The sequence below is a fragment of the Paenibacillus uliginis N3/975 genome (assembly GCF_900177425.1).
GTDB classification, from domain to species: domain Bacteria; phylum Bacillota; class Bacilli; order Paenibacillales; family Paenibacillaceae; genus Paenibacillus_AQ; species Paenibacillus_AQ uliginis.
In genome coordinates, this window is sequence record NZ_LT840184.1 from 828,462 (window position 1) to 943,804 (window position 115,343).

The following is a 115,343-nucleotide window of genomic DNA, read 5'->3' on the forward strand; positions in this document are numbered from 1 at the left end:
TAAATAAACAGAAAAACGATAGACGGTTTTCTTATATCCCCCAAAAAAAGAGTCCTGGTTCATGAGAACCAAGACTCTTTTCTACTTTGTATATAGTTTTTAAAACACTTGTACTACTTCTTGGATGCCTTCAACTTCTTCAACCAGGGCACGTTCAATCCCGGCCTTCAAGGTTATGGTGGAGCTTGGGCAGCTGCCGCAGGCACCTACAAGTTTCAGTTTAACAATGCCGTCTTCAACGTCGACCAATTCCACGTCACCGCCGTCGCGCTGCAGGAACGGACGAAGCTTATCGAGCACTTCAGCTACTTCATCATATGTTGTGCTTTGTGCGTTTTCGCTCATCTTGTTCAACTCCTTTCCTCCCTATATTATAGTACATAAACCGGCAAATTAAAATGCCAATCTAAAGGCAGGTAGATCATGATGCGACCCATTGTTGAATTTTGTGCTGGGAATGCACATTTCGGTACAGATAAAGCTCTAAAGCCGCTTGAGGAACGACCGGACTGCGAGGTCATCGAGTACGGCTGCCTTACGAACTGTGGACAATGTTATCTGGCGCCATTCGCTTTCGTGAATGATGAAATCGTGGAAGCCGCTACAGCCGAAGAGCTCTATTTAGCCATCCTCCGAAAAGTAAAGGAAATCGAGCAACTGTGATCTTAAACATCAGAAATGGCGCTTGGACTTCCAGAGCACACCACTTTTTAGCAGTCTAGGCACACGTCCCATAACGGAGGTACTGCCCATTAAACCAAAGCCGGCCCGCTTGCCGAGTGAACCGAGGGTGCCCTTCAGTTTAAGCGGGTGTACCTTTGGTGTGTCGTCTCTCCACAGAGCCTTCAGTACATATCCAATCTGCTCAGCTTGAGCTCCTGCGGCTTGTGCGCTTGGCACAAACGGAAGGCTGGCGCAATCGCCGATGACATATACTTCCGGATGGGAAGGAACTTGATACAGATCATTAAGTAAAATCCGTCCACTACGGTCTTTTGGCAGATCCAAATTTTGTATGACAGAAACAGGCTGAATACCGGCGGTCCAGACGGTAATATCCGTAGGTATCGGTTGATCTACATTGTAGACCACATCCTTTTCTACTCTGGAAACGGAAACCCCGCTATGAATTTCCACATTGTTTTCTGCAAACCAGCGCTGAATGTAGGCGGATAGACGGTTCGGAAAGGAAGAGAGTACACGAGCTCCCCGGTCAAGAATGGCTATGTTAAGGTCAGGCCGGCTTTCTCGTAAATCAGAAGCAAGCTCAATACCGCTCAGGCCCCCACCGACAATATGAACCTGGCCATACGGTTTAAGGTTATTTAAACGTAAATAGGTTTCACGTGCCCCGGAAAAAGACTGCAGACTGCATGTAAATTCCTCAGCTCCCGGCACACCGTGATACTGATCTGTACAGCCCAGGGCGATAGCCAGCTGATCGTACTCAATAGGATCATCATTATATAAATACACCAATTTTGATTCCAGATCGACCGAGGTAACTTCCCCGTAATGAATGCTCAGCTTATCGTAAACCGGGAATTTTACCCGCAGCTCCGTATCTGCAACGGTACCTGCGGCCAAAGCGTAGTATTCCGTTTTGAGACCTTGATAAGGCATGCGATCAATGAGCACCACTTCCAGATCATGAGGAAGATAACTGCTGAACAATTCCTGAATTAAGGCAAGACCACCGTAACCTCCGCCGAGAATGACGAGCTTTTTCATATATGTCTCCCTTTCTGATGAGATAAGAAAGCACAGCCCTTTATATTATCTCTTTAACCTGATATCCGTAATTTGGAACTTTACTATTCGTATACCTTGACTTCGTTATAGAATGTATCGCGCTCCACGGGAATTCGGCCGGCTCCTTGAATCAGCCAGACAAGCTCTTTGCGAGTCAAGCCCTCAGGCGTCAATGCACCAGCGGCGTGGCTTATACGTTCTTTTAGAATCGTACCGTGAACATCGGAAGCTCCGAAGCTGAGTGCCACCTGTGTTAATTGGGCGCCGATATTGATGAAATAAGCTTTAACATGGTCGATATTATCCAGCATGAGGCGGCTAATCGCAATGGTCTTCAAGTCCTCATAAGCCGAGTTACGGCGCATAATGCCCGCATTCTTATTCTTTGGCTGCATAGAGAGCGGGATAAATACCATAAATCCATTCGTCTCATCCTGCAGATCCCGGATCTGCAACATATGGCGGATACGGTCCTCGTGACTTTCAATAGAACCGTACAGCATTGTAGTATGTGTTCTCATGCCGAGCTGATGTGCGGTACGGTGTACCTCAAGGTACTGATCTACATTGGCTTTGTCCACTTTCATTTTCTGGCGGTACTGGTCTGACAGTATTTCGGCTCCGCCGCCGGTCAAAGTTTTCAGGCCGGCTTTCTGTAGCTCTTGCAGTACTTCCTTTATGCTAAGGCCGCTGATCCGTGTGAAAAATTCGATTTCAGCTGCCGTATAAGCCTTCAGTGTTACGTCTGGAAACCGCTCATTAAGGGCTTTTAATGAATCTACATAGTATTGGAACGGTACATTGTTGTTATGTCCGCCAACAATATGGAACTCTCGAATACCCGGATGGAAGTGCTCTTCCACATACTGAATCATTTCCGGACCGGAGAGAGTATAGGAGCCTTCCTCGCCTTGGTCTTTACGGAAATTGCAAAAAGCACAGCGGGACTCACACACATTGGTGAAATACAAACTCATGTTTTCAATAAAATAAACCTTGTTCCCGTTTTTGCGCAGATTCGCTTCATTTGCGAGCTGCCCCAGGGTCAGAAGGTCATCGGTTTGATACAAATAAACGCCGTCTTCGAGGTTCAAGCGAACACCGTTTTGAACCTTCTCAACAATCTCAGCCATTCTTTTGTCCATTGAAGGGCTTACAAGGGTTGGCATAATCTTCCTCCTCAATCACGCATTATGGCACCCAAAGGTGCAGAGATACATCAACTGTCCGTCTGGTGAATAGTTTCGTTAACGGATCATTACATCGTTGAGGTAAGCAGTTATAATTAAAGGATTTTGTGAAAAAATATACAACTATGAACACGGACACATCGAATAGGCAGCAAGGGCCGCCGGATGTGACAGAAATCCAACACTTAACCTCTTTAGTTCCTTTCCTATTATAAACCTGACCCCTCAGGGTAGCAATACATACCGTAGGAAAAGAGGAGACTATATGAAGAGTTGTCTGGTAATTACGCCGCTTGAGGGTTGGCTTGATGTGGAGTATACTGAAAAGTGAACGAAAAGGAGGGTGACCTATGATTACAATTAGTGATACTGCAGCAGAGCGTCTGAAAGATATGCTTGCGGAACAGGAAACACCGAATATGTTCCTTCGTTTGGGTGTCACGTCCGGTGGGTGCAGCGGTTTTTCCTATGCAATGGGCTTTGACGACGACGAAACGGAAGATGATGTATATATGAATGTCGCCGACATGAAAATTGTGGTTGACAAGGATAGTATGAAATATTTGAACGGTCTCGAAATTGATTTTGAGGAATCTGGCATGACGGGTGGTTTCACCATCCACAATCCGAATGCTACGGTAACCTGCGGTTGCGGATCTTCCTTCCGGACAAAAACAGATGCCGGAAATCCAAGTGCGGAGCCTTGCTAATTGCGGACTTTTCGGTGTTATTGATTACGGATTGCACCGTTAAAAACGCAGTCCTCAATCGCGATTAGGAATAATAACAATCCCAAAATTAGCGTTTTGGGGTTGCGGCTTACGGCCTTTATGACGGTAAATAACCGTTATAAAGGCCGTTTTTTATGTCTACTTTAAAAAAACGCACTAGGCGAATGACTACTGATAAGAATTACCCGCAGCTAACATTCGAGCAAGCGCTCGTTAAAACACAAATGACCCGCAGGAGGGACACTTTTTTAAAGTGTTCCATCTTACGGGTCAACGTTCAGAGTTGAGGTTTTTGTACTCCTATTCTCCGACCAACCCAACACTGAATTTCAAACGATTTTGTTTCGGGAAATGCGCTATACAGCTTTTCAAGCGATATTTTGCCTACCTCATCCGACTTGACTTGTTATTTCTACCATTCAGTTTCAGTTTTGTGTTCAATGATTTTTAATACTTTTGGTTCAATTTCTTTTATCATTTGTTCCATTAAACGATTGCTTATAGTTACTCCGTTTTGTTCAGCTTTAAATTGTCTTTCAACCTGTGTTTTTGCAATCACATCAATCACTTGTTGTTTAGAGACATTTTTAAATGCTGCAATCTCCACAACAGATTTACCTTTTGCTATTTCTTGTTTTAATTCTGCCCCGCTAATTTTTAGTAAAGAAAACAGTTTTTCATCGTTTAAAAAGTCATCAGCAGTATAAACAGGCTTACCATTTAAAGAGAAATAACCTTCTACTTTATTGTTTGAAGATGTAGGATCATCTCCTCCTACCTGAGAAAGACTAATTGTATTACCCTGAACAAGTACCTGGTAGAACGGTTTTTCTGATCCCTTTTTAGTGTAATTCAACATCAATGTTTTTTGATTTGGGTTCCCCATTTGCTCCAGAGCAAACTCGTAATCTTCGATGTTGCCATACATTTTATCAATCAGATAATCTACCTTCGCCTTGATTTCTTGATCGGTTAAAGAAATGACTGGCTTCTCCTTAGGCTCCCAATTCTCTAGATTCATGTGTTCAATCTCACCCGTAATACCGTTAGTATCAAGTCTAATCTTTTTGCCGGTTCCTCCTTTTTCCTGCAGTACGATGCTTGTTTGGATCGCTTGAGTGGGGTCTCCAAGGTAGCTTGCATCGATAATCTCAAACGATTTTGTTTCGGGAAATGCGCTATACAGCTTCTCAAGTGTTGCTTCGCCAACCTCATCCACCTTGACTTGTTCAGCAGTCATTGGTGTTCTAGTAAGCATTTCAATCAGGGGAGGGGCCGCAAATGCTGCGGTTGGAATCAAAATCGCAGTAGCAACTATTCCACCAATTAATCTTTTTTTCATGGTTATTTCGCTCCTTTTTGGTTGCAAATATTGAGAATAGGATTGTTCTATTCGTTTGGAAATGGCCGGAGGGCACTCCATAGTTTCTGCCTCTTTGTGCAGATGTTCACGTATTTTACGTTCAATAGGCATTGAGCTTTTCCATCCTTTCTGGGGGAAGATTCCGTAAGTTTTTTCGAAGCGCCTGAAGGCCAGCATGATATCTGGACTTGACTGTACCCAGCGGAATATCGAGCAATGTCGCGATTTCCTCAAGAGTATAGTCGTGAAAAAAGCGGAGGATAATCACCGTTCGCTGTTTGTCGGTTAGTTTTTGGATTGCCTTCGATATCATTTGGTTCGTCTCATCCATGAACACAGCAGGTTGATCCCAATGAGACTCTTCCCGAGAGAAGGCACGGATGTGTTCAAAAATTCGGAATCTCCGCCAGCTCTTGACCCGAAATCTCTGCACTTGACGGATTACCAAGCCGTGTAACCAGAAGTGGAATGGTCGGTTCGTATCGTAGTTAGCAAGTGAGGTCCACATTTGCATATAGATCTCATTCATGATATCTTCCCGATCCTGCTGATGATCCACCAGAAAGGAGACTGTCCGGTAGACGTCCTGATAGGTGGCATCATACATCGTATGAAACGCCTGTTGATCACCATCTTTCATTTTTATAAGTAATTGGTAAATATATTCACTTTGCATTCAGAGGGCCCTCCTGAGTAAGCTGCTTACACACTATATTGTCTCTCTATTGGAAAAAGGTTCGGTTCTCTTCTTATTTTTTTGCAAACGGTTGAGTGAAAGAGGCTATCGGTCCGGAAGACTACCAGGAGTGTAACGACCCGTGTGGCAGCCGTGGCTGGCCTGTCTAGTGCTTTATCTTTCAGTCTAATCACACCTTAGCGTATATTTTCGTTTAAATGTTGGCGGGACCCCTGTATAAGGAAGCGAAACAAGACCAGTTTTAATGTTAACTCGTCAAGATATACCGCAGCTACTGCTAGATGAGCTAGAGGCGGCTTTCTTTTAGTAAGATCAAATTAATCTGAGAAAAATTAGTTGCCGGAACTTTATTCCCCTCCGCAACCTCAACCTCTTAGGGAGGGTAATTAGCGTTCAGGATTACGGATTGCACCCAAATAAAATTGAATGTTAACAATGCGCCTCGATGAACATTAACAATCCCAAAAACACTGTTTTTGGGATTGTGGATCACGGCCGCTATAGCGCGATAGTCACGTACTATCTAACCTATGGAGGTTTTTTTATGACGCGAAAAAACGTGAAACTCCTCTTCCAGTAGGTAAAGAGGAGAATCACCATATGCTGCTGCAGTAGTCAATATAAAAAATACCCCTCGTATAATTGGCTTTATACGAGAGGCAGCTATGTTACTTCTTACGGCTAAATAATCGCATGAAGAGCTTTACAATTTCTACAATCGGAATGATTGAGAAGGCAGAGATTGCGACTACCAGCCACTGTTCGCCATTCAATCGAACGACGCTGAATAGATCATTCATGAATGGGACTAAGATTACGATCAGGACGAGAAATCCTGATACAAGTGCGGCGCCATTCAAGTATTTGTTGGAGAATACACCGATCATAAACAACGATTTAGTAGTCGAACGTACGTTGAATGCATGTGTTAGCTGAATCAGTCCAAGTGTTGCAAAGGCCATGGTTACGGCAACGGCCTCAGAATAGTGCGTATGTCCGTAGTAGTAAGCAAATAAGGTTAAAGCGGCTTCCACAACACCTTGATAGAGGATTCCAACTCCAATACCATTCGCAAATACGCTCTCTGAGGCCTTACGAGGCTTTCGCTTCATGATGTCATTTTCTGCTTTCTCAAGGCCTAAAGCAAGTGCTGGCAATGTGTCTGTGACAAGATTGATCCATAAGATGTGAATCGGGAAAAGAATCTTCCAACCGATTAAGGTAGCGATGAATAGTGTGAGCACTTCACCAAGATTGGCAGATAGGAGAAACTGGATCGTCTTGCGAATATTGCTGTATACTTTGCGACCTTCTTCTACAGCAACAACAATCGTGGTAAAGTTGTCATCGGCAAGCACCATATCGGAAACACCTTTGGAAACCTCAGTACCTGTGATGCCCATGCCGACACCAATGTCGGATGCCTTGAGTGCAGGTGCATCGTTAACTCCGTCTCCAGTCATTGCAACAATACTGCCGCGCTTCTTCCAAGCTTGAACGATACGTACCTTGTGTTCTGGTGATACCCGGGCATATACAGAATACTGTGTGACCTTCTCTTCGAATTCTTGATCACTAATTTGATTTAACTCACTACCCGTAATAATGCCGCTCTCATCTTCAATAATATGAAGCTCCTTGGCAATTGCTGTAGCTGTATCACGATGATCCCCTGTAATCATGACTGGACGTATGCCAGCGTTCTTACAGATGCGAACAGCTTCCTTCACTTCCTCGCGAGGTGGGTCGATCATTCCAACAAGACCGATGAAGGTTAAATTCTGCTCCACAACTTCTGGTTTCATGATGCTTGGGATAGCTGACTCATCACGGTAAGCGAGCGACAATACACGTAGTGCTTTGTCTGCCATGGATTTATTGGCTTTGATAATACTATCGCGGTACTCTTCTGTCAGCTCCATGACAGTTCCATTCATTAGAATACTATTGCAGCTTTCGAGCAACACATCAGGTGCGCCTTTTGTCATAATGCGATAAACGGTAGCACCATCATTTAGTTCATGGACAGTGGTCATTAACTTCCGATCAGAATCGAATGGAATTTCAGCCTTACGCGGAAATTCGATTTCACCTTCTCGTTTATCAAAACCATGCTTAATTCCGTAATCAACTAATGCAGTCTCTGTTGGATCACCTATTAATGTAAATTGTTCTGCATCGGCCGTGTGTGAGAATTTCGTATCATTACACAGCGCCATGACTTGAAGAAAGAACTCATAGTCTTGCATCGTTTCAAGAGCTTGATCGGCTTGTTGCATGGTTTGTCCAATATAAGCTTGCTGTACAGTCATTTTGTTCTGTGTTAGGGTGCCTGTTTTATCTGAACAAATAATTTCTGTGCTGCCTAACGTTTCAACTGCTGGAAGCTTACGAATAATCGCATTACGCTTCGCCATTTTCTGGACGCCAAGTGCTAAAATTATAGTAACGATTGCCGGCAACCCTTCCGGTATAGCTGCTACTGCCAGCGAGATGGAAGTGAGAAGCATATCAAATATTTCTCGACCTTGAATCATACCTATAATGAAGATGGCTACAGCAACCCCGATCGTAATGATCGTAAAGTATTTTCCCAACTCATTCAGCTTGCGTTGCAGCGGAGTTACTTCATCTTCATCCTGGGAGATAAAGCCGGCAATCTTACCGACTTCTGTACTACTGCCGGTTGCTGTAACAACACCGATGCCTCGACCATAGGAGATATTGCTAGTCATATAGGCCATATTCTTACGATCACCGATGACGAGATCTGCTTTCTCCAGCGGGTCAACTACCTTCTCAACAGGCACAGATTCTCCAGTCAATGCAGCTTCTTCAATCTTGAGTGAAGCAGACTCAATCAGTCGCATATCGGCTGGTATAACATCCCCAGCTTCTAATAGAACAATATCACCTGGAACAAGCTCCTCCGCTTTGATTTTGATAACCTTGCCATCTCTTCTTGTTTGAGCGAAGGGGGAAGACATTTGCTTAAGAGCTGCAAGTGCCTGTTCGGCTTTATTCTCTTGAATTACTCCCAGAACGGCATTCAAGATAACAACGAACAGGATGATAAAGGAATCTGTCCATTCTCCAAGCAGTCCAGAAATAAGTGCCGCAACGAGCAGAATTATGATCATGACATCTTTAAACTGTGCGAGCAGTTTAGCAATCAATGATTTTCCTTTACGTTCCTCGAGTGCATTCTTGCCGTACTGTTGCAGTCTTGCGGCGGCTTCTTCTTGGGATAAACCATCGTAATGACTGTTTAGTGACGCTAAAGTTTGATCAGTGGAAAGTGTGTGAAACGTTTCACTTGATTGTTTTTTGCTATCCAATTCAGTCACTCCTATTCTTGATTACTTTGAAATCCAATCCAGGAAATATATCCAGAGGATAAATGGTTATAGAAGTTAATACGTATGATTTTATTAAAGTTCCCATAAATCGCAAAAATATGTTCGTACCTTATACTCCGAAGATAATAAAGTTTTTTCATGTTTTTTCCCTTATAAATTTCGACATCTATAGTGAGATCATTATCATACAATCTCACTATAGATGTCGTTTTTGTTTGTCATTTTGCTAAACTAGGCGCATACTAATATCCATTTTTAGAATCCTAATTGCTTGGCAACATAAGCAGCGACTGCTTTATCCTGAAACTCCTTCCAGCCGCTAAGCTTGGAGTTTTCTGCCAGAAAAGTGTTAAAATCATTTTGTACGAAAGCCTCAAACTCCTCTTGGCTTTGGCCTTCATATCCGGCAGCCTTTAATAACTCATCGAAGGAAGAAAAGTTGGAGTACATCTGAACAAACGATTCTGTGAACAAATCGTCTGTATGTACTTCGCGTTCCATATTCGAGAGTTTTTCTGCATTTTCTTGAATGTCTTTAAGTTTTTTCTCAAGTTGATCCAATTCACCAAACTCAATGTTCATAATGACCACCCTCCAATGTCAGCGTCTAATTTCATTAAACCTTATTCTCGTGTGTTTGAATACATCTTAACCCAAGTAATATATATAGTAAAAAGCCCTATCCTCAATGGAATAGGGCTTTTTACTATCAAGTTTATGAAGCCATCATCAGGCGAAAAAAAACTGTTTGTTAAGCATGAGCACGATCATGCTGGCGGCTACGAGGGAAAAAGCGATACAGCCTGTACCGAGTCCCCTGCGCTTGTCTTTTATAAACTTGAAACCGATAACAAAAATTACGATTGTAATACCAATGAGAGAGATTGACATTCCGATCATAGCTATCCAGTACAACACCTCAAACAGAGCATCCAAGGTTAAAAGCCTCCTTTATTTCAAACAGGGAATCGACTACGACTAAGGATAAACTTCTGTGTTCCTAATATACGATAGTTTAAAAGCTTTGGAAAGAACAACCTGCATTAGACAGGCTTCTAACCGAATGACCCTATGAATAGGCGTTATTACCCGGACAATCATCCAAGAGGGAACCCGCGGTGTGGAGTAATATAAGGTATGTCATGATAAAAGGAGGCGTAGGCAGCATGAGTGGAAGACAGTTGGCCAGTAAGTGGCTTAAAACGGAAGCGCTGCTGACCGATCCTCAGATAATCCCTTATATCCCGGAAACGAATGCTTACGGAAGGGACGATCTGATGTCGATGCTCTCACAATACGACATGGTTGTGATTAAACCAGTTGTGGGAACGGGGGGGAACGGCGTTATACGTATTCAGAATCACGATGAGGGCTATAACGTCAGCCATAAGGGACGCACGAGGTTTGTTAGTTCATTCCCCGAACTAATTCCTATATTGTCCAGTATTAGGCTAAAACGGAAATATTTGATCCAGCAGGGTGTCAACTTAGCTAAGATAAAAGGGCGTCCTTTGGATTATCGAGTTAAAGTAGTCAAGACGAAAGGGAGATGGGAATTCAGAGCGATGGTTGGAAGGCTTGCCAGGCGGGGCTTGTTCGTAACCAATCTGTGCAAAGGAGGTATGCAGCTAAGGTGCAGACCTGCGATCAGGTATTCGCTTCCACATATCAATTCCTTAGAAAAGCGGAATGAGATGCGGCAGTTGACCCGGAATTGCATCGCGGTTTTGGAAAAACGTTTCCCTGGTATAGGCGAACTAGGTTTTGATTACGGACTTGATGATACAGGAGCCATATGGATATTAGAAGTTAACACTCGTCCAAGTTAAATCGAGATTAAACAAATTAGACGATTATATGAAATTTTAATAGGGTATTAAAAAAATAATTAGAAATTTCCGATAAATATACTAAATATTTTTTTAAGTCCTGCTTAAGACCAATATCCTGTGTATAACATTTATCCCCATAATCCACGTTGATAGAACTGCAATCATGACACTTACCAACAATTTATACACAGGATTTCCACAGAAGCTTGTGGATAAGGGAACAGTTGTTCTGTTATATGATGTTTGTTATGATAGATTTAGGAAAAATGAGGAAAGGGGTGTGAAAGGGATGGCTATGTTGACGGACGAGATGTTACTAGACTCCTATCATATGGCTATTGAGTTGAAACTGGAACGGGAGTTTATTACTTTACTGTTGGCCGAAATTCATAAACGGAACTTGGACACCGATTCCATCAGCATCCTTCACTAGTTCCATCACCTATAGATGAGAGAAATGTTTGACATGTCGTCATACATTCGAAGTGAAATCTACATATGTATGGCGTACAACCAATAGAAAAGGTATCTCGTATCCACAGATGAATCTGTCAGTGGATAGAAGATACCTTTTTTGTTGCATTTTTGCTGATTACAGCTTCATATTACTACTGTGTCCAGGGGCAAGACGAGCTTCAGGATCAAAGTAAACCTTGGCATTGTTGATCGCCGTTGGTGCTTCGCCAAATCCGACAGCAATCAGTTTCACCTTGCCCGGATAAGTGGTGATGTCACCGGCTGCGAAGATTCCTGGGATGCTTGTCTCCATACGAGAGTCAACCACGATAGAGTTGTTCTCGATTGCAATACCCCACTCAGAGATGGGACCAAGAGAAGAAACGAATCCGAAATTGACGATCACATCGTCGACTTCGATTTCCTGTGTCTCTTTTGTTTTGATATGGGAAAGTGTCACCTTAGTAATTCGCTCATCACCGTGAAGTTCAGTGATCTCCGTTGGGGTGATTATGTTCACCTTGGAAGCAAGCAGCTTCTCCACACTGTGTTCATGCGCACGGAATTTATCGCGGCGATGAACCAGACTTACCTGCTCGGCAATCGGCTCCAGCATAAGAGCCCAATCGACTGCGGAATCGCCTCCGCCGCTGATGAGTACCTTCTTCCCTTGGAAGCGGCTAAGATCGCTGACGAAGTAATGAAGATTGCTTTCTTCAAACTTATCCGCGTTATCGACTTCCAGACGGCGGGGCTCGAAAGCTCCTACACCGGCAGTAATAATAACGGCCTTAGTGTGATGTTCATCTTTATCTGTCTTTACGACAAAATGACGTTCGTCCAGCTTCTCAACCGATTGAACTTTTTCTTCCAGTCGGATGTCTGTGTCAAACAGATCCATCTGCCGGGAGAGGTTGTCGACCAGCTCTTGAGCAGTAACCTTCGGGAATCCGGCTACATCGTAAATATATTTTTCTGGATACAGCGCAGCCAGTTGTCCTCCGAGTTGGGGCATGCTCTCGATGAGTTTAACCGAAGCTTGGCGCATGCCGCCGTAAAAAGCAGCGAACATGCCTGTAGGGCCGCCACCGATAATGAGAAGATCGGTCATATGATGTTCTTGCGGTGTTGATGTCAAGGGAAAGCACCTCCGAAAATGAATATATTCGAATCAGACAGACATTGTCCAAAGTAATTCTGATTCATTGAATCCTCTACTATTATAATCGTCTGGAACCAGCATTAAAAGCCAGGAATTTCGCCAACATACTTATTATTAGTATGGTTGCGCTTTCTTAATTATACGGGTCTGTAATGCGACAAACTTATCCCTTTTTTCGAGCAAAATATGTCTTGATCTTTGAACCGTTTATGCATATGATTAACGTGATAACTTGTGCTTAAAGGCAAAATATCGACATTTTTTAGACATTAACGTAACGATTCGAACCCTTTTGACAGCTGTATTTTTGAAGAAAAGCAACATCAGGTCGAAACTTTAACGGGCTCTGATAAAGAGCTCTTCTCTTTTTTTAGAAGCAAATTCACAAAAAGTTAACATTTAAACCATACTATATATAGAAGTAAGCCGGGAGGAGTAGGAGAATGAGCAGCATACCGAAGATCGTAATCCTTGGTGCGGGTTACGGTGGCATATTGACAGCGCAGCGGCTGCAGAAAGAACTCAATTATAATGAAGCTGACGTAACGCTGGTGAACAGACATGACTATCACTACATTACGACCCATCTGCATATGCCGGCAGCAGGTACGGATAGCATAGAGAATACTCGGGTTTCCATATCGAAGCTGATTGACGAATTCAAAATCGATTTGGTGAAATCATCCGTACAGGAAATTCGGCTTCATGATAAAAAGGTCATTCTGGAAGACGGGACTTTGTCGTATGATTATTTGATTATCGGATTGGGCGGTGAGCCGGAAACTTTCGGCATCCCGGGTCTGGCGGAATATGCGATGTCCATCCGCAGCATTAACTCGGTCCGCTTGATACGGGAGCATATTGAATATCAGTTTGCTCTGTATAAGAATGAACGCAGACCACAGGAGCGTATTAATTTTGTCGTTGGTGGTGCCGGTTTTAGCGGTATTGAGTTTGTGGCGGAGCTTGCGGACCGCATTCCTAAATTGTGCAAGGAGTACGATGTCGATCCTGCCCTTGTAAACATTTATAATGTTGAAGCTGCGCCATCAGCGCTTCCGGGATTTGCACCTGAATTGGTCGATTATGCCATTGAAGTGTTGAAAAAGAAGGGCGTTACCTTTAAGTTTGGTGTGGCGATCAAGGAATGTACACCGAATGGGGTCGTTTTGAGCACGGGTGAGGAAATCCGGTCTGCAACGGTCGTTTGGACCGGTGGAATCCGCGGGAACCGCCTGATCGAGGCAGCTGGCTTCGAAACGATGCGCGGACGCGTAAAAGTGGATGAATATTTGCGAGCTCCAGGCTATGAGAACATTTATATTATTGGAGACAACTCGCTGATATTTAATGGTGAGCGGCCATACCCGCCTACGGCTCAGATGGCTATGCAGCAGGGAGTTTGTTGTGCACAAAACATCGTATCAGCAATTCGGGGCAAGGACTTGAAGAAGTTCGAGTTTCATAACAAAGGTACGGTTGCCTCTCTTGGCCGGGGTGAAGGAATCGCTGTTGTGGGCGACAAGAAATATCAGGGCTGGAAAGCGGCTCAGCTGAAAAAACTGGTTGACCTGCGGTACCTCTTTATCATTGGGGGCATCCCGCTCGTCCTGAAAAAGGGAAGGTTTCTATAAATGAGACACTGCAGTGTTCAAGTTCGGGGTCTGCTTACACGCGATGAGCTGGATCGATATAATGCATTAATGGAAGTCGGCTCATATCTGGAATCTCAGGAACAGTACGATCTGGCCTATACCATACAGCAGGAAGTCGATATATTGATTTTGCCCGCTATTGAGCGGTTGAAGGATAAGAGCAGGGCACGTGACCGGGCTACTGCAGAGTATTTAGAGTCATTAGGTAAGGATGAAGATGAGGAAGAAGTTTGATATATAGATTGAAAAGGCAGGCTCAATAATGGGCCTGCCTTTTCGTTGTATGATAATCTAAACCTTCATTAGCTGGGAAAAGGATTCCTGATCCAGTAGGTTGCCGACATAGAACGAACCGAACTCGCCGAAGCGGGCGCTGACTTCATCAAAGCGCATTTCGTATACGAGTTTTTTGAAATGGAGAGCATCGTCAGAAAATAATGTGACGCCCCATTCCCAATCATCCAATCCAACTGAACCCGTAATGATCTGTTTTACCTTACCTGCATAACTGCGGCCGATCATGCCGTGGCTGTACATCATGGAGCGTCTGTCTTCCATACTGAGCATATACCAGTTGTCCGTCAAATCGCGCTTTTTGTTCATCGGATAGAAGCAAATATGCTTGGATTTTGGAAGAGCCGGCTTCAAGCGTGCTATAACATGCGGGTTCTGCATCGGATCGCCTTCCGAAGAGCCTGCCAAATAATTGCTGAGCTCTACAATACTGACGTAGGAGTAGGCCTTGGTTGTATATTGCGCAAATGTCGTTTTGTTAAAGGCGTTCTCGATTGCATTTAGCTCTTCAAGCGTTTCGCGCAAATGCATGAATACAAAGTCTGCTTTTTGCCCAACGATGGTGTATACTGCAGTGCTTCCTTGCTTGGATTCTTCTATTTGATTCCACTCGTCCAGAAAAGCGTGTAGCTCGTCCAATGCAACAGCGCGCTCCTCATCATCCGCAGCTTTCCAAGCAGGCCAATTGATCGAGCGGAAATCATGCAGTGAATACCAGCCATCAAGCGTCATTGCGGCTTCGTTCATATGATCACTCCTAAACATTCTTATATGTGCTTGCGTTCAAGCGGAGTAAACCGCTTGCTAAACCTTCTTCCATTGTATCTAACCGCAGGAAGAAGGGCAAACGATGACACAATCTATTCACGGAATATTCGTTGATATGTGACATTTTTTTTAGTACACTATCTACTAGCCCGTCAAGCGTGTGCTATTCTTCATAGTCATAGAGGATACCGCGATTGTGATGGTGACGAAGAAGAGGTGAATTTGCGACAATGCTGCAGTTTATTCCCGTGCTAGTGTTGATGATTTTATTTTTTGTCATGATGTTCGGTATCGGTTTTATCCTCAATATGTTGATGAAAACGACGTGGTTTCCCTGCTATTTGTTCGTGATCGTTATATTGCCGGTTGTGGTCTATAGCCTGTGGAATCGTGATGAAGCAACGCTCTGGGCGCATATCAGCTCATTCCAGCTGGTAGATTATTTGACAGGGGTAGCCGGATTGGCAGGGGCATTTTTGAGCGGCTGGACCATCAATACACTGCGTGTTAAAGGATTTAAAATGTTTTAAACATGTTATTTTGGCCTTATAATCGGCATCGGCGGCTCTCCCGAATCGGGTGGGTCGTTTTTGTTGCTGCTAAGAAGAGTGCTCATTAATTCCAGAAATTTTGACCTCTTAAACAGACTTCCGCCACCTCTTTTTATGATAGAATAGAGGCAGTCTATTTTTAAAATATAAGAAAGGTATATATTCCATTGTATACTTGGCTTATATTTCTCGCAGAAACGCCGCCTCCCTTTAGAAGGGACGACAAAGGCGTTTCTTCTTGGACGATAGGGGGGAGCAATAACGATGCGCATGACAAATTTTTTGCATTTTACTGAAAACCACCGTTACTGCGTATACCGCGACTTCTGTCTGAGCGGATTGGATGACAAAATGCTCAGTTCCATATATCAGCCGATGGTAGGGGCTTTCGCCGTCAGTTTATACCGCCTTATGTTCATGCATGTACCTTTAGAAATGGTAGGGTATTCGGCGATCGAACAGCAGCGCCGGCTGTTTTTAACTTTAGGCCTCGAGCCCAGTGAAAAGGGACGCAAGTATTTAATAGAGCAGACCTCCAAGCTGGAAGCTGTGGGATTGCTTCAAACGAGCCGGATGTTCGTTCCGGAGACGGACGACTATATTTATGAATATGAACTACAGGCGCCATTGTCTCCTTCGGATTTTTTTAATACACAGCATCTGACACTGCTATTGCGTGACAAGGTCGGTAAATTTTCTGTGCTGTCGCTACGTGAACAGTTGTGGAGCAAGGAACCTCAAGAATGGTCGGGGATTTCGCTAAATAAAGAAAATATTTCCGTTCCATTTTATGATATTTTTGAACTGAACACCCATGTGATCGATTACGAGCTGGAGCAGGCTCTGACCGAGGTGGAACCGCCGCGAAATCCTTCAGCACAACATATCGTGCCTCAAGGTGAAGGGCTGAACTATTCTGATATTATTTTGCGGTTTCCGCGCGAATCCAAAAACAGGGTGTTTGTAGAGCGTCTTCGGTACGACCACGAACAGATGGGCATTGTCAATTATGTTGTGCGTAAGTACGACTTGAGTGTACAGGACTTGTGCCGGCTGCTCGATGAGGATGAAATCTTCTCCAGTCAAGGGGAAGTGATGCTGGACGAGCTTCAGCACAGGGCAAGTCTTCATTTCCGGCAGGGGATGAAGCTGCAGGAGAAACGGCAGATTACAGCCGGGAAGGTCGTGGCGCTGCATCAGGAATTGAATGCTGATCCGGATGTGCCAGTGGAAGAGCATGCCGTACAGATGGAATATTATGTAGAGGTTCCGTCACAATTTCAATCTAAATGCGATATTCACCAATATAATATGATGCTTCGCAACGAGCCGTATACCAAGCTGCTTCAAACGTTCTTTCCTGGCTCGGTTCCGGCGCATTTTATGGAAATGTTCGAAAAGATCGATCTCAGTTACAAGCTGCCTGGTGAAGTTATCAATGTGTTGATACATTATCTGATGTCTTTGATTGCTGCAGGTGGTGATCAACGAATCAATCGAAATTTTGTTGAGGCTATTGCTTCCAATATGCTGCTGAAGCAGGTTAACAGTTATGAGAAAGCCGTCCAGTATATTCGTGACCAAGCCAAGATGAAAGGCAAACAGGCCGCAGCCGCTTCGCGTACGCGTACATACGCCAAGAGTGGCAAAGTGAAACCGGAGATTCCGGTGGCGCTGGAGTCTGCTCAAGGTGAAGCCGTGACGGAAGAGGAATATGAGGAAATGCTGAAGCTTGCTGCTAAGATGCAGGCTAGCAAGAAGAGGGGCGGATAGATTTATGCTTCGCTCTCGTGAAAGGAAGGTGTGTACGTGGAGTCTCTAGGTGAATTGCTGGAAAGTATGAAAAGTCCAGCGTTCCGTCGCCGTTCAGATCAGATTGCAGATCATCTGCTGAAGCATCCGCTCATCCTCAGTCTTCGGGCTGAACATCCGGAGTTGGATGAAAAAGTGCTGCGGACCAATCTGAGCCGTTTGTATCAATATGTCGGGGATCATGAGAACTGTGAACAGTGCCCCGGTCTGGAGCGGTGTCCCAATGATTTTCAAGGCCATTACAGCAAGTTGGATGTTCAGCCTGTGAATGGTTCTCAGGAAATATATGAACGGAAAGCTCCTTGTTCGCTGCAAATTGCTAAAAACAATGAAGATCAGATCCGAAAACGGGTTCGCAGCTTTTATTTGGATGAACGGGCTTTGAATGAAGGTTATGATGAAGTGGAAATTATGGCAAAAGACCGTCTTCGGGCTCCAGCGGTGCACCAGGTCTTTCGGTATATTCAGGATACCAAAGAGAATGGGTTGTCCCCGCGAGGATTATATCTGACCGGATCGTTCGGAACAGGGAAGACATATCTGATGTGCTATATGCTGCATGAACTGGCGAAGGAAGGTTATACCGGTGTTATTGTATATATGCCGGATTTCGTGGAAGACCTGAAATCGATGATGCAGGACGGAAGCAAGGTCAAGGAAACGGTAGAGACCATGAAAAATTGTGATCTGCTCATTTTTGATGATATTGGTGCGGAAAACTTGAATCCATGGGTACGAGATCACGTACTGGGCGCTATTTTAAATTTCCGGATGAATCGGAAGCCTACTTTTTATACTTCGAACTACCCGCTTGACGGATTGGAAAGACATCTTAGCTTTACAAGTAAAGATGGCGAGGAAAACCACAAGGGCCAACGTTTGATGAATCGGATTTCACCTTTTGTGGATGCTAGTCAGCTGTTCGGTGAGAATCATCGCGGAAAAGTATAAAGGAAATGAGAAATCATAGATCATTTATGCGTGAAACTTATAAATTCTAATATTTTGAAAAAAAGTCTGATCTCTCGCCAAAGGGCGTGTGATCAGACTTTTTTGAAATATAAGAAAGTATAAGACTTGTCATCTATACTTGGCTTATATTTCTCGCAGAATCGCCGTCGTCCTTTGAGAAGGACGACGAAGTCGGTAAACGGTGGGTTCCATTAAAGGATCGCACCGTTTCTTCTTACGTGCTCAGCAGAGCATTAGCCAACAAGGAACTTGATAATAACCATAGCGAAGAAAATGACGAACATAAAGCCGAACATGCCCGTGAAACCCATCATCAAATCGCCAAAATCATTACGAGGTTCTTCGTTGATATGCTCCCGAGGATCCACTGCGCGCACGTTAACATCCATGGGCCTGCCTCCTCAAAAGGTGAACTGCCGTGTGATTCATTTCCTTGACATTATCACCGGGTTCATTATTTGTAGTATACCCAATCGGTAAATCATTTGTAAAGAATGGTTGAACATTCCATTCTGCATGATAGACCTATTTCACTTTGCTTATATGGATGTGGTATACTATGGTGGTCGGCTTAGACATAATATTCTAAGCACATAATGTGACTTTCCTATAAGGAGGAGAAACTCATGGCTATCGTCAATGTATCCGACCAGACTTTTACTAATGAAGTAGAAGGTCAGGGAACGGTTGTAGTTGATTTTTGGGCGCCTTGGTGCGGTCCTTGTAAAATGCTTGCTCCGATTCTGGACGAATTGTCCCAAGAACTCGGCGATGATGTGAAAATCGCGAAGGTGAACGTAGATGAAAACCCTGAATCTGCTTCCCGTTTCGGCGTGATGAGTATCCCAACACTGATCTTCTTTAAAGACGGCCAGCCTGTTGATAAAGTTGTCGGTCTGAACTCCAAAGAAGCTTTGAAAGGCATTATTGCCAAACATCAGTAAGCAAGCATCTATTATATAGGATGTACGTGTACCCATACAGCGCCTTCGGTTTCGGACCGGAGGCGCTTTGTGTGGTTTTAAATCATAATCTCCCTGGAGAGGAGTAGAAGGATGGAAGATTTCGCGAAGAAGCTTCAGGAACAGGAAAAGGCGATGGAGAATATCCGTAATAAGCTGGCTCTTCTGCCCGATCTGCCGGGCTGTTACCTGATGAAGAACGGGGAAGGCACGATTATATATGTAGGTAAGGCCAAGGTTCTCAAGAATCGGGTGCGTTCCTATTTTACAGGCAGCCATGATGGGAAAACCCAGCGACTTGTTTCTGAAATCCGCGATTTTGAATACATCGTTACGGGTAGCAACATGGAAGCCTTGATTCTGGAATGTAACCTGATCAAGACACACCAGCCTCGTTATAATGTGTTGCTCAAGGATGACAAAACGTATCCATACCTAAAGATTACGAATGAAGCGCATCCCCGGCTGGAAGTAACGCGGCGGGTGCTTAAAGATAAAGCAAAATATTTTGGACCTTATCCGAACGGTTATGCAGCCCATCAGACCAAAAAGCTGCTCGACCGTATGTATCCGCTTCGGAAGTGTGGGGTAATGCCGAAAGAGGTGTGTCTGTACTACCACATGGGCCAGTGTATGGCTCCGTGTGTGAAAGAGGTGCCTCAATCGGCTTACGAGGAGATTACACGGGAAATCAGCTCTTTTCTAAGCGGTGGACATGAAGAAGTGAAAAAAGAACTGCAGCGAAAAATGCAGGAGGCGGCCGAAGAGCTGTACTTCGAGCGCGCCAAAGAGCTTCGGGATCAAATCATGCATATCGATGCCATTATGGAGAAGCAGAAGATTACTACTGCCGATACGAAGGACCGGGATGTATTTGGTTTTGCGGTTGATAAAGGCTGGATGTGTGTTCAAATTCTATATATGCGCCAGGGTAAAATGGTTCAGCGAAACGCATCCGTGTTTCCTTACTACGGAGAGGCGTACAGCGACTTCATGTCATTTGTTGCACAGTATTACAGCGACAACCCGGCTCTGCCTCAGGAAATACTTCTGCCAGGGCCTTCAGTCGACAATGCTTCTGAAGCTGCAGAGACATCTGCCCTTTCAGAAGCTGAGATGAAAGAGATGGAGTCACAGGATGACGAAGCTATGCAGCAGGGAACTGTTCCGGATGCTGAATCTTCCGATAAAGCTGACGATTACCTCGGTGAAGGAGCAGGAACGGTGGACGCTGCCGGTGGTGCTGCTGCTCTGCAGGAGTGGATCGGTGTGAAGGTGCACGTACCTCAGCGAGGCTTGAAGCGCCAAATGATCGGGATGGCCTCACAAAATGCCAAAGTATCACTGGATGAGAAGTTTCGGCTGATTGAACGGGATGAGGAGCGGACGTCGATTGCTGCCGCTAACCTGGGCGAGGTAATCGGTCTCGATACGCTGCATCGGATCGAAGCGTTCGATAACTCGAACATACAGGGGACGAACCCGGTCTCTGCCATGGTTGTGTTTATTAACGGCAAACCTGACAAGAAGGAATACCGGAAGTATAAGATTCGTTCCGTGCAGGGGCCGGACGACTATGAGACGATGCGAGAGGTTATACGGAGGCGCTATGAACGGGTGCTTAAGGAAAATCTGCCTATGCCCGATTTGATCGTAGTGGATGGAGGTAAGGGCCAAATTTCTGCAGCCGTGGATGTGCTGGAGAATGAGCTGGGTCTGTTCATTCCGGTCTGCGGACTTGTTAAGGATGCTAAGCATAAGACGGCGCAACTGATGGTGGGTGATCCGCCAGAGCCTGTGTCGCTGCCTCGTGACAGTCAGGAGTTTTATTTGCTCCAGCGTATACAGGATGAGGTTCACCGTTTCGCGATATCTTTCCACCGTGACCAGCGGGGGAAATCGATGGTTACCTCTAAGCTGGATGCGATTCCGGGAATCGGAGAGAAACGGCGTAAGATGCTCCTGAAGCATTTTGGATCTGTTAAAAAGATTAAAGAGGCCAGTATTGATGACTTCCGGCCTTTGTCTATAGGCGATAAACTCGCTAAGGAGATTTTAAGTGCACTGCGTGATGAGGAGTCGTAATATATTTGTGGAAAAGGAGAAACGGCCTCCGTCCTATATGGACGGATAAGCCGTTTCTTTTTTTAATGTATTGAATTTGTAGATTACGTAACCGACGATGGCCGGCAAAATAATGTAGAAGATCCCCATCCACAAGTTAACCGGATCGTTCATCATCATGAGACTGAAGCCCATCAGAATGCTGTTGAACACTACATGCGCGAATACGGCGGCCATGTATCCGTAGCGCAAGAAGATGAAGCTGAACAGAAGTCCGATGATGACCAGCTCAATCGGTCTTGAGATGACCGGATAGATCGGATACAAAGTGTGGCCGAGGGCCCAGATGATCGAGGTGATGAGGCTGGCCACGAACGTGTTGCGGACGATTTTTTTAACCATTTTAATACCGAACAGACGGTAGACAGCCTCTTCCGATATACCTGCAAACCAGGCCATCAACGGAAATAGCCATGGGTACAACATGTTAAAAGGCGATTGCGAGGCATCTGTTGTAGACCAGGTATTGAGTGTAAGACCCAGCGCGATAAAGATCAGGGACTGTACACCGAGCAGAATGCAAGCCCACAAATACCCGAGTTTCATGCTTTCCAGCACGTATACGCCATAACCGGGTTCTTTGGCGCGCGGCCATGGATTTAATCCGTCTTCCTTACGCCACAATCCGTTCCCTCCGACGAGTGAGAAGTAGAGCAGGGCTGAGAATACGAGGGAGTAGCCCACATAAAAGATCATGATACCTTTAATGCTGGCATCGCTCATTCCGTCAGCTTTAAAGACTGGCAGCAGGTTATAAGTGTTCAGCATTTGAATAACAAACAACAGTAAAGCAAGGAAAATACCCCTTTTAAAAGAAGTATGAGCTTTGGTTTTTACGCTGTAGACGATTGCCAGAACGCCCAAAACCAGTGTAAACAATCCGTAGCCCAGCAATGTAAGCAAGGTGGCGTTAAGCGTCTGCTTCTCCACATAGGCGGTGTGAGCACTAGGAACGGAAAATACAGGCTCGTACGAACGCAGTTGGCGGTCTTCAAAGGAGAAGTTCAGCCGAAGACGGGAGTCTCCGATCTTAGTTTCCGGGTCCTCATATTTCAGACCAGGTTCCCCTTCGCCAGTAATTCGTTCAAGCTTGGACGTATCATAACCTGCTCGGTGAAGCCAAGGTGCAGCAAGCGCCTCTTTCTCGGCTAGCGATATGCCGCCTTCGATCATCAGGAGCATCTGCGTTCGTACGCCGCCCATCTGCAGCATGGCCCCTTTGTAACTGGAGCCGGCCATATCATAGGAAAAACCGGCGATACCCGCGTTCTGCATATGTACATCCACATTTAAGGATGTCCCATCATTTTGATCAAACCTTACGCGATAAACATCATAAGGATATTTGCTTTCGAACTTTTTGTTATATTCGGTCAGCAACTTTTCTTTGGATAGATACCCGTATACATCGGATCGGGATTGGTATGTAACGAGAGGTTCTTTACCTGGTGCGATGTTGTACTGCAGCTGTTCCTCTACGAAGCGTTCAGCGGCCTCTGCTGCTGCCCCTTTGGTTATCATCTCGGGAGCTTTTACCTCTAGCGTGTCAGAGGCAGTAGACGGAAATACCTGAAAAATTAGAAACAGAATCAGGCCGATTGCCCCGAGCACCATTAAAGGTTTTTTGTTCGACTGAAGTTTAAGGGGCTGTCCTGCTTTATTCATGTCATTCCTCCTTGGTAATAGGGGTTAGAAACCGTTCGAGACGTTTCTTTCATGGAGACATAAAGCCAATATAACATAGATATGTAAGCTGCAAACGGCTTATCCCATTCAAAATTATGAAAGATACGATGAAAACGAAGGAAAGATTTCGAAAACCTCAGAAAACCATGTGCTACTACTCTTGAATATGCCCAATTTCGTTCTTTTTTAAGTTAATTTACGCTAAAAGCGGCTTTGGGTTCCTAAGGGTATTGCGTTATAATCACATCATGTTAATTGAATAGATAGATCAGCCGAATTTCGTAACGAAAATGGGGGAACCATTTAATTGGGGTGAATTTCTTTGCTGTATAGCAGGGAATAGGGCGACCTGTGATATGCCCGAATCCGTCAGCTAACCTCGTAGGCTGCAGCACAGGAACCCAAACGCGTAAGGCATTGGATTTCCAGTGTCTTTTTTTCTTTGACTTTTTTGAAGAGGTGAATATGTTGACTTCCAAATTATTTTGGCTCCGCTTGTCGCCGCCGCAGATTCTTGTCATGGGGTTCGGAGGAATTATCACGATTGGAACCTTGCTCCTAATGCTGCCGATTTCCAACACGACAGGGGAACCGCTGAACTTTATGGATGCCTTATTCACTGCGACATCCGCGACCTGTGTTACCGGTCTTGTGGTGGTGGATACAGGAACATTCTTCAGTTCCTTCGGACAGGTAGTCATCATGCTCCTGATACAGATAGGTGGTTTGGGTTTCATGACCATGGCCACGCTGTTTGCGCTTGTATTAAAGCGCCGTATTTCATTAAAAGATCGTCTTATCCTGCAGGAAGCGATGAATCAGTCATCGATGGAGGGTATCGTTCGACTGATCCGCAGGGTTCTGCTGTATTCCTTGGTGATTGAAGCTTGTGGTGCGCTGCTGTTGACCCTTCGCTGGGCATTTGATATGCCTTTTGGGAAAGCTTTGTACTATGGAATATTTCATGCGGTAACGATGTTTAACAATGCGGGATTTGACCTGTTCGGTGAATTCAGAAGTTTGACCGGGTACGTGTACGATCCATTAGTCAATTTTGTAGTTATGTTCTTGATCGTATCCGGAGGAATTGGATTTATCGTCATGGCTGATCTAGTTGATTATAAAAAAAGCCGGAAGCTGTCACTGCATTCCAAGGTGGTTTTGTCCATGACAGGCGCGCTTATTTTGATAGGGGCAGTTGTCATATTCATATTTGAATTCACGAATCCGAAAACATTAGGATCGCTGAATTGGGGTGGGAAAATTCTTGGCTCCTTCTTTCAATCGGTCACACCGAGAACGGCAGGAGCCAATACACTCGATATAACCGGTTTACGTCAGGCTTCACAGTTTTTCATAGTTATTCTGATGTTTATAGGAGCTTCCCCGGGATCAACGGGGGGCGGGATTAAAACGACGACATTTACGATGATGATCGCTGCTGTCATTGCTATGATGCGGGGCAAAGATGAGATTGTACTGTTCCGGTACCGGTTGGTTCAGGAACGGGTTCTTAAAGCGCTGACCATTACGCTGCTTGCTCTGCTGCTGGTAATCACCGTAGCCATGATTCTTTCAACGACAGAAGACAGCAGCTTTCTCTCTATACTGTTCGAGGCAACATCCGCGTTTGGCACAGTGGGGCTGTCGATGGGATTGACACCGCACTTGTCATTGTTCGGAAAACTTCTGATTAGCATTACGATGTTTGCGGGACGACTTGGGCCTCTAACGCTTGCATATGCATTAGGCCCTAAAAAGGGTAAGGAATTGTATCGTCATCCAGAAGGAAAAATGATTATTGGATAAGGAGATTGGCTGAGAAATGAAACCAAAGCAGTTTGTGGTAATAGGGCTCGGACGATTCGGATCAAGTCTGGCGCTTGAACTGATGGATTTAGGTTACGAGGTACTCGGGATCGACCGGGATGAAGAAGTGGTCGAGGATATGAGTGAGTTCCTCACCCATACCGTGGTTGCCGATGCGACGGATGAAGAAGTACTTAAGTCACTCGGAATACGGAACTTTGATTGCGGCATTGTAGCAATTGGTGACGAGATCCAGACGAGTATTTTGGCGGCAATTCTTCTGAAGGAGTCAGGTGTAGCCACCGTCGTTGCCAAGGCAATATCCGTATTGCACGGCCGGGCATTGGAAAAGCTGGGTGTTGACCGGGTAATTTTTCCGGAGAGAGATATGGGAATAAGAGTTGCACATCAGCTTGTTACGCCGAACCTTCTGGATTATATTGAACTGTCCAAGGACTACCGGATCGTGGAAATGACGGTGACGGACTGCATGGATGGAAAAACACTTAATGAACTGAATACCCGTGTCCGTTACGGGATCAGTGTTGTGGCATTGAATCAACGTTCGGGTGTGATAGTGGCTCCGACCGCGATGGATATTTTGCGTGCAGGCGACATTATGGTTGTTATAGGATCGAAAGAGAACATTGATCGCTTTGAGGGCGAAGTCGTTAATATGTAGAAACTAAGGATTTATCTATATCAATAGCTGGTATAACATCGGCATATAAAGCCAATAACCTGACGTATTTCTCTCGTCAGGTTATTGGCTTTTGTCCTCTTCAAGTTTACGGAACAATGTTTCAGTCTCGGCAACCCAACGGCTGGCGGCATTGCTGAGATCAGAGGGATTTCCGTAGATGAGACTGGTCGTTCGACGTGTCTCGATTAGAGCGGGGATGTGGATGTCAACAAGTCCATTATCCGACAGCAACTGCGGGCGGAGATAGGATTTGGGGAGGAGTGCGGCCGCTTTACAGGTGGGGATGAGACGTACAATCGCTTCGAAGGAGTCGATCTCCATACGGATGTCAGGCATGATCCCCCAGCGGTGAAACAGATCATCGGTCAGCTTCCGGTACCAAGTACCTGTTGAGAAGATGATCATGGGCAAGCCTTGAAGCTGTTCAATTCCGACCTCTTGGCTTTCAGCCAAAGGATGCGTAATCGGCAGCACAAGTTCAAGATGATCGTCGAATAGCGGTATGCAGTTTAAGCCAGGCTGATTAATGGATGATGCAACGATGCCGACTTCCACTCTTTTGTCACGAACCGATGATACGATTTCATGTGTCTTGCCTGTAATCAGTTTAATTTCAGCTGTAGGATGACGTTCCATAAATGCATTCACTAGGGGAGGCAGCGTTGTTTGAAGAGTTGTCAGGCTGGCTCCGAGCGAGATGGTAATCTGATCTTCCACACGATAATGTGCAAGTGTCTGCATGAATTTCAACTGTTGCTGGCGCTGTTCCAGAGCATAGGTGTAGGCAAGCTGGCCGATGGAGGTAAGCTCGAGCCGCTTTCCGCGCCGATTAAATAGCTGGACACCGAGCTCGTCTTCGAGTTTGGAGATTTTACGGGAAAGGGCAGGCTGGGAAAGGTTCAGTAACTTGGAAGCTTTGTTTATGCTTGATTGCTCTACGACAATAGCGAACACGTCCAATTCTTCGAACAACATTTTTCACATCCTAATTAAATTTAGCTTATGCGTATAGAGTATAACGATTAATAATTATATTGCAATTCCATTATAAGAGAAAAAGGAGTAACATGAAATATGACACAGGATGTTCACAGAATGTGCGAAATGGGGGACATTTTGTCGTTGTATGCGTTTAGTGGATAGATGGTATGAGTGTAATGAATTATGATGAGACTTAATGAAAACGCTACACATCGGAAAGGGGAACGTCAACTGATGAAAGGGTATTATTCCAGAAAGCTGCATTCTTTGCTTGGTATTATACCGCTCGGAGCCTTCTTGCTTACTCATATGATTACCAACTTTAAGGCTTTCGATGGTGGAAAGGAAGGCTTTGATAAAGGTGTCCAATTTATAAACGGCCTACCGCTCATATTTTTCCTCGAGCTGTTCCTGATTTGGCTGCCGCTTATGTATCATGGCGTTTACGGTTTGTACATTGCCTATCAAGCAAATAACAACGTTGGCAACTACAACTATGAGCGGAACATTCGTTTTACTTTGCAGCGGATTACCGGTGTTATTACGTTTGTATTTATCATTTGGCATATGTACGATACACGTTTCCAGATCGCAATGGGCAATATCACACACGATGAATTAGGTGCAGTTATACATGGTATTGTTAGCAATCCAATCCTGTATGTACTGTATGTGATCGGGATTATCTCGGCAACTTTCCACTTCGCGAACGGACTGTGGGCATTCCTCGTTAGCTGGGGCATTACGGTTGGTCCGCGTGCGCAGCGTGTATCCTCATACATCTGCATGGGTTTGTTCGTCCTTATGAGCGTATTGTTTATTCTTGCCATGACCGCATTCAAGAACTCCGAGTTCCAGGCGGCGACAGCTTTTATTGATATGTTTAAGACAGTTTTGAGCTAAGGGGAGTGAACAGAAATGGCATCTAACATTATTGTGGTGGGCGGTGGATTAGCTGGTTTGATGGCAACCATCAAGGCAGCTGAAGCTGGAGCTCACGTTCATTTATTCTCACTGGTACCTGTTAAACGTTCTCACTCCGTATGCGCACAGGGCGGAATTAACGGAGCCGTTAATACAAAAGGGGAAGGCGACTCTCCTTGGGAGCACTTTGATGATTCTGTATATGGCGGTGACTTTTTAGCAAACCAGCCACCGGTTAAAGCGATGTGTGATGCAGCACCAGGTATTATTCACCTGATGGACCGGATGGGGGTTATGTTCAACCGGACTCCAGAAGGGTTGCTCGATTTCCGTCGTTTCGGTGGTACGAAACATCACCGTACAGCATATGCAGGTGCTACGACAGGCCAGCAGCTTCTGTACGCACTTGATGAGCAGGTTCGCCGCTGGGAAACAGCTGGTCTTGTAACCAAGTATGAGAACTGGGAGTTCCTGAACGCTGTCATTGATGATGAAGGCGTATGCCGCGGTATCTCAGCTCAAGATCTGCGATCGATGGAAATCCGTACATTCCCGGGCGACGCGGTTATCCTGGCGAGCGGTGGCCCAGGTATTATTTTCGGCAAGACGACGAACTCCGTTATTAACACCGGTACTGCAGCGAGTGCTGTGTATCAGCAAGGTGTACATTATGCGAACGGAGAATTCATTCAGATTCATCCGACAGCGATTCCAGGCGATGATAAGCTGCGCCTCATGTCTGAATCCGCACGTGGTGAAGGTGGCCGCATATGGACGTATAAGGACGGAAAACCTTGGTACTTCCTTGAAGAGAAGTATCCTGCTTATGGTAACCTGGTGCCGCGGGATATTGCGACACGAGAAATATTCAACGTTTGCGTCGATCAGGGACTAGGAATTAACGGAGAGAACATGGTTTATCTGGACCTTTCTCACAAAGACCCTAAGGAGCTTGATGTAAAACTCGGGGGCATCATCGAAATTTATGAGAAATTTATGGGAGATGACCCGCGTAAAATCCCTATGAAAATCTTCCCAGGAGTCCATTACTCCATGGGCGGTATGTGGGTTGACTACAACCAGATGACGAATATTCCTGGGTTGTTTGCTGCCGGAGAATGTGAGTACCAATATCACGGTGCCAACCGATTGGGTGCAAACTCTCTCGTATCCGCTATCTATGGCGGTATGGTAGCCGGACCGAAAGCAATTGAGTATGTTAAAGGATTGAAGAAATCGTCTCAGGATGTTTCGTCCGCTATTTTTGATCGGGCTGCGATAGAGCAATCCGCTAAATTCGATGGCCTCTTGAAAATGCAGGGCACAGAAAACGCTTATGTACTGCATAAAGAGCTGGGCGAGTGGATGACCAACAATATGACCGTTGTTCGCTACAATGACAAGCTGGAAGCGACAATCGGCAAGATTAAAGAACTGAAGCAGCGTTATAAAAAAATCAACATGACGGATACTTCCCGCTGGAACAACCAGGGTGCAGCGTTTACCCGCCAGTTGTGGAACATGCTTGAGCTTGCTGAGGCGATGACTCTAGGAGCGCTTCTGCGTAACGAGAGCCGCGGAGCTCACTACAAGCCTGATTTCCCAGATCGTAATGACGAGGAGTTTTTGAAGACAACGAAAGCGACTTGGACACCGGACGGACCACAGATTTCGTATGAAGAAGTGGATGTTTCCTTGATCCCGCCGCGTATTCGCGACTATTCGAAAGAAAAGTAAGAAGGGGGATTTGACATGGCTCAAACCACAGCAGCCTCGAAGAACGTCAAATTTTTAATTACCCGCCAGGACAGCCCGGAGACGAAAGCCTATACTGAGGAATTCGAACTTCCGTACCGCCCCGGCATGAACGTAATTAGTGCATTGATGGAAATTCAGCGTAATCCGAAAAATGCTCAAGGTCAGTCGACTACTCCGGTATGTTGGGATTCCAACTGCCTCGAGGAAGTTTGCGGTGCCTGCTCCATGGTGATTAATGGCAAGCCGCGTCAGGCTTGTGCTGCGCTCATCGATAAGCTAGAACAGCCGATTCGAATCCAGCCGATGAAGACTTTTCCAGTCGTACGCGATTTGGTTATTGACCGCAGCCGGATGTTTACGGCGCTTAAGAAGGTTAAAGCCTGGATTCCGATTGACGGCACCTATGATCTCGGTGCAGGACCACGGATGCCTGAGAAGAAGCGTCAGTGGGCTTATGAGCTGTCCAAATGTATGACATGCGGTGTATGCCTTGAGGCATGCCCGAACGTCAATGAGAAGACTGATTTTATCGGTCCGGCAGCTATCTCACAAGTTCGTCTCTTTAACGCCCATCCAACTGGGGAGATGAACAAGGAAGAGCGCTTGGATGCACTGATGGAGGACGGAGGCATTGAAGGATGCGGTAACTCGCAAAACTGTGTACGTTCCTGTCCGAAAGGCATTCCACTCACAACATCTATTGCCGAGATGAATAAAGATACGACCAAACATCTGTTCAAACGTTGGTTGAGCGTATAACAAAACTTGATGATATTGAAGAGCATTTGTCCATCGGTGAAAAGAGGACAAGTGCTCTTTTTTCGTATGGAGTGTTATATTAGGATTTATATGCTTCACGTATAAATAAGGCTCAAATTCAAAATCAGTGTTTGACTTTGACTTCATCGTACAGATGATTAAATGGCGATCGCATGCCATAAACATACCTAACCGCTCGCTATAAAACTGTTATTTGGCGGACAATGAGTAGGTTTGAGAATTAATGGACTCAGGAGCCGCTATTTGTGGAGATTTCGGACATTTCGAATGCTAACGGACACAGATGACGCTATTGCGGGTGCGAATATCCCAATTCGCCTATTTTTTCCGAAATAAGGTCGTTGGAGTCCGTGAAGATCCAAATTGGCTGATTTTTCACCAAATAAGCGCTGTGGTGTCCGTTATCCAATAGATTTTTATAAGTAGTAGTAGGGGGAAGCGTATCGTATCAGTACTAGCCATTAGCTGGCCGTTAATTCTCAAAGAAACGCTCTTCATCCTTATGTAGGATGCCGAAGGCGTTTCATCTTATATAAAATGTTATATTATACCTTTATCGATTAAGTTTTGAACAAGGAGAGAAAATCATGATTGTTGAAAAACCAGTGACTATTGAAGAAATCGCGAATGATCTAAGACGTCTTGGGGTCAAAGCGGGTATGACGCTGTTGGTTCATTCTTCTTTAAAGAGTATGGGAGGCTGGATTGTTGGCGGAGCAGAAGCGGTCATTATGGCCTTGGAAGAGGTGCTGGGGGATGAAGGGACACTGGTGATGCCAACGCATTCCGCTGACTTGACCGACCCATCCACATGGAGAAATCCTCCGGCGGATCCCAAGTGGTGGCAGCTGATTCGGGATTCCATGCCGCCTTATGATAAAGATTTCACGCTCACATCCGGTATGGGTCAAATTCCGGAAACGTTCCGGAGACAGTCGGATGTTCTTCGGAGTGCCCATCCACATGTATCTTTTGCGGCAAGAGGTAGAAATGCAGAGGTCATCACACAATCACATCCACTGTCTGACAGTTTGGGGGAACAATCGCCTCTCGCTAAGCTTTATGAACTGGGCGCTTATGTCTTAATGCTAGGAACGAGTTATGAGAATAATACATCCTTTCATCTGGCGGAGTATCGGGGAGCTTGGCAGGGAAAACAAAAGATAACAGCAAATGCTCCGGTAAGAAGAGAAGGCGGCAGAACGGTATGGGAGGAATTCAGCGACATCAACTTTGATTCGGATGATTTTGAACAGGCAGGGGCTGATTATGAACGCGATTGTCCTGATGGCTATACCCGGGGGAGCGTGCACAACAGCACCTGTATACTGGCACAGCAGCGCATCATGGTTGATTATGCTGTGAAGTGGATAGAGGCGAATCGGAAGGCATGATAGACTTGATGTCGATTGTCCCGGATAACCGTTGCATATGCCCTTTCTATGATGGGAACACTGCGCCAAGTCTTCTTTTAATGCTATAAGATGGCGGTGCCGGGATTGCTTTCAATGTATATGCACGAAGCAGTGGAGAGGACGAAGCAGTTTCGGAAAAGCGGAGCGGTAAAAGCTTTCCAAAGGAAAGCTGCTTCGGAAGCATAAGCTCTTTGTCCCCGAATTTCTTCCGATAAGAAATCACTCAGGAAATTCGGGGGCAAGAGAGATTGGAGAAATGATTCGTTCGCGTAGCGCCTCACAACGGAACGAAGGATGTCCCAGATCAACGGAAGTTTAAGGCTTCATCAGCTTCCGCAGCAGATTCAGCCCATTCTTGCCGGGATACCGGAAAGAAAAGTCGAACATATTCGTCTGTCGAAGGATACTTTTCATATGTGAGAAGGTCTGGAAACTGTGTTCGCCGTGATAGGCGCCCATTCCGCTTTCACCCACGCCTCCGAATGGAAGGTGAGGAGTAGCCAGATGCATAAGTGTATCATTAACACATCCTCCGCCGAAGGAAATGTTAGACAGAATTTTGTTCTGAACACCAGAGTCCTTGCTAAACAGATAAAGGGCAAGCGGCTTGGGTCTAGCATTGACCGCGGTAATCACTTCATCCAGATGATCGTAAGTTAATATAGGGAAAATCGGGCCGAATATTTCTTCCTGCATGACCGACATGTCCCAAGTAATATCATCCAGCAGAGTAGGTTCAATGAGCAGCTTGCCTGCATCACTTTTGCCACCATGACGGATGGATCCGTTATTCAGGAAATCGGAGAGACGATGAAAATGCTTCTCTGATACGATCTGGCCATAATCCGAATTAGAAAGGGGAGAATCGCCGTAAAAATCGGTGATCGCTTCCCTCATATGGCCCAAAAGCTGTTCCTTTACACTGTGATGCACCAACAGGTAATCTGGAGCAATACAGGTCTGTCCCGCGTTGGTAAATTTACCGAAAATGATTCGCTTTGCGGTCAGTTCCAGCGGGGCATCTTCATGAACGATGCAAGGGCTTTTGCCGCCAAGCTCCAATGTGACGGGAATGAGATTTTTGGCGGCTGCCTGCATGACGATTTTGCCGACTTGGATACTGCCTGTGAAAAAAATATAATCCATCGGTTGTTCCAGCAGACGGGTACTCGTATCCGGGCCGCCTTCTACAACCGCTACATACTGCTCAGGGAAGGTCTCCTTGATTAGAGACGAGATAACACCGGAAACGGTAGGTGTCAGCTCTGATGGTTTAATAATGGCTGTGTTGCCTGCTGCCAATGCCCCGATCAGCGGAGCTATAGCGAGCTGCCATGGATAATTCCATGGAGAGATAATAAGAACAGTACCATACGGCTCAGGGTGGATTTTTCCCCGGCTTCCGACGTGTGTCAGTGCAGTTTTTACCCGACGGGGTTTTGCCCATTTGCGGATATTTTTTATAACGTACGACAGCTCTTTATATACAATACCGATTTCAGTTGTGAATGCTTCCTGCTCACTCTTATTTAAATCCTTACGCAGCGCGCTTAAAACCTCTTCTTCCTTCGAAATTAAAGCACTGCGCAGTTTGTTAAGCTGTTCAATGCGGAAACTTACATCCCTGGATGCTCCCGACTTGAAATAACGGCGCTGGTCTAGAACTAATTCCTCAATAGAATCGTTAACGATCATAGGTGAACGAGCTCCTCTCTCTACCATGGTAAAACCTATGGTTAATGATGCTCTCTAATAGATTATAAAGGAGGCTGCTCCAAAATGAAAAATTATCCGGACCTCACGGAAGTTTCGGATCAAAAGGTTGGGGACAAGCCTCCTTACACCTTAACCCGGCGGCAGTTTCTAAAGGTGGGTACATCTGTCCTGATTGGAGCGGGACTTGCAGCTGGGGGCTACGCTTCGCTGCTTGAGCCCAAAATGCTTGAGGTCAATAGGATTACGCTGCATCAGAAACGGCTGCCAGAAGCTTTTGACGGGATGAAAATTGCTCATTTCAGCGACCTTCATTTAGGGTTCCAGACGGATGCCAAAGATGCGAAAAAAATAGTGAGTGCCATCAACCGGGAACGTCCTGATCTGATCTGTTTTACTGGTGATATGGTAGACGGTCCGGTAGATGCCATGGTAGAAGCTGTCGATCCATTCTCTGCGCTAAAGGCACCTCTGGGTGTGCTGTCCATTGTGGGGAACCATGATTTTGACGATGTGAAACGGCTCATTTTGCTTCAGGAAAAAGCGGGGTTTACTGTGCTGCGCAACGAACATGTGCTGTTGAAACGAAATGGCGGACACATGGCTGTCGCCGGGTTGGATGACCAGTTGATAGGATCACCTGATCCAGATAAGGCGCTGAAGGGAATCCCGGAGAAGATGTACACCTTGCTCATGATGCACGAGCCGGATTATGCCGATTGGGCAGCCCAGTATCACTTTGATCTGCAGCTGTCCGGTCACAGCCATGGTGGGCAGATCCGTCTGCCGTGGATCGGGGAGGTTATTACACCCCCAGGCTCTAAAAAGTACGTCAAGGGACTGTATACGATAGGAAACTCACGCATGTCACTCTATGTAAACAGAGGGATCGGAACGACCCGCCTGCCTTTCCGGTTTCTGTGTAAGCCGGAGCTTACAATCTTAACTTTGAGAAAAAGTAGGATATAACCTAAGAAGGGAAGTATTAGGAGAGTATACGAGTTACATTTTGCAAGTTCTAACTTTTGTTACACAATTGAAATATACCTGTTATCAAACTCTAACAGCAGCAGGGTACACTTATCACATGACCCCCTTTTGAGAATATATATCTTGTTTAGGACCCGGATTTCCGGGTCCTCTTTTTTTTTGTTTATGACAAAACGAAAGGACGACCGGAGCCTCTAATTAAAGAGGCACGGTCACCTTCCGCTTCTGTTTGTAATATACCCACTCTGTAAAACCGATATCTTTCAGTACGGCAGCAACTTCTTCGAAATCTTCCCCTACCCTGGAAGGCTTATGGGCGTCTGATCCAAATGTAACCTCGACACCATGGTAATGTGCCCGTTCTAATATTTCATTGGAAGGATACCAGCCACCGGACATTTTTGTTTTGCCTGAGGTGTTGATCTCAATAGCGACTCCACATTCCGCAATCACCTTAAGGGTTTCTTCTAGCGCATCTTCAGTCAAAATGTCCGAAAACGATGGATAGTTACCTTTCATGGCATCGATATGTCCAAGAATCTGGAACATGCCGCTCTGGGCCGATTGACGAATGAGTGAGAAATACTCCTCTTTTTCGGCTATCTTTTGCTTTGGCGTAAATCCTTTCCAACGATTCTTGTTGAAAATACTGACACCGCTCACCTGATGGACAGAGCCAATGATGTAGTCGAAAGGATAGAGGGAAAGGGCTTGACGGTATGATTCTGCATGCTCAGGGAAAAAATCCGATTCAATTCCCAGAAGCACATCGATTTTCCCCTCGTACTCTTGCTTCAATTGAAGAACTTCGTTCACATAATTGGCGATCTCAGCTTTACCCATGGCAATGAAAGGAAAGGGCTGTTCTTCTGGGCTCCCGAAATAAGGAGTGTGGTCTGATATACCAATGACCTTAAGGCCGGCACCAATTGCTGCCTCAACGTATTCCCTGATGTTTCCGTCTGCATGTCCGCAGCGGAAATGGTGAGTGTGCAGATCGAATTTCATGATGTCCTCCTTGAAAGAAAGTTGAAATGCTCATTCGCTACTGATGAACTGGGTTTCTGGCATCCCCTTCAAATCACTAATAAATTGACGCATAGCCGAACTGACGTATCTTCCACTCTTATAAATGACACCAACGGGATGGCTGACTTCTAGCTCCGTAAGAGGAACGATTTGAAGCGTTCCGTTCCGAAGCTCTGTAGACACGGATTGCTTGGATATAATGGCGGCGCCGAGATTGATCTCGACCATCCGCTTAATCTCCTCGCTGCTTGACAGCTCCATGACAACTTGAGGATTCACTCCATGTGATTTCATGACATCATCGGCAAATCTGCGACCCACAGTATCTTGAGTTAGCAGGATTAAAGGAGTCTGACCGAGCACTTCGATACCGGCTTTTCTTGATTTGGCCAGAGGATGCTGTGGAGATACGACCAATTCAAAAGAGTCATAAAAAAGAATGGAAGAGTTTACGTTGGGGTTCCGTTCGATTAGGTACCCGATCCCGATGTCGATCAGGTTGTTCTCAACGCTGTGATAAATTTGCGAAGAGGCCATGGACTGAATCGTTGTTTTGATATATGGAAACTGATCCTGAAAATAAGACAGCACTCTCGGCAAAATCTGAATCGCAATCGAAGTTGTGGTTCCGAGCCGGATATGCCCTTGGGGGGTCTGGTCCAGGTCGGCCAACCTTTGCTTCAGTTCGTCTACGATTCTGAGGATATGTTCTGCGTGTTCTACGAACACCTGACCCCGGTCCGTCAGTGTTACAGGCTGACTGCGGTCAACAAGCACGGTTTTGAATTCATCTTCGAGACTTTTGATTTGGGCCGAAACGGCTGGCTGGGTCAAATTAAGCAATTCCCCCGCTTTTCGAAAGCTCATTGTTTTGGAGATGGTGATGAGTGTTTCCAATTGGCTAATGTTCATGACCGTCCTCCTGACCTGATTTCATTTTTCCGTGCCTTCCAAACGATGTAATCTTATTAATTTAAATTATAGGTGATTATGAATACCGGGGCAATGTGAAGCCGCTAATGTTCCGGTTTTTAAGGCAACAGGTTGTTCTAATTAATATTTTCTAATATTTAATTGTAAAATGTGAGGGATAAAAACCGATAATATTAAAGACTGATATTATAGGACTACGACTAAAGGCCTTACTTTTTATCGGTATTTATCTACAAAGTGCCAGATTTTTAGTTGATACACAGTCCTTGATTGTTAATTTATGATGATTTATTGCAGGGTATCCATTATAATGGCTTTAACTAATAATTGGGACTTTGGGACCCTGACCATCAACCCAGTGAAAGGGGATAATCGGGAATGAAAGCGGAAGTCATCAATCCTTTTTTAGAATCCGCATGTCACGTCATTGAGCAGGTCATACAGGTTTCACCTTCCACGGGCAGTCTCGGGGTTAAGGAGATTTCGTTAATCGATAATCATATATGGATTCAGATTGGCATGACGGGTCAAATGAGCGGTGATATTGTGTTTGGACTGCAGGAGCAAGTTGCCCTGCGTATGGTTTCTGTAATGATGGGCGGATATATACTGACGGAAATGGACGAGATGGGGCAGAGTGCGATTTCGGAACTTGGTAACATGATCAGCGGCAATGCGAGCACGATTTTATCTAATCAAGGGGTAAATGTGGACATTTCTCCTCCAAAGGTCATCAGATCGGTGAATGTAACCCAGTTTGCCCGAAAAAAAGCATTGAGTATTCCACTTATGATGGACGGGATCGGCGAACTGGATATTCAAGTCATGATTTCTTAGAATAGAGTAATCATAGCAGTCCTTCGCAAACGGCCAAGACTTGCAAATGTTCACCCGTCGGACTGTAGAGAGGAAGATATCATGCTTGAGAACAAAGTGATTGTTGTTACGGGAGCATCCAGCGGCATTGGTGCGATTACCGCTGAGATGTTGTCGAATGAGGGGGCTTATGTGGTTCTCGCAGGCCGGTCGGAAGAACGCTTAAAAGAGGTTGGTAGCCGGATGAAAGGTCCTTATGAGCTGGTGTTGCTCGACGTACGGGATGCAGAACAGGTAAAGATTGTATTTGATCAGATACATCAAAAACACGGCAGAGTAGATGTTCTTCTGAATAATGCCGGTTACGGGATTTTTGAGTCGTTTACGGACACCTCACAGGAACAGTTTGAAGATATGATGAATGTAAATTATATGGGTATTGTTCGATGTACGCAGGCTGTTCTGCCTGGTATGCTGCAGCGAAAGAGTGGACAAATCGTTAATGTTGCTTCGATGGCCGGAAAGATCGGTACAGCTAAGTCAACAGCGTACTCTGCAACCAAGCACGCGGTTCTCGGTTTGACGAATTCACTGCGCCAAGAGCTCCGGGGGACTGGAATTACCGTTTCAGCGGTAAACCCGGGGCCGATTGATACACCGTTTTTTTCACTCGCCGATCCGAGCGGCGGTTATGTGAAAAACGTAGGCTGGTTTATGATGAAGGCGGAATATGTTTCCCGGCGCATTGTCAAGTTGATACATAAACACAAGGAAGAGATTGATCTTCCACGTCTGGCTGGTGCCGGTATAAGGCTTTATCATTTGTTTCCGCGCCTAGCTGATCGCCTGTCTTACCGATGGATGAACAAAAAATAACAATGAAATCTTCAGTTAGCTATGGGACCGGCTCTTTGAGAGTCGGTTTTTTCAAGTTTAATGGAATAATGGAATATATAGTTCGAGCTTCATTTGGTGGGAACTTCTGTTTTAGCATATAATGAAACATGAGTGAACAAGACTCAAAGATAAAGGATGGACGAACCTATGACTTCTACTACATTTATGACGCTCGGCATTGCCGAGGATTTGGCCACCCGCTTGGGTGAGTTTGGAATACATACGCCTTCTCCGGTACAGGCTGAGGCGATTCCGCAAGTGCTGGAGGGTAAAGACGTTCTGGCAACTTCCCAGACAGGAACCGGCAAGACCTTAGCGTATTTGCTGCCTGTACTGCAGAGCATTGATCCCGATAGCAAAACCGTTCAGAAAGTGATTCTGGCGCCGACCCAGGAGCTTGCAATCCAGATTGTGCGAGAGGGCGAGCGATACGGGGAACAGAGAGGCATTGGTGTGCTTGGTCTTATTGGGGGAGCATCGGCAAAACGTCAGCTGGAAAAGCTGAAGCTGCATCCTCAGCTGATTGTAGGTACGCCGGGCCGGGTGCGTGAGCTGATTGAAATTAAAAAGCTCAAAATGCACGCCGTCACCACCATCGTCATCGACGAAGTGGACCAGGTATTTAATCTCGGAGCGGCAGGCGACGTGGAACGGATTTTGCGGAGCGCAATGCGCGATCGCCAACTCGTCTTTCTGTCGGCTACTGTCAGTCCGGAAACGGCTGCATTGGTTAAGCGGGAAATGGACCGGCCGGTCGAGATCGGTATCGATCCTGAGCTGCGGACGCCTTCAGCGCTGGAACACTACTATTTTGTGAGCGAAGACCGTGACCGGATCGATATGGTGCGGCGCGTTGTCCGCCATTATAAACCAGAGCGGGCCATTGTGTTTGTGAATACAACGGCTGATCTTGGCGAAGTTGAGGCCAAGTTGAATTTTTCGGGTCTTAATGCTGCGGCTTTATATGGTGATGCGGATAAAATGACACGTAGCCGGGTGCTGAACGCCTTCCGCGAAGGCCGCACACAGCTGCTCGTAGCGAGTGACGTGGCGGCAAGAGGACTTGATATCGAGGGTCTTGGTATGGTCATTAATTATGATCCTCCGATAGACTCCGAGCATTACACTCACCGTGCTGGTCGGACCGGACGGATGGGGCGCAGCGGTATGGTCATTTCCATCGTAACCGATCGGCAAACGTTTATTATGCGTAAATTTAACCGTGAGCTGGGTATTTCGATTGAGGAAAAGGCGATGTTCGGTGGTAAGGTGCGGTCCGCAAGGGTATCTGCTTCCGGTGTCGGACGTTCTCCGCGTGAAAGCTCTGTTGAGGGTGCGGGCAGAGAGAAAACAGCTCGTCAGAGCCCCGGGAGACCAGAGAAGACTTCCAGAAAGACCGATACCCGGAGTTCAGTGGGCAAGGTCTCACAAGAACGGCAGAGTGAGCGGGAGCGTGACCGCAAGAACAAAGGCGCGCCAAAATGGCTGAAGAACAAGCCTCCACGCGGATAACGGCTCTTTTCGGATGACAAGCAGGGCTGTTATTAGGAATTAGCCAATCCTTATACCAGTTAAGCGTGTATGTACACGATATAATTAAATGAATGTCATTATACAGTGCTTATCTACCTTGTCTGAGGGAGGTGCTGTTTAAAATGGGGTGAAGAGGAATGAAGGAGAATTCGGTATTGTCCGTCCAAGGATTAAGCGGGGGGTATAGCTTGAACCGCCCTGTGCTTCATGAGATCTCTTTTAACGTCAAGCCAGGAGAAATGGTGGGGCTGATTGGACTAAACGGGGCGGGCAAGAGCACGACGATGAAGCATATACTTGGGCTTATGAAATCGCAAAAAGGTGAGATCCGGGTCCAAGGTCAAACACGGGAAGAGAACGCCGAGGCTTATCATGGCGCGCTGGCCTTTGTGCCGGAGTCACCGCTCCTTTACGAGGAGATGACAGTGAGGGAGCATCTTGAATTTACGGCAAGATCGTACGGTGTTTCCCGTGAAGAGTATGAGCGTCGTGCTGAACAGCTATCCAGCATGTTTCGTATGGAGGATAAGATGGACAGCTTGTCGGCCCATCTATCCAAGGGAATGCGGCAAAAGGTCATGATTATGTGCGCCTTTGTCGCAAGACCATCACTATACATAATAGATGAGCCATTTTTGGGACTCGATCCGCTCGGTATCCGCTCGCTGCTTGACTTTATGCTCGAGCTTAAGGCAACGGGTTCTTCGGTGCTCCTCAGCTCACATATTTTGTCTACCATTGAGAATTATTGTGACCGGTTTATCGTCCTGCACCAAGGAAAAATCATCGCACAAGGAACGCTTCAGGAAGTGGCCGAGCAGGCCGGGAAGCCGGGACTTCCTCTCGAAGAGCTGTTCTATGCTCTCATTCAAGGTGGGAATGGCGGATGAACCTACGGGAGTTATATGCCAAAAGACGAAGTCAATTCTGGGGTGAGGTTCTACCTTATCTCGGATACGTCATTCAAAGTGGTGTAGCGGTTGTCTTTTTGTTTGTGCTCATTGCCTTTTCGGCTTGGTACACCTCGTTAGTACAGAATATCCCGCCGGAATTTCCGACAAGGTGGATTATGCTTGCTGTTCTTTTCCCGTTGACGGTAAATAGCAGTGTCCGGACGTATCTTCAACATGCGGATACCGTGTTTCTTTTGCCACAGGAATCAAGAATGAATCAGTATTTCTCCAAGGGCTGGGTAGGAGGAAGCATATACAAAATAGCCGGAATGATCCTTGTGGTGCTCACCTTATGGCCGCTCTACATACGAAGTGATCTGTTTCATAAGCCGCTGATGGCTACCATTCTTGTGCTCATCGGTCTGAAACTTCTATCCAGCTATGGAAGTTGGAAGGAGCTGAGCATGACCTCACGGGGTTCTGCTGCTGCTTACCGAGCGCTGAGGTGGGCTGTTATTGGACTCACCATAGCATCTTGGCTATGGTATCCGAGTTTGCGAAGTCTAATATTTATAATTCTGATCGGTGCGGCCTACTTCGCATCCTTGACTATTCCGGCGAAGCATTCGGTAGCCTGGGAGCGGCTCATTCAAGTGGAAAAAAGGCAAGCGGGCCGGGTAATGATGGTACTGAGCTGGTTTGTCAATGTTCCTCAGCGGGAACAGCGGGTGTATGCCCGGAAATGGCTGTCCCGCTCTGGACGAGGGATTCCTTGGCGTAAAGATACGGCTTATCGCTACTTGCTGGTTAAAAGCTTAGTCCGCAGTGATATCTTTGGCATTCTGATCCGTGTAGGTGTTCTCGGAGCATTGCTTGTCTGGTGGACACGCGATAGTTTTGCCTCAAGTGCCGTTTATTTGGTCAGCTTGATGATAGCCGGTCTGCAGCTCTCGTCTCTACGCAAACTTCATCATGAATCCTTCTGGTTACATGTATATCCTCTGCCGGAAGGTACGCGTCGGGTTAACGAGGTGAAGCTCGTGTTCCAGGTACAGCTGTTATGGGCGGTACTCATGTGGCTTCCGCTGCTTGCTTCACTTACGATAACACCGGGACTCGTACTTGGAACGGGCGTTTGTGGGGTTATGGTCGTTATCTTGTTCCGTTTCGCGGCCATGAGAAGGGGGCGCAAGGAAGACGAAGACGACGATTTATAGATTTAAAAGAGGCAGAAGTGTCTAACAACAAAGGGGCATCTCACAGGTCAACGTACCTTTTGAGATGCTCCTTTTATGATGAGTTTTTTATGCTGATGGAATAGAAATTTTATATATTTAAGATGTTGCAATTATATCCAGCAAGCACTTAGGATGATGACGAGAAGGATAAAGAGTACCAGAATGGTTCCTACGCTTGAGCATCCGCCGAATCCGCCATATCCGCCGTATCCACATCTTGTTTCTTCAACTGCCCCCATGTTTATTCCCCTTTCACTAGGTTGTTGTTGGTACACGGTATTGTATGTAGGCTGGTGTTCAACGGTATGGGCAAGTGTTTATTTACAAATAAAAATAAGACCGGGAGATCCCGGTCTTACGTTGTTCATATATAGAGGTAGTTCTTAAGCTTGTTTCAGGTCCTGAATGCCTTTGTATACAAGGTCAAACAGGTCTTCCAGATGTTCCTCTTCGATACAGGAGAAGGCAATCCGGAGATCATGTTCACCCAAGGCGATGGTTCCGACGCCATATTCATGAATCAGATGTGTGCGGAGCTCTTCAGCTGAAACGTCGTTCAGCTTAAGACACATGAAATATCCGGAGTTGAACGGGTAGTATTCCCATACATCACCGTATTTACCGCTATCGAGAAGAGATTTGACCTTGTTCGCACGGCCTTTCATAATATTGAACTTCTCATGTTTCTGCGTTTCAAACTCCGGCGACTTCAGCGCATCAAGCACAAAGGTCTGGGAAGGATGGGAGCCGCTTGAGATCGTTGCGCGAATGATTCCGAGTGTTTTCTGCTCTAGGGCGGACAACACGTCTTTGTTTTCTCCTGCGTAAGTTATAAAACCGACGCGGAAGCCCCATACGAATTCTTCCTTGGTGGCTCCGTCGATCTTCACGGCCAGCACACGTGGATGAAGATCAGCAAGACGTCCGAAGAGAGATTCTTTAAGTGAATCTTCGAAGAACAGACCGAAGTACGCGTCATCTGTTACGGCAACGACGTTGACACCAGCTTCAGCAGCTTCCAGAATAGCAGCGATGATCGCTTCGCCTTCTTCAGCCCCTGGCGTATACCCTGTCGGATTGTTCGGGAAGTTCAGAAGCACGATGGCTTTGCCTTTGTCCTTCTGGCTTAGGAGCGCTTCGCGAAGGCCCGCAGCATTAAATTTCATGTCTTCTGTGAATAGAGGGTAGTTCACGGTAACACCATGACGACGGATGCCGAAGGTGAGCTCATAGTTCTCCCAGTTCTTATCCGGATATACGACTGCATCGCCTTCATTCACAAACAAGTCCGCAACGATGCTCAGTCCATGGGTTAGAGCGTTGGTAACAACGGGGTTACTAAAGCTTTTACCTTCAAGAGACGGATTTTCCTGGATCATCTTGTTTCGCCATACGGAACGCAGTTCAGGTTTTCCTGCAGGTGGGGCATAACTGTAAAGATCCTTCGGCTGAAAAGCCGACAGTTTATCTTGAATGACTCCCAGATGCATCGGGATTCCGCCTTCTGTGGCAATACCGATCGTGGCGTTATATTTTTTGGCATGACTTGACGCTTCCGCCGATTGACTAAGAATGCCTTCTTTAGGAAAATAAATTTCTCTTCCAAGATTAGACAGCATGTCATACACATGAGGACTTCCTGCTTTGATGCTTTCGTTCAATTGTCCAGCCAATGGGTTCATGAGTTGATTCCATCCTTCCGAATACTTTTGGTTAAGGTGCAGTATCTCTCATTTACGATTTCATTGCCTAATATTATAACACTTCACCGTGAAAGCGTCACGGAAAAGGTCATGCTTCAGGCGTGGAAGGATGGTATTTGCATATCAGCTCAGCTGTAAGGGTATCTCGGTTCTCATCACGGTTTTTCAGACCGTCCAGGACTTTGTCCATCCTGCGTTTTTTTAAGTTTTGCCCGAATTTGAACTTGGCCGACATCTTGGACGGAACCAGCTTGATCAAGGCAACCCCCTTTAACTGAGGAACATAACGTGGATCTTCGGCGTTAATCGGATCATACCCTCCTTCAGGCTGAAGCTTGAGCATAAAAGCGCCCAGAGCCCTTGCTTTTTCCTCGAGATCTTGTACAACAACGGCATCTCCGCTGGCGGTAACACTTTTGAAAAATGCGGTGGCCGGGCAGGCCATGTCGGGATTGGAGAAATAAGACGGAATCAGCGCGTATTCATCCGCTACACTGAAACTGACTTTGGGATTTTGAAACAGGTGATCCATCTTCTCCCCGGCCTGACTTCCATGAAAATAAAAAGCGCCTTCCACAAACACGAAATTTAGAGGAGTGACTCGTGGACAGCCTGATTCATCAACGGTACCTAGAAACCCAAAGCTCATCTCCGCTAAAAATTGTTCAACTTCCTTTGGATCCTCCACCATAAACTCATTTCTTCGCATGGTTGTTAATCTCCCTCTTTTTATAATTTCATCCAGCATACGGGGAAGATTGACAAGAAAAAAGAGCCAATATACATTAATTAAATTAGTCCATTTAACGACAGGAGGGGCAGCCATGGAGCTTGGTCTACCCATTGATTCCTACTTGGAGAAGTATCGGTATAAATATTTGGCCTTATATCATGCTTTGCGGGATGCGATTATTAACGGTATGTTACCGGAGGGAACAAGGCTGCCTGCAACACGTGAGCTTGCCCGGCAGTATGGAATGTCGCGGGGTTCGGCTGCACAAAGTTATGATATGCTTCTTGCCGAAGGTTACGTGAACGCTATGACAGGCAGCGGGACTTATGTGGCAAGGGGAGCTTCGCTTTCAAACAAAGAGATCGAGCCTATAAACAGTGGTCCGATGTTATCCACATGGGGACAACGTGTATTGGACATGATGTCATCTCCAAGTGGTCAGACTGAAGGGAATGCGGAAGAGCTCTTAGCATTTACAGGAGAGCGGGTGGCTTCCGAAAATTTTCCGTATACGGAATGGAAAAGTTTTTTAGGTCACGCAGCCAATGAAGCGAAAGAGGGAATATCTCGGGAATCGTTCTCTGCCGGCCATATGGAACTCCGCCGGGCGATTGCCGGACATTTGAGATTTACCCGGGGAATCCAGGCGGATGCTGATCATATCGTTATTTTCAGCGGATCGATGCAGGGTATTGTCCTTCTCTCTCAATTATTAATAAATTCGGGCGATCCGGTCGTCCTTGAAAATCCCGGATATCATGGGATAAAAAATGCTGTACAATCTTGCGGCGGAATCATTGTGCCAGCGGAGGTTGACAGGTCTGGTCTTATTCCGGAGGACTGGAATGCAAGGCTCTTATTTGTCACACCGAGCCGTCAATATCCAACTGGAGCTGTACTGTCTTTAGAACGACGGAGAGAACTGTTGAAATGGGCAAGGCTTCATCAAGCGATCATTATTGAGGATGATTATGATAGCGAATTTCGCTGGGGCGGTCGTCCAATGGAGCCGCTTAAAGCACTGGATGACGGAGGGCATGTGATCTTTATTGGATCTTTCTCCAAGACGATGTTCCTCGGTTTGCGTCTTGGATACGCCGTTCTTCCAAAGGCGTTGGTGAAGCCGGTGATCGCCGCCAAGGCATTGTATGAGCCAGTGTCATCGTCACTGTTGGAGCAGCGTGCCTTGTCTCTTTTTATATCAAGGGGAGCCTACAGTCGTCATCTGCGCCGGATGACCCGGCTGTATGGAGGGCGACATCGGTTTTTTTGCAGTCAAATGGAGGAAAAGGCAACACATCTGTTTCAGCTGGAACCGGGTGATGCGGGTTTGCATGTCTATGCGAAATGGCTTCACGATGGTGAGACGTATGAGCTTTTTAAGAAGGCCGCACGCAAGAGAGGCGTGGAATTCAGGGATGCGGCTGTATACCGGTTTTCCCCCGGCTCGCCGGCGGCATGCTTCGGATTCTCCCATCTAAATGAAGAACAAATTGCAAGAGGTGTCTCTCGAATGGCTCTCGCATGGGAGGACATGCAAAAGTAAAAAAAAAGGAGTATCATGGTGATAGAGAGATAGATTAACTTTGGAGAGACAAGGGGGAGTGACGTGATGCTGAATGCATCGCTGTCTTCTTTTGTAATCAAGCCCGCCTTGGCCAAAATCGCCTGCGAACCGGGGTGGAAGTGGCAAAAGCGCGAAAAGCCGATGCAAAATTACGACTTGTTTTACGTGTGGAGCGGGGAAGGGACCGTAGTGCTTAATGACAAGCCATTTGAGGTAGGAAAAGGAAGCTGTTTCCTGTTCTACCCTGGTGATCATACGAGTGCCACACATAACCCTCAGAAGCCGTTAGTTCTAACCTACATACATTTTGATGTTACCGATCCTGTCAGCGAGGTGCCGGCGCCTTACCGGAGGCTGAACGAGACAATGGATTTTGAATATTTGCTTGCCAGATACGTTCGGCTGTACCTTGATCAACCTTACGGGGCAGAAGAAGAAGGAAAAGTCATTTTAAAACAGCTGATGATCTACCTGCTCAGGGAAGACCGTGATACACCGGTGATTAAGAAAGCGAGCAATCATCTGACTGAAGCGATTCATGAGATTGCCAATTACGTCCGCCTTCATCCGGGGATACCGCACCGGGTTGAAGATCTGGCGGCAAGGGCCGGGTTGTCTCCGCGCTATTTTTCGATTAAGTTCAAGGAGCTTATCGGCACGCCGGTACAGTCATATATTATCAAAATGAGGATAGAGCGGGCTCAGCATCTATTGCTCCACCAGGGAATGAATGTGACGGAGGTGGCTGATGCTCTCGGATATAGGGATATTTTCTTTTTCAGCCGCCAATTCAAGCAGTACACGGGGAGAAGTCCTTCTGAGGTTCGCTAAAGCAGGATAGCTCTGGTTCACGGGGAAATTGTAAGGGTAATGCTCCGAATAAGGTCTTGGAAAGACAGAGAGGGGGGGACCGGCAATGAGCCAAAGAAGACGGATGCGTAGCCTGATTTGTAGCTGCGGAGGCTGTGGCATTTTTAGAAACCGTTTGCGTCGGTTTAAGAATACGAAGCCCGAAAAGGATTTGTGGTTCTAATTCATTCATAATACATTTCAGCACCTTCGTTATTTCCCGGGAGGAATTATCCTACCGTCGAACATAGCGGGGTGCTTTTTTGAAATATTTGATTATATGTTTCACGTATAAATAATTTAATATTTCTCGATGAAACGCTCTCCATCCTTATGTAGGATGCCGAAGGCGTTTCTTCTTGGTTGGTATGCTATTGAATCTATGTATGGCGGATACTAAGATAGATGGAACGTAGGGAATTTTAGCACTGGAACAATCAAGGTCTGAAGGAGAGAACGGATGAGAATAATGGGGGAGTTAACAGGGAAAACAGCGCTCGTAACAGGGGCTTCCAGCGGCTTCGGACTTCTGATATGTCTGGAATTGGCGGGACAGGGATACCAGGTGGCGGCGGGAATGAGAAGGCCGGAAGGCTCGGACAGACTGCTCAGCTTAGCAAGGGAAGCAGGATTGGAATCACGGATTCATGTGGTCACGCTGGATATATGCGAGCCGGAATTGGTAAAGAACGCTGTACTTGAAATTGAGAAGTTATGGGGGCGTTTGGATCTTCTTGTGAACAATGCGGGTGAGGCCGTTGGCGGATTTGTAGAAGAGGTGCCGCTTGAAGCATGGAGGAAACAGATGGATGTGAATTTCTTCGGAACCGTATCTGTGACACAAGCCGCCCTCCCGCTCATACGCAGAACAGGAAAAGGCAGAATCATTTTTATGAGTAGTATTAGCGGAGTAGTCGGATTTCCGGGTTACGGACCATATGCCTCCTCAAAGTTCGCTGTAGAAGGATTTGGTGAATGCCTCTCACTGGAGCTTCAGCCGTTAGGAATCGATGTGGTGCTGATCGAACCCGGTGCGTATGGTACAGCCATATGGAGTAAAGGGTTTAGTGATATTAGCGCACAAGAGGGATCTCCCTATAGGGCTATGCTGGATGATGTGCTGAATTTCTCAAAAGCAACCGCCAAAAGCAGCGGCGACCCACGAGAGGTGGCCCATCTGGTAGGGGAAATCGCACGGATGAAATCTCCCCGATTCAGATATCGGCTGCCGAAGGGCACCCGTATGACCGTTACAGCCAAGCTGCTGCTGCCTTACCGGATGTTCCAGCGCATCGTGTTGAAGACGCTAAGCAGGAAGCGCTGAAATTCAGGAGCTCTTGGCAGACGGTTCGTGGAGCAGGCCGAGCAGTTCTCCCATCTTGACTTTGTCGCCAAGCTTTAGATCACCGCGAGGCGTGAAGGTTCCGTTCTCCGTCAGCAGGACGACGGTAGAGCCGAATTCAAAGTAGGCAAGGTCATCGCCGTTGCTCCATTCATTCGTCTTCTCGTCGGTATAACGAATACTGCTGACATTCATAGCGCCAACCTTAACAACGGCCACTTCGCCGTGTTCATGCCTGATATATGTAATGAGTCTTTCGTTGCGGCTGAGTACATTTCGGATATTGGTGAGCGCAAAATCGTTCACCGGATACACCTTGCCCCGGAGATGTTCGCTTTCCGCTTTCTTACCGGTTACCGGGGAATGAATCCGGTGGTAGTCGGTAGGACTCAAGTAAAGCACGAATACATAGCCATTAAGATAGTTCCCCATCCGTGGAGAATGGTTCAGCAGTTCGTCGACGGTATAATCCTGGCCCTTTACGTTCAAAATGGTTCCCGCTTTGACGGGGCCCATGCCTGTGATAAGGGCGTCAACAGGACTGGTCATGGCGCCCGCTGTTTCATCGATTGCGCGCATGCCCATTTTTAGACGGCGGGAAAAAAACTCATTCAGCGAACGGTATTCATGTATTTCTTTTTCAGCCTCATGGGCGGGAATTTTGTATATTCGAATAAACGTTGGTATGAGATAACGGCTCCATCTGCTGTGGGAAAAGCTACCCATGATGCGGGATACCCACTTTCGGGAGGACAGTTCTGTCATTAGCCTCAGTAATTGTTTAGCCATGTAATTCTCCTTTGTGCTTGCATTAACAAATAGCGTTTTTGGATATATGCGCACTCTGCATTATATTGACATAGAATAAGGGCTAAATCAATAAAAAGGGGATTTTGAAAAAAAGGGGCTTGCAAATTCAGGAAGGACTGGTGTATTTTAAAGTCAGCTTAAAACCGAATATGGAATACGGGGGCTTGAGTGAATCAGGCTGAGACTGCAGATGTTGATCCCGCTGCTGACCGTTAATCTGAACTGGGTAATGCCAGCGTAGAGAATATCCGACCCTGATAGGGCCTATTTTCCGTCTGCGCATATTTTCCAGACGGTTTTTTGTCGTGTTTGTTAATTCAATTTGGGGTAAGAGAGGAGAAGCTGTGATGCAATCTGGTGTTGAAGCAAAAAAGAATGGAAATGTTAGAAGGGGACTGCGGCTTAGTGATATTCTTGTTACGGTTCTGGTCTCGCTTGTTCTAGGTGTGGTATACCATTTCTGGGGTTCGGTATACAGCTTGTTTAAGCCGTTATTTTTTGAGGCGGATGAGATGTTGTACGGCATGTGGTTTGCAGCAGCTCCGCTTGCTTTTCTGTTGATTCGAAAGCCAGGGGTAGCATTAATTGCAGAGCTTGCAGCAGCGCATGTTGAAGTGCTGTTCGGAAGCGGCTGGGGATTGAATCTGCTTCTGTACGGTATCATACAGGGTCTGGGAGCGGAACTGGTATTTGCCGCCTTCCGTTACCGGAAACATGCTGCCTGGACTGTTGCTCTGGCTGGTGCAGCGTCTGCAATCGGTTCGATGGTGATGGATTTCTATTTGGCTTATACAGACAATTATGTGTGGTGGATGTTTGTTGCCAAGTACAGCATGCGTGTTGCAAGCGGTGCGTTGATTGCAGGACTTCTGATGTTCGCTTTGGCCAAAGCATTGGAGCGGACAGGTGTAACCTCACTGCTTCGACCTGCTTCAGCCAAAGATTATGAAGCTCTAGATGATCCGCGCCATGTGTGAGAACCCAGGTGATCAGCATTCAGCGAGTGCCGGCGAAGGAATGGTACCATTCTCGCTGTATGTGGAAGGATTGCGGCTGAAATTTGCGGGTGAAGATCGGCTGGTGTTTAAAGATCTGTCTTTTGCTGCCCAAAAAGGGGAAAAGGTGCTTCTGCTCGGACCGAGCGGATGCGGTAAATCCACATTGCTTCAGGTACTCAGCGGGATGATACCCCATGCGATAGAGGTGCCGATGAAATGCTCGGATCAACGGATTCCGTCTTCTTGGGCGTATGTGTTTCAAGATCCGGACACCCAGTTTTGCATGCCGTATGTAGATGAAGAACTGGCCTTTGTGCTCGAAAATCTTTCTGTGCCACAGGAAGAGATGACTGGCCGGATGCAAGAAGTATTAAGTTCCGTTGGCTTGCGCTTAGAAAATTTACATATTCCGATCAGCCATCTCTCTCAGGGGATGAAACAACGCCTTGCTCTCGCATCGGCGCTGCTCCTTCAACCGGAGGTGCTGTTTCTGGATGAGCCTTCAGCGTTGCTGGATCCGGAAGGCCGGGAACAGATTTGGGAAGCTGTGAAGTCCGTTTCAGATGGACGGACGCTCATTATTGTAGAACACCGGATTGAAGAAATGGCAGCTTATGTAGACCGGGTGGTGCTATTTGGCCCGGATGGCGTGATTCTGGGCCAGGGAAGTCCCGAGGTCGTGTTTACCGTATTTAAGAAAGAGCTAACGGAATACGGGATCTGGTATCCGGGCGTATGGGATGACTATGCCGGATCTCCGGCCGGGACGGAAACCTTCCGACCGTTAACTTCGGTAACGGTAAGGACAGAGGAGCTATGTGAAGATTTAGACGCAGAGGGTGTGTGTGGTGTCAGCGCTGCCCATGTAACAGAGTTATCCACAAATTCGGGTAGCAGCAATATTAGCCGAATTAATCGATGGCATGGTGGTGAGCAGGAAGAACTTCACTCAGGGGGCGTGAATCAAGACCCGGTACTTGAACTGAGTGATTTCACGGTGCTCCGTAAAGGGCAGCCGGTTGTGGCAGTTGATAAAGCAACGGTTTATCCGGGCGAATTCGCAGCCGTCATCGGGCCGAATGGAGCAGGTAAAAGCTCGCTGCTGCTCGGTCTGATGGGACTGCTTAGGGCGGAAGGGGAATACCGTCTTGGTGGAGATATTGTCCCGCCAGGGAAAAAGAGAAAGGAACGAAAACTCCGGCAAGGAATGCTGGGACGAATCGGCTTTGTATTCCAAAATCCAGAGCTTCAATTCGTCACAGAACGAGTCCTGGATGAAGTGGCCTATTCTCTGCTTGTGGACGGAATACCGCTGGAAGAGGCAGAAATGGCTGCGCGTGAATCCCTGAAGCGATTCGGGCTTAGCCGGCTGGAGCAGCGTCATCCATATCAGCTGTCGACTGGTCAAAAGAGAAGGTTAAGCGTAGCAACCGCAATGGCACGAGAACCAGAGATGCTGCTGCTGGATGAGCCAACGTTTGGACAGGATGCGCGGAATACGTTCTCCATATTGGAGATGTGTGAAGAATTGCGCCAGGCAGGTACAGCTATTCTGATGGTAACCCATGAGATGCAAATTGCCCAAAATGCGGCAACTCATATATGGGAAGTCCAGGAGGGGAAGATTATTTCGCAGCAGGCTTCTTCCAGATTGACGGCCAGTCCCATAGGTGAAAACAGAGCTGCTGATGAGAGTTCGGGGGAACGGAGCTTGATGCTATCGGGGGTGAGTCGATGAATTTCTGGAAGCCGAATCGGCTGACTTGGCTGCATCGTGCGAATCCTGTTGTTAAGCTTGGGGTGCTGATGGGACTATTCTTAATGACCGTGTTGACGCATGATATTGATTTTGTTATGTATCAAGCTGTTATTTTTACCGTGTGTCTGTTGGTCTTAAGTGGCATAAAGCCTTGGAAAATGCTTCTGTTCTTCCTTCCGTTTGCGATCGCGTTTCTATCTTCATCTTCCTCGATGATGCTGTTTGGTCGGGGCGAGAATATATGGTGGGAATGGGGATTGTTCCGTGTGTCGGAAGAAAGCTTCTATCGGGGGCTGCATCTTGGGTTTAAAGGAATCACGTTTGCGGCTGAGGGTCTTCTATTCGTCACAACAACATCCTCAGTAGATCTGTTTTACGGATTGATGCAGAAGCTGAAACTTGCTCCCAAATATGCTTACAGCTTCATGGCTTCCATTCGGCTGCTGCCGATGGTGTGGGAGGAATATTTGGCCCGCCGTCAGGCACTTCAGATTCGTGGATTGCGGCCGATTCGAGGAGTTAGGGGCGTGGTGCACAGAGCCGGTATGTACGCTGTTCCGCTACTTGCCCAGAGCATCCGAAGGGCCCACCGGGTGGCGGCTGCCATGGAGGCCAAGAAGTTTAACGGGGAGGCCGGTAAACATAGAACCTACTATTATGTGTCCCGGTTCACCGTGTATGATGTGCTCATCGTTTTTCTGCTGGCAGGAGCTGCTTGTGGGGCCTATGCCATTGCCCTTCGGTATCCTTGGTTCGGGATCGCAGATGTGCGATTTAATTGATTTTGGAAATAGATAGTGCTAAACTGCATGTGAATACTTTCCTGCTACCGTATAAAGCGGAGCTTGCCGAGATCTCGGTGGGCTCCGCTTTTTTTCGTGAAGTTCTGCGTAAACCGTGGGAAATGTGCCTATTTTACTAGAAGGAGTGATAGGAATATAATACCAAATTAATATAATTTATGATAATATAGTAGCGATTTTACTATAGGTTTAAATACTAGACAAGATGAACCAAAACTTTCAAGTCTGAGCATCACTACGAATGCGGATTATTCTTACGATCGCTGTTTTGAAAACGCATTAAAAATATATTAAGGAGAGTGGGTCATGATGAAAATGTACTTTAAGAGTGTGCTTGCCGGTTTAATCGCAATAAGTGCTGTATTTCCATTTATGGGTACTGAAGAGGTTTCAGCAGCTACGAAATTTAAGGATGTCCCAGGAAATCATTGGGCAAAGGACGCTATCTATTCGGCGGTAAATAAGGGTTACTTTAAAGGGTATTTGGATGGAACGTTCCGACCTAGCGCCAATATTACCCGAGCAGAATTTGCTACATTGATGTCGAGAGTGTCCAATAACATGGTTGAAGATGGGCTTGGTTCATTTTCAGATATTAAAGGGCATTGGGCTGAAGCGGGTATTACGAAAGCCATTGGCATGGGGTTTATTTCAACTATGGATTACCCAAACGGCTTTAAACCAGGTACTTCACTGACAAGAACGGAAATGGCGAAGTGGATGGCTTCGGGGTTGGCTGCTAAGAATGAAGATTTTAAACAGGCTCTCTCAGATACAGAGGATACATTGGTTCCGGTGGCCGAGTATCACAAAGGCGGTTTAAATAAATCGGATTATCCTTACGTATCTGTAGTGTTGGGAACCGGTCTTATGGCAGGATATCCTGATGGAACCTTTGGACCAAGTAAAACAACAACCAGAGCAGAAGTTGCCGTTATCTTGGCTAGATATGAAACGGTCCAAGATAAGAAAGCGAGTTCGTATCAAGATCTGAACGAGATGAGAGAAGTCGGATTGACTGGTACGAATCTGTTGTCGGCTACGCCGCATGTTTACGGTAAGATTGCCGGTACAGATAAAATAACGAGTTTTGATAGCTTCGCTAATAAACCGTATACCATGATGTACAATCGGGGCACGATGACGGTTCATCGAATGATCGTGGTGGATGCAAGTACTCCGAATAAACCAAAAAACTTGTATGGAAAAATGTTCTTGGATAAGGATTTTAGTTGGTCTGTAAGAAAAGACTTATATAATGTTTTTCTGGAAGCAACGGTTGTTCCTAGCGATGATACTTCACTAACAAATGCAGCATTTCCGGGAGCAACACTCTATAACTTCACAAGTGCATTTGGTTTCAAGAGTGGTACTTTAGCTAAGTATGGACTCACTGTTTTGCCAGAATCAGATAATTTTCTGAAAACAGGATTCTTCAAAAAAGATGTTCCTCGGCGTTTTTGGATGCACAGATACCTGAACAGAGAATGGAAACAATATGATAATGGTGGTTCAATGGGAAAATATAATACCCTATCATCTTTTTACATTCCTAGACCTGAATAGAGGTAAGGATAGTTATGAAGAAAATAAGAACAGTTACTTTACTTACATTAGTGTGTATAACAATGATATTTTTCGGTCGCGATTTGATCTTCGCTGCACCTGTTGGTGTGGTGAGTTCAGAACCCGAAGACACAGCAGACTTAAAACCACCGACATTTATTCCGGATGCTAAAAAGGGTCCGACAGCTCACCAAAAAAAGATTACTAAGGTAGAAGGTGTACGTGATTCAGAACCGGGAGTGTACTGGTATCAAATTGATGATGGACGATTTCGAGCAGAAAGTTACCGAGCTCCAGGAAGATTCATCTACACCAATAACATTGGTACTGATTTTAATCCGTGGCCAGGTGTAGCTGAGGTCGTAGATAAAATTGAGATGAAGAGCAGTCCTTTATACAAACCACATGAATGGACAGATTATACTAAGGGTGAAAACAAGTATCATCCAAGTAAAATTTCAAATGAGATAATAACACAAGTTAGAACGATTGATGGTAGACAAGATGAGCAGTCTGAAATAACGGCACTTCAGATAACAGATCTTAAAACTGCTGTTATGATTACCTCAAAAACAGGTAAAAAGTCTATGAATGAGAATCTTTATAAACAATTCTTAAGGGAGGACACAGGAAATAAAGCTTGGAGTGATGCAATTGGCGGGTACTTACCTTGGACCAAATACAAGTTTGGGTATTACACACCAATTAACATTTACTGGCGTGGTGATATAGTTGAACAAAAGAAAATAACGCTAACCGGTAAAACATCACTGAAGGTTGGAGAAGAAACGAATTTAAAAGCTGCTGTAGCCACAATGGCAGCTGGTCAAACTGATTATGGTTCACCGGTGGATGTTTCTACGGGGATTCATGAATGGAGCTCTAATAACAAAGGTGTCGTCGAATTGGTTGGGAACAGTGGAAAAATAAAAGGAGTCAAAAAAGGGTCTGCAAAGATCACAGCTGTCTGGAAAAAGGATGGTTATGAATTGACGGCCACGATTACCGTAACGGTTAATGACGGACCACCATGCAAGCCAGGAGAGCCAGGATGTGAAGAGACACCACCCCCACCACCTATGTGTACAGTACCGAAACCAGGAACAGTGATACCTGGAAAGTACATGGATCCGGTTGCTACGGCGGTCATAAAAGCTGATCAACGAGGCAGTGAACAGTTTGATGTTCTGCAAGGAATACCGACATCTGAGAGTTTATACGGGAATATTCTTGCCAGAAATTATCTCTATCAAAATAAGTTCGTAAATATGACGGGTACATGTACATTTACGGTGAATGTTGAAAAAACATGGACATTGACTTGGGACCCTGGAAAAGAAATTACTGTCGATGGAAAAACGGAGACTGTTTCGGATCCGCAGTCTGTTCAAGAACCCGTAAATCAAACTCATAAAATTGAACGTCCATATTCTTTTTGGGCGATCGATAATTTAGAAGTTTACAAGATTGATCAGGGAACACTTGAAAACTATGCTTTGCCAGGAGACAAGATAACAATCTTTCCGGAAGGATACCATGAGCCAGAGTTTACTGTAGAACAAACGGGGAATTTTTATCCTCCACGAGATCCGGGAACCGTTACAGCTCCGGGAGACAGCAAGGATGGAGGGAAGAGCAAACCGTCACCTCCGAGCGAAGATTTAAAGAGCTTCGCTGAAGACGCCGTGGGTAAGGTTGAAGTTACTAATGATTCGCTGGATTTTAACAGTCAAACCATCATGAATGGTGAGCGAGTGGAAGAAAAAGGACCTAAGCCGGGAAGTATTCCTGCGCCAACGCAGATAGGACAGGACGTATTGTACAGTCCCAACAATATGATCAGCAAAGATAAGATCAATAAAGCTAACACAACAAGCAAGGGTGAGATTTTCTACGGTCTGATGCCCGGGAACATCAACGGCGGCAGCGACCAGAAGTTTTCAATCCATGGAATTAATACGGTTACTGTACATACTCCGGTAGTCAATTACTCTTCGGTGACGGATGATCAGGCACATAACCAAAAAACTAACCCGAATTATTCTCGGGCAGCGTTCATCTTAGATAGGCCATTTAAAGTACGAATTCCTACGAATGGACAGCATGTGAATTATCCTGGTTATGGGAACAGGGATTATGCTAAGTACTTCCGAACAAAACAAGTGAAATTCCCTTTTGATACGTACAACGGTAGCCGAACTATATTCTACCCGAAAGAAACCTGGATCGATATACCCGTTAACCAGTTGGATACAGAATTCTTCTTACCCGTGTGGGTGGACGAAGGTGATTACCAAGTGGATTTTAGGAATATTGCTGAGAATGCCCCTGCGGTTTTTTCAACCCAGCCAAGCGCAAACCAGGATTTGAGCCACCATGTGGCGACTGATATTGAACCAGTGGAAGTTATTGGACGAGTATACGATTTTCGAATCACAGATATCGTCGATTACAACTGGGAGACCGTATTTCGCACGCAAAAGGGAAGCGCAACGCCGCGCGGCACATTTTATTGGACCGGTCAGCGTGATATAGATGGAGATCCTAGAGGTAATCAGCTTCCGTATACATTGCCTATCGCACCAGGGAAACATCCACAGCAAGGATATAAGAACATCTCTGTGAAAACAGGCTACCACTTCAAATTTGATCTCAAAACAAAAGGGAATATGTTCAGTACAAGGGATGGCATCTCGATAACACCGAGCTTCGATTTTGTGAAAAAAGATGGTTCAGGCAGGCAGCCAGTAGATCTTTATTATCACAGCGGTAGCCGGAACTTTATCCGAGTTGGGTCGCCTCAGGACACAGAGAAGCGATATGTGATTCTTAATGAACGGCTCCGAAATGTGCCCCAGAGTGAAATGCAGGATACGGCGTCGTATTTGTACAATCACGGCGGAGCATCCGGCGGGATGTCGGCTCAGGCTTATGCCAAGCTGTATATGAACAAAATCTCCAAGAGTAAGACATGGGTTGGGCGTTATGACTGGATGCTACTGTCTTCCGGAGTGCGTACCCTGATCGGTCCGAAGACCGGACTTCCTCCTTCGGTGAATTCAGAAAGAGCTAATGCAGCTGTTCACCGATGGTATGGAGAATACAGTATTCCTTCAGACGTTTACGTTGTCAAAAAGGGAACCGATCTCGCCGCTTATGGCCGCGGAAAGGGGCTCGACGAGAAATCGGACGTTTTTCTGAAGAAAGGTTTTATCGTGGTGAACTTCAATATTGAGACCATTCAAGACGGTAACACAGCTTGGCCACATCTCCAATACATACATGCCCCTCTAATGAATCAGTGGAAGCTGGAGGGGTTTAATAACACGTATACCGATCCGTATGGTAACAGGTTTGCACTGACCGATGGTGACACGGTGTTTTATCACGCGGATCAGTCCAGTAAGAAAGACTTTTCCTCTCAGGTACCTCATTAGTGGATAGAGGGTCATTTCAAGTTGAGGGGATATTCATCAGCCAGGCGCTTAAAGCGTCTGGCTTTTAAGATTGGAATGCGGATTGGAAGTAAGTTTTACCGTATAAGAAAAAGCAAAAGTGATATAATGTTTTTCGACAACTAAGTTTACAGCTGGAGGAAATGATGTGGAAACAGAAGGACAGTTAAAGAAACAGATCGGGCTATCGGTAGCCATGTCCATTGTTATCGGTACCGTTATAGGATCAGGCATTTTTATGAAGCCAGGGGTTGTCATTCAATATGCGGGTGGTTCAACGCTTGCTCTTGTCGCATGGCTCCTCGGTGGAATTATTACGATTGCGGGTGGTCTTACGATTGCGGAAGTCGGAGTGCAAATTCCGAAAACCGGAGGACTGTACGTTTATATGGAGGAAGTGTACGGCAAGATTTGGGGCTATTTGTGCGGGTGGATGCAGACAATCATTTATGGACCGGCGATTATCGGTGCATTGGGGCTGTATTTTGGACTGCTGCTCGCCAACCTGTTCTACTTGTCCGAAGCATGGTATCTTCCGCTTGGTATCAGCGCTGTTATTTTCTTGGCAACTGTTAACAGTCTAGGAACCAGGTATGGCGGATCGATCCAGACGATAACCACGCTTGCAAAATTTGTACCGATTGTGCTTATTGCTGTGCTGGGAGTCTGGAAAGGTAACGAGCAGGTATTCAGCAGTGGTAGTCCGGTCATGGATCAGCTGGGGATGGGAGCGGCAATTCTGGCAACTTTGTTCGCTTATGATGGATGGATGCTGCTGGGATTCGTGGCTGGTGAGATGAAAAATCCCGCAAAACATTTGCCAATCGCCATTGTTGGTGGCTTAACCGTAGTAACCATCGCATACTTGGTGATCAACTTCGCAATGTTGAAGGTGCTTCCGGCTTCCGAAATCGTCTCCCAGGGGACGGCTTCTGCGGGGAAGGTGGCGGAAATTTTAATGGGGGGGATCGGTGCCAAGATCATCAGTGTTGGTATTCTGATCTCTATATTCGGCTGTATGAACGGAAAAATCTTAACTTTTCCCCGAGTACCTTTTGCTATGGCGGAACGACACCAGCTTCCTTTTTCGAGAATTTTGAGTAAGGTTCATCCGAAATCGCGGACACCTGTGGCTGCCATTGTCATGCAGGTGATCCTCGCTGTCATTATGATGGTGCTCAGTAATCCAGACTATCTGTCGGAGATGGCGATTTTCGCTATTTACCTGTTTTACATTATGGCGTTTATTGCAGTATTCATTCTGCGAAAGCGTCGTGCAGATCTGAAGCGGCAGTACAGTGTCCCTCTGTATCCATTTGTTCCGCTAGTAGCGATTGCAGGCTCGCTGTTTGTGGTGATCAGCACGCTGTTGAACCAACCGGCTGACAGCTTATGGGCGATCGGCCTGACGCTGATCGGACTGCCTGTATATTATATTTTGCAGAAGATATATCAAAAAGGGTAAATGAATATAAGGACTATATGACTTGGATAAGGACTGAACGCAAGTACGTTCGGTCTTTTTCATGCGAGAAAACCCCGATATAAGAACTTATGTTCGGTTAAGTGTCAAAAAAATATAGCATTTCCTGTGGAATACCGGCTCGAAGGTAATATTCCCGCATACTTTCTTCATGCATGAGCGCTAAATCAGCTGTCAATAAAGCAACGGCAAAACGATTTGCCTGTCTTTCGAGTTTACCGGGGCAGAAGTAAGAATGCTCTTCCAGAAATAAACGGCTTATCCCCTTATGGAGACGGTCGTGTCCCAGTTCATGAGCGCATACAAACCGCTGCCATTCAGCAGGAAGATGGGAATTGATGACGATAAACCGCCTTCTGAGCTTGCGGAAATAGAGTCCTTTGGTTGTTTTGCCAAGATCGGCGTACCGGATGTGGATTCCAAGCGCCGAAGATAATTGAAAGGGGCAGTTGGTATGATGTTTTTTGATCAGCTTGCGAATTATTGGTTGTACCAGATCATCCATGCCGTTTCACCTGCAACATTATTGTAGTGTGTTCGTTCTTTATCCATTATTAGAGGTTGTTCAAAAAATCCGCTTTTGATCACGAAGTGAATCAGGAAGTGGGCTCGGCATCGAATCTTGAATTCAGCCGGTCCTTCCGGTGCTCACGTACCCAAAACGTACGCTCCGCTCCTCAGTCCCTAGCTTCATCCAACTCAAGCGTTTTGAAAAAACGCACATCGGAAGCATATGCTTCGGTGCTGAAAACCGACCTTTTTGAACACGCCATTATCAGAGTTCTACTCTACCGTTTTTTGTTCCGTTTATTCATCTGTTTGGCTTCCCAAAACAACCCGGTCAACACATCCTTGATTCGCTGTTTGTCTTCCTGATCCAGTGGAATACCGTCGAACATCAGATCTCCGTCATCTTCCAACATTTTTTTGAAATCCCTCTTATCCTTGTACGTTGCCCATTCGGGAACAGGTATGTCTACTCCAGACTTCTGGTCAGTATGCTCACTCTCCAAATAACCCGCCCGCTTCATCAGCTCCTCATAGGAGCCGTCCAATGCATCAGCAATTTTGCGGATCGTTTGCGGTTTGGGGACGCCCCTTAGACCATTTTCAATACGCGATATTTGTGATCCGCTGATCTCAGCGGCCTGAGCCAACTGATTCATGCTCCATCCACGTTCTTCCCTTAACTGTTTTAAGTATGAACCAAATGATTGCTCCACGTTCCGGCCACTCCTTACCTTCGCCCATATAGCTTCTTATTAGTAATAGTATAGACAGATCGAATGCTTTTGCCAACAGGTAAAAGAAAAAGAGATATCATTGCCAAAAGGCAAGATAAACGGAGGTAAGCAGACGTCCATAACGATAGATTAGGAATTTTAGTATTTTACGGTAATGCCCAAATAGTGGTATATTGTATTTGAATACGAACAAAAATACGAACAGTGAATGCTGAATGTTTTGATGCCAAATGGCAAAATAATCATTGTTGTGGGATATGGGGTTGAGTGTAGCAGCGCTGTTTTACATTAATACGACTTTCTAAAGAGGAGCGAATTGGCATGAACTCTATTTTACCGGAATTGGATCGCAGAAAAACCCAAATTGCTGTTGAGGCGATATTTGAAAAGTATCGTATCTATAAAATGATTACATTTGAAGTAAGAGAGGCGAGCATGACTGCATCGTATACGGAACGATTTCACGGACCGACTAATGTGACCTCAGATCAAACGGCGAAGATTGCCATATATAATGTAGATGTTCCTGCGGCAAGGAAGGATTATTGTGAGATGATTGAATCGATCGTGGGGCGGCTTAGTGAGCGTGAGCAGCTACTGATACGTGAGAGATATATGAAGCAAGACGATGTATTTGATTATAAGGTGTACAACCATATTCTTGAACCGCCAGTTAGCAAGGATACGTATACGAAGATCCGCACCAAGGCCTTTTATAAAATGGCTCTGGTCTTTGCGGACAGGGGGCTGATAAAGCTGTCGGAGTTAGAGAAGCTGCAAAATGTAAATCAGGTTGATTGTTATGGTTTATTCAATAGAAACCGGAGGACCTAACAGGTCTTCCGGTTTCACATCATTGAAGCGGCATGTTCCTATCAAATTCACCGAGAGGGCGCCCTCTTCAAGCGACGCAGGAGGTAAGGGGGTGGTGAATCGGGAACATCTGTGAAATGCTTGTAACAATTCCTTTCAAATCACTCCCACAATCCAAAAATATGTGGTAAAATGAAATAGAACATACGTTCGGTTTCGAAGGGGGGGTGAATGTGTGTCAAAACAAACATACAGAACTTATCAAATTTGGATCAAGCCCGGCCATCGGTTGTACGCGTACGCGGAGCAGATGTGTCAGGACGCCAAGAATTTGTACAATACGACGAACTTTTATATCCGCCAAGTGTTTACGGCACTCAGGCAGGACAAGCCTCTTCAACCCTTGCAACAACAAGTCATGGACACGTTACTGACGAACATCGGATTGATGAACGTACGCCAACTTGAAGCCCATCAGGCGAGACTTCAGAAGCAGCTTCTGAAACCAGCCGACCAGCGGAAGGACTCCCGCTGCCACCTGTTCGAATTGCCGACGAAGGCGTCTCCTTATGTGGATTATCCCTTTCTCGATTGTCTGTTCAAGACGATGGAACAAGCGGATTACCGGGCGCTCCCTGCACAATGCAGTCAGTGGGTTATGAAGCGTGTATTTTCCAATTGGCAATCTTTCTTCGCCAGCATTACGGATTATCGCGTGCGACCTGACAAATACGCCGGAAGACCGCATATTCCCGGCTACGCCCGCACCAAGACCAAGGAAGTCGTTTTCACCAATCAGGATTGTGAGATCAAGGATCGCAAGTACCTCAAACTCCCAAAGACGAAACAGCGGCTCAATATCGGCAAGCTCGGCTATACAGAGGGAGATTTGAAGCAGGTACGCATCGTTCCGAAATACGGGCAATATGTCGTGGAACTGGTATTCGCTTGCCCAGTAGAAGCGACGGATGTCGCGAAAGAGAATGCGCTGGCGATTGATTTGGGCATTGATCAGCTTGCAACCATCGTCACAAATACGGACCATCGACCGGTATGCGTGAAGGGCAAGCCGATGAAAGCAATCAATCAGTATTACAACAAGTTGAAGGCACATTATACTGGGATTCTCCGCCAAGGCAAACAACCGCAGGAAGGTGCATTTTCATCCAAGCGACTAAATCGGCTGCATCTGAAGCGTCATCGGAGGATTAAGGACTTGTTTCACAAGACGAGTCATTATATTGTCAGACTAGCTGCCGAGCAGAAGATCGGGACAATCGTCATCGGATACAATCAGGGATGGAAGGTGGAATCCGATATGGGGCGGAGCAACAATCAGTCATTCTGTTACATTCCACATCAGATGCTTGTTTCGATGATCCGGTATAAAGCCGCAGCACTCGGAATCGAAGTGATTCTCACCGAAGAGGCGTATACGTCGAAGGTCAGTTTCCTGGATCACGACCCATTGCCCAAGTATGAAGAAGGAGTTACAAGGGCCTTCTCGGGCAAGCGGATTCATCGCGGGTTGTATCGAAGTCGGAAGGGCCTGATCCATGCTGATGTGAACGGAGCAGCGAATATCATGCGTAAAGTATTCCCAAAAGCATCCGCCAATGGGATAGCGGGGTTGGTCGGTAGCCAGTCCGTCAACGTGTCAACTCCACTGATGTTAAGCATCCAGTAATAAGCAGAGATGATACATCAGAAACCCCCACTTCAATCGAAGCGTCAGCATAGGTAAGTGGTGGGAGTATTCATTTATGCTGTACAACTATTTAGACAGTGGGACAGAGTGTGTCTAAATACTTAGACTTGCGCTGCAATGTTACAAATTCAACCTCTTCAGCTTGTTATATAGTGTTGCCCTTGAGATGCCAAGTTGTTTGGCAATGGACAGCTTATTTCCATTAGCTGATGCTAGCGCTTGCAATAATAAATTCCGCTCGAATTTATCGAGCTCCGCTTGAAACTTTGCACCGTCCATCTTCATAATGTCTAAGTTATAGGACATTGGATTCGAAACTGGGATATGCTTATCCCCTGAATAGATATTGTCAGGTAAATATTCGCGTCGAATCTCACCATCGGTGGAGAAAATCACTAGTCGCTCTATTGTGTTGCGCAATTCCCTGATATTGCCCGGCCAGTCGTAAAGGAGCAGATCTTCAAACACATCGGGAGCAATAGACTGGATATGCCGACCGTAAATAAGCGAGAATTCTTGCAGGAAGGATTGCGTCAATTCGTAAATATCTTCTTTGCGTTCACGCAAGGAAGGGATCTCAATGGAAACCACGTTCAATCGATAGTACAGGTCCTCACGAAAGCTGCCCTCGGCAATCATCTGTTCCAGATTGCGGTTGGTTGCCGCGATGATACGGCAGTCGGTCCGCTTCAACTGTGTGCCGCCAACGGGAAAATAACTTCGCTCTTGCAGCACACGAAGCAGTTTGACCTGCATCTCCAGCGGCATTTCCCCGATCTCATCCAGGAATAGGGTGCCGCCGCTCGCGAGTTCTACTTTTCCCTTTTTACCTTTGGGGTCCGCTCCCGAAAACGCTCCCCGCTCATAGCCAAACAATTCACTCTCGAACAAGGCAGCCGGAATGGCTCCGCAGTTGATGGCAATATACGGAGCACTGCTCCCTTCACGGGAATCATGGATTCCTTTGGCGAAAAGTTCTTTCCCGGTGCCGCTTTTTCCTTGAATGAGGACCGTCGCTTTGGTTGTACTGATCTTTCGGATGGTATCGATACTATTTTTGATGGTTTTGCTTGTTCCTTTGATATGTTGGAAAGGATCGCTTGAAGGACTGAGCATGGCGACTTCCTTCTGTAAATGATGGACCTTGGTCGTCATCTGGAGCAATTCTTGATGGAGTCTCATTTGTGTAGTCAGATCGGATTCTGCCGCTACAGCGCCAATGATCTGATCATCTAAGGTGATGGGATTGGAATTAATGAGGACAAACATGTCATGACGAGGCCGATGTTGCATTTTATGGGCTGATTCGCCGGTCTTGAGCGTTCGGAGCGACTGTAAACGGTCAACTTGGAAAAAATCCGAAGCGGGCTTCCCAATAATCTCGTCCCTGCGAATTGAGAAGATGTGCTCCGCGCCGGATGTCCAGACGGCCACATGGCCTTCCTCGTTGATCAGTGTAATCGCGACATCGGGATTTAGCGTTTCCAAGGTCGTGGAGAAAAAAGCCTCCAGATGCCGAAACGCTTGCAGCGTGGCTTCGATCACATCGCTTGATGAGATGTAGCCAACAGGTTTGCCGTTGCGTTCCACAATAGCGAGAGGGGCCACTCTGAATGCTTGAGTGATGCTTTGTAAAGAATCATCTATATTTACAACAGCAACATCCATTACACAGGATTGGTCAAGAAGTTTGGAAGCGGTTTCTAATTGCAGCAAACCATAGCGGCCCTGACCGTTCTCCAAGAAGATAGGAACTCCAATAGCCTCGTGTTGAGCGCCCTCAAGCTCTGACAGGTTAGACAGATGAATCATACTGTAATCTGTACGGATAAGGCATTCCAGACTAGGCAATACATGTTTCATTCCGGCGCCCCCTATAAATGATGATAAACGTTTTATCATGTTTGTATTATTAGGGTCATTATACCTAGCCTGATTTTCAGTGTAAATATTATTTGAACATATTGCTGAGAACCATCCATAGATTGGCTGGTTTCTCGGCCAGTCGGCGAGTGTAGTAGGGATACCACATCGTGCCATAAGGCATATAACAGCGGATACGGTAGCCTTCTTTGGCTAATTCAGCCTGATCATTCATCCGTAAGCCGTAAAGCATCTGGAACTCAAACGCATCCTTGGTGATGCCATTCTCCTTGGTGTAGGATTTGACCCAGTTTATGATCCGGTCATCATGTGATGCGATCGCTGTATATACGCCTCTGTCCAAATGCATCTTGATGATCCGTTTGTAATTGTCAATCACCTCACTCATTTGCTGATAGGCAACCTTTGAAGGTTCTTTATAGGCTCCTTTTACAAGCCGGAGATTGACTTTAGCGTCGATCAAGTGTTTAACATCTTCCTCCGTGCGAAGTAAGTATGCTTGGATGACGGTGCCGACATTGGTCAGACCCTCCGCATGCAGCCGGAGTACAATATCAATCGTGGCTTGGGTGAAAGGCGAATCCTCCATATCAATTCGGACGAAATTGTTATGTTGTTTAGCTTGGAGCACGATCGAGCGGATGTTATCGTAACAGACTTGCTCGTCGAGGGCCAATCCCATCTGCGTCGGCTTCAGCGATACATTGGAGCTGACTTTCCGCTCAGCAATGCCTTCAACAAGCCTGATATATTCTTCCCTGTATGCTGCAGCTTCGTTTAGGTGCGAAATGCCCTCTCCTAAATGATCCAGCGTCACCATCATTCCCTTGTCATTCAGACGCTCAATTTCGTCCAGTGCTTCAGCGAGTGTGTCGCCTGCAATGAATTTACCGGCCAATTTCCGACCGTATTTCATGGCAAGTTTCTCGACCATACGATTGCCGGAAACCGACAACAACGTTTTGCGATAAAGTTCAATGTGATCCAAAGATTATTTCCCCTTTCAAGAGGTTTGTTGTAATAAAGATACTGAATCGACATATTTTTAAGCAAAATATGTGCCAAATAGCATTGAGTTTGAACTTGGCACGATAATTGCTTTGTATCTTTGGATGAGAAGGCGATATATCTAAACAAATCGTGAGAGGATGGTTGTTCGAATATGAGAACCGAGTTTAAGAACGAGGCATTTGTAAATTTTAAGGAAGAAAGGAACCATGAATTATATGAGCAGGCGCTAAAAAAAGCAGAGGCTGAACTGGGCAAAGAGTATCCACTCATTATTGGTGGTGAGAGAATTGCAACCGACCGTACAGCCGTTTCCATAAATCCGGCCAATCATTCGCAGGTGATTGGCATTGTCTCGCAAGCGGATACTAATCTTGCAGAGAAAGCGATTCAAGTGGCGGCAGCGACATTCGAGACATGGAAGCATACCGACCCGAATGCACGCGCTAGGTACCTGTACCGGGCAGCAGCCATTTTGCGCCGGCGCAAACATGAATTCTCTGCCATCATGACGTTCGAGGCCGGAAAGACCAGAGTGGAGGCTGACGTGGAAACAGCGGAAGCCATTGATTTCCTGGAGTTCTATGCACGTGAGATGCAGCGGCTCAGTCTACCTCAGCCGTTAACGGCAAGTGCTGAGGAAGAGAATGAACTGTATTATATCCCGCTTGGAGTTGGTGTCGTCATTCCGCCTTGGAATTTTCCGCTGGCCATTATGGCAGGTATGACTGCAGCCGCCATCGTTACTGGCAATACCGTTGTCCTAAAGCCGGCAAGCACTACGCCGGTTATTGCAGCGAAATTCATGGCCTTGCTTGAAGAGGTGGGTTTGCCGGCTGGTGTTGTCAATTTCCTCCCGGGTCCCGGTGGTGAAGTAGGAGATTACCTGGTCGATCATCCGCTTACAAGATTCATCAGCTTTACTGGTTCCCGCGATGTCGGTCTGCGAATTAATGAACGTGCTGCTAAGACAAATCCGGGACAAAAGTGGATCAAGCGAGTAGTGGCTGAGATGGGCGGTAAAGATGCAATCGTTGTTGATAGTGAAGCTGATCTGGATCTGGCTGCTGATATGATTACATTGTCCGCATTCGGGTTCTCCGGGCAAAAATGTTCAGCCTGTTCACGCGCCATCATTCACGAAGATGTCTATGACACGGTGCTGGAGCGGGTGGTAGAGCGCGCAGGACAGCTGAAGATGATGAATCCAGCAGATGCAGATGCCAATCTGGGGCCGGTTATAGATGAGAAAGCATATAATAAGATCTTGGAATACATTGAAATTGGTAAGAAGGAAGGACGTTTGGTGCTCGGTGGTAGTACGGGTGATCCGAACGGTTACTTTATCGAACCTACAATCTTCGCTGATGTGGATGCAGATGCCCGGATTTCTCAGGAAGAAATATTCGGACCTGTCGTAGCGTTTACGAAAGCGGCGTCGTTTGACGAGGCACTTCAATTTGCTAACGGAACCGATTATGGCTTAACAGGGGCTGTAATCTCACGCAATGGAGCTAACCTGGAGAAAGCCAGACGTGAATTCCACGTCGGGAATTTATACTTCAACCGCAAGTGCACAGGCGCTTTGGTTGGAACTCACCCGTTCGGCGGATTCAATATGTCGGGTACGGACTCCAAGGCAGGGGGCCGGGATTATCTGCTACTGTTTACTCAAGGCAAGCTGGTTTGCGACCGGTTTTAATGGAACTGTTTATAACATTCGATGTTCGTTGCAGGTCATATTAAGTATAGTAGAAGAAAAAGATCGTAGGATGTAGTTAAAGCCGACCCGGGAGGAAGGGGTGAATCTGTTGTTAAGCTATCATTTGGTGCAGGATCAACGTCCGACTTTGACCATAACACCTGAATTGAAGCAATCTATTCATATTTTATCATTGTCAGGATATGAGCTTATGCAATATTTGCAAGAGCAGGCTATGGAGAACCCGGTCCTTGAGATTGAAGCTGGATATGATGGCTACCGATATGGCAAGAAACGCGGAACAAGCACCAGCAGCATTAAGTATGCACAAGATCCGCTGTGGAATGTGAAGCCAGCGCAAGATTCAATGGAGATAAGGTTGCAGAATCAGCTCCGTCTCCTCTCCCTTCCAGCCGATGTGTATCGGGCCGCCGCATTTCTGGCGGGAAATCTTAACGATGACGGGTATTTGGAGGCGGAGTTGTCGGACCTCAGAGGAGTGTTAAAGTTTTCTGAAGATCTTCTGGGTACAGCACTACACCAACTGCAATCTTTAGAGCCGGCAGGAATAGCTTGCAGGGATTTGCGAGAATGTCTGCTGCTGCAAATCGTGCGGGACCCGGAACCTGTTCCGTATGCGGAAGAAATCGTGGATGGGTATTTACCGCTACTGGCCAATGGAAGCTTCGATCAGATCGCTCTTGCTTTACGAATTAACAAGGAACAAGTGAGGAGTGCTTCACTGTATATCCGCAGCTTGAATCCGCGTCCGGGGCTATCGATGAACATTCCAGAACCACATTATATCGTTCCTGATGCTGTTGTCCGGTGTATAGGGGATGATTTTACGGTTGCGCTGCACCCTTCTGCCCACCCCAGACTATCCGTGAACAAGGAATACCGAGAGTGGATAAAAATTAGGCAAACGGCCGAGGCGTCCTCATTTTTAAGCAGTTGTTTTAAGTCGGCGCATTGGATTGAACGCTGTATCGAGATGCGGAAGCTGACCTTGGTGAGGGTAATAACGGCTATGATGGAGGAACAACGAGAATTTCTGGCGAGAGGCGTAAAAGGTCTTCGTCCGATGAATTTATTTAACATCTCCAGCATGTTGGGGATGCATGAATCCACAGTCAGCCGGGCAATTCACGACAAGTTCGTGCTTACCCCGCATGGTGTGTTTCCTTTAAAGTTTTTTTTCGCGGCAAGTTTATCCACAGCGGACGGAAGCGGGGCATCCTCGCGTAGCGTAAAGCTGAGAATCAAGGAACTCGTCGACGCCGAGAACAAGAGCAAGCCATATTCCGATCAGAAAATCGTTGAGCTACTGTTTGCAGAAGGGATACAGCTGTCGCGCAGAACGGTAACCAAATATCGTGAAGAATTGAAAATCTTATCCTCAACATACCGGAGGCGGAGATTATGAAGAGTGCTGTCCCTAACCATTTTGAATGGAACTGAAAGGGTTTCCAAAAGGGGGACGCTCGTTTGAGGAACAGTTCGCTATGAACCACGAATAAAAAAGAAGTGGCGACGTAGGGAATACTCCTGCGCCGCTATTTCAGGTTTAATTAACCTTATGGTTCACCCTTATCAGGAGATTTTCAGCGGAAGACCGTGCTGGAAGGATTTGGGCTTCCGCTGGTATCAAGCGTAAATAATTCGATTCCGTTGATGAGCAGGCTCAAGGACTCCATTACATTGTAGGTGATAATGGGCGGGACGGCGTTTCGATCCAGCATGCCGGCTTCGGCTGCGAGGCTGATGCTGTGGTCCAATCCGATGACCTGAAAGGCGGATTGGCTAAGCGATGCGGCCTTTTCGTGCATGGTGACGTCTGTCGGATTGATATCGGCCTGCTCCAAGGAAGCACCGAGGCGAATATCACTGCATAACCTGGACAGGTTAACAGCCAAATCTTTTAGTGCGGAAGAAAGTTCAGCAAAAACATGATAAGATACTTCTTCGCTTTTGGAAGTAAAAAGCTCGATTTGGGTTAGTTTCCGTAAATGGGAGACGGCTCTTTCGTTAAACCCGCAGTGACTATCAGGTTCACTGCCAATGGCACTTAAGCTCAAGTGTATCGTCTTCATGTGTGAGGCGGCTTTGTCAAGCCGCGTTACATCGCTTTGAATATGCTGCGCGTAATCACCAAATTGGCGACCGAGCCATATCGGCGCACCAGAATTCTGCGAAGAAATTTTCGGAGTGTGGAGCCGATCGATCTGTTCCTTTTTGTACAATAATTCGGTTTTCAAAACATGCAAGGACTTGATTAAGTCCTGCGTGAGCCGATAAGCGGCGATCCGCAGAGTGGCCGACATGACCCCATTAGCTGACTGTGATAAATTCGCGTGCAGCTCAGGATTGACGACGCCGTAATTTCCTTTATCTTCAAGCATGAATTCCAGGGCACGGTTAGCCAGTACTTCATTCATATTGGCATTCAGGATATCCCCGGAAGGGCTTTGTGAATAATTGCTGATGAAGTGCTTCAAATGTTTACCCCTCAATATCTCTTCCGCTGCCATCACAATGAGGTTGCCGATTCGTTGAGGCAGCGCTCCGATTTCAAGGTTTGCTTTCGCAGCCGCGATTTTAACATAAGCCATAGCTACAATAAACGCATGGTGAACGGGGGTTCTGGCATTTGGGTAAATCTGGGCAGCTCGCAGTGTTTGGATCCCATAGTAAGCATAGGCAGGTACCTCTACAGCCCCTAATTCGTCTCGTTCGATTCTTATCATCATGATCATGATCCCTCCGCAAGTTTGGTGATAACCTTTAACTAATGAAGATTAAACAAGCAATTTCTGTACCAACAAAAGGGTACAAATACAAAAATAACTTGATTTATGGTTGTGTTAACGCTCTTTGGCAACCGAAACAGCTTCAAAAAGACGTACCATAAGGAAAAGAGCAGAGCCTGGAAGAAGGACGTCAGCAAACTGGACAATTGGGAATACGACGAAAAAGAAGACAACTGGACTTGCGCAGCGGAATATATGGTGATATCTATCGTGGTGTACGCAGCACTCGATATCGGAAAGACCATCATGGTTTTTTCTTCGCTATCCTATCTAGGCTTGGGCGAAGTTAAAAAATACGAACATATATTCGTTCTTTTTCCATCCCTCCATCCGCTTAAAGATCCTCTTTATCCGTCCGTTCCACCGTCAGCGTATCCGTTTCAGGGGTGTAAGATTGTATCATCGGGAATGAAGCAAAAGGGCATACCGAACACACACAGTGTATTGTGAACCGGCCAGGGAGCCGGTTTTTTGCTGCGGATAAGCTCCCTTGAGCCATTCCCGATCCATATAGAAGACAGAAAGGAGGAGCCGTGTTGCGCAAGCAAACAAACTTTGTTAGATGCAGCGCATCGGATGACAGGAAGGAAGCTGTCCGGCAATCCGAGGAATGAGAGGGGCGGTCCGGCAGGCCGTCAGCGGCATCATCCCGGAACTCGAAGGCCGGGTGTATGATGTACACCCACCGGATGGGGCGAACGATGATCTCTACGCCGTCATCGCTTTGGGTGAAGACGTATGGAAATCTTCATGGGCGGGGTACCGGCAAGTGGTGCGGTTGAAGCTGTATGCAGGGAGTTCCGGCTTGTCGCAGATGGATGCGTGGGCTGAACATTTAATCAAGGGGCTGCACCGCAAGCGGGTAACAGGTACAGAGGATGGAGCGTTTATCCTTCATTATTTGGGTGTCCCGGAGGCGGACAAGCTCGATCCTGTATCAGGCAAAACCTTCAGGATGCTGCGTTTTGGCATCTATATGCCGGAAGCTTCAGGAGCTGGTTCGACTTCACAACCCGACGAATGGCTTAGCGCTCTGGCTGCCTGGACAGGTGACCTTCTGGGAAATCCATGGAGGATCTATCATACGTCATGGCCAGCGGGCCGGGACGATAACGCTATTTTATGGCGGATGACAGGCTGCGAGACGAAGACGGCGGGAGCCTCCAAGATTGAGGTTCGAAAAAGCTTCATCGGGCATGTTGCCTCCCCGGTCTTGGGAAGCGATCAGCTCGCAATTGTGAAACTCGTCGAGGCGCTTGGATCCAAAGTTCAGCTGCTGCTGGATTCTGAGGATCGCCGGTATATGTCGGTGGTGGAAGTATCTAGCGATTTACAGGCCGATCCCATTCTTGACGGTCAGCTTAAGCTGACCCTGATGCAGCGGAAGATGCGACCAGCAGAAGAAGCAGCATTGATCCGCCATGTTAACATTCATCCAATTTTAAAGTGAGGTGGTCCTGATGGCTGTGAAAAAAACACTCAACACGAAAGCCCGCGTCAGCAATGCTCCACGTTATGAGTTGGCAGAGCTTGCGGCACATGCCAAGGAACTGTTTGAAGTCCGAGCAGAAGTGCTTGCGGGAGCCATGTATGGAGCAGCTGGAGAGCTGTTCACGGTAACCGAGGTTAAACAAAAAATCGAACAATTTATGAAAGCGAAGGTGGTCTAATCATGGCAGGTGGAACATGGGAAAGTACGAATAAACCGGTGCTGCCGGGGTTGTATATGAATTTTAAGGCGGCGGCCGCATCAGCGATTCAGGGTGGAGTCCGCGGCACAGTCGTTGTACCGGTTAAAGCCAATTGGGGTCCGGTACGTGAGTTTGTGGAAATCGGAAGCGAGCATGCGATTGCAGAGCTGTTTTCCACGGACAGCCTGGACGGAGCAACAGCCTATCAGTCACTGTATTTAGCCTTGCTCGGCGGTCCGAAGAAGCTGCTTGCTTACCGTTTGGCAGATAACACGGCGGCTGCAGCATCCGTTACACTTCAGAACGCGGAAGCTACGCCGTCCGATGTGCTGCAGCTGCAGGCCAAATATCCGGGTAGCCGGGGTAATGGCTTCTCTGTCACCATCCAGCCGTCGCTTGGTGATCCGGCTGCTCGTGAGCTTCGCCTCTACGAGGGAGCCAAGCTGCTGAGCACCTACACAGGAGCTGACGGTTCCGCAGCGTCGATTGCTGCTCAGATTAATGAAGACAGTGTGAATGGTTGGGTAACGGCCAAGGTACTGGGTGATGGCGGCGTTCCCGCTGATGTCAGTGGTGCGGCGCTGTCGGGAGGACAGAGCGGTAACAGCGGTCTTACCAATGCTGATTACATCGCGATGCAGGATGCAGTTGAAGGTCAGGAGTTTGATGTCTTGGCTCTGGATTATGCTGCTGATATGGCTTTGCTGCAAAGTTTTGCTGCTTGGGTGAAGCGTATTCGGAATGAAGGCCGCGGGGTCATGGCTGTCTTCGGAGGAAACGCAGCTGATGATGTGTCCAAGGAAGCGGCCAATTTGGCGGCAGCCCGCTCAATGGCGCTAAACCATGAAGGGATCGTTAACGTTGGTACAGGCGTGCGTCTGTCCGGTGTGGATTATAGTTCCGCGCAGACGGCTGCTTATGTGGCTGGCCTAATCGCGGGACAGCGGCTGAATCAATCCGCAACGTACGCGGTAACTCCTTTTGAAGATGTAACCCATCGCTGGACGCGCTCCGAGCAGGAGCAGGCTGTGCGCAGCGGTGTTTTCTTGCTCTTTTTCGACGGACGCCAGGTTAAGACATTGCGTGGGATCAATACGCTCGTCAATCCGGCAGAGGGCCAAAACAATGCATGGAAAAAGATTCGCTCCATCCGTGTCATGGATGCGATTAATGAGGATCTTCAGAATGCGGCGGAACAGACGTACATCGGCAAGGTGAACAATACGGAGGAAGGCCGACTTGCTCTGATCGGGGCCGTCAAGGAATATCTCGCCCAGCTGTCGCTGAGCAATGTTATTGAGCCTGATGGTTATGATGTCATTCTCGATCCTGCCTATTACGGTAATTCCGCCGTCAATAAGCCGGAGCCGGATCAGGTCTTCCTGCAGTGGAACGTGAAGCTGACCGATGTGATGGAGCAGCTGTTTGGTACTTTTTACGTGCAATAAAAATAATTAAAACTTTGAGGAGGAACAAAACATGTTGGATGCTTCAAGAGTCATTCTAGGAACGTATGGTCAAGCGTATATCGACGGGGTATGGCAGACGCATATTAACAAGCTGGAGGCCAGCGTAGAGTTGGAGAAACGGGAATTGAAGCTGGTCGGAAACGACTGGACGGTGCACAAAAACGGGAGTAAAAAAGGGACCGGCACAATAAGCGGTTATAAGGTCACTTCAGATATGATCTCACGCGGCTTTACGAAATTCGATATTATCTCCAAGCTGGATGATCCCGAATCTTACGGTCATGAGCGCGTTCGCCTGATCCGTTGCATGCCGGACAAAATCCAGCTGGCCAACTGGACAGCCGGAGAGGAAGTGCAGGAGGAAACTGCATTTACTTTTGAAGGTTATGAGCTGCTAGATCCAATTACAGCGGATTAAATAATATGGCGGTCATACAGACGCTGGTGATGATCTTTTGTAAAGGTCAGCCATCTGCTGCATGGTTCGTTCTAGCGAAATTGCCATAAGGAGCTGCTATGCAAAATCCCCACGATGTGGGGATTTTGCGGCTGCTGATTTGGTTCACAAACTCTCAATTCATTTTATAAACAAAGGAGATTAAACACATGAGCTTACACGAAAATATGAACGAAGAGCAAATTTTGGACAGTCTGTTTGAGGCAGCTGAGAAGCTGCCAGAGGAAACTGTACGCATCAAGCGTCTGGACATGCAGATCGTTCTGCACGGACTGACTTCAAGCAGAGTGGATAGCATCCGCGAGCGCTGCACGGTCCGCCGGACGGTGAAGGGCGCAGTGGATGAGAAGGTGGATACCGAGACGTTTAACGCACTCCTCATTTCGGAAGCGACAGGCAACCTTTCTGTGAAGGGTCTGACGCTGAACGGCTGGGGTGATCCGCGGATTACGAGCCGCTTGAAGCTGTCGGGTGGGGAGCAAGCCGTTCGCCGTATGCTTCTAGCCGGAGAATTGGATGCTGTTGGTGATAAAGTGCTGGAACTGTCCGGCTTTGGGGTTGAAATTTCTGACCTAAAAAACTGATCAGCTCCGGGGGAATGACGACGATGCTATATCATCTGTGGGTACGGCATCACCTTCGTCCCGGAGATTTTTGGTGTCTTCCGCGAGGTGAACGCCTGCTGTTGCTTGCTTTTTCCGAAATGGAAATGGACAGCATAGCAGGCCAGAATTAGATAACAAAGGAGGTGAATACATATGGCTGAAGCCATAAACTACCGCATGAATCTGGTCATTGATCCGAAAAATGTGATCAAGGCGAACCGCGAGCTGCGGGCGATGGAGCGTTATTTCGAACGGATCCAGGGGCGCGTCTTAAAAATCGGGAGAACCCGTATGGTGCCTGAAATTGTACTGAAGGACAGCGCCTCGAAAGGACTGGATAGTCTGTATGAAAAATTCAACCGGGTGAAATCCCAGGTCATTCAGGCGTCTGCGAATGTGAACTTGAATGTGAAACAGTCGGCAGCCGCCAATGTGAATCCGAATATACAGATGGACTTTTCTCCGATGGTCCAGGCGCTTCAGGCAAATACGGAAGCAGTGACTAATCTGACAAGTACGCTCGAATCACTGGAGCTTGGGGGAGGGGCTGCGGAAAAGGAGAGCTCCTGGTTGGATAAAGTGGCTACCTTTTCTGGTGCGGTCGCTCTATTTGGCGGCGGTGTGAAAAGCTTTGGTGAGCTGCCAAAGAAACGAAAAGCGGTTCGTGATGCATGGGAGGGGAAGCCTGAGAAAACCAAAGGTATCATAGTTAGGAGAAAAAATAAAGATACTTTACCTTCTGAAACAAGAGTTGAGAAGGCAAAGAGGGTGAAACTCCAAAATAAAGGGAGACTTACAACTGCAGTAGGCGATCTGATTGGAACTGCTGGGTCCGCTGGCAAAGGTATTTTTGGCGGAATAAGTGAGTTGTGGAAATCCGGTAAAGATTTGTTTGGTGGCAACAGCGGCATCGTATCCGGCATTGACAGTGGCGCTGCAAAAAAAAGTATGCCATCAAATGTGGCTAAGGTTGCTCCCAAAAGCAGTATGGGCTCAGGCTTTATGAAAGGATTCGGGAAACGCCTGCTGGGTCCGTTAGCTTTTGCCGCTGATGTCGCTTCCATTGCTTCAGCTGAGCCCGGTAAGGAGCGAGCTAAAGCTATAGGTTCCACTGTCGGAGGAGGTGCTGGCGCGGCGATTGGCGGCTTTATTGGGTCGATTATTCCGGGGGCAGGAACCTTCATTGGTTCTGCTTTGGGAGGTGCCGCCGGTAGCTGGATTGGTGAAAAGGCAGGTGGTCTGATCTCAGATGTCGGTAGCTGGATTGGTGAAAAAGCAGGTGGCCTGATCTCGGGTGCTGGCAGCAAAATCAAAGAGGGTGCTTCTAAGGTTTCGGATTGGTTTTCCAGTAAATTCTCCTTCGGTAAAAAGAAGAATCCAGCCGAGGATATCGCCGAAATACCGTCTAGCATAAGAAGGCCGACAACACCCGCAGCTTCTCAGGCAATATCTAACGCACTTGCTTTAGCGAGACCTAGTGCTCCTTCTTCTGCACCTGGTCCATTCATACCGGGACCCGTTCTTCCAACTGCCTTTGCCCCGGCACCTTATCCAGGACTAATCAGCCCTTATGGACCGATGCCTCCTGCAAGTATGGCTCCGTCTCTAAGTGGCGGGCCCAGAATGGGTCCGGCAGCAAACGGTAACCCGAATGCCACAGGGAACAAAATGACGCCGCAGGTGGTTCAGATTAGTCCAGAGCAAATGACGGCCTTGTCAGGCTTTTTGAAGGATTTTAAGACGGAAACGACGATGAACTACAATCTGCCGCCGGGAGCAGTGCAGGTCACTGTGCATGAAGAGCATCCGGTGGATGTTGAAGGGCTGATTCTGCAAATCGGGCAGCGCCTGAGAGCCGAATTTAACAAAGCGACGCAGAATCGAAAGCCGGCACCTAAGGCATATGTATAACCATCCAAATAGAAAGGAGGGAGGCGGCGTGGAGTTTAGATTGATTGACGGAAAAGGTAAGAGATTTACTTTCCCGGTTAATCCAGAAGAGGTCACGATTTCACGGCAAAAAGGCTTTGATACGACCACAATTTTGTCGCGTGGGGAGTTCGATTTTCCACAGGGAAATAAGATTAAGGAAATTTCGTTTTCCTCTTTTTTTCCTAAGGAATACGACGAAGCTTTCTGCAAGGGAGGCAAGAAAAACCTGCCTAATCCGCAAACAGCCATGAATAAGCTGAATGATTTCTTGGCGTCGAAAACCCCACTGCGTTTTATCATTACCGAGACGGCGGTCAATGTACCTGTGTTCGTATCCTCCCATCAATCGATCTTTCGGGGCGGTGAGCCGGGGGATGTGTATTTTGACATTACGCTCCGTACCTGGAGTGAGTTGAAGGTTGCAAAAATAGGCGGAAGCAAGGGAGCTGCAACGAATAAAAAGCCCCGGACAGACATGAAGGAAAAGAACAAGACTTATACCGTGAAGCCGGGTGACTCGCTCTCTAAAATCGCCAAACTGGAGCTGGGGGACAGCTTCAAATGGAATCAGATTTACAAGCTGAATCAGAAGGTAATCGGTAACAATCCGAACGCCATCAAGCCCGGGCAGAAGCTGGTGCTGTCATGAGTTACAAGGTGATTTTGCAGGACAAGTACGATTTGTCCCCCTTGGTGGAATCTATTAATCTGCGGGATTCGCTGGAGCAAATCGCCTATCAGGGGACGGTCAACCTGGTGGTGACGCCGGATATGCCCCCCATTGAGCCGGGAATGGCGATCCGGATTAGCGGTATTCCTTACGGTAAAAAGGATTACGTTCCTCTGCTTCATCCGGCCGTTGTCTGGGAAGTGTCAACTTCGAATAACGGAGTGAAGCGGATGACCTTGACGCTGTACGACCGCACGGTATATCTGGATAAATCGGAGGATGAATATTTGTTCCCGGCTAAACAGACCGCAACACAGCGTTTTAAAAAATATGCGGCCGACTGGGAGTTGAAAATTGCCGTTTTGCCGGATACGGAGAAGAAGCTTGGCCGTTCCGTTTACCGGACACAGTCGATTTATGCCAGCATGTTTGCCGATCTGCGCGAGACAGCTAAAGCCGGAGGGAAGCTGTATCATCCCCGGATGATCTCATCCGGACTTGAGCTGTACGAGCTTGGAAGTAATAAGGATGTGTATATCCTCGAGGCGCTAACGGATACAACGCAATCGCGGACACTTGAGGGTGCTGCTACCATGGTTAAGGTGCTGGCAACAGCGGCAAGCGAGACCGGAAAAGAGGTTCCTTCCAAAGTGCTGGCCATTGAGAAAAAGGATATTGAGAAATACGGTCAGCTGCAGGCGATTATTCAGGACGATGAGGTCAAATCCGGCGCGGCCGCCCGTCAGCTGGCGAAAAGCAAGCTCCGCGGCATTCAGGAGACCATTTCTCTAAATGCCCCGGATATCAATACTATTCGTGCCGGAGATACCGTCATGCTAGGCTCCATGAAGCTGATTGTGATTTCGATCAGCCGAGAGATGGGCAATCCGGGAAGTATGTCGCTGGAGCTGGGGACGTATGACGATGTAAAAAGGAGGTTTTATCTTGAATAAAGACCCCTATGGACAATTGGCCTCTTCCCTCTATGCCTCGTTCAACAAGCAGACGCGTCAAGCTTTGGGCGGAGTGGGAGCAGTGCTGGGCACCATCACATCGACCGGATTGAAGCTGGATGATTTCAAGCATGAGTTCCAGGATTATATGGTCGCTGAGCTGCCTGGCTTGTTATCTCTGCCCCGTCGTACGGTTGTGGGAACTACAACCTGGGAGGGCAAGCAGCTGGAAATGTCGTTTGATTTTGAGGAAAGTGAAGTAGAAGATACGCGTCTTGAGCTGGGGAAAGGCTTAAAACCGGGAGATCGCGTGCTTGCAATTCGGGTTAACAGTGGCAATGACGTCGTTGTGGTATGTAAGGTGGTGAATGGTCATGGCTAGTTTGTTTCCTGAGACGGATGATATGATCTGGACCGATGTGTCTGAGCCGGAGATGGTGGAGGGAAGCGGGGCTGTTTTTGGACGGAGCTGGCGTTATGATTTTGAAGTCGGTGAGTTCGTGATGTCCCCTACCCGTAAAGTTACGCCTGTGGATGAGAAGGAAGCCTGGGTAATCTGGTGTGAAAAAGCCATTCGTACGCCACGTTACCGTCATCTTATCTATTCACGGGATTACGGCAGCGAGCTGGAGGAGCTGATCGGGAGCGACTACGACCATGCTTTGCAGGAAAGTGAGATCCGGCGCATGGTTACCGAGACGCTGCTGGCAGATGCGCGCACGGAGAGTGTGGATCAATTTCTCTTTACTTGGGAAGGTGAAGCCTGCCACTTCAGCTGCCAAATTACAAGCATCCGGGATGAGACTGAAATTATAGAAAGTGTGGTGATCTAATGGCAGACTTGCCGCAATATTTGCAGGATCAGACGGAAGAGAACATTATGAACCGCATGCTGGATAAAGTGCCTTCGGACATCGACAAATCTGAAGGCTCTTTTATTTGGGATGCACAGGCGCCAGTGGCGTTTATGCTGTCCGAAGCGGCCCTTTGGGCACAGGAGCTGCTGCGACGGGGGTTTGCGAGTACAGCGGCGAGCGACAATCCAGAATTTCGTTCCGCCGAACTGGACCTGAGGGCAGCCGAGCATGGCATCACAAGGCGAGAGGCTGTTGCCTCGTCCGGCAGTGTCGTATTTACGGGGAAACCGGGCACGACGGTGCCTGCTGGAACTTTTGTGGCTACACCTGCGGATGAAGGCTCCGGGGAACCCTCGGTAGAGTATGCTACAACGATGGGTGTTACGCTCAGTGACTTGGGCACAGGTACAGCTCCGATCAAGGCTGTTACACCTGGCAAAAACGGCAACGTTCCCGCAGGTGTCATTCAACTCATGTCGACATCAATTAGCGGCGTAACGTCGGTTACGAATCCTGAGCCGACGAAGAGCGGGACGGATACCGAGATGGATCAGTCTTTGTTAGAAAGATTTTACGCCAAGGTTCGTAGCCAGGGTACGAGCGGCAACAAAGCGCAGTATATGCAGTGGGCCAATGAAATCGCTGGTGTTGGAGGAGTAGAGGTCGTTCCTTTGTGGAAAGGCCCTGGCACGGTAGGACTGTATCTGTTGGACACGGACAAGCGTGCTGCAAGCAAGGATATCGTGGATGCCGTCCAGCGCCATATCGATCCGTCTCAAGATGGACAGGGCGAGGGCGTTGCCCCGTCAGGTCCGGTGATCACCGTGATGCCTGCGAAGGAAATGGAGATTAACATCTCAGTTAAAGTGCAGCGCACTTTGGAACAACCTTCAACATTGGACGAAATCCGGCAGCTGATCGAGGAAGGCGTTCGCACCTACTTGCAGCAGATCGCGTTTAACCGGAAAGATCCCCTAGTGCGTTACACGAGGATTGCTGCCGTTCTGCTGGACATCCCGATTATTGTAGACTACGCAGATCTGACGATTAACGGCAACACCGAGCAGCAAAATATCGAAATCGGCCTCGGTCAAGTCGCGGTGTTGGGGACGGTGAGCGTTAGTGAATAATACCAAAATGAACAGCTTGCGTGGTCGTGAGCTGTTTTCTTATCTTCCGGCTTATTATGAGACTTCCCGCGTCATGCAATCGGATATGGATGCCAAGGGCAGTGAGATGGACAGGTTTTATCAGGCTTTGAACTCAACTGTTGACCAGTTCTTTGTGCGCACGGCTACCTGGGGATTGGATCGCTGGGAGACTGAGCTGGGCATTCCCACGGATCGCACCAAGCCAATCGAGCAGCGGCGGGCCGTAATTGAGTCCAAGCTGCGTGGAGCGGGGACTTTTACGGGGCGTCTCGTTAAAAATGTTGCTGAAGCCTATGACGGCGGCACCGTCGACGTATCCTTTCAGCCGCAGGAGTGGGCGTTCACTATTACGTTCATAGATACGCTTGGGATTCCGCCTAATTTGGACGATTTGAAAGCAGCGATTGAGGAGATCAAGCCAGCGCATTTGGATGTGGTGTATGAATTTAATTATTTGCTCATTCGCGATATTCATGACGTGATGACCTTACATGATATGGAACAAACACCATTAAATAAATTTGCAGGAGGTGCTTGAGTTGTCTAATAACACACCGAATTTAGGACTACTGAAAAAAGATCCGATGGTGGATGGTAATGAGACTTTTAATATTAAGACGATGTTGAATGACAACTGGGATAAGATTGATGAGGTAGTGGGGCAGGTCCGGGAGGATTTGGGGAACATCGATGTGGAACTTCCGGATGCATCTCTTACGGAGAAGGGAATTGTGCAGCTCTCCAATGCTACGAACGGCACGAGGGAGAATGTGGCGGCTACGGAGAAGGCGGTGAAGGCGGCGTATGACGAGGCGCTCGCGGGAAAGCAGCTTGGAGTTGAGCAAAAAGCAAATGTGGTTGCCGCGCTCAATTCCATTGGGGTAGCGGCATCCACTAGTGAAACTTGGGCGCAGCTCATACCAAAAATTGCGGCAGTTATCCGGGCGACGGGCAATGCTACTGTTGCAGACGTAATTGCAGGAAAGACGTTTAGTAATGCAAGCGAAAATGGTTTAACAGGAACCATCCCGGATAGAGGCGCGGGGGGTACTGTTACACCGAACACCGCAGACCAAACCAAAGAAGCTGGACGGTATACAAGCGCGATAACAATCAAGGGGGAGCCGAACCTGATAGTAGGTAATTTGCCAAAGGACAAGACTTTCTTTGGTGTAACGGGTCTCCTTGAACGAATGACCACAGCAGAGAAGCGAGTTATAGCCAATGCGATAACAGGTAAAGGGGTAGCAGCCTCAGCGAATGATACGAATACGGTTCTCGCTAATAAAATCGGGTTGATCCAGACCACCAAGTATGCTTCGGGCAGTCTCTATGCTTCGGAGGGAAGAGTGTACGTCAGTGGGGTGGGCTTTCGACCCAAAATGATCAAACTGTACGGTGATTATTATAACAGCGAGAGCTACTTTACGGTTTGTTTTCTCTTCGATGATCCGATCCGTAGCGCCTATGGTTTTTTGACCCCGAACACGAGTTACGATGGAGGGGTGATGTCCGGGGTTGGGAGTAACCTTCGAGACAATCTCATCACGAATAGTGGATTTAACGTTTATTATTACTATTGGCTAAATAATCTGATGTACTGGGAGGCTTGGGGACATTGAATAACGCAATCGGCAGACGCTTATATTATCTGAAAGCAACAGGTGAAGTGATTCAAGATACAGGGGAGCGTACTGGATGGGTGGTAGAAACCACCGTAGAACAAGACTTTGAAACGTACCGCTCCTTGCGTGAACGGGTACCGGAGACGGTGGGGATGATCCAACTGGAGTATGGGGCGTACGCAGCCGATCGAGCTGAGGGCGGTAGCATTACCCGCATTGACATGGATACGATGGAACCGATGTTTACGTATCGTGATCCAATTGACCCAGGGACGCCACAAGAGCCGGGTCCAGCATTGTCTGAACAACTAACAACCTTAAAAACTGAAAATGAATCATTGAAAAGTAGGGTTTCGGACGTCGAAATGACGATTACCGAAATCCTTTTTTCATGAGGGAGGTGATTGCTGATGCTCAAAGATTTTCAGGTGCGTGTTGTGGCTAACGCTTACATTACTCGCGTAAACGAGGGCGAGGGTATTATTGATCAAGTCGTATCGACTTACCCAATGCAGGCAGATGATCTCGATAAGGTTTTAGCTTATGTGTATGTCATCCGTCCGGATCTTGTACCGACAAAATAATATCAATATCATGCTTCGAAGTGTTCTTGGGGATTTTGTTTCGAGGGCCGTCTTTTTTGTGATATAGGTATTATTGTATGGAGTAACCCTTAATGGGAAATTTATTCTAGAAAAAAATTAGAACTTTCTTATTTGTAGAGATTTTTCTGTACTGAATTGAAGAGAAGAACATAGCAGACATCCAGTTAAAGAGAGGAGCAGTAGAGTATGATTGTGCAGGAAATGCAGGCTTCTCTGAAAAAAGTCTTGCAAACAAAGTTTACGGATATCTCCCCCATCTCCAAAGAGGATGCCGACCCACTACCACCAGCTCCATACTTCCAAACCGAACTAACCCTAGCCGAGTTCGAGCCGATATCGACAAGTCGATATGCGGCTCGTTTTCGTTTCCGCATCGTCTACATGCCAGTGGAAGGGAAGCCGGTGGCAACTATCATGGATGAGATACTGGAGAGCCTGACATCTCTGGATGTCAGCGGCAGACCATGCCGCGCTTCATCCGTAGCTTGGGAGAGACCGGAAGATAAAACGCCATCAGAAGATGGATATTTTCGCGCAGAGTATGTCATTCAGATGACATCAGATCAGGAAGAGACAGGCATGAAAATGCAAACATTTAAACAGGGAGGCGGATTGAAATGAGTAAAAAGGAAACAGCAGCAGCGTTTAGCAAACATCAACTGGCACAATCCAATCAATTCAGTAACCGTGAGAAGGATGTACTGAGTGCCATTCTTGAAGAAGGCAAAACGTACACCGTTCTGCAAGCTAAGGAACAGTTAAAAACATATTTGAAAAAGGAGGTCATTTAAATGGCCGGAGGAACATGGACAACACCAAATAAAGTAAGACCGGGTGTATACACCCAAATCTCATCGCAGGAGCAGCCGATTGGACGCGTAGGAGAGAGGGGGATTGCAGCACTGGGCTTGTCTCTGCCATGGGGTGAACCGCAGAAGATGATCACAGTAACACCGGGCACAAACCTGTTTGAGGTATTGGGGTATGATGTGACTGCTCCACAGCTGCTCGCTGTAAAGGAAGTTCTTAAACGTGCAGGTACGTTGCTACTTTACCGCTTGAATAGCGGGACTCAGGCAACTGGTACGGCTGCAGGGCTTAAGGTGAACGCACGCTATGGCGGTGAACGCGGTAACGATATCCAAATCGTAATCGAGAACGCTGTGGATGATACCGGCAAGTTCGTGGTCAGCACCCTGCTGAACGGCAAAGTCGTCAACAAGCAGCTTGTGTCCAGTGCAGAAGATCTGAAATCGAATCTGTACGTGGAATTTGCACCTGAAACGGGTGATCTGGCGGCAACGGCGGGATTTTCTCTGACTGGCGGCGCGAACGGAACGGTGACAAATCAGGAGCATGTGGATTTTCTGGCAGCACTGGAAGTGCAGGATTTCCAAACCGTCGGGCTGCTTTCATCGGATGCAACGCTGAAGTCACTATATACCGCATTCATCAAGCGTCTTCGCGAGCAGGAAGGCAAAAAGGTACAAGCTGTGCTGACCGATTATCCGGTTGCGGATTACGAAGGTATTATCAGTGTGAAGAACGGTGTTATTTTGAGCGACGGAACAGTGATTGACAAGGTAAAGGCTGTTGCCTGGGTTACCGGAGCGACGGCTGCGGCAGCCATCAATGAATCGCTTACGTATGCGGCTTATGATGAAGCGGTGGATACCGATATTCGTATGAGTCATACGGAGATTGAAGCTGCGCTCACAAATGGTGAGTTTCTGTTTAGCTACAGCGGAGGAAAAGCCGTGGTCGAGCAGGATATTAACTCCTTTACATCGATTGAGCCGGCGAAGGCGCGTCATTTTTCCAAAAACCGAGTGGTCCGCGTGCTGGACGGCATTGCGAATGATCTCAAGCTCCTTTTTGAGAAGTCCTATATCGGCAAAGTAGACAACAATGTGGACGGCCGTACTTTGTTCTGGGCAGAATGCGCTGCGTACTTTACTTCCCTGCAACATATTGGTGCGATCCAGAATTTTAACGCCAACGAGGATATTGTGGTGACACCTGGCTCAGAAGGTGACGTGTTGTTTGTGGATATTAAGGTACAGCCAGTGGATGCAATTGAAAAAGTATATATGAAAGTGAAGGTGGTCTAAGATGGCATTTTTGCGGGCAAGTGACACGATTTCTGGACAAGAGGGTAAGGCATTCGTCAAAATAGGCGAGCGTATGGAGGAAATGTTCTATATTAAAACCTTGGAAGCTACCGTGGAAAAAGAAAAAGCAGAGCTGAAAATGATGGGGCAGCGTGCCGTTCAGCATAAAGCTATTGGCTGGAAGGGCAGCGGTACCATGACCATTTATTATGTGACTTCGCTCTTCCGCGAGCTGATGATGGAATACATTCAGTCCGGCAAGGACGCGTATTTCATGATCGAAGTGCGCAACGAAGATCCGGGTTCTTCAGCAGGGCGTCAGACCGTTATTTTGGAAGGCGTGAACCTGGACAGTGTTATTATGGCTTCCCTCGACACAGAAGCAGAGGCGCTGGAAGAAGAAGTGGCCTTCACTTTCGAAAATGTGCGGATCGAGACGCCGTTCAGTGCATTGTCTTAATTGGAAAATCTTGAATAAACAATGTGTAAAGAAAGATGAGGAGGAAGTTAAATGAGCGATTTTAGTATGTTTTTTGCAGGTCAGTCGTCTGCGGAGATCACGGAGCAATTCGTGGTCTCTGTTCGTTTTAAGGATGCAGAGGGAAGTCCAGTACCTTGGAAGCTGCGCAGTATCACGGAGGAAGAGAACCAGGAATGCCGTAAAGCCGCGACACGTAAGGTGAAGGGCAAGAACGGGGTGTTTACGCCGGAGATTGACCCGAATGACTACATGGCGAAGCTGATGATAGCAAGTGTTATATACCCGGACTTGAAAAATAGCGATCTTCAAAAATCTTACGGTGTGTTGGGCGCCGAATCCCTTCTCCGCAAAATGCTACTGCCTGGCGAATTCGCTGCGCTCGGTGAACGTGTACAGGCGCTCAACGGCTTTGACCGGGACATGAACGACTTGGTGGATGAAGTAAAAAACTAATTAAAGAGGGCGATGGTGACGCGAACTACGCGTATTATGCCCTCCATGAACTGCATATCCTCCCTCATCAACTCATGGCGATGTCGGCCCGGGAACGGGCCGCCATTTATGCCATGATCTCGATGCGAGTGGAAAAAGAGAAGCAGGTGCGGATTCGAAAGCGGAAATAGATTTGAAATGAAGGGGGTGAGGTTTTTATGCTTGCACTAAGAGAACCTACAGCATTGGTTAAGCAACAAAACTTAATAAAACCGATAACTCTTGAAGCCAGTTTATCACCGACTTTGATCAATAACCTGATTGTCGTCAACAAACATGTTAATATCCTCGAAAATCATTTCACTGATGTATCCGTTGAAATTGGAAAAGCAGCAGATGAACAACAAAGTTTGAATGATGCCATACAAGCAGGGACTCAAGAGGCTGGTCTATTAAGCCAAGTGTTCTCGGGTTTAAAGAAAGTACAAGGTGCAATGCAGTTCGTTGCAGAGATGATGATTGTTCCAGCTGCTAAAGAACAAGCTCTTGAGGATCTGATGAAGGTTCGGGTAGGGAATCCAGAAGTGGGCACAGCCATGTTTGATAAATTCAAGCAGGACGCGCTCCGCACAGGGATGGATGTCAGTGAAACAATGAACAATGCATTGTCATTCATGTCGATGACCAAGAACTCGGATCAAGTATCGGAGTTGAATAACTTTGCAGCAAGGCTAAGTAAGCTGACCCCGGGAGACAAAAGCTCCTCCGACGCAACCGCTGCCATTATGGGGGCCATGCGCGGCGATACGGGAGCCCTTGCAGAGGAATTCAACATTCCTGAAGGTCATCTGGATGAGTTTAATAATGAGGTTCAGGCGTCGAGGGGGAATTTTGCCGCGTTCCTGGTGTCTATGGATCAGCTGCTGCAGAAATCAGGGATGACACAGGAAGGGTTAAATACGATGCTGGACACTCCGCTCAATCAATGGCAGCAGCTTCTTGGGAATGTGAACAGCTCATTTGCCCAAATGGGAACCGGGGCACTTGAGGCGCTTGCGCCGCTTCTTGAAATGCTGAATACGGCCTTCGATTCAGGAAGCTTTGATCCGTTTATTCAGGCTATTTCGATTGGCTTAGCTTTTATAGCGCAGATGTTTTTGTGGATTGCCGAAATTGTGCCTCCGGCGTGGGAGTTTTTAAAGAATGTTATTTCATCCGTGGGGTTTGTATTGTACCCATTAATAGCTGGAATTCTGCTGTTGATAAGCATTTTTACAGTAGGTAAAGTCATATCAACTTTATTCTCAACTGGTATTAATACTCTTTCTACAACTTTTAGAGGATTATGGACAGTGATGAATGCGAATCCGTTTATGCGGATTATTTCTCTGATTATTGGTATTGTCACTGTGATTTTATCCTTAATGTTAGCTTCGGAGGGCGTGAGGCAAGCCTTCAGTAACGCCTTTGGTTCTATTGTCAATTTTGCTCAAGATACAGTTAATACCGTGATTAAGGTCATTAACGGTGCACTGACTGGAATTAACAAAATTAGCGGTTTTTTTGCGGATTTACTTGGAGTTAATGCAAAGGAGATTGCCCTAATTGAATATCGAGCAGATTATTCCAATTTCAAGGACGCTGGACAGGATGCGATTAAGGACTTTTCAATGGATAATCTGAAGAAGAAGTTTATGCCTAAAATAGATACGGGTGAAGATAATAATGACCTACTAAAACAATTTAACGAAGGTAAGACCGGGCCGGATGTTTCCTACCCTAAAACAACTTCGGGCGTTGTACCATCTAATGTTCCGATGTCTAGCGCTCCAATGCCTAAAACACCTGTGCCTGTATCTCCGGCGGGAGGCAGCATTGACTCCATTGGAAAAGTAGACAATTCGGTTGACGTGGCGAGCGAGGACCTTAAAGTCATGCGGGATTTGGCTGAAGTCAATGCGATCAGCAACATGATCACGTTAACGCCAACCGTGCAAATGACGACAGGGGATATTAACTCCGGTGCGGATCTGGATACGATCATGTCCAGAATTAACCGAACGCTTGAAGAGCAGTTTGTATCCAGTGCGGAGGGGGTTTATTTGTAATATGAGTGAATATGGATTATTCCTGAGCTTTAACAATCAGGAGGAAGTATTTCGTTTTCCGGTTAATCCGGAGAAAATTAACGTCAAGGACAGCGGTGACGGCAAATCTTATACGGTGGCAGGTCTTGGTGAAATCAATGCGATTCTATATCCGAAGTTAACGGAAATATCTTTTAACAGCTTTTTTCCGGGCCGAATGTATCCCTTTGTTCATTTAGACTCCAAGGGCGAACTCAAACTTCCAATTGATTATGTGAACAAGATCAAGGAATGGATGGAGAGCAGGAAACCTGTCCGCTTCGTTCTGACCGGCTTGGTCCCGGATCCGCTCAGCGGTACGGATAAAGGCAATGTAGTGCGAGCGATGAAAACTTTTGGTATCAATATGGCTGCTTCCATTGAAAGCTTTGATTGGAACACAGCTTCCGGTTCGCCGGAGGATATAGAATTTTCGATCACATTAAAACGTTATGTTTTTTATGGAGCTCGTAAGGTTGTACCTGTAAAAGGGAAATTATCAACTTCAGTGAAGAAGATTATCAGACCCGATGATCGAAAAAAACCGACCTCCTATACGGTAGCCAAGGGCGATTCTTTGTGGAGCATTGCTCAAAAGCTACTCGGCAGCGGTTCACGTCATGCGGAGATTCAGAAGTTGAACGGAATCAAGGATCATGAGGTTCGGAAGCTTGCTGTGGGCCGGGTTCTTAAGATTCCGTAAGGGGGTGTTCACGTGATCGAGATTATGCTGGATCGAAAAAATGGAAGCGTGTGGGATCTGGGACAAGTTGTCACGGATATTACATGGAAGACAAGTCGTCAGGCGAAGCCGGCGAGCTTGGATATAACATTTGTAAATGATGGACTGGCACAGAGTAAGAAGTTTGATGTGGCAAACGGCGATATCGTGCGTTTTCGGAAGGACAACAAGGATTTGTTCTATGGATACGTCTTCTCAAAAGAATGGGGAGCCGATGCCCAAGTGAAGCTGATGGCTTATGATCAAGTTCGATACCTATCAAGCAATGAAACGTACCGTTTCGAGAATGTTAAGGTGGAGGACATCATTCGCAAAATTGCCAAGGATTACAATCTGAAAACGGGGGAGCTGACGGATACCAAGCATACGATACCCTCCATGCTGCAAGACAATAAAAAGTTGATTGATACGATTTCCAAAGGGCTCGATGCTACGCTGATCGCCACTGGACAGTATTACATGTTTTACGATCAGTTCGGAGAGCTGACGCTAAAAAACATCAATGAAATGCTGCTTATGCTGGCCATCGGAGAAGACAGCCTGATGACGGATTTTTCGTACAAAAAGAGTATCGACAATGAGACGTACAACCGGATCAAGGTCGTTCGGGACAACAAGGAGACCGGAAAGCGGGATGTGTACCTTTATCAGCATGGGCAGAATATCGCTCAATGGGGGCTTCTTTCTCTGTATGAAGTGGCAGACGAAAACATGAACCCTGCACAGTTGAAAGAACTTGCTAAAAACTTGTTGGAGCTGAAAAACAGGGAGGAACAGACACTGTCGGTTGAGGCTATTGGAGACTTGCGAGTCCGTGCCGGAAATACGATTTACGTAAATCTTCCCGGTGAAGGTTTAAAACCGTATCTGATTGACGAGTGCACGCATAAGTTTTCCAATGGCACCCATACGATGTCGCTGAATATGAAGGTGGTGTAACGAATGATGCTGGATATTATTAAAAAAGCGAGCCTGAGCGCCGTAGGTAGCACGAATCCAATGGCGGTGCTCTATGGCATCGTAACTTCTCAAAATCCTCTTGAGGTGAACGTGGACCAGCGTTTCAGCCTGACGGAGGATTTTTTAGTTGTTGGGGAATCCATGACGGAGTACAAGCTGAACATCGGCGGTGAAGAATATGTGATCCGTGAGGGTCTGAAAACAGGTGATACAGTACTGTTGGTTCGTTATCAGGGCGGGCAGACGTATCTTGTGCTGGATCGGCTGGTGAAGCCGTCATGATTCCGCAGGGAGGAACGCTTTTGCCGGAAAGTGAGATTTCAGAATACGTAGATCAGCCTAGTCTGACGTATCGATTGAACCTGGAAGAAGGAACGATATCAGGACAAGTTGATGGGCTTTTGGCGATCAAACAGGCGGTAGCCAAAATGCTTCAGACCCGTCGTTTTGAACATTTAATCTACAGCAGTGACTATGGGCAAGAGTTGGATGCTGTCATTGGGCGTGATCCGCTATGGGCATATGCCGAAATTGAACGTCACATTAAGGAAGCGCTGCTGCAAGATGACCGGATTTTGTCGGTAGAGGATATGAATATTACATTTGCGGGTGAGCAGGCAATGGCTGAGTTTACAGTCCGCAGTGTGTATGGAGCTTTTGATATGAAGAAGGAGATGACGAAGGATGGTTGAGGAGCAGACCTATGAGACGATTTTGGAGCGGATGCTGGATCGCATTCCGGATCAGATCGACAAGAGAGAGGGGAGCATTATTTATGATGCGTTAGCCCCGTCCGCTGCCGAATTAGCACAAATGTATGTGGAGCTGGAAAACTCCATGAATCTGAAGTTTGCTGCAACCGCGTCGGGAGAATATTTGGACCGCAGTATTGCCTGGTCTGGAATTATCCGAAAGCAGGCCACCAAGGCACAATTGCTCGGGCTGTTTTCCGGACAGAATGCTGTCCCGATGGATGTACCACTTGGCAGTCGGTTTTCACTGGATCCTTTTAACTACAAAGTGATTAAGAGGGTCGAGACCGGACAGTATGTTCTGGAGTGTGAGAGCACAGGAAAGGAAGGCAACCGTCGTTTTGGCACTCTTCTGCCGCTAGATTACATTAATGGACTTGTGAAAGCCGAGCTTTCGGAATTGTGGGTACCTGGTGAAGATACCGAGTCGGATGAAGCTTTATATGATCGTTATCGTGAAAAGATTTCCCGTCCCGTAACGAGCGCTAACCGGAACCAGTACGAGCTGTGGGCAAGGGAGAATTCAGGGGTGGGAAAGGCGAAGGCTTTTCCGCTGTGGAATGGACCAGGCACAGTTAAGGTTGTTTTGCTGAACAATGATATGAGGTCGCCCACGGTATCGGTTGTGGAGGCAGTTCAGAAGTATGTAGATCCGACTCAAGATGGGATGGGTGAGGGAGCTGCCCCGGTCGGTTCCGTTGTCACCATAGTAGGAGCTACAGAAGTTCCAATTAATATTGACGTCAAGGTGACCCTGCTAGAAGGAGCAGGCATGGACGGTATTCAAGAACAACTTGAGGACGCGGTACGGAAGTATCTGAAGGACTTAGCTATGGTAGACCCGTTGGTACGGTATAACCGGATTGCCAATGTGGTGCTGGATATGCCACAGGTAATTGACTATGAAATGCTGACTATAAATGGTGGCGTAGAGAGTATCCTGATTGAGCCGGAGGCCGTAGCTGTGTTAGGGACGGTGACCGTGACATGAGTAAAACAGAGGCATGGTTAAGTTATCTGCCGTCTTATTACCAAGAGATTACGGAGATGAAATCGATTGCTTCAGCAAAGGGCGCTGAATTGGACAATTTAGCTGATCGTCTTGAGGATATGCTGGATCAGCATTATCCGGAAACGGCAACGTGGACACTATCGAGATATGAACAGGATTTGAGTATTCCTACGAATCTTTCCAAGCCGGTAGAGCAGCGGCGCTCTGTGATCATCTCGAAAATGCGTGGCAGCGGCAAGGTGTCGGGCAGTATGTTGAAAAATGTGGCGCAGGCTTTTGAAGGAGGGCGAATAGATGTCTCGGTGTCTCCAGCAGAGTACAAAATCATAATCACTTTCATCGATACGCTGGGCATTCCCGAGAACCTTGATGATCTAGAGAAGGCTTTAGATGATATTAAGCCGGCGCATATGGCCTTAGATTATGAATTTAGGTTCTTACTGGTAAAGGATATTAATAACGTAATGACCTTTAATCAGTTAAAGGAACTACCATTTAATAAATTGGCTTTTAGAAGGACAGGAGGTTTATGAGATGCCAACAAAGACACCGAATTTAGATTTATATAAGGTTAATGGTGAAACCGATGGTAACGACACATTTAACGTGGATGTCGTGCTTAATGACAACTGGGACAAGATCGATGCGGCTGTTGGTAATATTAAAGTGGATATCCCAGATGCCTCTCTAACCGAAAAGGGTATCGTACAGCTATCGAATGTAACGAGTGGCACACGGGAGAATGTGGCGGTTACAGAGAAGGCAGTAAGTGACGCTGCTCTTCAGGCGAAGTCATACACCGACCAACAGATCAGCCTGGTCACGGAAACAGGCATCCCGAAGCTGGTCAGCTACCCGCTATTGGTGACGGCCACAGTCGATAATCAGAAGGTATTCGAGATCCCGCTTGATCTTTTCGACGCCAACACCGACACCTTGCTAGTAGCAATTAACCGGGCAGTATTGGATTCGACTCAGTACACCGTGACCAACACTGTTCGGAACGAAGCCGGAGAAGTCACGCAGCGGGCGAAGATCACTCTTCTTTCCGGCGTGGCCTCAACGTCTGAGGTGACGATGGTAGTCCTGAAAAACGTTCCAATCGGCCCGGACGGATCGATCAACGGCGCGGTACTGGCGGCGAACAGCGTACCTATTAACCGGGTCACTGGGCTTGAAGAAGCTCTCAATAATATTACTAGATGGGGGGCGCTATAAATGGCAGACGTAATTAAACGTTTTGCGGCCGGGTCCAGAAACGTAAATCAGTCCGGGGACGTATATCGAGTTCCGGCAAATAAAATAGCCTTAATTAAGGCTATAACACTAACAACCGGAACAGCGCCAACAACCGTTACCGTAATTATAGGTGGAGTTTTTATAATTTTTGCGTACCCTATGAAAGCGAATGATACAATAACCATACCTTTCCTAGACCAGGTCATAGAAGGTGGGGAGTCAATATCAGTTGCGGCTGGAAGCGGAGCTATGTACTACTACATTTCTGGACGCGAGGTGGACGTATAATGCCGTCACTTAGTAATTATCGTTTAGACGCTTATCGGCTTGGTGGGGTTGAACAAAACACGACAAGTCGTTCGTTTATTACGAAAATGTACGAGGAGCCTATGCCCGGTAATACTGTCAGTGATCAGCTACTATTCACTATCCCAGCTAGTAACAACTATGTTGACTTTTATTCAGTGGGCGAGGCTGCTGCTCATTACACGCCCGGCCTCGCTTTGATCGCTAGTACTAACGGTGGTAATGGAGCTGGGTACAGTAAGGTTAGTTTATTGTTCGAAGACGAGGGTGGTAAATTTTCTGGAAATATGTTAGAGAGTAAAGGCGAGTATAATAATGGATTAGGATTCGCTTCAATGCACTTGGATAGGGCTACTCGCATATTAACCTTTGTAAGAACATACAAACATGGGGGTCAGGCTGTCCAAGATGTCTACACTATACCCTCAATCTTTAATACATTTGGACAAATAAAAGTGAAGGTCAGACATACTTCAAATCCAGCAAGTACGAATAAGATGCGTGCAACAATTGATGCGGCTTTTCTTATTACAACATAAAGGATGGTGTTGAATCGATGTATATTATTTATGATCAAAAGTCTGATTCTACTGGTATAGTTAATGAGGTTATTTTTATACCTACAGTATCTGATGGGGCAAGACCGGGTCGAGATATTGGGAATAAACCGATGATCTATCCCGAAAACATTCCAGGTATGAGTTCACGCCTCATGATCAACTTGGAAACCGATGAACTTTATTATGACTATTACGCACCTGAGACTATCGAAATGAAAATTCAAAATTTAGAGAAAGAGAACGCCGATCTAAAAGCGCAGTTAACCGAGGCGCAATCTGCAACGTTGGAACTACACGAAAGCCAAACGACGCAAGACGCCAAGATCGTTGAAGCGAATAACGCAACGTTAGAGCTTTACGAATTAATCGCACAGGGAGGTACAGTATAATGGCAGAGGTAGTTGTTAAATACATTCATAGAGTTTATGCAACGGTTATTATCGACGGAGGTCGGACGTATAACAGCGTAATGGAGCGAGACAAACCAAGTGTAGAGATTGCGCTGGAGGAAAAAGGATACAACGTAGACGAGGCGGGCGATATTCACCCGATCGAAACAGTATAACAAACACGCTTTCAATTGGGAGTGTGTTTTTTTATGCCCTTGGTAACAACGATATTTTATGGAGGGGAGATGAACATACATGGCAAAGGGAATAACAGCGCAGGAGATGGACGCTACAACGGCATCGGGCCTTGTCCCACATCTAGGCACAACGACTAATAGTGGCAATGCGTACAGCATAACAACAAGCGCAGACGTTAAGCCGAACACCAAGTTCACGCTTAAGATCAATGCAGCAAGCTCTACAGCTCCGACACTCAAAATCAATAACGATACAGCATTACCTATTAAAAATGCGAATGGCAATAACGCAAAGTTATACGCTAGTGTCTATACACTGTTCCGGGATGGATCGGCTTTTATCTTACAGGGTGAAGGGGGTGAGTACGGAACAGCTACCGCCGCCGATGTAGCCGCTGGTAAAACTATTGGCACCGAAAATGGGATTGTGACGGGAACATTGGTTCTACCGACTAGGACTATCGTGAATAAGTCTATGCCAAAACAGAACTTTGACGAACCTATCCCATTCTTAGTTCAAGATATTTTCCAGATTCCCGCAAGTTCGAAATTTGCCGATGTGTACACGGCGCCGTTATCAACAACACAGCTTAAACTTGACGCTGCTATTTGGTCGGAATTTACAGTGCTTGAGACAGGAACGTATACAGCTACTGTGGAACTAATCGATAGTAATGACGTAGCGTACGCCATCTTAAGTAGGACAACAGTAATGACGTTAAGTAGGTTTAGTATGGGGTTATCTAGTTTTAGCATTGATCGTCAGGCTAAGAAAATAACATATGTTACCAAGCCATTAGACGCCCCAATTACAGCCGACCTGACTTCAAACTTTAATGCTACCGGTGTATTGCGTTTTGTGGCAAGGTTGATTACAACAAAATACGGGGGCACTTACCCCAGCATAACATCTGAGGTTCAAAACGCATTTATCATAACGACTTAAGGAGGTTTAAATGATATGCACATAGTGTACCAACCTGAGAACGTCAAGGTCGGCAGGGTGACTGAGATTCTTTCACGCCGAGATACTGATCGGGAATACCAGCACATTGTTGATATGGGCGACGACGCTCTAATGATCTACCCGGACAATATTCCCGGAATGGTGCCAGTACTTAAAATACACCTTGATGAAGGGTTGTTTTATGACTACTACGTCCCGGAGACAATCGAAGCCCAAGTATCAGATATACAGCAAGAAAACGCAGAACTGAAACAAGCGATAGCAGAATTAACAATGATGATCGCAATGCCAACACCTTAACGAAAGGAGGTGATACATCATGACATTTACAAAAGACAGCGGTCTGGTAAAGGTTTGGGTTAGCTTGGTTATGGTAGGGACATACAAGCTAGATCAAGTTCCTGTACTGTTCAACCTCAAAGCAGTTGTAACAGATGTAGTAAACGGAACAGCATAAAGTAAACAGATAACGCCACAAGGCGTTTTTATTTTGCCCTCGGTTATCCGGGGGCTTCTTTTATAGATAGGGGGAAATTGAATGGAGCAATCCGAAGGGTGAGAACAGTGCCTAAACCTGATTATAGCTTTGTAACAGAAATCCGGATGCGGCTTGCTCTTATTGAAGAAACACTAAAGCGACCTTTAAGTGCTTTGGCTGCAACATTAGATAATGTTTAAGAAACAGCTAAGGACGCGAAGCGCAAAGCAGAAGAAGCACTGAGAATCTTTGATAAGAAAGCTGATGCTAGAAATGAGTTTAAGTTAGCACCTTTTATGGTGTGTCGTTTACAGGATCTATTTAAGAGATATTTAGGCCGTATGGATTGTAATAAGTTATCAGCAATAAATAAAAAGGTTGTGTATATATGGAGTGGAACATGATTTTCGAACTTATTGATCCGCGTTTGCTTATCGTCGTGTCAGCGTGTTGGGTTATCGGCTTCATCTTGAAAAAAACTCCGAAGATACCTGATTGGAGTATTGTGTACATTGTCTTAGTACTAGCTGTGACATTAACCGTTGGCCTGATTGGCTGGAGTGTTGAGGCGTTGATCCAAGGTATACTTGCTGGAGCATTTGCGGTTTTCGGTCATCAGGCTGTAAAGCAAGCCAAAAATGGAGTTAACGGCTAGTGAGCAGCAAATCTCGTAAAAGTGCAAGTTAAGTGAATCCTCAGACTATTCAATAAAATAGTTTCAGTTATTGGAGTCCGGCATACCCGGGCTCTTTTAATTTTTCACGCCTTGCTTTTAAGAGGAACAACTGCTAAATCTTGCAATTCAAGCAAGACGATCTTGCCGACATCAAAGCTCAAGGTTTAGTACTCAATTTCTTACAGCTATCTGACTGACAAAATTTTCACCCCATCATTGCGTTTCTATCAATTTAAAATCCCTTATCTCTACCCAGTTTGAAAAATCCCACCCACCAAAGGAGGAAAGTATATGTATGAGCACATCAGCCAGTTGTTTAAGATGTTCATGGCGGGCGCGGGGGCCGTGACCGGGTATTTCTGGGGCGGCTGGTCGCTGCTACTTCATTTGTTGTTGTGGTTTGTCATTGTCGACTGGCTGACCGGATGGGCGGCGGCTTGGATGAACGGAGAACTCCGGAGCCGGATCGGCTATATCGGAATTGCCAGAAAAATGACGATCTTTCTTATTATCGCGATTACTCACCTCATCGATCAGGTACTTGGAGAGATGAACTATTTTCAAAATACGGTGACATTCTTCTATTTGGCCAATGAACTCTTGTCTATTATTGAGAACGTCGGGCGAATGGGGGTTCCTATCCCGCAATCGTTGCGTAAAGTAGTAGGAGTCTTCCAAACGAAATCAGAGGAAGAGATCAACATTGAACGAAAGGAGGAAAACAAAAATGAAGTCTCATGAATTTATAGCCAAGCTTGTACCTATTGCAGTAGAGGACATGCGTCGCTACGGCGTTCCGGCCTCTTTAACCATCGCTCAGGCTATTTTGGAGTCCAATTGGGGCAAAAGCGGCCTGACGCAAAAAGCCAACAACCTGTTTGGTATCAAAGGTACAGGCCCTGCTGGTAGTGTTACGATGCCTACGGTTGAATACAAGGGACAGACGCGTTATACAACGAACGCCCAATTTCGCAAATATCATTCCTGGGATGAATCGGTAGAAGACCATACCCGACTGATTCTGAATGGGACGCGTGACAAGCCGAAGCGGTATCACGGCGTACTATGGGCTGACTACAAAACAGCTGCCACCGCGATATGGAAGGGCGGTTATGCAACCGACCCAAGCTATCCGCAAAAACTTATTTCTATTATAGAGAAGTATGATCTTAACCAATATGATCTGCAAGGACAAGTAAAGGAGGAGGATATTGTGAAAATCGAAGCGTTGACTGCCGAAGTACAAAAACTGAGAGATCAGGTACGTCTTCTGACGGACAACCAGGCTGCGCAAACGAAGAAACAGGAGTCTCAAATCAATCAGCTGCAAAATACGGTGAAGTCATTACAGAATCTCCATACTTCCGAGTCTGTACCAAGTTGGGCGGAGCCTGCGCTCCAAGCTGCCATAAAAGCTGGCGTGATACAAGGCAAAGAAGGCAGTTATGATTTCTACCGGGCGATGACCGTTCTTTACCGACTCGGCCTGTTGGACGGCACTAAATGAAGTTAATCGTTCCAATTAAAGTTCCTTATTTTCGTTTCCATGCTGTGATGCCTTATAATGTATGAAATAAACGCGAAGTGCGAATGAAAGAAACAGATAAATAGGAGTGAGCAGCATGGAAACGACCAAATTGAAGGAGCTTAGAGAGCATCGGCAGTATCCCGAGAAGACGAAGGTGGATGCTTCCCGGGCAGTGTATGAACGGGATTATTCCCGGCTGATTCATTCCCCAACATTTCGGCGCCTACAGGGGAAATCCCAAGTATTCGGGGCCGGAACAGGAGACTATTACCGTACCCGGCTGACTCATTCTCTGGAAGTAGCCCAGATCGCCCGCGAAGCGGCACGAAGCCTAGCTCGTTCATATCCGGAGGTGCTTCCGGAAGCCGCTGATAACGCCGGACTAATTATTGATTCCGAGGTCGTAGAGTGCGCTTCGATAGCGCATGATTTCGGTCATCCTCCATTCGGCCACAAGGGAGAGGAAGTGCTGCAAGGCATTTTGGAACGGTTGATCGACCAAAAGACGGAAGAGGAACTGACACGATTGCCGGGCATTCCTACACCGGAGCAGGCTGCAAACATTCAGCAGTCCATGCGCCAGAAATATGAGCATTTTGAAGGCAACGCGCACAATTTTCGCCTGATCATGTTTTTGGAAAAAAGAGAAGACGTGAACGGTCTCAACCTATCCGACGCGGTGCTGCTCGGCATTAATAAATATCCGTTTTCCGGTCTTGTGAATCCCAAGGGCATGTACCGTCATGAATGGGAATACATCTCCCAGATCCGCAAGGAATGGGGCATTCCGGACGAAAAAAAGACGTTGGAAGCTCAGCTGATGGATCTTTGTGACGATATTGCGTACTCGGCACATGATCTGGAGGACGGGATCAAAGCCGGCAAAATTGAGGTTCACGAACATTTTCTGCGCGACAGCCATCTCAACCGGCTCATTGTAGAGAAGATTATGACCTTGGAGGACGAGGTCTGGAAGGGCTGGACCAAGGAGCAAGTAGAACCCAAGGTGGTACAAGTGCTGGATTACTTTTTGCGGATATGGAAAGAGAAAATGCCGGTGTGCGAGAACGATTATTCCCGTACACGCCGAGAGGTAAAAGCCTACTGGGTCAGTCTGTTTGTGGGTAGCCTGGGCGTCATTCCGGACGGAGACTGGAAGAAGGTAACCTTTGTAAAAGATGGCGTAGAGGATGAGGATATGCTGCGCACCGTGAGTGTGCTGAAAAGCTTTGCCTGGGTCACCATGATTAGCGATCTGCGGGTCCAGCGGCTGCAAAAACGCAGTGAATGGGTGATTAAGCGGCTGTGGGACGCATTCCTAGATCCGGTCGCTTCCAAAGCCATTATTCCGTCCGATTGGCTCAACCGGTATGAAGCAGACCAGAAAAGGCCCAATCCCATTTGGACTTGGGAACACATGGTTATCGATTATATTGCCGGGATGACCGATGCCTACGCGGAGAAGATCTATAATGAATTATATGGACTTAAGGTAGGCTCCATTTATGATCTGGATTAGTGCAGAGGACAACGGGGAAAAGGAGAATCCATGAGCGGGATTAGATGAAGTGTACTGGATCTTGTCTCGCGATTCGGAAACTAAACCAACGATGAAAGAATGATGACAGGCATGATAAACTACGAATTTTTAACAAACTTTACGACCGAAGGTCGTTACCAATACACTTATACTTTTGCATGTCATGAATCGGAACAGGATCTGTGCATGCTGGAGCTGCGTGAGCTGCTAGGACAGGAATCCAAAATCGGAAGCTCATGGATTCACAGTGAGCATAAGATCGATCCGGACAGAAGTCCATTTTTATCTGCAAGGATGGACGTCCTGCTAACCGGAGACACGATCCAAGAGATTGCGGAACAAGCCTCCTCCATACAGCTTACAGACTTCAGCTTCAAAGTGGTCTATATAAAGGCAGGGGACAAGCTCAGTTATGATGAGCAGCGCGGAGTTGAACGTCTGGTAGGGGGAAAGATTAGCGGAAAAGCTAATATGAAGTCACCAGATATTACCTTTGGATTATTGTACCGATACGGCAGCTGGCTATTCGGTGTATGTCATTATCCTGAGCGTGCCTGGCTGTCTCATAAGCAGAAACCTCAAAATTACTCCACCGGACTCAGCTCTCGGGTAGCACGCGCTCTTGTAAATATCGCCGCTCCTGACACGGAAGGCGTTCAGATGCTGGACCCGTGCTGCGGAATGGGGAACGTGCTGATTGAGGCTTTATCGATGGGGCTGAACATAGAAGGCTGCGATATCAATCCGTTGGCCGTTCGGGGTGCGAGGGTGAACCTGCGGCATTACGGGTATTCCGATACATTGGTTATGCTCGGAGATATGAATGATCTGCAGGGAAGTTACAACACGGCATTACTGGATCTACCTTACAACGTCTGCTCGGTATTTCCGCTGGAAGACAAGCTTCGGATGCTTGGCAGCCTCAGAAGGCTGACGAAGCGTGCGGTTATTGTAAGCACCGAACCTTTAAAAGACATACTGAATCAAACAGGATGGCAGGTACTCGGATATGCTCAAGTCACAAAAGGTACCTTCGTACGTGATATATGGCTGTGCTCATAATTGGTGATGAAGACGGAAGGAAAGTTACTTTTAAAAAGCATCTATATAGATTGAACTAAAGAAATGGAAGTACTTTAACGGAGAAGGCAGTACCTAGAAATACTGAAGTTACTCCAACGGAGAAGGCGGAATTATTTTGGAGAAACGGAGTGGTCGCCTTTGTCCCCAGATTTTAACAATTGTATTAATACATTAATAGAAATCTGGGGGCAACAGCGATCGTAAGAATAATCCGAATTCGTAGTGATGCGAGGCTACAGTTTATCAATACGCCTTTTCATAATCAATCACATTGCGAGGCAGAGCTTCGCCTTGGCGATAAGCCTTCAGGTTTTCCAGGAAAATATCCAGCACACGCTCGGTGTAATGAACCGTATCACCTGCTGTATGTGGTGTGATGATCACATTGTCCATTCCCCACAACGGATGCTCGCTTGGGAGAGGCTCCTGTTCAAAAACGTCCAGACCCGCGCCAGCCAGATGGCCGGATTTCAGCGCTTCGATAAGCGCCTCTGTATCCACGCTTGGACCTCTTCCCATATTGACAAAAAAGGCATCGTCCTTCATCGCCTCAAAACGACCCGCATCATACAAACCTTTAGTTTCATCGGTGAGTGGGAGGATGTTAATGATAAAATCACCCTCAGCCAAAGCCTGGTCCAGCTGATCCACGGTATACATGACATCGACGTTCGGGTCGGGTTTACCGGATCTCCGGACTCCAACGGTCCTCATTCCAAAGGCTTTGGCTACCTTTGCCGTTGTACTGCCGATTTGTCCCACCCCGACAATGACAGCTGTTTTGCCGGAAAGTTCACGGAATGTTCCAGATTTATCCCATTTGCTCTGTGATTGCTGCCGGACGGCATGATGCAGGTTGCGGGTATAAGCGAGCAGCATCGCGAATATTTGCTCTGTAATCGGTATAGCATGTACGCCGCTGGCATTGGTCAGCAAAATATTTTTTTGCTCCAGCTCTTTAAGAGGCATCCTGTCAACACCGGCTGACCATACCTGAATCCAGCGGATGCGGCTGTGATCACTAAGCGCTTCTTCAGTGGCGGAGCTGGTCCATCCGAGCACAATATCCGCCTGAGCCACCGTGCCGGAAGGCAGTTCCTTATACTTGCCTGCAATAAGGTCATAATCTGGGGCGATATCTCTTATTTTTTGCTTCTGTTCGGTCGTGAGTTCGTGCAGGGCAACAATATTTGGCATGGGAACTAACCTCCTGAGAATGTAATGAAAAAAATGCCAAGGTTTTATGATCATCTTATCAGATTTAAACGTGATGCGCATGTTCGGAAACGACTGAAACGTCTAGGACGACGTGCTGTACAGAGGTACTCTGCTACAATTTTCCGGCCAGAAAAAGTTTGCAGAAAAATACATTTAATCATCAATACATAAGTTGAACATTTCACAAATGGCATTTTTTTGCATTCACTTTTAGCGATTTTGTGGTATCATGTTAAACTTAGTGCGAGTTTTGTGAAGACTAATGGCATCAAATCCATTGCGAAGCAGGAAGAAGGTTGTATTATGAATGCTGCCGAAACAGAACCGGTCATGCGTTTATTCATCGCTATTCCTTTACCGAAAGTGGTGTCAGACAGCATTACACGGTGGACGCAAGAGCTTGGAACACAGTTGTCTTTTCGTAAATGGGTGCATCCGCAGGATTATCATATTACGTTGCAGTTTCTTGGAGATACGAAAGCCGGAAGTGTGGAATCCGTATTATCTTCACTGCGAACGATCGCTGCTGCACAACAGCCTATTCAATTAAGTCTTCAAGGGGCCGGCGTATTTGGGCCGGCATCTGCTCCGCGCATACTATGGGCAGGCATTTCAGGGGAGCTGAAGAAGCTTGAGCATCTTCAGCAACGGGTAACTTCTGCAATGGCACCTTTGGGTTTTGCAGCGGAGGACAGGCCTTACAGACCGCATATCACAGCGGCAAGGAAATTAACAGATGGGAACATAAATTCCGATCTGTTAAGAGCAGGACCAGAACCAGCAAGCTGGACAGCCGATGGCTTGGTGTTGTTCCGGACCAATATGCATTCAAGTCCTATGTACGAAATAATGGGGAAAATGGAGTTTGGAAGTTGAATCTTTCATAGATTCAATGGAGACCCTTGTTTTCATCTCCTGAATTTCGGGTTACATAGAGTAGGAATGTGCCGACGTATAGGAGGAAAGATATGGGTATCAAAATGTTACGGCAAAACCGCTGGGTGGCTCTGCTGGTCGGAGCCCTTTTTGTGAGTTTGTCTTTAATAAGTCTGCTGGGGATGCAGACAAACGCAAGCCAAGGGGAGAAAAAAACGCAAAAGGACACTGCTGTGGTGATCCCCGAGACCGAATTGAATATGACAGGTCGAATTTTATCTGAAAAAGGTGATAGGGTACTGCCAGCTTTTTATGCTTCAAATCAATTCCAGAAGTGGAAACCGAAAGAAGACGTAATATTGTCCTTTCCGGAATCAAGGCTGAAGGGAAATAAGTTCACCATTGATACCGCAAACCGAACTTCTAAGAGTAAGTCCAAGGCTGCGGCGAAGTCAGAGCCTGCAAACCAGACCAAGCCTAAGAAACAAGAGGGGACAATTGCTGCAAATTCACAGGCCAAGAGCCAACAACCCCCCAAAACATTATTCTTCACGAGAACAAAGACATTAACTCAGGACGAAAAAGAGAAAGCGACCTGGAAATACGCTTTGTCGGCTGAAGAGCTGCTTCTGCTCCAGAAGATTGTGATGGCAGAAGCGGAAGGCGAACCGTACGAAGGCAAAGTGGCAGTTGCCAATGTTGTCTTAAACCGGCTGCGGTCAGCCAATTTTCCCGATACCATTAAGAAGGTTATTTATCAAAAATATCAATTTAGTCCGGTAGGAAACGGGCGTATTAATCGTGTCGACCCGAGCAAAGAAACGATCAAAGCGGTTACTGCTGCGCTGCATGGTCATAAGGCAGTGAGCGATGACACTTATTTCTTTTTGTCTTTGAAACTTGCTCAGGACCTTACGGTGCATCATTCAAGAACATTTGCGAAGAAGATTGGGAACCACTCCTTTTACAAGTAACCCCTGATTTGAGTAAACTATAGTCAGGAGGTGTGTTTTGATCTATGAAAATTACGTATTATGGCCATTCGTGCATGTTGGTGGAGGAGAACGGAATACGCGTCATTATCGATCCGTTTCTTTCAGGTAATGCCAATTCGGGGATATCGCCTGATGACATCCAGGTAGATGCTGTCGTTCTTACCCATGGGCACGCCGATCATTTTGGTGATAGTATCGGGATTGCCAAGAGAAACGATTGTCCGGTCATCGCTGTTTTTGAGCTGGCAGGATACTGTGCTAATCAAGGCGTAAAATCTCAAGGAATGAATATTGGCGGGAGCTTTGCATTCAACGGATTTAAGGTGAAATTCACGCAAGCTTTTCATTCGTCATCCATCTCTGTAGGGGATACTTGGATTTATGCTGGACAGCCTGCTGGTGTTCTGCTGACGATCGGGGACAAGACATTCTATCATGCTGGGGACACAAGTCTGTTTGGTGATATGCGCCTCATTGGGGAAATGAACAATATCGAGTGTGCGGCACTGCCGATCGGCGATGCGTTTACGATGGGCCCCGATGATGCTTTACTAGCTGCTCAATGGATCCGTACCAAGAAGGTGATACCAGTACATTACAATACGTTCCCGCAAATTGAGCAGGACCCTGTGTTGTTCTGTGATCGGCTCCGGCAAACGGGCCTAGAGGGTTATCCACTTAAGCCGGGAGAAAGTATAAATATTTGATTTTTAATATATAATAGAAACCATATTTCGACAACTAGAAAAAAGGACTGTTCTGATGGGTAGGCAAACCTACCGTCGGAACAGTCCTTTTGTGAGTTATATATGAATGAGAGGAGTGTTTACACTAATTCGAATCAGCTAACAGGATGAACAACATCAGAATAATCATCTTCCTCAACATGAGACAGCATACCGAGTACTTGAACCGCACAGTTGTCCGGATCTAAGTAAGGCAATCTGCTGCGAAGTAATTCGCGGCGATAATTCACAACGGTATCATAGCGATTGGACAGAAGGTCGAGCCATTTGTCTACAACCTCAGGAGAGTCCAAGACTTCCCCAAAGCCTTCGTTTACGAAAAAAAGGCAGTTCTCTTCCTCCTGCCCGGGAATGGGCTCGTAGAAGAGCATAGGGATCGCTTTGGCGGCCCCTTCTGTGCATGTCATCCCACCGGGCTTCGTAATGAGGAGATCCGAAACGTCCATCAGCTTATGAATATCCTTACGATAACCCAGCACATGAATGTTCGGATGCTGGAACAGTGGATTTTCGCGCATGCTGCATATCAATTTTTCGTTTTGCCCCATACAGAACACAAGCTGAATGTCATTCGCTCTGGATGCAAGCTTGCGAAGCAAGTCTTTACTAAACACCAGACCCCAGCCACCGCCCATAATCAGAACCGTAGGCATGTTGCTGAGTTTCAGTTCAGTCCGCAGCTGTTCCTTGTTCACCTGATCCCAAAATTTTGGATGAACAGGAATACCGGTTACATGTATGTACTCCGGCGATATTTCACGTTGGATCAACAATTCCTTGACCTGCGGAGTGGAAACAAGATATTCATCTACTTCAGAATTGACCCAAGTACCGTGGGCATCATAATCAGTTATGAGTGTATACAGTGGAACATTGAGTCCCTGGCGCTTTAACCGGGAAACGACTGCGTTCGGAAATGGATGTGTACAGATGATTACGTCGGGCTTTAACTGGTTAATAACCTGCGCGGCCTGCGCGTAAAAAATACGATGCAGGGCGAGACGTGTAAGCCGGTTTAAAGATTTTTTATATTGGGAACGATAGAGCAAGCCCACAAGCCGCGGACGTACGCTGACTGTTTTACGGTACGCCGATAAGATTAGCGGACCCACGGTTGGATTCAGAAAATTACCGAGCTCAATAACGCGGCACTGTATGTTGGGATTTTTACGCTTTAGCCCTTCTGCCAAAGCGTACGCCGCTTGCGTATGACCTGTGCCGAATCCCTCCGAAAATAGGAGCACTCTAATTTTTCGCATAATTTCACCTTCTTCTTTCTCCCTCTATCTTACAAAATAGGAATCATTTTTTGAAGAGCGGCGTTAAAAAAAATACATGTATAGTAATATACGCTCAAATTCGCAAAGCATTTCATTCTTTCATCTATTTATTAGACGCAAAAACTTTTCAGTACCCCTGCGATGAAAAAAATGAAAAATTTCATTTTTTTTCACAAAAAGTATTGCATTACAGGAAGGATTCTGATAAAGTGGTTTTTGACCGGGTGACCGAAAATGTTTTTTGGTCAGTTCGTAGGAATACGAGAATCAAGGAGGGGTTAGCTTGTCAGCGGTTGATCGTCGGAAGCAGGTGCTGGAAGCTGCCGCAAAATCGTTTGCGTTATTTGGGTATAAGGCGACGACGATGGATCAGGTGGCGAAGATTGCGAACGTAGGTAAAGGAACCATTTATACGTTTTTCACGAATAAGGAAGAGCTGTTTGATGAGATCCTGCATGGGGCAATATTAGAACTGAAGCGCATAGCTGAACGAACAATTCGTGAAGACAGAGATTTCTTTGATAATTTGTACTGTGTACTGGATGCTTTGCTCGAGTTCCGGGATGAGCACGCGCTGTTTATCAAGCTATCACAGGAACAGCGGGAATTTGGTACACCTAAGGCAAATGACAGCCTGACTAAGGTGGAGAACGTGATTGTGGGATATTTACAGGGGATAGTGGAGAATTCCATCCGAAACGGAGAGATTAAGCCCTGTGATCCCCAAGTGGTATCTTTTGTAATGTTGAGGCTCTATGCAGCACTGACGGCGGATTTCAACAACCTGCGAGAACCGCTTCAAAAAGAGCAAATCAAGGAGTACATGCTGCTTTTTTTGGCAGAAGGATTAAGGTCTCCGGGCTGAGCCAAATCTGCTAAACAGTCGTCAGTACATAGAGACGAGAATGCTGGGACTTAAGAAAATGCGACACAATTTTTCTTGTCTCTATGAACGGTAAGGGAGTTTATTCTGCTATACAGCAGACGGTGTTACAAGGTGTTTTTTTTTCGGTCGAACTGACCGAATGGGGTAAATGGTCAATCGGTATTGGTGGAGAGAACTATACTATAAAAAGAGTCCCTTGAGGACAATGATGTCGGCACTAAGCTGCTGTATCTATAAAAAAAGGAGAGAGACTGGATGAAATCATTATCAGTGTTTTTTAAAGATCTTACTAGTGCGGCACGGAATCCGAAAATTCTGATCCCGATTATCGCCGTTTTGTTCATCCCGGTCATGTACAGCGGCATGTTCCTCGGAGCCTTTTGGGATCCGTACGGTAAAATGAATGAACTGCCTGTAGCTGTGATCAATAACGATCAGGGTGCGGTATATGAAGGGAAGACGCTTGAGGTAGGCAAGGATTTGGTTGATGAACTGAAGAAAGGCAACGATTTTCAGTGGGAGTTCGTAAATCGTGGGCAAGCCGAAGAGGGGATGCGCAACAATAAGTATTATATGACGATTACGATCCCCGACAATTTCTCACAGCAGGCAACAACGCTAATGGATGACCATCCGGAGCCTGCAAAATTACTGTTTGAACCGAATGAGGGCTATAACTTTTTGGCAGGCCAGATCGGCGGCACTGCAGTAAAGGAAATTCAATCGAAGGTATCCGCTAAAGTAACCGAAGCCTATACGGAGACACTATTTGAGCAAGTGGAAAAAGTGTCCGATGGTCTTCAGGAAGCCGGAGACGGAGCTACAAAAATTTCCGATGGTGCTCAGGAGCTGGATGAAGGAACATTGAAGCTTAAAGAAAACCTGGCCAAAATGGTCGACGGCACGGAAGAGCTGGTAGCAGGAATCGAGCCTCTGACGAAGGGCGTTGAGGATTTAAACAAAGGGGCTAGTGCTTTGAACTCAGGTGCAGGAACCTTGTCCTCCGGTTTAGTACAGCTGCAGTCGGGACATAAGCAGCTGGAAACAGGAGCTCAAGATGCCCGTCAGGGTGGAGCGAAGCTTCAGGCGGGAATTGAATCGTCTGCGGCAGGAAGTAATACGCTGTCCGAAGGCTTGCAGGCTAACCAGAGTGGAGCTGCAGCACTGAAAGCAGGTGCTGATCGTACGGTTGAAGGCAGCAATCAGCTGGAAGCCGGACTGAAGAAATCACTGGAGGGCACAGCTGCTATTGAGCAGGGTTCTAAAGGTGTAGCTGAAGGTCTCAAAATGCTGACCGAAATCAACCCTGAACTCGCAGCTATTCCTGAAGTTCAGAAACTGCTCGCAACGAGCCAGGCAGTGGCTGCGGGAAGTGCTGAGCTGAATGCAGGGCAGAAACAGTTGGCTGCAGGAGCATCACAGCTTAAACAGGGAACTACCGAGCTCAGTGCAGGCGCAGGCAAGCTCAGCACAGGAGCAGAGCAGCTGTCACAGGGTGGCAAGCAGCTGGCTGCAGGTAATCAGCAGCTTCTCGAAGGCATGAAGCAGTTGAACGCAGGTCAAGGCAAGTTGTCTGAAGGAATGAAGCTGTTTGGCACGAAGCTGGGAGAAGCGGCTGCGGGCAGCAAAGAGCTTGCAAGTGGCGCGGTTGCTCTGAACAAAGGTACGGAGCAGCTTGCAGGAGGTGCCGGAAAACTGGGCAGTGGCGTTACTACTCTGGCAGACGGCTCTAAGCAGCTTGATGCTGGTGCTGGTGAACTGCTAAATGGAATGGGTACACTGAAAGAAGGTTCCGGAGAGCTTGCAGACAAGCTGAAAGAAGCAGCTGACAAGACCGGAGAAGTGAAAACAACGGATGAAACCGTCAATATGTTTGCGGAACCCGTTAAAGTAGATGAGCATAAAGTAAGTGAAGTACCTAATTATGGTACGGGATTTGCTCCATACTTCCTGTCCCTTGGCTTGTTTGTCGGAGCGTTGATTTCGTCAATCGTTATGCCAATCTATGAAACATCTGTGGCAGATGCGTCCAGAATGAACCGGTTCGTCAGCCGTACACTGTCATTTGCAGGCATGGGTCTTATACAAGCGCTGCTAGCTGTCGTACTTGTTCTGTACGGATTGAATCTAGAAGTTCAAAATGTACCATTGTTCTATCTGTTTGCTATCATTACAAGTTTGTCTTACATGTTCCTGGTTCAAGCCTTCGTTACTTGGCTTGATATGCCTGGACGGTTCGTTGTCATCGTCATTCTCATTTTCCAACTTACGACGAGTGCAGGAACCTTCCCTCTTGAATTAATTCCAGACTGGATGAAGGTTCTGAATCCGCTGCTGCCGATGACGTACAGTGTAGATGGATTTAAAGCTGTTATATCGACAGGAGATACAGGACACATGTGGGGAAGCGCCGGAGTACTGGGAATCTTCGGTGGTGTATTCCTGATCTTGACGGCCGTTTATTTCTTAACGAACCGTCATTTGAAAAAAGTGAAGTCGGAAACTCAGGCCCCGGCTACTGCATAACATAACTAAAAGACATTCCGATTGATTCGGAATGTCTTTTTTGTTCTTTTTTTTGTATTAAAATACATGGATATATTCCTTTTTTTGTGAGTGGAATCATAAAAACAAATCTTATCGTATTTATAAAAAGTTTGAATTGCACTGATATTACAGGGGGTGATAAAATAATAACACTAATCTAACTTATCGTGTTATTCATTAATCGTGCTCCACTTATTTTTGCACAAAATTGCATCATTCTGCATATTCCTCCCCCCAACCGGAAGGCCTAAACAGCCTACATGCCCTTCATACTGAGCTGATAAAGTGCAGTATTACTTTGTAACAGAAAGGTTGCATATTATGAAACATACCGCTTTCCCCCAGAAACAGGGACTCTATGATCCGCAGTTTGAGAAAGACGCCTGCGGAATGGGTTTTGTTGCTCATATTAAAGGAAGACCATCCCATGATATCGTAAGTCAGGCACTCACGATGCTCGGCAACATGGAGCACCGCGGCGGTCAAGGAAGTGAACCGAACTCAGGTGACGGCGCAGGAATTATGATGCAAATCCCGCATGCTTTTTTTGTCGCAGAGGCTCAGCGCCTTGGATTTGCGTTGCCGGAGCAGGGTAATTACGGAGCAGGCATGCTGTTCTTGTCTCATGATCCAAGCGTACGGGCTGATCACGAGGAGCAGCTTGCAGCGATTATTGCAGAGGAAGGACAGACACTGCTAGGCTTCCGTGACGTGCCGACGAACGATGAAATGCTGGGTAAATCCGCAAAGGCAGCAAAGCCTTATGTCCGCCAAGTATTTATTGGACGCAGTGAGGATATTCAGGATGATCTCAGCTTCGAACGGAAGCTTTATGTGATCCGCAGAAGAGCTGAACTTGCCATTCGTTACAGTGACGTGCCTGAAGGGGACACTTTTTATGTATCCAGTCTTTCTTGCCGCAAAATTGTATACAAAGGCATGCTGACGACAGTTCAGGTCGGACAGTTTTTTGTGGATCTGCAAGATTCACGAGTTGAATCGGCCATTGCGCTCGTCCACTCCCGTTTCAGCACGAACACATTTCCTAGCTGGGAACGTGCCCATCCGTACCGCTTCATGATTCATAATGGTGAAATCAATACCCTGCGCGGAAATGTGAACTGGATGCATGCCCGTCAGTCTCTCTTTGAGAATAAGTTGTTCGGAAGTGATCTGGACAAAGTCAAACCGGTCATCAATCCGGACGGATCCGATACGGGCATGTTTGATAATACGTTTGAGTTCCTGTACTTGAGCGGACGCTCCCTGCCACATGTTGCGATGATGATGGTACCGGAGCCATGGAACAACCACGAAAGCATGGATGAAACAAAAAAATCATTCTATGAATATCACAGCACATTGATGGAACCGTGGGACGGACCAGCAGCGATGGCGTTTACTGACGGTATTCAGATTGGTGCTACATTGGACCGCAATGGACTTCGTCCGTCACGTTACTATGTCACCAAGGACGATTTAATTGTTCTGTCTTCCGAGGCGGGCGTACTCGATATCCCTGCGGAAAATGTGCTGTATAAAGACCGTCTGCGTCCTGGACGGATGCTGCTGGTCGACACGAAGGAAGGGCGTATCATATCCGACGAAGAGGTCAGAGCGAGTATTGCTGCGGAACTGCCTTACCGGGATTGGCTAGATGAGCATCTCGTGAATTTGGAGGATCTTCCGGAAGCGAAGGAGCTGCCGAATCCGAAACACGAAAATGTGCGTCAGCTGCAACAGTCATTTGGCTACACATTCGAAGAGCTGCGTAAAGTGATTGAGCCTATGGCTCTGACGGGAGCCGAGGCGATCGCATCCATGGGATACGATGCTCCGCTTGCCGTGCTGTCGGATCGCCCACAGCGTCTGTTTAATTATTTCAAGCAGATGTTTGCCCAAGTGACGAATCCGCCGATCGATGCCATCCGTGAGGAATTGATCACATCGACGGCTACGACGATAGGACCTGAGCGGAACCTGCTGAATCCTGAGCCTGAGAGTTGCCGTCATATCCAGTTGGATTCCCCGGTGCTCTCCAACGAAGATTTTGCAAAAATCCGCCATGTGCATCGTCCGGGCTTTAAGTCCATGACCATCCCTATTTTCTTTATAGCTGCTGATGGTGCCGAGGGGCTCCGTCAAGCTTTGACGGGATTGTGTGAGGCGGCAGACCGGGTTATCGCTAAAGGGCATAACATTCTGATCCTGTCCGACCGCGGTGTAGATAAGGAAAATGCGGCGATTCCATCACTGCTCGCCGTATCAACGCTTCATCACCATCTTATCCGTCAGGGCACGCGGACGAAGGTCAGTATTTTGCTGGAATCCGGCGAGCCTCGTGAAGTGCATCATTTTGCACTCTTGCTCGGTTATGGTGTTAGTGCAGTGAATCCTTATCTGGCATTTGAAACACTGGACGATATGATTCAAGAGAAAATGCTGCGTGGCATTTCCCATGAAAAGGCTGTTAAGAATTTTATCAAGGCGGCAAGTAAAGGCGTAGTGAAAGTATTATCCAAGATGGGGATCTCCACGATCCAATCATATCGTGGCGCACAGATCTTTGAAGCGGTGGGCCTCAAATCGGAGTTTGTAGATAGCTACTTTACATGGACACCATCCCGGATCGGCGGTATTGGTTTGGATGAGGTTGCTGCCGAGACACTGGCTCATCATGAGCGTGCATTTACCGACAAGGATGGCAATGACAAGGTGCTTGATTCAGCTGGCGAATATCAATGGAGAAACGGCGGGGAAGAACATTTGTTTAACCCTAGAACGATTCATCTGCTTCAGCAGGCAGTCCGCACGAATGACTACGAATTGTATAAGCAGTACGCCAAGCTTGTGCAAGGTGAGAGTGAACAGCACTTGACCCTGCGTTCGCTGCTTAAGATCAAACCGGCAGGTGAACCTGTTCCGCTTGAGGAAGTAGAGCCGATCGAGAATATTTTGCGTCGGTTCAAAACCGGGGCGATGTCATTTGGCTCCATCAGTAAGGAAGCTCACGAAAGCCTCGCGATCGCGATGAACCGGATCGGAGGCAAGAGCAACACGGGCGAGGGCGGTGAAGACCCGGGTCGATTCGTGAAGGATGCCAACGGGGATTCGCGCCGCAGCGCTATCAAGCAGGTCGCTTCGGGCCGGTTCGGCGTAACATCGAATTATTTGGTGAACGCCGATGAGATCCAGATCAAAATGGCTCAAGGGGCTAAGCCGGGTGAAGGCGGACAGCTGCCTGGACGGAAAGTATACCCTTGGGTAGCTGAAGTCCGCGGGTCAACGCCGGGTGTCGGACTGATCTCGCCTCCTCCGCATCACGATATTTACTCCATTGAGGATTTGGCAGAGCTGATCTACGACCTGAAAAATGCGAATCCGCGTGCGGATATTAACGTCAAGCTCGTGTCTGAGGTCGGAGTCGGTACGATTGCGGCTGGTGTGGCCAAGGGACGTGCAGATATCATTCTGGTGAGTGGCTACGACGGAGGCACAGGTGCATCCCCACAAGGTTCTATCCGTCATGCAGGCATGCCGTGGGAGCTTGGACTTGCCGAAACCCATCAGACATTGATTCTGAACAACCTGCGCGACCGTGTCGTGCTGGAGACTGACGGAAAGATGTTGAGTGGCCGTGACTTGATCGTCGCTGCCATGCTGGGTGCCGAGGAGTACGGTTTCTCCACAGCCCCGCTTGTTGCGATCGGCTGCATTATGATGCGTGTATGCCAGATGGACACCTGTCCGGTTGGCGTAGCAACACAGAATCCGGAGCTACGGAAGAACTTCACCGGAGATCCGGCGCATGTCGTCAATTTTATGACCTTTATCGCCCAAGATGTTCGTGAGCTTATGGCTTCACTCGGTTTCCGTACGATTGAGGAGATGGTGGGCCGGACCGATTGTCTGGACGCGGTGAAGGCGGATGATCACTGGAAGAAGAAAGGAATCGACATTTCCGCTCTTCTACATTCTCCAGAGCTTCCTGAAGGCAGCTCCAGATTCCGCACCAAGCGTCAGAATCACGGTCTGGAGGACACGCTCGATCTGCGCTTCCTGATGGACAGTGCAGCTCCTGCGCTGGAATCAGGGGCTTCGGTTCAAGGCCGATTCCCCATTACGAATGTGGATCGCGCGGTAGGTACGATCCTGGGTAGTGAAGTGACACGTAAATACGGAGCAGCCGGACTGCCGGAGGATACGATTCAGTTCACCTTTGATGGATCAGCAGGACAGAGTTTTGGTGCGTTTGTACCCAAAGGAATGACGCTTATCGTGGAGGGGGACAGCAATGATTACATCGGAAAGGGACTTTCCGGGGGCAAGATCATTGTCAAGCCATCAGCAAAGTCGACCTTCGTAGCCGAGGAAAATATCATCGCCGGTAACACCGCATTTTACGGAGCAACGGGTGGAGAAGCCTATGTGCGTGGTATTGCAGGTGAACGTTTTGCGGTCCGTAACTCGGGCGGCCATATCGTAGTAGAGGGCGTAGGTGACCACGGCTGTGAATACATGACAGGCGGGCGGGTTGTCGTTCTTGGAGATACGGGACGTAACTTTGCAGCCGGAATGTCGGGCGGGATTGCCTATGTATATGACCCGAAGGGAATGTTGGTTAATCTCTGTAATCTGGAGATGGTCCTTCTGGAACGCGTGGAAGACCCGAAAGAAGCTTCTGCTATATTCGGTATGATCCAGCGCCATTCCATCTATACAGACAGCAGTCTGGCACAGAATATTTTGGCTGACTGGGACCAGTCGCTCAAACAATTCGTTCGTGTCATTCCGAAAGATTACAAGCGGATGATGCTGCAGATCGAGAAGGTTCAGGAACAGGGGCTGACTGGGGAAGCTGCGCTGCTTGCTGCCTTTGAAGCAAATATGCGTGAGTTGGCCCGCACAGGCGGCAATTAGTTGATCTGATTTATAAGACCTATTTTATCAAACTCGTTTTATAAGAAAACACGATGCGATCTATATAGAACGCATCGTGTTTTCTTAGTATTCGACAAAAATAGAACCAAACGGTAGGACAATGGTTCCAACAGACGACAGTACTATAGGCGTGGGTCAGGTATAATATCGATAAGTAAGTAAAAAAATTATTCAACGAAGTAGAATACATTAGGGATGGAGAGCCAAAAGTAGATGAGAAGTGAGGTTGGAGAAAGATGAATGTAGAGAAAGAGGCCGGATCAGGGCAAAGTGAAAGACAGGTGCAGCAAACAAAGACAGACCTAAACATCTACAAGCTCCTGGACCAAATGGGAATCCATCCCGACAAATGGCTGCAGTTTCAAAGAGAGAAAGAAGGACTATGAATGTTCATCATTCCCGATCTGGGAGTTGAGGATAAAATCCCCGGTAGGCTGTATGTGATCAGCTTGCCGGGGATTTTTCTGTAACTTCTTATTTATATTTATTTCATCATACGTTCCATTCTTACAAAAGCTATAAAGCGCTTGGCTTCTTCTTCCGTCAGCTTCCGCCCATCTACGGTCAGATTAAAGCGCTCCAGCAGATCGTGATCAGACAATTCTAAGTCGTCGACAAATTCACGGACGTCGGGGTCCATGTTCATTTTCTCCAGCTTAGTCCGTCCAATCAAGTAGTCGATGGTAACATCAAAACGGTCAGCAAGACGGGTAAGTGTCTCAAAATCCGGCTTGCGACGATTTTTTTCATAGTGAGATAAAGCTGCACGAGTTATCCCCACCGTTGTTGCTAATTCTTCCTGGGTCCAGCCCCGCTTTTCCCGTAATTCTGCTATTCGATTTCCGTAATTCATGCTAGGGTCCTCCTCCGATTGCTTGGGAATGCTCTATAGAAGCGTATGGATAAATTCAAATGGTTCATCCGAACGTATTTCATATTGACGAGATACATATTGTATCGTAATATTGGAGATGATAAAGGATACAATCCGTATCTCGGTGTGACGATTAGTATCATTTTATCCATGAGCCAGATGTCTCATACCAGAAAATCACGGAAAAGAAGGAGTAAAATGAATATTTATATGTCAAGTAATGGACGTAGATCCATAAATGTCGGGATATCAGTTACCTCTATCGGACGGCTAAACATCCATGGTCAAAGCCATCAGATTATCCCGCTTGAGCTGAGCCCGGAAAAACTTCTTTTCCTGTGTCCATGGAATATTTCTTTGTCCCCGAATGTGAAGTTTTGTTATGAATTGGATGATTCTTATGACCTCTTACGGGTTACTGGAGGTTCCTTGACGAAAGAGCTATGGAAAGAAAACAGTCTGTATACAGCCAGACTGCAGGTCTCCGAGAATGAGAAACTTCGGATCACGGGTATGTTAAACCGGATGATGTGCCATTACCTCTGTGAATCGCCGATTGTTCTCTACAATAAGCTCGGAACGGGATTAAACAACAACCCGTCCCGTCGACTGATAAATACTATGATTCAATAATTTTGGTTACAAACATTTTACTATATTTACGTTGCTTGGTCATTAGTTCTTTTACCTTATATCCTGGCGCCCTCTTAAGTGGATGGCGCTGGACTATTTTTATAGAGAGGTATCGGGAGACAGAAGTAGCAATCTATAGAATAGTCCCTATTGTAGATACAGTATGTTTCTTAAATAGGCTATCATATATTTGCAGGGAGATACATATTGTACCGTAAATGGACAGTTGAGTATTTATTGTAGGGAAAACCTTCAGGGTGATGTTCGGGACGAAGGATACCTTTTGATCAAACTTCGGGTTGGTTCATGAACTGCAGGAGGGTAATTGGATGTCTAAAAAATTGAAATATACTGCCTGGCTGCTAGCATTCCTTCTAATACTTGTTGCAGGGTACGGTGTATACATGTATCAATTGGTTAAGACAACGGCTGATCATATTTATGAAGAAAGGGATCCCTTACCTTCTCTTCCTGCTAATGCTACGGCTGATGTTAAGGCCCAGGTTAAACCAAGGGAACCGGTGAATCCTGATAGACTTGACCCATTTACCGTTCTAGTTCTTGGAGTCGACCAAAGACCCAATGATCGAGGGCGTTCAGATGCTATGATATTACTCGCGGTGAGCCCAGCCAAGAAATCCATATTGATGTTCAATATTCCGCGAGATACCCGTACAACTATCGTTGGACATGGAACTACTGACAAAATAAATCATGCATATGCTTTTGGCGGCGTGG

117 protein-coding genes and 2 riboswitches (2 of these 119 cut by a window edge) are annotated in these 115,343 nt (G+C 46.8%); of the genes, 89 read left to right on the forward strand and 28 right to left on the reverse strand.

Annotated features, from left to right (window positions below):
* Window positions 1-3 carry the end of an SDR family oxidoreductase gene (locus B9N86_RS03850; RefSeq protein ID WP_208917846.1) on the forward strand. It extends 771 nt beyond the left edge of the window, so 3 of the gene's 774 nt are visible here — the last part of the coding sequence; the start codon falls outside the window, past its left edge; its stop codon occupies window positions 1-3.
* 96 nt (window positions 4-99) lie between these two features.
* Here B9N86_RS03850 and B9N86_RS03855 read toward each other — a convergent pair whose 3' ends face one another.
* Window positions 100-345 carry a NifU family protein gene (locus tag B9N86_RS03855; RefSeq protein WP_208917847.1) on the reverse strand — a complete coding sequence of 82 codons (246 nt, stop codon included), beginning with the start codon at window positions 343-345 and terminating at the stop codon, window positions 100-102.
* 78 nt (window positions 346-423) lie between these two features.
* On the opposite strand from B9N86_RS03855, the gene B9N86_RS03860 reads away from it, so the two are divergent.
* Entirely contained in the window at window positions 424-663 is a 240-nt protein-coding gene (locus tag B9N86_RS03860) for a YuzB family protein (protein ID WP_208917848.1), read from the forward strand.
* A 9-nt stretch (window positions 664-672) separates the two neighbouring features.
* On the opposite strand, the gene B9N86_RS03865 is transcribed toward B9N86_RS03860, so the two are convergent.
* A complete protein-coding gene (locus tag B9N86_RS03865; RefSeq protein ID WP_208917849.1) occupies window positions 673-1,731 on the reverse strand; it encodes an NAD(P)/FAD-dependent oxidoreductase in 1,059 nt (352 codons plus the stop codon).
* Between the two features lie 83 nt (window positions 1,732-1,814).
* Window positions 1,815-2,921: an aminofutalosine synthase MqnE gene (gene mqnE, locus B9N86_RS03870; RefSeq protein WP_208917850.1), complete on the reverse strand. Its 1,107-nt coding sequence runs from the start codon at window positions 2,919-2,921 to the stop codon at window positions 1,815-1,817.
* 371 nt (window positions 2,922-3,292) lie between these two features.
* Here mqnE and B9N86_RS03875 point away from each other — a divergent pair, with 371 nt between their 5' ends.
* A complete protein-coding gene (locus B9N86_RS03875) occupies window positions 3,293-3,652 on the forward strand; it encodes a HesB/IscA family protein (RefSeq protein WP_208917851.1) in 360 nt (119 codons plus the stop codon).
* 433 nt (window positions 3,653-4,085) lie between these two features.
* Here the strand turns inward: B9N86_RS03875 and B9N86_RS03880 are convergent, their stop codons facing one another.
* The 5 genes from B9N86_RS03880 to B9N86_RS03900 all read right to left on the reverse strand — a co-directional run bounded on the left by B9N86_RS03880 (window position 4,086) and on the right by B9N86_RS03900 (window position 10,028).
* Window positions 4,086-5,015, reverse strand: coding sequence for a hypothetical protein (locus B9N86_RS03880; RefSeq protein ID WP_425298598.1), 930 nt, complete (start codon window positions 5,013-5,015; stop codon window positions 4,086-4,088).
* 121 nt (window positions 5,016-5,136) lie between these two features.
* Entirely contained in the window at window positions 5,137-5,712 is a 576-nt protein-coding gene (locus B9N86_RS03885) for a sigma-70 family RNA polymerase sigma factor (RefSeq protein ID WP_208917853.1), read from the reverse strand.
* Between the two features lie 689 nt (window positions 5,713-6,401).
* On the reverse strand, window positions 6,402-9,071 hold the full coding sequence (locus B9N86_RS03890) for a calcium-translocating P-type ATPase, PMCA-type (protein WP_208917854.1): 2,670 nt from the start codon (window positions 9,069-9,071) through the stop codon (window positions 6,402-6,404).
* 276 nt (window positions 9,072-9,347) lie between these two features.
* Window positions 9,348-9,674 carry a hypothetical protein gene (locus B9N86_RS03895; RefSeq protein WP_208917855.1) on the reverse strand — a complete coding sequence of 109 codons (327 nt, stop codon included), beginning with the start codon at window positions 9,672-9,674 and terminating at the stop codon, window positions 9,348-9,350.
* Window positions 9,675-9,821: 147 nt separating this feature from the next.
* Window positions 9,822-10,028 carry a hypothetical protein gene (locus tag B9N86_RS03900; RefSeq protein ID WP_208917856.1) on the reverse strand — a complete coding sequence of 69 codons (207 nt, stop codon included), beginning with the start codon at window positions 10,026-10,028 and terminating at the stop codon, window positions 9,822-9,824.
* Window positions 10,029-10,258: 230 nt separating this feature from the next.
* Between B9N86_RS03900 and B9N86_RS03905 the strand changes: the two genes are divergently transcribed.
* Window positions 10,259-10,921: a YheC/YheD family protein gene (locus B9N86_RS03905; protein ID WP_208917857.1), complete on the forward strand. Its 663-nt coding sequence runs from the start codon at window positions 10,259-10,261 to the stop codon at window positions 10,919-10,921.
* Between the two features lie 292 nt (window positions 10,922-11,213).
* A complete protein-coding gene (sda, locus tag B9N86_RS03910) occupies window positions 11,214-11,357 on the forward strand; it encodes a sporulation histidine kinase inhibitor Sda (RefSeq protein ID WP_106766872.1) in 144 nt (47 codons plus the stop codon).
* A gap of 159 nt (window positions 11,358-11,516) precedes the next feature.
* Here sda and B9N86_RS03915 read toward each other — a convergent pair whose 3' ends face one another.
* Complete coding sequence (locus tag B9N86_RS03915; RefSeq protein WP_208920073.1) at window positions 11,517-12,491, reverse strand: NAD(P)/FAD-dependent oxidoreductase; 975 nt, start codon at window positions 12,489-12,491, stop codon at window positions 11,517-11,519.
* Window positions 12,492-12,985: 494 nt separating this feature from the next.
* Here B9N86_RS03915 and B9N86_RS03920 point away from each other — a divergent pair, with 494 nt between their 5' ends.
* Together B9N86_RS03920 and B9N86_RS03925 are read left to right on the forward strand one after the other, a co-directional pair.
* Entirely contained in the window at window positions 12,986-14,176 is a 1,191-nt protein-coding gene (locus B9N86_RS03920; protein ID WP_208917858.1) for an NAD(P)/FAD-dependent oxidoreductase, read from the forward strand.
* Window positions 14,177-14,431 carry a hypothetical protein gene (locus B9N86_RS03925; RefSeq protein ID WP_208917859.1) on the forward strand — a complete coding sequence of 85 codons (255 nt, stop codon included), beginning with the start codon at window positions 14,177-14,179 and terminating at the stop codon, window positions 14,429-14,431.
* Window positions 14,432-14,488: 57 nt separating this feature from the next.
* On the opposite strand, the gene hemQ is transcribed toward B9N86_RS03925, so the two are convergent.
* Window positions 14,489-15,238, reverse strand: a complete 750-nt coding sequence (gene hemQ / locus B9N86_RS03930; RefSeq protein WP_208917860.1) for a hydrogen peroxide-dependent heme synthase — start codon at window positions 15,236-15,238, stop codon at window positions 14,489-14,491.
* Between the two features lie 251 nt (window positions 15,239-15,489).
* Between hemQ and B9N86_RS03935 the strand changes: the two genes are divergently transcribed.
* The 3 genes from B9N86_RS03935 to dnaI all read left to right on the forward strand — a co-directional run bounded on the left by B9N86_RS03935 (window position 15,490) and on the right by dnaI (window position 18,573).
* Window positions 15,490-15,789, forward strand: a complete 300-nt coding sequence (locus tag B9N86_RS03935) for a YuiB family protein (protein ID WP_208917861.1) — start codon at window positions 15,490-15,492, stop codon at window positions 15,787-15,789.
* 285 nt (window positions 15,790-16,074) lie between these two features.
* Complete coding sequence (locus B9N86_RS03940; protein ID WP_208917862.1) at window positions 16,075-17,583, forward strand: replication initiation and membrane attachment family protein; 1,509 nt, start codon at window positions 16,075-16,077, stop codon at window positions 17,581-17,583.
* Between the two features lie 36 nt (window positions 17,584-17,619).
* Window positions 17,620-18,573 (forward strand): primosomal protein DnaI, encoded by a 954-nt coding sequence (gene dnaI / locus B9N86_RS03945; RefSeq protein WP_208917863.1) that lies wholly within the window; start codon window positions 17,620-17,622, stop codon window positions 18,571-18,573.
* A gap of 254 nt (window positions 18,574-18,827) precedes the next feature.
* On the opposite strand, the gene B9N86_RS03950 is transcribed toward dnaI, so the two are convergent.
* Window positions 18,828-18,983, reverse strand: a complete 156-nt coding sequence (locus B9N86_RS03950; protein ID WP_208917864.1) for a YqzM family protein — start codon at window positions 18,981-18,983, stop codon at window positions 18,828-18,830.
* A 237-nt stretch (window positions 18,984-19,220) separates the two neighbouring features.
* Between B9N86_RS03950 and trxA the strand changes: the two genes are divergently transcribed.
* Both trxA and uvrC read left to right on the forward strand, forming a co-directional pair.
* Entirely contained in the window at window positions 19,221-19,538 is a 318-nt protein-coding gene (gene trxA, locus B9N86_RS03955) for a thioredoxin (protein WP_208917865.1), read from the forward strand.
* A gap of 111 nt (window positions 19,539-19,649) precedes the next feature.
* Complete coding sequence (gene uvrC, locus B9N86_RS03960) at window positions 19,650-21,641, forward strand: excinuclease ABC subunit UvrC (RefSeq protein ID WP_208917866.1); 1,992 nt, start codon at window positions 19,650-19,652, stop codon at window positions 21,639-21,641.
* Window positions 21,642-21,674: 33 nt separating this feature from the next.
* On the opposite strand, the gene B9N86_RS03965 is transcribed toward uvrC, so the two are convergent.
* Window positions 21,675-23,345, reverse strand: a complete 1,671-nt coding sequence (locus B9N86_RS03965) for a CPBP family intramembrane glutamic endopeptidase (RefSeq protein WP_208917867.1) — start codon at window positions 23,343-23,345, stop codon at window positions 21,675-21,677.
* Between the two features lie 281 nt (window positions 23,346-23,626).
* Window positions 23,627-23,769: riboswitch (cyclic di-AMP (ydaO/yuaA leader) on the forward strand.
* 62 nt (window positions 23,770-23,831) lie between these two features.
* Between B9N86_RS03965 and B9N86_RS03970 the strand changes: the two genes are divergently transcribed.
* Together B9N86_RS03970 and B9N86_RS03975 are read left to right on the forward strand one after the other, a co-directional pair.
* Window positions 23,832-25,175: a TrkH family potassium uptake protein gene (locus B9N86_RS03970; RefSeq protein WP_208917868.1), complete on the forward strand. Its 1,344-nt coding sequence runs from the start codon at window positions 23,832-23,834 to the stop codon at window positions 25,173-25,175.
* A 16-nt stretch (window positions 25,176-25,191) separates the two neighbouring features.
* Window positions 25,192-25,857, forward strand: a complete 666-nt coding sequence (locus tag B9N86_RS03975; RefSeq protein WP_208917869.1) for a potassium channel family protein — start codon at window positions 25,192-25,194, stop codon at window positions 25,855-25,857.
* Between the two features lie 81 nt (window positions 25,858-25,938).
* Here B9N86_RS03975 and B9N86_RS03980 read toward each other — a convergent pair whose 3' ends face one another.
* Window positions 25,939-26,850, reverse strand: coding sequence for a LysR family transcriptional regulator (locus B9N86_RS03980; RefSeq protein WP_208920074.1), 912 nt, complete (start codon window positions 26,848-26,850; stop codon window positions 25,939-25,941).
* 243 nt (window positions 26,851-27,093) lie between these two features.
* Between B9N86_RS03980 and B9N86_RS03985 the strand changes: the two genes are divergently transcribed.
* From B9N86_RS03985 to B9N86_RS04000, 4 genes are all read left to right on the forward strand, one after another.
* Window positions 27,094-27,762: a succinate dehydrogenase cytochrome b558 subunit gene (locus tag B9N86_RS03985; protein ID WP_208920075.1), complete on the forward strand. Its 669-nt coding sequence runs from the start codon at window positions 27,094-27,096 to the stop codon at window positions 27,760-27,762.
* 15 nt (window positions 27,763-27,777) lie between these two features.
* A complete protein-coding gene (gene sdhA / locus B9N86_RS03990; RefSeq protein ID WP_208917870.1) occupies window positions 27,778-29,520 on the forward strand; it encodes a succinate dehydrogenase flavoprotein subunit in 1,743 nt (580 codons plus the stop codon).
* Between the two features lie 15 nt (window positions 29,521-29,535).
* On the forward strand, window positions 29,536-30,300 hold the full coding sequence (gene sdhB, locus B9N86_RS03995) for a succinate dehydrogenase iron-sulfur subunit (protein ID WP_208917871.1): 765 nt from the start codon (window positions 29,536-29,538) through the stop codon (window positions 30,298-30,300).
* Between the two features lie 608 nt (window positions 30,301-30,908).
* The gene (locus B9N86_RS04000) at window positions 30,909-31,715 is read left to right on the forward strand and encodes an AAC(3) family N-acetyltransferase (RefSeq protein ID WP_208917872.1); all 807 of its coding nucleotides are present in this window, start codon (window positions 30,909-30,911) and stop codon (window positions 31,713-31,715) included.
* A gap of 336 nt (window positions 31,716-32,051) precedes the next feature.
* Here B9N86_RS04000 and B9N86_RS04005 read toward each other — a convergent pair whose 3' ends face one another.
* Window positions 32,052-33,431: an aldehyde dehydrogenase gene (locus tag B9N86_RS04005; RefSeq protein ID WP_208917873.1), complete on the reverse strand. Its 1,380-nt coding sequence runs from the start codon at window positions 33,429-33,431 to the stop codon at window positions 32,052-32,054.
* Between the two features lie 84 nt (window positions 33,432-33,515).
* On the opposite strand from B9N86_RS04005, the gene B9N86_RS04010 reads away from it, so the two are divergent.
* Window positions 33,516-34,418 (forward strand): metallophosphoesterase, encoded by a 903-nt coding sequence (locus B9N86_RS04010; RefSeq protein WP_208917874.1) that lies wholly within the window; start codon window positions 33,516-33,518, stop codon window positions 34,416-34,418.
* Window positions 34,419-34,637: 219 nt separating this feature from the next.
* On the opposite strand, the gene B9N86_RS04015 is transcribed toward B9N86_RS04010, so the two are convergent.
* Both B9N86_RS04015 and B9N86_RS04020 read right to left on the reverse strand, forming a co-directional pair.
* Window positions 34,638-35,447 carry a histidinol-phosphatase gene (locus B9N86_RS04015; RefSeq protein ID WP_208917875.1) on the reverse strand — a complete coding sequence of 270 codons (810 nt, stop codon included), beginning with the start codon at window positions 35,445-35,447 and terminating at the stop codon, window positions 34,638-34,640.
* A 30-nt stretch (window positions 35,448-35,477) separates the two neighbouring features.
* Entirely contained in the window at window positions 35,478-36,380 is a 903-nt protein-coding gene (locus B9N86_RS04020; RefSeq protein ID WP_208917876.1) for a LysR family transcriptional regulator, read from the reverse strand.
* A 399-nt stretch (window positions 36,381-36,779) separates the two neighbouring features.
* Here B9N86_RS04020 and B9N86_RS04025 point away from each other — a divergent pair, with 399 nt between their 5' ends.
* The 5 genes from B9N86_RS04025 (at window position 36,780) to B9N86_RS04045 (ending at window position 41,757) form a co-directional block, all read left to right on the forward strand.
* Complete coding sequence (locus B9N86_RS04025; protein ID WP_208917877.1) at window positions 36,780-37,238, forward strand: chemotaxis protein CheX; 459 nt, start codon at window positions 36,780-36,782, stop codon at window positions 37,236-37,238.
* A gap of 81 nt (window positions 37,239-37,319) precedes the next feature.
* Window positions 37,320-38,093, forward strand: coding sequence for an SDR family NAD(P)-dependent oxidoreductase (locus tag B9N86_RS04030; RefSeq protein WP_208917878.1), 774 nt, complete (start codon window positions 37,320-37,322; stop codon window positions 38,091-38,093).
* A gap of 168 nt (window positions 38,094-38,261) precedes the next feature.
* Window positions 38,262-39,626 (forward strand): DEAD/DEAH box helicase, encoded by a 1,365-nt coding sequence (locus B9N86_RS04035; RefSeq protein WP_208917879.1) that lies wholly within the window; start codon window positions 38,262-38,264, stop codon window positions 39,624-39,626.
* Window positions 39,627-39,784: 158 nt separating this feature from the next.
* The gene (locus B9N86_RS04040) at window positions 39,785-40,537 is read left to right on the forward strand and encodes an ABC transporter ATP-binding protein (RefSeq protein WP_208917880.1); all 753 of its coding nucleotides are present in this window, start codon (window positions 39,785-39,787) and stop codon (window positions 40,535-40,537) included.
* Entirely contained in the window at window positions 40,534-41,757 is a 1,224-nt protein-coding gene (locus B9N86_RS04045) for an ABC transporter permease (protein ID WP_208917881.1), read from the forward strand. Before B9N86_RS04040 ends, B9N86_RS04045 begins: the two co-directional genes overlap by 4 nt.
* Before the next feature lie 131 nt (window positions 41,758-41,888).
* Here the strand turns inward: B9N86_RS04045 and B9N86_RS29945 are convergent, their stop codons facing one another.
* The 3 genes from B9N86_RS29945 to B9N86_RS04055 all read right to left on the reverse strand — a co-directional run bounded on the left by B9N86_RS29945 (window position 41,889) and on the right by B9N86_RS04055 (window position 44,190).
* Window positions 41,889-42,017: a YjcZ family sporulation protein gene (locus B9N86_RS29945; RefSeq protein WP_210190638.1), complete on the reverse strand. Its 129-nt coding sequence runs from the start codon at window positions 42,015-42,017 to the stop codon at window positions 41,889-41,891.
* A 144-nt stretch (window positions 42,018-42,161) separates the two neighbouring features.
* Entirely contained in the window at window positions 42,162-43,460 is a 1,299-nt protein-coding gene (locus B9N86_RS04050; RefSeq protein ID WP_208917882.1) for an aminotransferase class I/II-fold pyridoxal phosphate-dependent enzyme, read from the reverse strand.
* A gap of 109 nt (window positions 43,461-43,569) precedes the next feature.
* Window positions 43,570-44,190, reverse strand: a complete 621-nt coding sequence (locus tag B9N86_RS04055) for a pyridoxamine 5'-phosphate oxidase family protein (RefSeq protein ID WP_208917883.1) — start codon at window positions 44,188-44,190, stop codon at window positions 43,570-43,572.
* A gap of 115 nt (window positions 44,191-44,305) precedes the next feature.
* Here B9N86_RS04055 and pdxR point away from each other — a divergent pair, with 115 nt between their 5' ends.
* The 3 genes from pdxR (at window position 44,306) to B9N86_RS04070 (ending at window position 47,954) form a co-directional block, all read left to right on the forward strand.
* Window positions 44,306-45,760 (forward strand): MocR-like pyridoxine biosynthesis transcription factor PdxR, encoded by a 1,455-nt coding sequence (gene pdxR / locus B9N86_RS04060; RefSeq protein ID WP_208917884.1) that lies wholly within the window; start codon window positions 44,306-44,308, stop codon window positions 45,758-45,760.
* 66 nt (window positions 45,761-45,826) lie between these two features.
* Window positions 45,827-46,612, forward strand: a complete 786-nt coding sequence (locus B9N86_RS04065) for a helix-turn-helix domain-containing protein (RefSeq protein ID WP_208917885.1) — start codon at window positions 45,827-45,829, stop codon at window positions 46,610-46,612.
* Between the two features lie 478 nt (window positions 46,613-47,090).
* A complete protein-coding gene (locus B9N86_RS04070; protein WP_342193561.1) occupies window positions 47,091-47,954 on the forward strand; it encodes an SDR family oxidoreductase in 864 nt (287 codons plus the stop codon).
* A 3-nt stretch (window positions 47,955-47,957) separates the two neighbouring features.
* Here B9N86_RS04070 and asd read toward each other — a convergent pair whose 3' ends face one another.
* Window positions 47,958-48,761 carry an archaetidylserine decarboxylase gene (asd, locus tag B9N86_RS04075; protein WP_208917886.1) on the reverse strand — a complete coding sequence of 268 codons (804 nt, stop codon included), beginning with the start codon at window positions 48,759-48,761 and terminating at the stop codon, window positions 47,958-47,960.
* A gap of 167 nt (window positions 48,762-48,928) precedes the next feature.
* Window positions 48,929-49,043, forward strand: a riboswitch (TPP riboswitch).
* A gap of 86 nt (window positions 49,044-49,129) precedes the next feature.
* Here asd and B9N86_RS04080 point away from each other — a divergent pair.
* From B9N86_RS04080 to B9N86_RS04105, 6 genes are all read left to right on the forward strand, one after another.
* Window positions 49,130-49,759, forward strand: a complete 630-nt coding sequence (locus B9N86_RS04080; protein ID WP_208917887.1) for an ECF transporter S component — start codon at window positions 49,130-49,132, stop codon at window positions 49,757-49,759.
* Window positions 49,760-49,799: 40 nt separating this feature from the next.
* On the forward strand, window positions 49,800-51,518 hold the full coding sequence (locus tag B9N86_RS04085) for an ABC transporter ATP-binding protein (protein ID WP_208920077.1): 1,719 nt from the start codon (window positions 49,800-49,802) through the stop codon (window positions 51,516-51,518).
* Window positions 51,515-52,321: an energy-coupling factor transporter transmembrane component T family protein gene (locus B9N86_RS04090; protein WP_208917888.1), complete on the forward strand. Its 807-nt coding sequence runs from the start codon at window positions 51,515-51,517 to the stop codon at window positions 52,319-52,321. The genes B9N86_RS04085 and B9N86_RS04090 overlap by 4 nt, the downstream gene beginning before the upstream one ends.
* Window positions 52,322-52,648: 327 nt before the next feature.
* Window positions 52,649-53,908, forward strand: coding sequence for an S-layer homology domain-containing protein (locus B9N86_RS04095; protein ID WP_244562938.1), 1,260 nt, complete (start codon window positions 52,649-52,651; stop codon window positions 53,906-53,908).
* 62 nt (window positions 53,909-53,970) lie between these two features.
* Window positions 53,971-57,345 (forward strand): DUF5704 domain-containing protein, encoded by a 3,375-nt coding sequence (locus B9N86_RS04100; RefSeq protein WP_342193564.1) that lies wholly within the window; start codon window positions 53,971-53,973, stop codon window positions 57,343-57,345.
* 166 nt (window positions 57,346-57,511) lie between these two features.
* A complete protein-coding gene (locus tag B9N86_RS04105; protein WP_280174965.1) occupies window positions 57,512-58,828 on the forward strand; it encodes an APC family permease in 1,317 nt (438 codons plus the stop codon).
* 97 nt (window positions 58,829-58,925) lie between these two features.
* Here B9N86_RS04105 and B9N86_RS04110 read toward each other — a convergent pair whose 3' ends face one another.
* Both B9N86_RS04110 and B9N86_RS04115 read right to left on the reverse strand, forming a co-directional pair.
* On the reverse strand, window positions 58,926-59,351 hold the full coding sequence (locus B9N86_RS04110) for an ImmA/IrrE family metallo-endopeptidase (RefSeq protein WP_208917889.1): 426 nt from the start codon (window positions 59,349-59,351) through the stop codon (window positions 58,926-58,928).
* Window positions 59,352-59,634: 283 nt separating this feature from the next.
* On the reverse strand, window positions 59,635-60,069 hold the full coding sequence (locus B9N86_RS04115) for a transcriptional regulator (protein WP_208917890.1): 435 nt from the start codon (window positions 60,067-60,069) through the stop codon (window positions 59,635-59,637).
* A 342-nt stretch (window positions 60,070-60,411) separates the two neighbouring features.
* Here B9N86_RS04115 and B9N86_RS04120 point away from each other — a divergent pair, with 342 nt between their 5' ends.
* Together B9N86_RS04120 and B9N86_RS04125 are read left to right on the forward strand one after the other, a co-directional pair.
* Complete coding sequence (locus tag B9N86_RS04120) at window positions 60,412-60,924, forward strand: ArpU family phage packaging/lysis transcriptional regulator (RefSeq protein WP_208917891.1); 513 nt, start codon at window positions 60,412-60,414, stop codon at window positions 60,922-60,924.
* A 214-nt stretch (window positions 60,925-61,138) separates the two neighbouring features.
* Window positions 61,139-62,590 (forward strand): RNA-guided endonuclease InsQ/TnpB family protein, encoded by a 1,452-nt coding sequence (locus tag B9N86_RS04125; protein WP_208917892.1) that lies wholly within the window; start codon window positions 61,139-61,141, stop codon window positions 62,588-62,590.
* A gap of 141 nt (window positions 62,591-62,731) precedes the next feature.
* On the opposite strand, the gene B9N86_RS04130 is transcribed toward B9N86_RS04125, so the two are convergent.
* Together B9N86_RS04130 and B9N86_RS04135 are read right to left on the reverse strand one after the other, a co-directional pair.
* Window positions 62,732-64,474, reverse strand: coding sequence for a sigma 54-interacting transcriptional regulator (locus B9N86_RS04130; protein ID WP_208917893.1), 1,743 nt, complete (start codon window positions 64,472-64,474; stop codon window positions 62,732-62,734).
* An 88-nt stretch (window positions 64,475-64,562) separates the two neighbouring features.
* Window positions 64,563-65,483, reverse strand: coding sequence for a proline dehydrogenase family protein (locus tag B9N86_RS04135; protein ID WP_208917894.1), 921 nt, complete (start codon window positions 65,481-65,483; stop codon window positions 64,563-64,565).
* Window positions 65,484-65,657: 174 nt separating this feature from the next.
* On the opposite strand from B9N86_RS04135, the gene pruA reads away from it, so the two are divergent.
* Together pruA and rpoN are read left to right on the forward strand one after the other, a co-directional pair.
* Entirely contained in the window at window positions 65,658-67,205 is a 1,548-nt protein-coding gene (pruA, locus tag B9N86_RS04140; RefSeq protein ID WP_208917895.1) for an L-glutamate gamma-semialdehyde dehydrogenase, read from the forward strand.
* 100 nt (window positions 67,206-67,305) lie between these two features.
* Window positions 67,306-68,631 carry an RNA polymerase factor sigma-54 gene (gene rpoN / locus B9N86_RS04145; protein ID WP_208917896.1) on the forward strand — a complete coding sequence of 442 codons (1,326 nt, stop codon included), beginning with the start codon at window positions 67,306-67,308 and terminating at the stop codon, window positions 68,629-68,631.
* 178 nt (window positions 68,632-68,809) lie between these two features.
* Here the strand turns inward: rpoN and B9N86_RS04150 are convergent, their stop codons facing one another.
* Window positions 68,810-69,955, reverse strand: a complete 1,146-nt coding sequence (locus B9N86_RS04150) for a lyase family protein (protein WP_208917897.1) — start codon at window positions 69,953-69,955, stop codon at window positions 68,810-68,812.
* Between the two features lie 105 nt (window positions 69,956-70,060).
* On the opposite strand from B9N86_RS04150, the gene B9N86_RS04155 reads away from it, so the two are divergent.
* From B9N86_RS04155 to B9N86_RS04360, 42 genes are all read left to right on the forward strand, one after another.
* A complete protein-coding gene (locus B9N86_RS04155; protein WP_208921007.1) occupies window positions 70,061-70,465 on the forward strand; it encodes a hypothetical protein in 405 nt (134 codons plus the stop codon).
* A 160-nt stretch (window positions 70,466-70,625) separates the two neighbouring features.
* Window positions 70,626-71,465, forward strand: a complete 840-nt coding sequence (locus B9N86_RS04160; protein ID WP_208917898.1) for a hypothetical protein — start codon at window positions 70,626-70,628, stop codon at window positions 71,463-71,465.
* A gap of 10 nt (window positions 71,466-71,475) precedes the next feature.
* A complete protein-coding gene (locus B9N86_RS04165; protein ID WP_208917899.1) occupies window positions 71,476-71,685 on the forward strand; it encodes a YqzN/YkzM domain-containing protein in 210 nt (69 codons plus the stop codon).
* Between the two features lie 2 nt (window positions 71,686-71,687).
* The gene (locus B9N86_RS04170) at window positions 71,688-73,154 is read left to right on the forward strand and encodes a phage tail sheath subtilisin-like domain-containing protein (protein ID WP_208917900.1); all 1,467 of its coding nucleotides are present in this window, start codon (window positions 71,688-71,690) and stop codon (window positions 73,152-73,154) included.
* A 31-nt stretch (window positions 73,155-73,185) separates the two neighbouring features.
* A complete protein-coding gene (locus tag B9N86_RS04175; protein WP_208917901.1) occupies window positions 73,186-73,593 on the forward strand; it encodes a phage tail tube protein in 408 nt (135 codons plus the stop codon).
* Between the two features lie 188 nt (window positions 73,594-73,781).
* Entirely contained in the window at window positions 73,782-74,216 is a 435-nt protein-coding gene (locus B9N86_RS04180; protein WP_208917902.1) for a phage tail assembly chaperone, read from the forward strand.
* A 14-nt stretch (window positions 74,217-74,230) separates the two neighbouring features.
* Window positions 74,231-74,368 (forward strand): hypothetical protein, encoded by a 138-nt coding sequence (locus B9N86_RS04185; RefSeq protein ID WP_208921009.1) that lies wholly within the window; start codon window positions 74,231-74,233, stop codon window positions 74,366-74,368.
* A 22-nt stretch (window positions 74,369-74,390) separates the two neighbouring features.
* Window positions 74,391-76,148, forward strand: a complete 1,758-nt coding sequence (locus B9N86_RS04190) for a hypothetical protein (protein WP_208917903.1) — start codon at window positions 74,391-74,393, stop codon at window positions 76,146-76,148.
* Window positions 76,149-76,176: 28 nt separating this feature from the next.
* On the forward strand, window positions 76,177-76,818 hold the full coding sequence (locus B9N86_RS04195) for a LysM peptidoglycan-binding domain-containing protein (protein WP_208917904.1): 642 nt from the start codon (window positions 76,177-76,179) through the stop codon (window positions 76,816-76,818).
* On the forward strand, window positions 76,815-77,792 hold the full coding sequence (locus B9N86_RS04200; protein WP_208917905.1) for an XkdQ/YqbQ family protein: 978 nt from the start codon (window positions 76,815-76,817) through the stop codon (window positions 77,790-77,792). The genes B9N86_RS04195 and B9N86_RS04200 overlap by 4 nt, the downstream gene beginning before the upstream one ends.
* Window positions 77,785-78,174 carry a hypothetical protein gene (locus tag B9N86_RS04205; RefSeq protein ID WP_208917906.1) on the forward strand — a complete coding sequence of 130 codons (390 nt, stop codon included), beginning with the start codon at window positions 77,785-77,787 and terminating at the stop codon, window positions 78,172-78,174. Before B9N86_RS04200 ends, B9N86_RS04205 begins: the two co-directional genes overlap by 8 nt.
* A complete protein-coding gene (locus B9N86_RS04210) occupies window positions 78,167-78,625 on the forward strand; it encodes a DUF2634 domain-containing protein (RefSeq protein WP_208917907.1) in 459 nt (152 codons plus the stop codon). Before B9N86_RS04205 ends, B9N86_RS04210 begins: the two co-directional genes overlap by 8 nt.
* Window positions 78,625-79,779, forward strand: coding sequence for a baseplate J/gp47 family protein (locus B9N86_RS04215; RefSeq protein ID WP_208917908.1), 1,155 nt, complete (start codon window positions 78,625-78,627; stop codon window positions 79,777-79,779). The genes B9N86_RS04210 and B9N86_RS04215 overlap by 1 nt, the downstream gene beginning before the upstream one ends.
* Window positions 79,780-79,786: 7 nt before the next feature.
* Window positions 79,787-80,338: a YmfQ family protein gene (locus tag B9N86_RS04220; protein WP_208920081.1), complete on the forward strand. Its 552-nt coding sequence runs from the start codon at window positions 79,787-79,789 to the stop codon at window positions 80,336-80,338.
* A 1-nt stretch (window position 80,339) separates the two neighbouring features.
* The gene (locus B9N86_RS04225; protein ID WP_244562940.1) at window positions 80,340-81,422 is read left to right on the forward strand and encodes a tail fiber protein; all 1,083 of its coding nucleotides are present in this window, start codon (window positions 80,340-80,342) and stop codon (window positions 81,420-81,422) included.
* Window positions 81,419-81,820: a hypothetical protein gene (locus B9N86_RS04230; protein ID WP_208917909.1), complete on the forward strand. Its 402-nt coding sequence runs from the start codon at window positions 81,419-81,421 to the stop codon at window positions 81,818-81,820. Before B9N86_RS04225 ends, B9N86_RS04230 begins: the two co-directional genes overlap by 4 nt.
* Window positions 81,821-81,835: 15 nt before the next feature.
* The gene (locus B9N86_RS04235) at window positions 81,836-82,009 is read left to right on the forward strand and encodes a hypothetical protein (protein WP_208917910.1); all 174 of its coding nucleotides are present in this window, start codon (window positions 81,836-81,838) and stop codon (window positions 82,007-82,009) included.
* Window positions 82,010-82,216: 207 nt separating this feature from the next.
* Window positions 82,217-82,651, forward strand: a complete 435-nt coding sequence (locus B9N86_RS04240) for a phage tail terminator family protein (RefSeq protein WP_208917911.1) — start codon at window positions 82,217-82,219, stop codon at window positions 82,649-82,651.
* Window positions 82,648-82,821, forward strand: coding sequence for a hypothetical protein (locus B9N86_RS04245; RefSeq protein ID WP_208917912.1), 174 nt, complete (start codon window positions 82,648-82,650; stop codon window positions 82,819-82,821). Before B9N86_RS04240 ends, B9N86_RS04245 begins: the two co-directional genes overlap by 4 nt.
* Window positions 82,822-84,141, forward strand: a complete 1,320-nt coding sequence (locus B9N86_RS04250; RefSeq protein ID WP_208917913.1) for a phage tail sheath family protein — start codon at window positions 82,822-82,824, stop codon at window positions 84,139-84,141. It abuts the gene before it with no gap.
* Window position 84,142: 1 nt separating this feature from the next.
* Window positions 84,143-84,601 (forward strand): phage tail tube protein, encoded by a 459-nt coding sequence (locus B9N86_RS04255; RefSeq protein WP_208917914.1) that lies wholly within the window; start codon window positions 84,143-84,145, stop codon window positions 84,599-84,601.
* Between the two features lie 51 nt (window positions 84,602-84,652).
* Window positions 84,653-85,075, forward strand: a complete 423-nt coding sequence (locus B9N86_RS04260) for a phage tail assembly chaperone (protein WP_208917915.1) — start codon at window positions 84,653-84,655, stop codon at window positions 85,073-85,075.
* 197 nt (window positions 85,076-85,272) lie between these two features.
* Window positions 85,273-87,162 carry a phage tail family protein gene (locus tag B9N86_RS04265; protein ID WP_208917916.1) on the forward strand — a complete coding sequence of 630 codons (1,890 nt, stop codon included), beginning with the start codon at window positions 85,273-85,275 and terminating at the stop codon, window positions 87,160-87,162.
* A gap of 1 nt (window position 87,163) precedes the next feature.
* Window positions 87,164-87,883 carry a LysM peptidoglycan-binding domain-containing protein gene (locus B9N86_RS04270; RefSeq protein WP_208917917.1) on the forward strand — a complete coding sequence of 240 codons (720 nt, stop codon included), beginning with the start codon at window positions 87,164-87,166 and terminating at the stop codon, window positions 87,881-87,883.
* Window positions 87,884-87,895: 12 nt separating this feature from the next.
* Window positions 87,896-88,861: an XkdQ/YqbQ family protein gene (locus tag B9N86_RS04275; RefSeq protein WP_208917918.1), complete on the forward strand. Its 966-nt coding sequence runs from the start codon at window positions 87,896-87,898 to the stop codon at window positions 88,859-88,861.
* Between the two features lie 6 nt (window positions 88,862-88,867).
* Window positions 88,868-89,164 (forward strand): DUF2577 domain-containing protein, encoded by a 297-nt coding sequence (locus B9N86_RS04280; protein WP_208920083.1) that lies wholly within the window; start codon window positions 88,868-88,870, stop codon window positions 89,162-89,164.
* Entirely contained in the window at window positions 89,161-89,574 is a 414-nt protein-coding gene (locus B9N86_RS04285) for a DUF2634 domain-containing protein (RefSeq protein ID WP_208917919.1), read from the forward strand. Before B9N86_RS04280 ends, B9N86_RS04285 begins: the two co-directional genes overlap by 4 nt.
* Window positions 89,567-90,625, forward strand: coding sequence for a baseplate J/gp47 family protein (locus B9N86_RS04290; protein ID WP_208917920.1), 1,059 nt, complete (start codon window positions 89,567-89,569; stop codon window positions 90,623-90,625). The genes B9N86_RS04285 and B9N86_RS04290 overlap by 8 nt, the downstream gene beginning before the upstream one ends.
* The gene (locus B9N86_RS04295) at window positions 90,622-91,179 is read left to right on the forward strand and encodes a YmfQ family protein (protein ID WP_208917921.1); all 558 of its coding nucleotides are present in this window, start codon (window positions 90,622-90,624) and stop codon (window positions 91,177-91,179) included. The genes B9N86_RS04290 and B9N86_RS04295 overlap by 4 nt, the downstream gene beginning before the upstream one ends.
* A gap of 1 nt (window position 91,180) precedes the next feature.
* On the forward strand, window positions 91,181-91,864 hold the full coding sequence (locus tag B9N86_RS04300; RefSeq protein ID WP_208917922.1) for a phage tail protein: 684 nt from the start codon (window positions 91,181-91,183) through the stop codon (window positions 91,862-91,864).
* Complete coding sequence (locus B9N86_RS04305; RefSeq protein WP_208917923.1) at window positions 91,865-92,173, forward strand: hypothetical protein; 309 nt, start codon at window positions 91,865-91,867, stop codon at window positions 92,171-92,173. It begins immediately after the preceding gene.
* Window positions 92,173-92,730, forward strand: coding sequence for a hypothetical protein (locus B9N86_RS04310; protein ID WP_208917924.1), 558 nt, complete (start codon window positions 92,173-92,175; stop codon window positions 92,728-92,730). Before B9N86_RS04305 ends, B9N86_RS04310 begins: the two co-directional genes overlap by 1 nt.
* A gap of 17 nt (window positions 92,731-92,747) precedes the next feature.
* Entirely contained in the window at window positions 92,748-93,140 is a 393-nt protein-coding gene (locus B9N86_RS04315) for a hypothetical protein (protein ID WP_208917925.1), read from the forward strand.
* Window positions 93,140-93,316 (forward strand): hypothetical protein, encoded by a 177-nt coding sequence (locus B9N86_RS04320; protein WP_208917926.1) that lies wholly within the window; start codon window positions 93,140-93,142, stop codon window positions 93,314-93,316. The genes B9N86_RS04315 and B9N86_RS04320 overlap by 1 nt, the downstream gene beginning before the upstream one ends.
* Window positions 93,317-93,395: 79 nt before the next feature.
* Window positions 93,396-94,283, forward strand: a complete 888-nt coding sequence (locus tag B9N86_RS04325; RefSeq protein ID WP_208917927.1) for a hypothetical protein — start codon at window positions 93,396-93,398, stop codon at window positions 94,281-94,283.
* Between the two features lie 15 nt (window positions 94,284-94,298).
* Complete coding sequence (locus tag B9N86_RS04330; RefSeq protein ID WP_208917928.1) at window positions 94,299-94,604, forward strand: hypothetical protein; 306 nt, start codon at window positions 94,299-94,301, stop codon at window positions 94,602-94,604.
* Between the two features lie 19 nt (window positions 94,605-94,623).
* The gene (locus B9N86_RS04335; protein ID WP_208917929.1) at window positions 94,624-94,761 is read left to right on the forward strand and encodes a hypothetical protein; all 138 of its coding nucleotides are present in this window, start codon (window positions 94,624-94,626) and stop codon (window positions 94,759-94,761) included.
* A 409-nt stretch (window positions 94,762-95,170) separates the two neighbouring features.
* Complete coding sequence (locus B9N86_RS04340; RefSeq protein ID WP_208917930.1) at window positions 95,171-95,437, forward strand: phage holin family protein; 267 nt, start codon at window positions 95,171-95,173, stop codon at window positions 95,435-95,437.
* 312 nt (window positions 95,438-95,749) lie between these two features.
* Complete coding sequence (locus tag B9N86_RS04345) at window positions 95,750-96,199, forward strand: phage holin family protein (protein WP_208917931.1); 450 nt, start codon at window positions 95,750-95,752, stop codon at window positions 96,197-96,199.
* Window positions 96,186-96,965 carry a glycoside hydrolase family 73 protein gene (locus B9N86_RS04350; RefSeq protein ID WP_208917932.1) on the forward strand — a complete coding sequence of 260 codons (780 nt, stop codon included), beginning with the start codon at window positions 96,186-96,188 and terminating at the stop codon, window positions 96,963-96,965. Before B9N86_RS04345 ends, B9N86_RS04350 begins: the two co-directional genes overlap by 14 nt.
* Window positions 96,966-97,080: 115 nt before the next feature.
* A complete protein-coding gene (locus tag B9N86_RS04355) occupies window positions 97,081-98,505 on the forward strand; it encodes a deoxyguanosinetriphosphate triphosphohydrolase family protein (RefSeq protein WP_208917933.1) in 1,425 nt (474 codons plus the stop codon).
* 111 nt (window positions 98,506-98,616) lie between these two features.
* Window positions 98,617-99,588 carry a methyltransferase domain-containing protein gene (locus B9N86_RS04360; protein WP_208917934.1) on the forward strand — a complete coding sequence of 324 codons (972 nt, stop codon included), beginning with the start codon at window positions 98,617-98,619 and terminating at the stop codon, window positions 99,586-99,588.
* Between the two features lie 264 nt (window positions 99,589-99,852).
* Here the strand turns inward: B9N86_RS04360 and B9N86_RS04365 are convergent, their stop codons facing one another.
* Window positions 99,853-100,806: a D-2-hydroxyacid dehydrogenase gene (locus B9N86_RS04365; RefSeq protein WP_208917935.1), complete on the reverse strand. Its 954-nt coding sequence runs from the start codon at window positions 100,804-100,806 to the stop codon at window positions 99,853-99,855.
* Window positions 100,807-101,079: 273 nt separating this feature from the next.
* On the opposite strand from B9N86_RS04365, the gene thpR reads away from it, so the two are divergent.
* The 3 genes from thpR to B9N86_RS04380 all read left to right on the forward strand — a co-directional run bounded on the left by thpR (window position 101,080) and on the right by B9N86_RS04380 (window position 103,405).
* Window positions 101,080-101,703 carry an RNA 2',3'-cyclic phosphodiesterase gene (thpR, locus tag B9N86_RS04370; protein WP_244562941.1) on the forward strand — a complete coding sequence of 208 codons (624 nt, stop codon included), beginning with the start codon at window positions 101,080-101,082 and terminating at the stop codon, window positions 101,701-101,703.
* Between the two features lie 92 nt (window positions 101,704-101,795).
* On the forward strand, window positions 101,796-102,677 hold the full coding sequence (locus B9N86_RS04375) for a cell wall hydrolase (protein WP_208917936.1): 882 nt from the start codon (window positions 101,796-101,798) through the stop codon (window positions 102,675-102,677).
* 44 nt (window positions 102,678-102,721) lie between these two features.
* A complete protein-coding gene (locus tag B9N86_RS04380; RefSeq protein ID WP_208917937.1) occupies window positions 102,722-103,405 on the forward strand; it encodes a metal-dependent hydrolase in 684 nt (227 codons plus the stop codon).
* A 134-nt stretch (window positions 103,406-103,539) separates the two neighbouring features.
* Here the strand turns inward: B9N86_RS04380 and B9N86_RS04385 are convergent, their stop codons facing one another.
* On the reverse strand, window positions 103,540-104,703 hold the full coding sequence (locus B9N86_RS04385) for an MGDG synthase family glycosyltransferase (protein WP_208917938.1): 1,164 nt from the start codon (window positions 104,701-104,703) through the stop codon (window positions 103,540-103,542).
* Between the two features lie 304 nt (window positions 104,704-105,007).
* On the opposite strand from B9N86_RS04385, the gene B9N86_RS04390 reads away from it, so the two are divergent.
* From B9N86_RS04390 to B9N86_RS04405, 5 genes are all read left to right on the forward strand, one after another.
* Complete coding sequence (locus B9N86_RS04390; RefSeq protein ID WP_208917939.1) at window positions 105,008-105,589, forward strand: TetR/AcrR family transcriptional regulator; 582 nt, start codon at window positions 105,008-105,010, stop codon at window positions 105,587-105,589.
* 83 nt (window positions 105,590-105,672) lie between these two features.
* On the forward strand, window positions 105,673-105,810 hold the full coding sequence (locus B9N86_RS29950) for a hypothetical protein (RefSeq protein ID WP_210190639.1): 138 nt from the start codon (window positions 105,673-105,675) through the stop codon (window positions 105,808-105,810).
* Between the two features lie 55 nt (window positions 105,811-105,865).
* Window positions 105,866-108,136, forward strand: a complete 2,271-nt coding sequence (locus B9N86_RS04395) for a YhgE/Pip domain-containing protein (RefSeq protein ID WP_208917940.1) — start codon at window positions 105,866-105,868, stop codon at window positions 108,134-108,136.
* A 342-nt stretch (window positions 108,137-108,478) separates the two neighbouring features.
* A complete protein-coding gene (gene gltB, locus B9N86_RS04400) occupies window positions 108,479-113,077 on the forward strand; it encodes a glutamate synthase large subunit (RefSeq protein WP_208917941.1) in 4,599 nt (1,532 codons plus the stop codon).
* 257 nt (window positions 113,078-113,334) lie between these two features.
* Window positions 113,335-113,484, forward strand: coding sequence for a hypothetical protein (locus B9N86_RS04405; RefSeq protein WP_208917942.1), 150 nt, complete (start codon window positions 113,335-113,337; stop codon window positions 113,482-113,484).
* Window positions 113,485-113,582: 98 nt separating this feature from the next.
* Here B9N86_RS04405 and B9N86_RS04410 read toward each other — a convergent pair whose 3' ends face one another.
* Window positions 113,583-113,951, reverse strand: coding sequence for a helix-turn-helix domain-containing protein (locus tag B9N86_RS04410; RefSeq protein WP_208917943.1), 369 nt, complete (start codon window positions 113,949-113,951; stop codon window positions 113,583-113,585).
* Between the two features lie 45 nt (window positions 113,952-113,996).
* Here B9N86_RS04410 and B9N86_RS04415 point away from each other — a divergent pair, with 45 nt between their 5' ends.
* A complete protein-coding gene (locus tag B9N86_RS04415; RefSeq protein WP_208917944.1) occupies window positions 113,997-114,605 on the forward strand; it encodes a hypothetical protein in 609 nt (202 codons plus the stop codon).
* A gap of 329 nt (window positions 114,606-114,934) precedes the next feature.
* On the forward strand, window positions 114,935-115,343 hold the beginning of the coding sequence (locus B9N86_RS04420; protein ID WP_208917945.1) for an LCP family glycopolymer transferase. 527 nt of this gene lie beyond the right edge of the window; 409 of the gene's 936 nt are visible here — the first part of the coding sequence; its start codon is at window positions 114,935-114,937; its stop codon lies beyond the right edge, outside the window.

Bases quoted from the DNA above. Each gene is read 5' to 3' on its own strand.
- B9N86_RS03855 (WP_208917847.1), bottom strand. From the start codon at position 345: ATGAGCGAAAACGCACAAAGCACAACATATGATGAAGTAGCTGAAGTG.
- B9N86_RS03860 (WP_208917848.1), top strand. From the start codon at position 424: ATGATGCGACCCATTGTTGAATTTTGTGCTGGGAATGCACATTTCGGT.
- B9N86_RS03865 (WP_208917849.1), bottom strand. From the start codon at position 1,731: ATGAAAAAGCTCGTCATTCTCGGCGGAGGTTACGGTGGTCTTGCCTTA.
- mqnE (WP_208917850.1), bottom strand. From the start codon at position 2,921: ATGCCAACCCTTGTAAGCCCTTCAATGGACAAAAGAATGGCTGAGATT.
- B9N86_RS03875 (WP_208917851.1), top strand. From the start codon at position 3,293: ATGATTACAATTAGTGATACTGCAGCAGAGCGTCTGAAAGATATGCTT.
- B9N86_RS03880 (WP_425298598.1), bottom strand. From the start codon at position 5,015: ATGAAAAAAAGATTAATTGGTGGAATAGTTGCTACTGCGATTTTGATT.
- B9N86_RS03885 (WP_208917853.1), bottom strand. From the start codon at position 5,712: ATGCAAAGTGAATATATTTACCAATTACTTATAAAAATGAAAGATGGT.
- B9N86_RS03895 (WP_208917855.1), bottom strand. From the start codon at position 9,674: ATGAACATTGAGTTTGGTGAATTGGATCAACTTGAGAAAAAACTTAAA.
- B9N86_RS03905 (WP_208917857.1), top strand. From the start codon at position 10,259: ATGAGTGGAAGACAGTTGGCCAGTAAGTGGCTTAAAACGGAAGCGCTG.
- sda (WP_106766872.1), top strand. From the start codon at position 11,214: ATGGCTATGTTGACGGACGAGATGTTACTAGACTCCTATCATATGGCT.
- B9N86_RS03915 (WP_208920073.1), bottom strand. From the start codon at position 12,491: ATGACCGATCTTCTCATTATCGGTGGCGGCCCTACAGGCATGTTCGCT.
- B9N86_RS03920 (WP_208917858.1), top strand. From the start codon at position 12,986: ATGAGCAGCATACCGAAGATCGTAATCCTTGGTGCGGGTTACGGTGGC.
- B9N86_RS03925 (WP_208917859.1), top strand. From the start codon at position 14,177: ATGAGACACTGCAGTGTTCAAGTTCGGGGTCTGCTTACACGCGATGAG.
- hemQ (WP_208917860.1), bottom strand. From the start codon at position 15,238: ATGAACGAAGCCGCAATGACGCTTGATGGCTGGTATTCACTGCATGAT.
- B9N86_RS03935 (WP_208917861.1), top strand. From the start codon at position 15,490: ATGCTGCAGTTTATTCCCGTGCTAGTGTTGATGATTTTATTTTTTGTC.
- B9N86_RS03940 (WP_208917862.1), top strand. From the start codon at position 16,075: ATGCGCATGACAAATTTTTTGCATTTTACTGAAAACCACCGTTACTGC.
- B9N86_RS03950 (WP_208917864.1), bottom strand. From the start codon at position 18,983: ATGGATGTTAACGTGCGCGCAGTGGATCCTCGGGAGCATATCAACGAA.
- trxA (WP_208917865.1), top strand. From the start codon at position 19,221: ATGGCTATCGTCAATGTATCCGACCAGACTTTTACTAATGAAGTAGAA.
- uvrC (WP_208917866.1), top strand. From the start codon at position 19,650: ATGGAAGATTTCGCGAAGAAGCTTCAGGAACAGGAAAAGGCGATGGAG.
- B9N86_RS03965 (WP_208917867.1), bottom strand. From the start codon at position 23,345: ATGAATAAAGCAGGACAGCCCCTTAAACTTCAGTCGAACAAAAAACCT.
- B9N86_RS03970 (WP_208917868.1), top strand. From the start codon at position 23,832: ATGTTGACTTCCAAATTATTTTGGCTCCGCTTGTCGCCGCCGCAGATT.
- B9N86_RS03975 (WP_208917869.1), top strand. From the start codon at position 25,192: ATGAAACCAAAGCAGTTTGTGGTAATAGGGCTCGGACGATTCGGATCA.
- B9N86_RS03985 (WP_208920075.1), top strand. From the start codon at position 27,094: ATGAAAGGGTATTATTCCAGAAAGCTGCATTCTTTGCTTGGTATTATA.
- sdhA (WP_208917870.1), top strand. From the start codon at position 27,778: ATGGCATCTAACATTATTGTGGTGGGCGGTGGATTAGCTGGTTTGATG.
- sdhB (WP_208917871.1), top strand. From the start codon at position 29,536: ATGGCTCAAACCACAGCAGCCTCGAAGAACGTCAAATTTTTAATTACC.
- B9N86_RS04000 (WP_208917872.1), top strand. From the start codon at position 30,909: ATGATTGTTGAAAAACCAGTGACTATTGAAGAAATCGCGAATGATCTA.
- B9N86_RS04005 (WP_208917873.1), bottom strand. From the start codon at position 33,431: ATGATCGTTAACGATTCTATTGAGGAATTAGTTCTAGACCAGCGCCGT.
- B9N86_RS04010 (WP_208917874.1), top strand. From the start codon at position 33,516: ATGAAAAATTATCCGGACCTCACGGAAGTTTCGGATCAAAAGGTTGGG.
- B9N86_RS04015 (WP_208917875.1), bottom strand. From the start codon at position 35,447: ATGAAATTCGATCTGCACACTCACCATTTCCGCTGCGGACATGCAGAC.
- B9N86_RS04020 (WP_208917876.1), bottom strand. From the start codon at position 36,380: ATGAACATTAGCCAATTGGAAACACTCATCACCATCTCCAAAACAATG.
- B9N86_RS04025 (WP_208917877.1), top strand. From the start codon at position 36,780: ATGAAAGCGGAAGTCATCAATCCTTTTTTAGAATCCGCATGTCACGTC.
- B9N86_RS04030 (WP_208917878.1), top strand. From the start codon at position 37,320: ATGCTTGAGAACAAAGTGATTGTTGTTACGGGAGCATCCAGCGGCATT.
- B9N86_RS04035 (WP_208917879.1), top strand. From the start codon at position 38,262: ATGACTTCTACTACATTTATGACGCTCGGCATTGCCGAGGATTTGGCC.
- B9N86_RS04040 (WP_208917880.1), top strand. From the start codon at position 39,785: ATGAAGGAGAATTCGGTATTGTCCGTCCAAGGATTAAGCGGGGGGTAT.
- B9N86_RS04045 (WP_208917881.1), top strand. From the start codon at position 40,534: ATGAACCTACGGGAGTTATATGCCAAAAGACGAAGTCAATTCTGGGGT.
- B9N86_RS29945 (WP_210190638.1), bottom strand. From the start codon at position 42,017: ATGGGGGCAGTTGAAGAAACAAGATGTGGATACGGCGGATATGGCGGA.
- B9N86_RS04050 (WP_208917882.1), bottom strand. From the start codon at position 43,460: ATGAACCCATTGGCTGGACAATTGAACGAAAGCATCAAAGCAGGAAGT.
- B9N86_RS04055 (WP_208917883.1), bottom strand. From the start codon at position 44,190: ATGCGAAGAAATGAGTTTATGGTGGAGGATCCAAAGGAAGTTGAACAA.
- pdxR (WP_208917884.1), top strand. From the start codon at position 44,306: ATGGAGCTTGGTCTACCCATTGATTCCTACTTGGAGAAGTATCGGTAT.
- B9N86_RS04065 (WP_208917885.1), top strand. From the start codon at position 45,827: ATGCTGAATGCATCGCTGTCTTCTTTTGTAATCAAGCCCGCCTTGGCC.
- B9N86_RS04070 (WP_342193561.1), top strand. From the start codon at position 47,091: ATGAGAATAATGGGGGAGTTAACAGGGAAAACAGCGCTCGTAACAGGG.
- asd (WP_208917886.1), bottom strand. From the start codon at position 48,761: ATGGCTAAACAATTACTGAGGCTAATGACAGAACTGTCCTCCCGAAAG.
- B9N86_RS04080 (WP_208917887.1), top strand. From the start codon at position 49,130: ATGCAATCTGGTGTTGAAGCAAAAAAGAATGGAAATGTTAGAAGGGGA.
- B9N86_RS04085 (WP_208920077.1), top strand. From the start codon at position 49,800: ATGGTACCATTCTCGCTGTATGTGGAAGGATTGCGGCTGAAATTTGCG.
- B9N86_RS04090 (WP_208917888.1), top strand. From the start codon at position 51,515: ATGAATTTCTGGAAGCCGAATCGGCTGACTTGGCTGCATCGTGCGAAT.
- B9N86_RS04095 (WP_244562938.1), top strand. From the start codon at position 52,649: ATGATGAAAATGTACTTTAAGAGTGTGCTTGCCGGTTTAATCGCAATA.
- B9N86_RS04100 (WP_342193564.1), top strand. From the start codon at position 53,971: ATGATATTTTTCGGTCGCGATTTGATCTTCGCTGCACCTGTTGGTGTG.
- B9N86_RS04110 (WP_208917889.1), bottom strand. From the start codon at position 59,351: ATGGATGATCTGGTACAACCAATAATTCGCAAGCTGATCAAAAAACAT.
- B9N86_RS04120 (WP_208917891.1), top strand. From the start codon at position 60,412: ATGAACTCTATTTTACCGGAATTGGATCGCAGAAAAACCCAAATTGCT.
- B9N86_RS04130 (WP_208917893.1), bottom strand. From the start codon at position 64,474: ATGAAACATGTATTGCCTAGTCTGGAATGCCTTATCCGTACAGATTAC.
- pruA (WP_208917895.1), top strand. From the start codon at position 65,658: ATGAGAACCGAGTTTAAGAACGAGGCATTTGTAAATTTTAAGGAAGAA.
- B9N86_RS04150 (WP_208917897.1), bottom strand. From the start codon at position 69,955: ATGATGATAAGAATCGAACGAGACGAATTAGGGGCTGTAGAGGTACCT.
- B9N86_RS04155 (WP_208921007.1), top strand. From the start codon at position 70,061: ATGGTTGTGTTAACGCTCTTTGGCAACCGAAACAGCTTCAAAAAGACG.
- B9N86_RS04160 (WP_208917898.1), top strand. From the start codon at position 70,626: ATGAGAGGGGCGGTCCGGCAGGCCGTCAGCGGCATCATCCCGGAACTC.
- B9N86_RS04165 (WP_208917899.1), top strand. From the start codon at position 71,476: ATGGCTGTGAAAAAAACACTCAACACGAAAGCCCGCGTCAGCAATGCT.
- B9N86_RS04170 (WP_208917900.1), top strand. From the start codon at position 71,688: ATGGCAGGTGGAACATGGGAAAGTACGAATAAACCGGTGCTGCCGGGG.
- B9N86_RS04175 (WP_208917901.1), top strand. From the start codon at position 73,186: ATGTTGGATGCTTCAAGAGTCATTCTAGGAACGTATGGTCAAGCGTAT.
- B9N86_RS04180 (WP_208917902.1), top strand. From the start codon at position 73,782: ATGAGCTTACACGAAAATATGAACGAAGAGCAAATTTTGGACAGTCTG.
- B9N86_RS04185 (WP_208921009.1), top strand. From the start codon at position 74,231: ATGACGACGATGCTATATCATCTGTGGGTACGGCATCACCTTCGTCCC.
- B9N86_RS04190 (WP_208917903.1), top strand. From the start codon at position 74,391: ATGGCTGAAGCCATAAACTACCGCATGAATCTGGTCATTGATCCGAAA.
- B9N86_RS04200 (WP_208917905.1), top strand. From the start codon at position 76,815: ATGAGTTACAAGGTGATTTTGCAGGACAAGTACGATTTGTCCCCCTTG.
- B9N86_RS04210 (WP_208917907.1), top strand. From the start codon at position 78,167: ATGGCTAGTTTGTTTCCTGAGACGGATGATATGATCTGGACCGATGTG.
- B9N86_RS04215 (WP_208917908.1), top strand. From the start codon at position 78,625: ATGGCAGACTTGCCGCAATATTTGCAGGATCAGACGGAAGAGAACATT.
- B9N86_RS04220 (WP_208920081.1), top strand. From the start codon at position 79,787: ATGAACAGCTTGCGTGGTCGTGAGCTGTTTTCTTATCTTCCGGCTTAT.
- B9N86_RS04235 (WP_208917910.1), top strand. From the start codon at position 81,836: ATGCTCAAAGATTTTCAGGTGCGTGTTGTGGCTAACGCTTACATTACT.
- B9N86_RS04240 (WP_208917911.1), top strand. From the start codon at position 82,217: ATGATTGTGCAGGAAATGCAGGCTTCTCTGAAAAAAGTCTTGCAAACA.
- B9N86_RS04245 (WP_208917912.1), top strand. From the start codon at position 82,648: ATGAGTAAAAAGGAAACAGCAGCAGCGTTTAGCAAACATCAACTGGCA.
- B9N86_RS04250 (WP_208917913.1), top strand. From the start codon at position 82,822: ATGGCCGGAGGAACATGGACAACACCAAATAAAGTAAGACCGGGTGTA.
- B9N86_RS04255 (WP_208917914.1), top strand. From the start codon at position 84,143: ATGGCATTTTTGCGGGCAAGTGACACGATTTCTGGACAAGAGGGTAAG.
- B9N86_RS04260 (WP_208917915.1), top strand. From the start codon at position 84,653: ATGAGCGATTTTAGTATGTTTTTTGCAGGTCAGTCGTCTGCGGAGATC.
- B9N86_RS04265 (WP_208917916.1), top strand. From the start codon at position 85,273: ATGCTTGCACTAAGAGAACCTACAGCATTGGTTAAGCAACAAAACTTA.
- B9N86_RS04270 (WP_208917917.1), top strand. From the start codon at position 87,164: ATGAGTGAATATGGATTATTCCTGAGCTTTAACAATCAGGAGGAAGTA.
- B9N86_RS04280 (WP_208920083.1), top strand. From the start codon at position 88,868: ATGCTGGATATTATTAAAAAAGCGAGCCTGAGCGCCGTAGGTAGCACG.
- B9N86_RS04285 (WP_208917919.1), top strand. From the start codon at position 89,161: ATGATTCCGCAGGGAGGAACGCTTTTGCCGGAAAGTGAGATTTCAGAA.
- B9N86_RS04290 (WP_208917920.1), top strand. From the start codon at position 89,567: ATGGTTGAGGAGCAGACCTATGAGACGATTTTGGAGCGGATGCTGGAT.
- B9N86_RS04295 (WP_208917921.1), top strand. From the start codon at position 90,622: ATGAGTAAAACAGAGGCATGGTTAAGTTATCTGCCGTCTTATTACCAA.
- B9N86_RS04300 (WP_208917922.1), top strand. From the start codon at position 91,181: ATGCCAACAAAGACACCGAATTTAGATTTATATAAGGTTAATGGTGAA.
- B9N86_RS04305 (WP_208917923.1), top strand. From the start codon at position 91,865: ATGGCAGACGTAATTAAACGTTTTGCGGCCGGGTCCAGAAACGTAAAT.
- B9N86_RS04310 (WP_208917924.1), top strand. From the start codon at position 92,173: ATGCCGTCACTTAGTAATTATCGTTTAGACGCTTATCGGCTTGGTGGG.
- B9N86_RS04315 (WP_208917925.1), top strand. From the start codon at position 92,748: ATGTATATTATTTATGATCAAAAGTCTGATTCTACTGGTATAGTTAAT.
- B9N86_RS04320 (WP_208917926.1), top strand. From the start codon at position 93,140: ATGGCAGAGGTAGTTGTTAAATACATTCATAGAGTTTATGCAACGGTT.
- B9N86_RS04325 (WP_208917927.1), top strand. From the start codon at position 93,396: ATGGCAAAGGGAATAACAGCGCAGGAGATGGACGCTACAACGGCATCG.
- B9N86_RS04330 (WP_208917928.1), top strand. From the start codon at position 94,299: ATGCACATAGTGTACCAACCTGAGAACGTCAAGGTCGGCAGGGTGACT.
- B9N86_RS04335 (WP_208917929.1), top strand. From the start codon at position 94,624: ATGACATTTACAAAAGACAGCGGTCTGGTAAAGGTTTGGGTTAGCTTG.
- B9N86_RS04340 (WP_208917930.1), top strand. From the start codon at position 95,171: ATGGAGTGGAACATGATTTTCGAACTTATTGATCCGCGTTTGCTTATC.
- B9N86_RS04345 (WP_208917931.1), top strand. From the start codon at position 95,750: ATGTATGAGCACATCAGCCAGTTGTTTAAGATGTTCATGGCGGGCGCG.
- B9N86_RS04350 (WP_208917932.1), top strand. From the start codon at position 96,186: ATGAAGTCTCATGAATTTATAGCCAAGCTTGTACCTATTGCAGTAGAG.
- B9N86_RS04355 (WP_208917933.1), top strand. From the start codon at position 97,081: ATGGAAACGACCAAATTGAAGGAGCTTAGAGAGCATCGGCAGTATCCC.
- B9N86_RS04360 (WP_208917934.1), top strand. From the start codon at position 98,617: ATGATAAACTACGAATTTTTAACAAACTTTACGACCGAAGGTCGTTAC.
- B9N86_RS04365 (WP_208917935.1), bottom strand. From the start codon at position 100,806: ATGCCAAATATTGTTGCCCTGCACGAACTCACGACCGAACAGAAGCAA.
- B9N86_RS04375 (WP_208917936.1), top strand. From the start codon at position 101,796: ATGGGTATCAAAATGTTACGGCAAAACCGCTGGGTGGCTCTGCTGGTC.
- B9N86_RS04380 (WP_208917937.1), top strand. From the start codon at position 102,722: ATGAAAATTACGTATTATGGCCATTCGTGCATGTTGGTGGAGGAGAAC.
- B9N86_RS04385 (WP_208917938.1), bottom strand. From the start codon at position 104,703: ATGCGAAAAATTAGAGTGCTCCTATTTTCGGAGGGATTCGGCACAGGT.
- B9N86_RS29950 (WP_210190639.1), top strand. From the start codon at position 105,673: ATGAACGGTAAGGGAGTTTATTCTGCTATACAGCAGACGGTGTTACAA.
- B9N86_RS04395 (WP_208917940.1), top strand. From the start codon at position 105,866: ATGAAATCATTATCAGTGTTTTTTAAAGATCTTACTAGTGCGGCACGG.
- gltB (WP_208917941.1), top strand. From the start codon at position 108,479: ATGAAACATACCGCTTTCCCCCAGAAACAGGGACTCTATGATCCGCAG.
- B9N86_RS04405 (WP_208917942.1), top strand. From the start codon at position 113,335: ATGAATGTAGAGAAAGAGGCCGGATCAGGGCAAAGTGAAAGACAGGTG.
- B9N86_RS04410 (WP_208917943.1), bottom strand. From the start codon at position 113,951: ATGAATTACGGAAATCGAATAGCAGAATTACGGGAAAAGCGGGGCTGG.
- B9N86_RS04415 (WP_208917944.1), top strand. From the start codon at position 113,997: ATGGATAAATTCAAATGGTTCATCCGAACGTATTTCATATTGACGAGA.